This window comes from Microcoleus sp. AT3-A2 (genome assembly GCF_036705685.1).
Classification (GTDB): Bacteria; Cyanobacteriota; Cyanobacteriia; order Cyanobacteriales; family Microcoleaceae; genus Microcoleus.
In genome coordinates, this window is the sequence record NZ_JAUBVF010000017.1 from 1 (window position 1) to 108,990 (window position 108,990).

General features: G+C 46.2%; 91 protein-coding genes, 1 tRNA gene and 1 pseudogene. 46 read left to right on the top strand and 47 right to left on the bottom strand.

Annotated features, from left to right (window positions below; all coding sequences use genetic code 11):
• The first annotated feature begins 791 nt into the window (after positions 1-791).
• Positions 792-1,049 carry a DUF2811 domain-containing protein gene (locus QUB37_RS12360; protein ID WP_050813024.1) on the top strand — a complete coding sequence of 86 codons (258 nt, stop codon included), beginning with the start codon at positions 792-794 and terminating at the stop codon, positions 1,047-1,049.
• Positions 1,050-1,636: 587 nt separating this feature from the next.
• Here the strand turns inward: QUB37_RS12360 and groL are convergent.
• Positions 1,637-3,328: a chaperonin GroEL gene (groL, locus tag QUB37_RS12365; RefSeq protein WP_333162302.1), complete on the bottom strand. Its 1,692-nt coding sequence runs from the start codon at positions 3,326-3,328 to the stop codon at positions 1,637-1,639.
• Positions 3,329-3,847: 519 nt separating this feature from the next.
• On the opposite strand from groL, the gene QUB37_RS12370 reads away from it, so the two are divergent.
• Positions 3,848-5,596, top strand: coding sequence for an ABC transporter ATP-binding protein (locus tag QUB37_RS12370; protein WP_333162303.1), 1,749 nt, complete (start codon positions 3,848-3,850; stop codon positions 5,594-5,596).
• A 264-nt stretch (positions 5,597-5,860) separates the two neighbouring features.
• Here QUB37_RS12370 and QUB37_RS12375 read toward each other — a convergent pair whose 3' ends face one another.
• Complete coding sequence (locus tag QUB37_RS12375) at positions 5,861-6,886, bottom strand: fatty acid desaturase (RefSeq protein WP_333162305.1); 1,026 nt, start codon at positions 6,884-6,886, stop codon at positions 5,861-5,863.
• A 682-nt stretch (positions 6,887-7,568) separates the two neighbouring features.
• Entirely contained in the window at positions 7,569-7,751 is a 183-nt protein-coding gene (locus QUB37_RS12380) for a hypothetical protein (protein WP_190663429.1), read from the bottom strand.
• 80 nt (positions 7,752-7,831) lie between these two features.
• Here QUB37_RS12380 and QUB37_RS12385 point away from each other — a divergent pair, with 80 nt between their 5' ends.
• Together QUB37_RS12385 and QUB37_RS12390 are read left to right on the top strand one after the other, a co-directional pair.
• The gene (locus QUB37_RS12385) at positions 7,832-8,062 is read left to right on the top strand and encodes a hypothetical protein (protein ID WP_333162308.1); all 231 of its coding nucleotides are present in this window, start codon (positions 7,832-7,834) and stop codon (positions 8,060-8,062) included.
• A gap of 110 nt (positions 8,063-8,172) precedes the next feature.
• Entirely contained in the window at positions 8,173-8,640 is a 468-nt protein-coding gene (locus QUB37_RS12390) for a hypothetical protein (RefSeq protein ID WP_333162310.1), read from the top strand.
• Positions 8,641-8,714: 74 nt separating this feature from the next.
• Here QUB37_RS12390 and thiO read toward each other — a convergent pair whose 3' ends face one another.
• Positions 8,715-9,812, bottom strand: coding sequence for a glycine oxidase ThiO (thiO, locus tag QUB37_RS12395; RefSeq protein ID WP_333162312.1), 1,098 nt, complete (start codon positions 9,810-9,812; stop codon positions 8,715-8,717).
• A gap of 151 nt (positions 9,813-9,963) precedes the next feature.
• Positions 9,964-10,302, bottom strand: a complete 339-nt coding sequence (locus QUB37_RS12400) for a 2Fe-2S iron-sulfur cluster-binding protein (protein WP_333107358.1) — start codon at positions 10,300-10,302, stop codon at positions 9,964-9,966.
• A 116-nt stretch (positions 10,303-10,418) separates the two neighbouring features.
• On the opposite strand from QUB37_RS12400, the gene cimA reads away from it, so the two are divergent.
• Positions 10,419-12,035 carry a citramalate synthase gene (gene cimA, locus QUB37_RS12405; RefSeq protein ID WP_333162314.1) on the top strand — a complete coding sequence of 539 codons (1,617 nt, stop codon included), beginning with the start codon at positions 10,419-10,421 and terminating at the stop codon, positions 12,033-12,035.
• Positions 12,036-12,176: 141 nt separating this feature from the next.
• Here cimA and QUB37_RS12410 read toward each other — a convergent pair.
• The 3 genes and pseudogenes from QUB37_RS12410 to QUB37_RS12420 all read right to left on the bottom strand — a co-directional run.
• A pseudogene (locus QUB37_RS12410) lies at positions 12,177-12,422 on the bottom strand (IS1/IS1595 family N-terminal zinc-binding domain-containing protein); the annotation flags it as partial.
• A gap of 197 nt (positions 12,423-12,619) precedes the next feature.
• Positions 12,620-13,588: an SPFH domain-containing protein gene (locus QUB37_RS12415; RefSeq protein WP_333162316.1), complete on the bottom strand. Its 969-nt coding sequence runs from the start codon at positions 13,586-13,588 to the stop codon at positions 12,620-12,622.
• A 130-nt stretch (positions 13,589-13,718) separates the two neighbouring features.
• Entirely contained in the window at positions 13,719-14,150 is a 432-nt protein-coding gene (locus tag QUB37_RS12420) for an NfeD family protein (protein ID WP_333162318.1), read from the bottom strand.
• A 334-nt stretch (positions 14,151-14,484) separates the two neighbouring features.
• Between QUB37_RS12420 and QUB37_RS12425 the strand changes: the two genes are divergently transcribed.
• The 3 genes from QUB37_RS12425 to QUB37_RS12435 all read left to right on the top strand — a co-directional run bounded on the left by QUB37_RS12425 (position 14,485) and on the right by QUB37_RS12435 (position 20,511).
• Complete coding sequence (locus tag QUB37_RS12425; protein WP_333162320.1) at positions 14,485-16,623, top strand: protein phosphatase 2C domain-containing protein; 2,139 nt, start codon at positions 14,485-14,487, stop codon at positions 16,621-16,623.
• Positions 16,624-17,153: 530 nt separating this feature from the next.
• Positions 17,154-19,061 (top strand): 1-deoxy-D-xylulose-5-phosphate synthase, encoded by a 1,908-nt coding sequence (gene dxs / locus QUB37_RS12430; protein ID WP_333162321.1) that lies wholly within the window; start codon positions 17,154-17,156, stop codon positions 19,059-19,061.
• A gap of 226 nt (positions 19,062-19,287) precedes the next feature.
• Positions 19,288-20,511, top strand: coding sequence for an NAD(P)/FAD-dependent oxidoreductase (locus QUB37_RS12435; RefSeq protein WP_333162323.1), 1,224 nt, complete (start codon positions 19,288-19,290; stop codon positions 20,509-20,511).
• A 59-nt stretch (positions 20,512-20,570) separates the two neighbouring features.
• Here the strand turns inward: QUB37_RS12435 and QUB37_RS12440 are convergent, their stop codons facing one another.
• The 6 genes from QUB37_RS12440 to QUB37_RS12465 form a co-directional block, all read right to left on the bottom strand.
• Complete coding sequence (locus QUB37_RS12440) at positions 20,571-22,988, bottom strand: sulfotransferase (RefSeq protein WP_333162325.1); 2,418 nt, start codon at positions 22,986-22,988, stop codon at positions 20,571-20,573.
• Between the two features lie 75 nt (positions 22,989-23,063).
• Positions 23,064-25,136: an ATP-binding cassette domain-containing protein gene (locus tag QUB37_RS12445; RefSeq protein ID WP_333162327.1), complete on the bottom strand. Its 2,073-nt coding sequence runs from the start codon at positions 25,134-25,136 to the stop codon at positions 23,064-23,066.
• Positions 25,137-25,928, bottom strand: coding sequence for an ABC transporter permease (locus tag QUB37_RS12450; RefSeq protein ID WP_333162329.1), 792 nt, complete (start codon positions 25,926-25,928; stop codon positions 25,137-25,139). It abuts the gene before it with no gap.
• The gene (locus QUB37_RS12455; protein ID WP_333162331.1) at positions 25,925-27,175 is read right to left on the bottom strand and encodes a glycosyltransferase; all 1,251 of its coding nucleotides are present in this window, start codon (positions 27,173-27,175) and stop codon (positions 25,925-25,927) included. Before QUB37_RS12455 ends, QUB37_RS12450 begins: the two co-directional genes overlap by 4 nt.
• Before the next feature lie 257 nt (positions 27,176-27,432).
• On the bottom strand, positions 27,433-28,743 hold the full coding sequence (locus QUB37_RS12460) for a glycosyltransferase family 2 protein (protein WP_333162333.1): 1,311 nt from the start codon (positions 28,741-28,743) through the stop codon (positions 27,433-27,435).
• 74 nt (positions 28,744-28,817) lie between these two features.
• A complete protein-coding gene (locus QUB37_RS12465; RefSeq protein WP_333162335.1) occupies positions 28,818-30,008 on the bottom strand; it encodes a glycosyltransferase in 1,191 nt (396 codons plus the stop codon).
• Between the two features lie 1,341 nt (positions 30,009-31,349).
• Between QUB37_RS12465 and QUB37_RS12470 the strand changes: the two genes are divergently transcribed.
• Together QUB37_RS12470 and QUB37_RS12475 are read left to right on the top strand one after the other, a co-directional pair.
• Entirely contained in the window at positions 31,350-31,508 is a 159-nt protein-coding gene (locus tag QUB37_RS12470) for a hypothetical protein (protein WP_333162337.1), read from the top strand.
• Between the two features lie 168 nt (positions 31,509-31,676).
• Positions 31,677-33,314, top strand: coding sequence for an MBL fold metallo-hydrolase (locus tag QUB37_RS12475; protein ID WP_333162454.1), 1,638 nt, complete (start codon positions 31,677-31,679; stop codon positions 33,312-33,314).
• A 331-nt stretch (positions 33,315-33,645) separates the two neighbouring features.
• Here QUB37_RS12475 and QUB37_RS12480 read toward each other — a convergent pair whose 3' ends face one another.
• Entirely contained in the window at positions 33,646-33,957 is a 312-nt protein-coding gene (locus tag QUB37_RS12480; protein WP_006633466.1) for a DUF6679 family protein, read from the bottom strand.
• 854 nt (positions 33,958-34,811) lie between these two features.
• Between QUB37_RS12480 and QUB37_RS12485 the strand changes: the two genes are divergently transcribed.
• The 6 genes from QUB37_RS12485 (at position 34,812) to QUB37_RS12510 (ending at position 40,422) form a co-directional block, all read left to right on the top strand.
• A complete protein-coding gene (locus QUB37_RS12485; RefSeq protein ID WP_333162339.1) occupies positions 34,812-34,967 on the top strand; it encodes a hypothetical protein in 156 nt (51 codons plus the stop codon).
• Between the two features lie 12 nt (positions 34,968-34,979).
• Complete coding sequence (locus QUB37_RS12490) at positions 34,980-37,055, top strand: CapA family protein (protein ID WP_333162341.1); 2,076 nt, start codon at positions 34,980-34,982, stop codon at positions 37,053-37,055.
• Positions 37,056-37,189: 134 nt separating this feature from the next.
• Positions 37,190-38,059: an aldose epimerase family protein gene (locus tag QUB37_RS12495; protein WP_445251251.1), complete on the top strand. Its 870-nt coding sequence runs from the start codon at positions 37,190-37,192 to the stop codon at positions 38,057-38,059.
• A 67-nt stretch (positions 38,060-38,126) separates the two neighbouring features.
• Positions 38,127-38,198: transfer RNA gene (locus tag QUB37_RS12500), tRNA-Lys, on the top strand.
• Positions 38,199-38,391: 193 nt separating this feature from the next.
• On the top strand, positions 38,392-39,471 hold the full coding sequence (gene fba / locus QUB37_RS12505) for a class II fructose-bisphosphate aldolase (protein WP_006633469.1): 1,080 nt from the start codon (positions 38,392-38,394) through the stop codon (positions 39,469-39,471).
• Between the two features lie 312 nt (positions 39,472-39,783).
• Complete coding sequence (locus QUB37_RS12510; RefSeq protein ID WP_333162345.1) at positions 39,784-40,422, top strand: type I restriction endonuclease; 639 nt, start codon at positions 39,784-39,786, stop codon at positions 40,420-40,422.
• Position 40,423: 1 nt separating this feature from the next.
• Here the strand turns inward: QUB37_RS12510 and QUB37_RS12515 are convergent, their stop codons facing one another.
• From QUB37_RS12515 to QUB37_RS12525, 3 genes are all read right to left on the bottom strand, one after another.
• Positions 40,424-40,765 carry a DUF5615 family PIN-like protein gene (locus tag QUB37_RS12515; RefSeq protein WP_333162347.1) on the bottom strand — a complete coding sequence of 114 codons (342 nt, stop codon included), beginning with the start codon at positions 40,763-40,765 and terminating at the stop codon, positions 40,424-40,426.
• 3 nt (positions 40,766-40,768) lie between these two features.
• The gene (locus tag QUB37_RS12520; RefSeq protein ID WP_333162349.1) at positions 40,769-41,110 is read right to left on the bottom strand and encodes a DUF433 domain-containing protein; all 342 of its coding nucleotides are present in this window, start codon (positions 41,108-41,110) and stop codon (positions 40,769-40,771) included.
• 124 nt (positions 41,111-41,234) lie between these two features.
• Entirely contained in the window at positions 41,235-42,617 is a 1,383-nt protein-coding gene (locus tag QUB37_RS12525) for an NB-ARC domain-containing protein (RefSeq protein ID WP_333162351.1), read from the bottom strand.
• Between the two features lie 205 nt (positions 42,618-42,822).
• Between QUB37_RS12525 and QUB37_RS12530 the strand changes: the two genes are divergently transcribed.
• The 4 genes from QUB37_RS12530 to QUB37_RS12545 all read left to right on the top strand — a co-directional run bounded on the left by QUB37_RS12530 (position 42,823) and on the right by QUB37_RS12545 (position 44,656).
• Positions 42,823-43,404 (top strand): RNA polymerase subunit sigma-24, encoded by a 582-nt coding sequence (locus QUB37_RS12530; RefSeq protein ID WP_333162353.1) that lies wholly within the window; start codon positions 42,823-42,825, stop codon positions 43,402-43,404.
• A 67-nt stretch (positions 43,405-43,471) separates the two neighbouring features.
• Positions 43,472-43,816 (top strand): hypothetical protein, encoded by a 345-nt coding sequence (locus QUB37_RS12535; protein WP_333162355.1) that lies wholly within the window; start codon positions 43,472-43,474, stop codon positions 43,814-43,816.
• A gap of 236 nt (positions 43,817-44,052) precedes the next feature.
• The gene (locus QUB37_RS12540; RefSeq protein WP_333162357.1) at positions 44,053-44,382 is read left to right on the top strand and encodes a flavoredoxin; all 330 of its coding nucleotides are present in this window, start codon (positions 44,053-44,055) and stop codon (positions 44,380-44,382) included.
• 13 nt (positions 44,383-44,395) lie between these two features.
• Positions 44,396-44,656, top strand: coding sequence for a hypothetical protein (locus QUB37_RS12545; RefSeq protein WP_333162359.1), 261 nt, complete (start codon positions 44,396-44,398; stop codon positions 44,654-44,656).
• Between the two features lie 38 nt (positions 44,657-44,694).
• Here the strand turns inward: QUB37_RS12545 and QUB37_RS12550 are convergent, their stop codons facing one another.
• Entirely contained in the window at positions 44,695-44,925 is a 231-nt protein-coding gene (locus QUB37_RS12550) for a type II toxin-antitoxin system Phd/YefM family antitoxin (RefSeq protein ID WP_333162361.1), read from the bottom strand.
• Positions 44,926-45,184: 259 nt separating this feature from the next.
• On the opposite strand from QUB37_RS12550, the gene QUB37_RS12555 reads away from it, so the two are divergent.
• Together QUB37_RS12555 and QUB37_RS12560 are read left to right on the top strand one after the other, a co-directional pair.
• A complete protein-coding gene (locus QUB37_RS12555; RefSeq protein WP_333162363.1) occupies positions 45,185-45,451 on the top strand; it encodes a hypothetical protein in 267 nt (88 codons plus the stop codon).
• Positions 45,448-45,768, top strand: a complete 321-nt coding sequence (locus tag QUB37_RS12560; protein ID WP_333162365.1) for a type II toxin-antitoxin system RelE/ParE family toxin — start codon at positions 45,448-45,450, stop codon at positions 45,766-45,768. Before QUB37_RS12555 ends, QUB37_RS12560 begins: the two co-directional genes overlap by 4 nt.
• Before the next feature lie 5 nt (positions 45,769-45,773).
• On the opposite strand, the gene QUB37_RS12565 is transcribed toward QUB37_RS12560, so the two are convergent.
• Entirely contained in the window at positions 45,774-45,974 is a 201-nt protein-coding gene (locus tag QUB37_RS12565) for a hypothetical protein (RefSeq protein WP_333162367.1), read from the bottom strand.
• Positions 45,975-46,193: 219 nt separating this feature from the next.
• On the bottom strand, positions 46,194-46,895 hold the full coding sequence (locus QUB37_RS12570; RefSeq protein WP_333162369.1) for an alpha/beta fold hydrolase: 702 nt from the start codon (positions 46,893-46,895) through the stop codon (positions 46,194-46,196).
• Positions 46,896-47,047: 152 nt separating this feature from the next.
• Here QUB37_RS12570 and QUB37_RS12575 point away from each other — a divergent pair, with 152 nt between their 5' ends.
• Complete coding sequence (locus QUB37_RS12575; protein WP_333053933.1) at positions 47,048-47,527, top strand: NUDIX domain-containing protein; 480 nt, start codon at positions 47,048-47,050, stop codon at positions 47,525-47,527.
• A gap of 569 nt (positions 47,528-48,096) precedes the next feature.
• On the top strand, positions 48,097-49,845 hold the full coding sequence (locus QUB37_RS12580; protein ID WP_333162372.1) for a hypothetical protein: 1,749 nt from the start codon (positions 48,097-48,099) through the stop codon (positions 49,843-49,845).
• A gap of 246 nt (positions 49,846-50,091) precedes the next feature.
• Here the strand turns inward: QUB37_RS12580 and QUB37_RS12585 are convergent, their stop codons facing one another.
• The gene (locus QUB37_RS12585) at positions 50,092-50,829 is read right to left on the bottom strand and encodes a methyltransferase domain-containing protein (RefSeq protein ID WP_333162374.1); all 738 of its coding nucleotides are present in this window, start codon (positions 50,827-50,829) and stop codon (positions 50,092-50,094) included.
• Between the two features lie 7 nt (positions 50,830-50,836).
• The gene (locus QUB37_RS12590) at positions 50,837-51,034 is read right to left on the bottom strand and encodes a hypothetical protein (RefSeq protein ID WP_333030091.1); all 198 of its coding nucleotides are present in this window, start codon (positions 51,032-51,034) and stop codon (positions 50,837-50,839) included.
• A 403-nt stretch (positions 51,035-51,437) separates the two neighbouring features.
• Here QUB37_RS12590 and QUB37_RS12595 point away from each other — a divergent pair, with 403 nt between their 5' ends.
• The 3 genes from QUB37_RS12595 to QUB37_RS12605 all read left to right on the top strand — a co-directional run bounded on the left by QUB37_RS12595 (position 51,438) and on the right by QUB37_RS12605 (position 55,468).
• Positions 51,438-51,773 (top strand): transposase, encoded by a 336-nt coding sequence (locus QUB37_RS12595; RefSeq protein WP_333162376.1) that lies wholly within the window; start codon positions 51,438-51,440, stop codon positions 51,771-51,773.
• 11 nt (positions 51,774-51,784) lie between these two features.
• Positions 51,785-52,672, top strand: coding sequence for a transposase (locus tag QUB37_RS12600; RefSeq protein WP_333162456.1), 888 nt, complete (start codon positions 51,785-51,787; stop codon positions 52,670-52,672).
• A gap of 252 nt (positions 52,673-52,924) precedes the next feature.
• Positions 52,925-55,468: a mannose-1-phosphate guanyltransferase gene (locus tag QUB37_RS12605; RefSeq protein ID WP_333162378.1), complete on the top strand. Its 2,544-nt coding sequence runs from the start codon at positions 52,925-52,927 to the stop codon at positions 55,466-55,468.
• A gap of 86 nt (positions 55,469-55,554) precedes the next feature.
• Here the strand turns inward: QUB37_RS12605 and QUB37_RS12610 are convergent, their stop codons facing one another.
• The gene (locus tag QUB37_RS12610) at positions 55,555-55,686 is read right to left on the bottom strand and encodes a hypothetical protein (RefSeq protein WP_333162380.1); all 132 of its coding nucleotides are present in this window, start codon (positions 55,684-55,686) and stop codon (positions 55,555-55,557) included.
• 9 nt (positions 55,687-55,695) lie between these two features.
• Between QUB37_RS12610 and QUB37_RS12615 the strand changes: the two genes are divergently transcribed.
• Positions 55,696-56,253, top strand: a complete 558-nt coding sequence (locus tag QUB37_RS12615) for a single-stranded DNA-binding protein (protein WP_333152004.1) — start codon at positions 55,696-55,698, stop codon at positions 56,251-56,253.
• A gap of 175 nt (positions 56,254-56,428) precedes the next feature.
• Here the strand turns inward: QUB37_RS12615 and QUB37_RS12620 are convergent, their stop codons facing one another.
• Positions 56,429-56,776, bottom strand: a complete 348-nt coding sequence (locus tag QUB37_RS12620; protein ID WP_333162383.1) for a hypothetical protein — start codon at positions 56,774-56,776, stop codon at positions 56,429-56,431.
• A 362-nt stretch (positions 56,777-57,138) separates the two neighbouring features.
• Positions 57,139-57,816, bottom strand: coding sequence for a lipoyl(octanoyl) transferase LipB (gene lipB, locus QUB37_RS12625; protein WP_333162384.1), 678 nt, complete (start codon positions 57,814-57,816; stop codon positions 57,139-57,141).
• 151 nt (positions 57,817-57,967) lie between these two features.
• Here lipB and hpf point away from each other — a divergent pair, with 151 nt between their 5' ends.
• Together hpf and QUB37_RS12635 are read left to right on the top strand one after the other, a co-directional pair.
• Positions 57,968-58,621, top strand: coding sequence for a ribosome hibernation-promoting factor, HPF/YfiA family (gene hpf, locus QUB37_RS12630; RefSeq protein WP_333162386.1), 654 nt, complete (start codon positions 57,968-57,970; stop codon positions 58,619-58,621).
• 175 nt (positions 58,622-58,796) lie between these two features.
• The gene (locus QUB37_RS12635; protein ID WP_333162388.1) at positions 58,797-59,435 is read left to right on the top strand and encodes a Uma2 family endonuclease; all 639 of its coding nucleotides are present in this window, start codon (positions 58,797-58,799) and stop codon (positions 59,433-59,435) included.
• A 122-nt stretch (positions 59,436-59,557) separates the two neighbouring features.
• Here the strand turns inward: QUB37_RS12635 and QUB37_RS12640 are convergent, their stop codons facing one another.
• From QUB37_RS12640 to QUB37_RS12650, 3 genes are all read right to left on the bottom strand, one after another.
• A complete protein-coding gene (locus tag QUB37_RS12640) occupies positions 59,558-60,016 on the bottom strand; it encodes a peroxiredoxin (protein ID WP_333162390.1) in 459 nt (152 codons plus the stop codon).
• Positions 60,017-60,305: 289 nt separating this feature from the next.
• Positions 60,306-61,202, bottom strand: coding sequence for a metal ABC transporter permease (locus QUB37_RS12645; RefSeq protein WP_333162392.1), 897 nt, complete (start codon positions 61,200-61,202; stop codon positions 60,306-60,308).
• Positions 61,203-61,342: 140 nt separating this feature from the next.
• Complete coding sequence (locus tag QUB37_RS12650; RefSeq protein WP_445300025.1) at positions 61,343-62,110, bottom strand: metal ABC transporter ATP-binding protein; 768 nt, start codon at positions 62,108-62,110, stop codon at positions 61,343-61,345.
• A 144-nt stretch (positions 62,111-62,254) separates the two neighbouring features.
• On the opposite strand from QUB37_RS12650, the gene QUB37_RS12655 reads away from it, so the two are divergent.
• The gene (locus QUB37_RS12655; protein ID WP_445300024.1) at positions 62,255-63,490 is read left to right on the top strand and encodes a metal ABC transporter substrate-binding protein; all 1,236 of its coding nucleotides are present in this window, start codon (positions 62,255-62,257) and stop codon (positions 63,488-63,490) included.
• A 187-nt stretch (positions 63,491-63,677) separates the two neighbouring features.
• On the opposite strand, the gene QUB37_RS12660 is transcribed toward QUB37_RS12655, so the two are convergent.
• Genes QUB37_RS12660 through QUB37_RS12670 form a run of 3 tightly spaced genes read right to left on the bottom strand, consistent with a single transcriptional unit; the run spans position 63,678 to position 70,643 of the window.
• A complete protein-coding gene (locus QUB37_RS12660) occupies positions 63,678-67,334 on the bottom strand; it encodes a helicase-related protein (protein WP_333162396.1) in 3,657 nt (1,218 codons plus the stop codon).
• Positions 67,334-70,360 carry a hypothetical protein gene (locus QUB37_RS12665; RefSeq protein WP_333162398.1) on the bottom strand — a complete coding sequence of 1,009 codons (3,027 nt, stop codon included), beginning with the start codon at positions 70,358-70,360 and terminating at the stop codon, positions 67,334-67,336. The genes QUB37_RS12660 and QUB37_RS12665 overlap by 1 nt, the downstream gene beginning before the upstream one ends.
• 13 nt (positions 70,361-70,373) lie before the next feature.
• Complete coding sequence (locus QUB37_RS12670) at positions 70,374-70,643, bottom strand: YciI family protein (RefSeq protein ID WP_190662223.1); 270 nt, start codon at positions 70,641-70,643, stop codon at positions 70,374-70,376.
• Between the two features lie 164 nt (positions 70,644-70,807).
• Between QUB37_RS12670 and QUB37_RS12675 the strand changes: the two genes are divergently transcribed.
• Positions 70,808-71,377, top strand: coding sequence for a Uma2 family endonuclease (locus tag QUB37_RS12675; protein WP_333162402.1), 570 nt, complete (start codon positions 70,808-70,810; stop codon positions 71,375-71,377).
• Positions 71,378-71,533: 156 nt separating this feature from the next.
• On the opposite strand, the gene pheT is transcribed toward QUB37_RS12675, so the two are convergent.
• Positions 71,534-73,978, bottom strand: a complete 2,445-nt coding sequence (gene pheT, locus QUB37_RS12680; RefSeq protein ID WP_333162405.1) for a phenylalanine--tRNA ligase subunit beta — start codon at positions 73,976-73,978, stop codon at positions 71,534-71,536.
• A gap of 533 nt (positions 73,979-74,511) precedes the next feature.
• On the opposite strand from pheT, the gene QUB37_RS12685 reads away from it, so the two are divergent.
• From QUB37_RS12685 to QUB37_RS12700, 4 genes are all read left to right on the top strand, one after another.
• Entirely contained in the window at positions 74,512-76,143 is a 1,632-nt protein-coding gene (locus QUB37_RS12685) for a serine/threonine-protein kinase (RefSeq protein ID WP_333162407.1), read from the top strand.
• Between the two features lie 216 nt (positions 76,144-76,359).
• The gene (locus QUB37_RS12690; protein ID WP_333162409.1) at positions 76,360-79,407 is read left to right on the top strand and encodes an MASE1 domain-containing protein; all 3,048 of its coding nucleotides are present in this window, start codon (positions 76,360-76,362) and stop codon (positions 79,405-79,407) included.
• A 121-nt stretch (positions 79,408-79,528) separates the two neighbouring features.
• Entirely contained in the window at positions 79,529-81,316 is a 1,788-nt protein-coding gene (locus tag QUB37_RS12695; protein ID WP_333162411.1) for a PAS domain-containing sensor histidine kinase, read from the top strand.
• Between the two features lie 314 nt (positions 81,317-81,630).
• Positions 81,631-82,113, top strand: a complete 483-nt coding sequence (locus QUB37_RS12700; RefSeq protein ID WP_333162413.1) for a hypothetical protein — start codon at positions 81,631-81,633, stop codon at positions 82,111-82,113.
• Between the two features lie 183 nt (positions 82,114-82,296).
• Here the strand turns inward: QUB37_RS12700 and QUB37_RS12705 are convergent, their stop codons facing one another.
• Positions 82,297-82,788 carry a WbuC family cupin fold metalloprotein gene (locus QUB37_RS12705; RefSeq protein WP_333162416.1) on the bottom strand — a complete coding sequence of 164 codons (492 nt, stop codon included), beginning with the start codon at positions 82,786-82,788 and terminating at the stop codon, positions 82,297-82,299.
• A 76-nt stretch (positions 82,789-82,864) separates the two neighbouring features.
• On the opposite strand from QUB37_RS12705, the gene QUB37_RS12710 reads away from it, so the two are divergent.
• On the top strand, positions 82,865-84,088 hold the full coding sequence (locus QUB37_RS12710; RefSeq protein ID WP_333162418.1) for a tetratricopeptide repeat protein: 1,224 nt from the start codon (positions 82,865-82,867) through the stop codon (positions 84,086-84,088).
• Positions 84,089-84,228: 140 nt separating this feature from the next.
• Here QUB37_RS12710 and QUB37_RS12715 read toward each other — a convergent pair whose 3' ends face one another.
• Complete coding sequence (locus tag QUB37_RS12715; RefSeq protein ID WP_333160785.1) at positions 84,229-85,101, bottom strand: S-methyl-5'-thioadenosine phosphorylase; 873 nt, start codon at positions 85,099-85,101, stop codon at positions 84,229-84,231.
• A 209-nt stretch (positions 85,102-85,310) separates the two neighbouring features.
• Between QUB37_RS12715 and QUB37_RS12720 the strand changes: the two genes are divergently transcribed.
• The gene (locus tag QUB37_RS12720; RefSeq protein ID WP_015177188.1) at positions 85,311-85,517 is read left to right on the top strand and encodes a hypothetical protein; all 207 of its coding nucleotides are present in this window, start codon (positions 85,311-85,313) and stop codon (positions 85,515-85,517) included.
• Positions 85,518-85,657: 140 nt separating this feature from the next.
• On the opposite strand, the gene QUB37_RS12725 is transcribed toward QUB37_RS12720, so the two are convergent.
• The 3 genes from QUB37_RS12725 to QUB37_RS12735 all read right to left on the bottom strand — a co-directional run bounded on the left by QUB37_RS12725 (position 85,658) and on the right by QUB37_RS12735 (position 88,554).
• On the bottom strand, positions 85,658-86,497 hold the full coding sequence (locus tag QUB37_RS12725; protein WP_333162420.1) for a Tab2/Atab2 family RNA-binding protein: 840 nt from the start codon (positions 86,495-86,497) through the stop codon (positions 85,658-85,660).
• Positions 86,498-86,784: 287 nt separating this feature from the next.
• Positions 86,785-87,990: an adenylate/guanylate cyclase domain-containing protein gene (locus QUB37_RS12730; protein WP_333162422.1), complete on the bottom strand. Its 1,206-nt coding sequence runs from the start codon at positions 87,988-87,990 to the stop codon at positions 86,785-86,787.
• Positions 87,991-88,011: 21 nt separating this feature from the next.
• Positions 88,012-88,554: a peroxidase-related enzyme gene (locus QUB37_RS12735; protein ID WP_333162424.1), complete on the bottom strand. Its 543-nt coding sequence runs from the start codon at positions 88,552-88,554 to the stop codon at positions 88,012-88,014.
• 588 nt (positions 88,555-89,142) lie between these two features.
• Between QUB37_RS12735 and QUB37_RS12740 the strand changes: the two genes are divergently transcribed.
• On the top strand, positions 89,143-90,420 hold the full coding sequence (locus tag QUB37_RS12740; protein ID WP_333162426.1) for a valine--pyruvate transaminase: 1,278 nt from the start codon (positions 89,143-89,145) through the stop codon (positions 90,418-90,420).
• 267 nt (positions 90,421-90,687) lie between these two features.
• On the opposite strand, the gene QUB37_RS12745 is transcribed toward QUB37_RS12740, so the two are convergent.
• The 5 genes from QUB37_RS12745 to QUB37_RS12765 form a co-directional block, all read right to left on the bottom strand.
• Positions 90,688-92,859 carry a caspase family protein gene (locus tag QUB37_RS12745; protein ID WP_333162428.1) on the bottom strand — a complete coding sequence of 724 codons (2,172 nt, stop codon included), beginning with the start codon at positions 92,857-92,859 and terminating at the stop codon, positions 90,688-90,690.
• A 207-nt stretch (positions 92,860-93,066) separates the two neighbouring features.
• A complete protein-coding gene (gene sat / locus QUB37_RS12750; protein ID WP_333162430.1) occupies positions 93,067-94,248 on the bottom strand; it encodes a sulfate adenylyltransferase in 1,182 nt (393 codons plus the stop codon).
• Positions 94,249-94,411: 163 nt separating this feature from the next.
• Positions 94,412-95,473, bottom strand: coding sequence for a DUF6745 domain-containing protein (locus tag QUB37_RS12755; RefSeq protein ID WP_333162432.1), 1,062 nt, complete (start codon positions 95,471-95,473; stop codon positions 94,412-94,414).
• A gap of 135 nt (positions 95,474-95,608) precedes the next feature.
• Positions 95,609-96,208, bottom strand: coding sequence for a hypothetical protein (locus QUB37_RS12760; protein ID WP_333162434.1), 600 nt, complete (start codon positions 96,206-96,208; stop codon positions 95,609-95,611).
• A gap of 204 nt (positions 96,209-96,412) precedes the next feature.
• Complete coding sequence (locus QUB37_RS12765; RefSeq protein WP_333162436.1) at positions 96,413-97,885, bottom strand: site-2 protease family protein; 1,473 nt, start codon at positions 97,883-97,885, stop codon at positions 96,413-96,415.
• A gap of 33 nt (positions 97,886-97,918) precedes the next feature.
• Between QUB37_RS12765 and QUB37_RS12770 the strand changes: the two genes are divergently transcribed.
• The 4 genes from QUB37_RS12770 (at position 97,919) to QUB37_RS12785 (ending at position 103,207) form a co-directional block, all read left to right on the top strand.
• Positions 97,919-98,593, top strand: a complete 675-nt coding sequence (locus QUB37_RS12770) for an MBL fold metallo-hydrolase (RefSeq protein WP_333162438.1) — start codon at positions 97,919-97,921, stop codon at positions 98,591-98,593.
• 153 nt (positions 98,594-98,746) lie between these two features.
• Complete coding sequence (locus QUB37_RS12775) at positions 98,747-99,307, top strand: sugar O-acetyltransferase (protein ID WP_333162440.1); 561 nt, start codon at positions 98,747-98,749, stop codon at positions 99,305-99,307.
• A gap of 330 nt (positions 99,308-99,637) precedes the next feature.
• Positions 99,638-100,102: a hypothetical protein gene (locus QUB37_RS12780; RefSeq protein ID WP_333162442.1), complete on the top strand. Its 465-nt coding sequence runs from the start codon at positions 99,638-99,640 to the stop codon at positions 100,100-100,102.
• A gap of 744 nt (positions 100,103-100,846) precedes the next feature.
• Entirely contained in the window at positions 100,847-103,207 is a 2,361-nt protein-coding gene (locus QUB37_RS12785; protein ID WP_333162443.1) for a cache domain-containing protein, read from the top strand.
• Positions 103,208-103,485: 278 nt separating this feature from the next.
• On the opposite strand, the gene QUB37_RS12790 is transcribed toward QUB37_RS12785, so the two are convergent.
• The gene (locus QUB37_RS12790) at positions 103,486-104,085 is read right to left on the bottom strand and encodes a cytochrome b/b6 domain-containing protein (RefSeq protein WP_333162446.1); all 600 of its coding nucleotides are present in this window, start codon (positions 104,083-104,085) and stop codon (positions 103,486-103,488) included.
• 198 nt (positions 104,086-104,283) lie between these two features.
• Between QUB37_RS12790 and QUB37_RS12795 the strand changes: the two genes are divergently transcribed.
• Positions 104,284-104,865, top strand: coding sequence for a manganese efflux pump MntP family protein (locus tag QUB37_RS12795; protein ID WP_333162448.1), 582 nt, complete (start codon positions 104,284-104,286; stop codon positions 104,863-104,865).
• Positions 104,866-105,006: 141 nt separating this feature from the next.
• Positions 105,007-105,561 (top strand): glutathione S-transferase family protein, encoded by a 555-nt coding sequence (locus QUB37_RS12800; protein ID WP_333162450.1) that lies wholly within the window; start codon positions 105,007-105,009, stop codon positions 105,559-105,561.
• 84 nt (positions 105,562-105,645) lie between these two features.
• Here QUB37_RS12800 and QUB37_RS12805 read toward each other — a convergent pair whose 3' ends face one another.
• From QUB37_RS12805 to QUB37_RS12815, 3 genes are all read right to left on the bottom strand, one after another.
• Positions 105,646-105,783 (bottom strand): photosystem II reaction center protein K, encoded by a 138-nt coding sequence (locus QUB37_RS12805; protein WP_006634808.1) that lies wholly within the window; start codon positions 105,781-105,783, stop codon positions 105,646-105,648.
• A 60-nt stretch (positions 105,784-105,843) separates the two neighbouring features.
• Positions 105,844-106,974 carry a tRNA guanosine(34) transglycosylase Tgt gene (tgt, locus tag QUB37_RS12810; RefSeq protein WP_333162452.1) on the bottom strand — a complete coding sequence of 377 codons (1,131 nt, stop codon included), beginning with the start codon at positions 106,972-106,974 and terminating at the stop codon, positions 105,844-105,846.
• A 226-nt stretch (positions 106,975-107,200) separates the two neighbouring features.
• Complete coding sequence (locus QUB37_RS12815; protein ID WP_333085519.1) at positions 107,201-107,650, bottom strand: hypothetical protein; 450 nt, start codon at positions 107,648-107,650, stop codon at positions 107,201-107,203.
• Positions 107,651-107,909: 259 nt separating this feature from the next.
• Between QUB37_RS12815 and cobS the strand changes: the two genes are divergently transcribed.
• Positions 107,910-108,707, top strand: a complete 798-nt coding sequence (gene cobS / locus QUB37_RS12820) for an adenosylcobinamide-GDP ribazoletransferase (RefSeq protein WP_242722367.1) — start codon at positions 107,910-107,912, stop codon at positions 108,705-108,707.
• Positions 108,708-108,990 lie beyond the last annotated feature (283 nt).

Here is a 108,990-nt window from a genome sequence, read left to right on the forward strand (position 1 = left end):
CTGGAACTCAAAGAAGTCCCGAACAATTTTTTTTCAATAATAAAGGAACAAATGGAGTCATATTTTAATTGGGTCAACAGGTAAAAGATGAGTAAAATTACTCATTGACAATAGTGCTTTTAGCTTAACTTGTGAGTAATGGTCAACCGTCAACAGTCAACAATGCCCCATGCCCCATGCCCTTAACATTAATCAACAGTCAACAGTCAACAGTCAACAGTCAACAATGCCCCATGCCCCATGCCCCATGCCCTTAACCTTAATCAACAGTCAACAGTCAACAATTCCCCATGCCCCATGCCCCATGCCCCATGCCCTTAACATTAATCAACAGTCAACAGTCAACAATGCCCCATGCCCCATGCCCATGCCCCATGCCCTTTGCAATTCTTATTTTTTCCCTGACTTTTCCCTAAACATTCCACAGCGTTTCCACAGGCAAGTCTGAGGTTTTCCACAGATGCGACAAAGTTTTCCACAGAAATTAACGGCACGGTAGCATCTTGCTGCGGAATTGGGGATTTCCTTAACTTGCTGCCTAATTCCTCATAAACCCCCCAACACATAAAGATATGTAACAAAAAATTCCCTGAAAAGCTGATTATTTGGTAAACCTTTTTTTTATCTAAAGGACTTTGTAATATTTCGCAACATTGACAAACCCACCCCCTCATAGCGCACAATGATGCGACCGACCTAAAAAAAAGAGCTCTGATTTCGGCTGTGCCTGCACCTGTATCCGGCCGAAGGGGGGTTCTGTTTTCAATTTATTAGCGAGACTAAAAAAAATGATGAACCCAACAGTCAGTATTTTTGCTGAAATTCCCGAAACGCTGCACGATTCTCTCAAAACTTACCTGGAAACCCATCCCGAATGGGACCTAGACCGAGTATTTTGCGCGGCCCTGTCGCTGTTTTTGTTGCAGAATGCCGATAGCGGTACGCCTGAAGCTTCGCGCAGTTATCGCCAAGCTGCGAGAGTTTATCTCGAAACTCTGTTTCAATCTCCTCAAGACTTGCACAGCAACAATGTAACTCCGTCGTCTTAAAGGAGAAAGGGAGAGGGGGAGACGCGGTTTCTGGGAAGGATTTTAGTTGACCGAGAGGGCGCGCACTGCATAGGTGGCAACTTCAGCTTAAAATCCCTGAGAACTATCGCTTATAGCTTAATGCCGATCCCCATTGCATCTCCCTTAAGAAGCAGGGCGGTTTCATTCTCACGAAAACCAGCCTTTTGACTCTTGTCGTGCCAAGAAGGCCGACCCGACCCATCTACGATTTGTTAGGCATTGGCTGGGATTGGGGCAGCCACGGGGGGCCGCCCCTACAAGAGAATGAAACAGCCCTGCGGACTATCAGCAGGGCGGTTTCATTCTCACGAAAATCAGGCTTTTGTAGGGTAGTGCCCCGTGCCTACCCCCTCCACGGACAAGGGAATCGGTGTTTCAAATATCGGGGCAACCACGGGGGGATTGCCCCTACAAGAGAATGAAAAATCCCCCCGGACTATCAGGGGATGCCGGGGGGATAAGCTGCCTTAATCGTCAAACAGTAGACGGGTAGTACATAAGACGCGCTTGTTTACACGCATGGTGCTTATGGCGCACTCTACAGGCTACAAACTAATGGCTGAAGACTACATCATGCCCATGCCGCCCATGCCGCCCATGCCGCCCATGCCGCCCATGCCGCCCATGCCGCCCATGCCGCCCATGCCGCCCATGTCGCCCATGTCGCCGCCGGCTTTTTTCTTCTCGGGTTTTTCGACAATCACAGCTTCAGTGGTCAGCACCATACCAGCGATGGAACCGGCATTTTGCAAAGCCGATCGCACCACCTTAGCCGGGTCAATAATCCCGGCGGCAATCATATCTTCGTACACATCGGTAAGAGCGTTGTAGCCAACGTTGAACTCGCTCGCCCGCACTCGTTCGATGACGATCGAACCTTCAACGCCGGCATTATCAGCGATTTGACGCAAAGGTGCTTCCAAAGCTTTCTTCACTAAGTCAGCGCCTACTTGTTCTTCGGCGTCTAAAGTATTTGTGATCGCATCTATTTTTGTAATCAGGTGAATTAGGGTCGTGCCACCTCCGGCAACGATACCTTCTTCCACAGCAGCTTTCGTAGCGTTCAGAGCGTCTTCAATACGCAATTTACGGTCTTTGAGCTCGGTTTCGGTAGCTGCGCCGACTTTAATTACAGCGATGCCGCCGGCGAGTTTGGCGATGCGTTCGGTTAGCTTTTCCTGGTCGTAGTCGGAATCCGTCGCTTCTAGCTGTTTGCGGATTTGCTCGATCCGTTTTAGCACGTCAGCTTTGTGTTCGTCGCCAGCAACAATGATCGTGTTTTCTTTGTCGATCGTAATTTTGCGGGCGGTACCGAGCATTTCTAGGGTTGCGGTATCGATGCTGAGTCCGACTTCTTCAGAAATCAGTTGACCGCCAGTAAGCACGGCGATATCTTGAAGCATAGCTTTGCGTCGATCGCCAAAACCAGGAGATTTCGTTGCTGCGATGTTCAATACGCCGCGGGCTTTGTTGACTACCAGAGTTGCCAAAGCTTCGCCTTCAATATCTTCGGCGATAATTAGCAGCGGTTGACCGGTGCGGGCGATTTTTTCGAGAACTGGAATTAGTTCTTGAATTGAGCTAATTTTTTTGTCGGTAATCAGGATGCGAGCGTTTTCGTACTCAACTTCCATGCGATCGGTGTTGGTGACGAAATACGGAGAAAGATATCCGCGATCGTACTGCATCCCTTCGACAACTTCCAATTCCGTTGTCAGAGATTTCGACTCTTCAACAGTAATTACGCCGTCTTTGGTGACTTTTTCCATTGCTTGGGCAATCATACTGCCGACTTCTTCGTCGTTACCGGCGGAGACAGTGGCGACTTGAGCAATGGCGCTGCCTTCGACGGGTTTCGCCAATTTCTCGATTTCCTGTACCAAGTGGGCGATCGTTTTTTCAATACCCCGGCGCAGCGCGACTGGGTTTGCGCCTGCTGCGACATTCTTCAAACCTTCGCGAATGAGGGATTGAGCTAGAACCGTTGCGGTTGTTGTGCCGTCGCCTGCGATATCTTTAGTTTTGGAGGCGACTTCTTGAATTAAGCGAGCGCCTGCATTTTCCAGGGGGTCTTCGAGTTCGATCTCCCTAGCAACGGTGATACCGTCGTTAACGATTTGGGGAGCGCCGTATTTCTTTTCCAATAGGACGTTCCGGCCTTTCGGGCCCAAGGTGATGCGGACAGCATCGGCGAGTTGATTGACGCCGCGTTCTAGTGCCCGCCGAGATTTGTCGCTAAATGCAACTATTTTGGTCATGTTTGTCTCCAATCGCTTACATTAGCAAATTTAGCACTCTCTGAGTCTGAGTGCTAAGTCGATCAACTTTTGATTGTAGCGCGCCCCGACGGTGTGGGGGATTGGGGGGACGGATTGGGATTTGGGCGATCGTTCCGGGTGGCTAAGGACAGGGCATTGCCGTGTCCCCACATATCTCGTGTCGCCACAGATATAATGTGGTTTGTTACATATCGATATACTCAGGTTTTTGTTGAGGCCAAAACCTAATTTTGATGGCGCGTTATCCCAAAGCAGAATTTTTATTAAAAATTCCTTAACTTTTGTTTTCGGTCATCTACCTTTCGATAGAGCTTCTATTCTTTTTTTTCAAACTTCTACCTTCTATAGCAACCGCCAAGACTATTAGGACGTTCTTGATTGCTGAAAACCTTGGGGAAAACTTCTTCTTCCTTCAGCATCCATCCGTTACATCCCGTACATTGCTCGTTGCCGAACCTTCTTTCTTTCCTCAATCAATCTCAAATTACGCACTAACAAATGGCTCGTTATTCTCGACTGCAAAAACTCGGCTCTTATATGCGCCCGCACTGGAAACCGACATTCTGGGGCATTTTTTCGCTGTTAATTGTCAATGCTGTGGGCGTTTACATTCCCCTGCTGATTCGGAATTCAGTTGACACTCTCCAAGTGGCGACAAAATTTGACGAAGTTTTCAACTTCGTGGCACTAATTCTGATTCTCGCCTCAATTATGTGGGTAATTCGGATGGTGTCGCGGATTCTGCTGTTTGGCGTGGGGCGTCAAGTAGAATTTGACCTCAAACAGCAAATTTTTAACCATTTATTAACATTAGAACCGTCTTATTTTGCCGCTAATACGGTAGGGGATTTAATTAACCGCGCTACTTCCGATTTGGACAATATTCGGCGCTTGGTGGGGTTTGCGGTGCTGAGTTTGGCGAATACGGCATTTGCCTATGCTTTGACTTTACCGGTGATGCTGGGGATTAATGTAAAGCTGACACTGTTTGCGATCGCCGTTTATCCTTTAATGCTGGTTTTGGTGCAGTTATTTAGCGACAAACTTCGCATCCAACAGTTAGCCGTGCAAGAGGAATTGTCGGCGATGAGCGATTTGATTCAGGAGGATATGAGCGGGATTTCCGTAATTAAAATCTACGCTCAAGAAGAGAACGAACGCCGAGCTTTTCGCAATTCCAACGCACAGTTGCTATCAGCAAATTTGGAATTAGCAAAAACTAGAAACTTTATTTTTCCGCTGCTGGGCGGTTTGGCAAGTATCAGTTTGTTGGTGCTGCTTTCTGCTGGTGGCGGGGCAATTGCTAATGGTCAAATTAGTATTGGCGATTTTGTGGCGTTGCTGATTTATGTCGAGCGTTTGGTGTTTCCGACGGCGCTGTTGGGTTTCACCATTACTGCTTACCAGCGGGGAGAAGTGAGTGTCGATCGCATCGAATCAATTCTGACTGTGGAACCGCAAATTAAGGATGCTCCCGATGCAGTTGAACTTGCAACTCCAGTCAAAGGCGAAATTGCGGCTCGCCATCTAAATTATACTTATCCGGGCGCTAAGACACCCGCGCTTAAAAATGTTGATTTTACCATAAAACCGGGAGAAACTGTCGCAGTTGTTGGGGCGATCGGGTCGGGAAAATCAACTTTAGCTAATGCACTGCCACGCTTGCTAGATATCGATCCGGGCGAGTTATTTGTAGACGGACAGGATATTACCAAGGTAAAATTGACCGAATTGCGCGGGGCGATCGCCTACGTTCCGCAAGAAAGTTTTCTGTTCGGCACTACCATCAAGAATAACATCCGCTACGGAAACCCTTTAGCGGAACAGCCGCAGATTGAAGCCGCGGCAAAACAAGCGCAAATTCACGCCGAAATCCTCAACTTTCCGCAGCAGTACAAAACAGTTGTCGGCGAGCGCGGCATTACTTTATCCGGCGGACAGCGGCAGCGGACTGCACTTGCTCGCGCTTTGTTAGTTGACGCCCCGGTGTTAATTTTGGATGACGCTCTTTCTAGCGTTGACAATCAAACTGCTACCGACATTTTGCGAAACTTGGCAACGGGAACCGATCGCAAAACGGTAATTTTTATCTCGCATCAAATGTCAGCGGCGGCTAGTGCCGATCGCATTTTTGTGATGGAGAGAGGAGAAATAGTTCAGAGTGGCACTCACCTTGAATTGGTAGGCCAACCAGGGCTTTATCAGTATTTGTGGAACCAGCAAAAATTAGAGGAATTGCTGCATTGACAAGTGACAGATACTTTGAGTAATCTAGAGTTAGACCCTAGATAAATAGGTAGGTGCAAATAAACTGGTGACGAGAAGGGCGGGGTTGGTCAGAATAAACTGGCTGCTAGTATAGCTCACGGTTAAACCAGCCCTATCCATCTAATGTTTATTTGTAACCACCTACTTAACCAGGAAAGTTAGGGTTGAAAATTATTCCACTAACTGCCTTCCTAATCATAGGATTTGGTGCTAAAAAAGCAACCAAATTTATTGCCACCGAGTTTAATTAACTACATTACTCAAGGGAATTTCTTGTTGTTGTTGCAATAATTTAATCGATTGCAGACTATCTGAAGCAGCATCCCAAAGAATGAATTTGAAGCAGTCAGGAATATCGCGAATTGTCAGGGCTTTTGAATTAGCCAGCAGGTGAATATTAGCATTGTGACAGGCCTGAAGATTATAGTTAGGTATTCGCTCAGAGAGATGATGAATATTGTGGTAAGCAATATCAGCAGAAAACCAATTGAGAAGATTTGGTAATTTTAGGTAACTACTGCCTTCAATTGCGCCAAGAAGATAGTCCCAACCCTCAGCTTTATGAGCGTAGGAACCATCAAAATTATGCTGAACAAAGAAAATACAGATAAATATCGCTGCTGAACAGGTCATGACAATTGAGTAAACACTCCAGAAAAAGCCAAACCCCAGTAAGTTGCTCAGATAAATCCAGCTACCAATAACACAAATATTGTTGAACAGTAAATCCCAAAACTCAGCCGTCGTATACCAATGTTTGGATTTATAAGAAGCAATAATTGCAGATAAACCCATGCCAAAATCTTGATTGAGACAAGCAAAAATATGTCGGATAAAACCAGTAATTCCCAAAATTAGCGCGAGTCTTGGCTTAATAATTAGATAGAAAAAACCACCGGGAAATAGCATCAATGGGTGTCTGAGTAACTGATATATTTTTTGACTAAATGGACTTAGCGCCGCAAATTTTTCGGTGGATATCAACGCCGAAGGGCCTCGGTACATATCCCAATTACCATTATGTTTGTGGTGATAAGCGTGTCCCCTCGACCAGGGGTATTGAGGAATCGCATTGATGATACCTAGCAGAAAACCCATAATGCGATTGACTTTTTTGGAACTAAAAAGAGAATAGTGTCCGCAATCGTGCATCAAAGAAAAACAACGTCCTGAAAAAAGTGTCATCAACACCATTATCGGCGGCAGCAGGAATACAGAAATGGCAGCAGCTTTAAAGGCTAAAAACCATAAGAATGTATAAGGAACCACTGTATTGAGTATTTGGCAAGTAGCTTTCAAATTGTTGCTCTTCATATAAGGAGCTAGCACAAAATCCGACTTTTTGATCGCGTTTTTCATTCAGTATGTCTATGGTGTGTGGATAAGTGCTTCGCTTACCATCAGGATAGGATGGGTATTTTTGGCATTGTTTTATTGCAGGTAATTGGGTTAATTGCGGTTAAAATTTGACCCATACTTTACAAAATTGCTGATAATATTTAGTTCATTAGCTCCTCGTTTGGATGGTTTCGCCAAGCTGAAGCTCATCCCAGCGTTGACGTATTTAATCATAACAAATTGCTGGAGTAATTTCTAATATTTGCAGCAAATTGATTTCTCTTTTATCCTTACCTGTTAGGAGAATAATAAGTTATTTGGTGTGATTTTAGGTTGCCATGATATTAAGCAAATATGAGATAGGGATGGTTCTATTAACCGTCATTGCAGATGAGCATCTTTGCTCGACAATTCAGTTAGGAATGGTAAGTGATGCGGAACCGTATCAACCTGCAAATTCACAGATGTAGTGATAGGCAGATTTACATGAGAAATCACCAGGCATCAACCAGGCATGAAAAATCAATTTCAAGCAGTGTATTCAATGGTTAGCATATTTTGGTGAATGAACAGATTCTGTCAATACCCAAAGCTACCTTGCCGCTTGTTATCTTCAACTCGCATTGGTTTCTTGCTGTCGCACTGTAGCAGACTTTACCATATTTTTCAGCGCGGGAACAGTCTGCAATAAAGCATCTGTCTCTAATTTCCCAGTAAAAAATGCTTTCAGGGCTTTCTTTATTTCCCGGTTGTTACCAATCCGAGGATATTCCCATGTCTCAGCGAGAATCGTCATAACTCAACTTTGTTGGCCGAAAAAACTGTGAAGCCTGTCAGCCGCCGAACAAATTGCTGCACCGGAAGGCATTAATATGATTGTTGGTTGCACGATCGCCATTCGGTGATGTATGCCGCTATTTTTGCTTGCATAGTCGGTGGCACACTTTACCGTACCGGGTTCTACCCCAACTCGATCGCACGCTCAAAAGTTGGGCTACTCGCGAAAACTTTTTATCCGTTGGGAGGGTGATAGGGGCGATCGACAAACAGCCCGCCCCGGAAACCAAAGCTGACACAACATCCAGAACCGCAGAGGATTTTGGCTAAACTCCTTGAGACGAGAATTTGAGGGGCGATCGCAATTGCCTGCGTTTTTTGTGCTCGGAGATAGCTCGGATTTGCTACAATCTAATCGCACACGCGACTAGAAATGGGTTATGACCGAACTATTAGATGAGACGCTTTCTATTGAAATGGCGACTCGCATCAAAAGCAACCGTAAAAACTGCTTTGACAACGCCTGTAAAGCAGCGTTAGCGACAGAGGGCGCGATTTATGTTCAAGGCTTTTTAGCTGTGCCGGGAGTGCCATATAAACCCATCGAGTATAGCTGGATTGAACTCGACGAGCGAATTGTTGACCCAACATTTCCCCATCTCGGTTTCATCGCTCAAGACATTCATTACTTCCCAGTCCAGCGCTTCAGTGTCAAGAAACTCAAAGCAATCCTAGAAGAATCAAAAGAAGATTATCCTGAAGACGACCCGCTGCCAATTTACGGTAATCAACCTTATGAATATTACGGCGATTTGATGTTAGGCGGTAGCGATTACCAAAATGCTTACGATTTGGCTGCCGCTAAATGCAGGGAATTAAACCAACCCAAAAAGCAGGATGCCAACTAATTCAATATTTACCAAAAAATGGTTGGATGCGCCTATTATAGCAGTAAGGTACGCTGCACCCTACGTATAGAGGTTCAAGTACGTGCTGAAGCTTCAAACCTCGAATAATGAAAAGCAGCCAATAACGGATCTAACTTTTGCTCCCACATCAAATCAGCCAATAATTTAGCCGTCACCGGAGCCAACAAAATGCCGTTGCGGTAATGCCCCGTAGCCCATGTCAAATTCTCCCAAGCACTAGCACCTAAAATCGGCAATTCATCAGGAGTAGCCGGCCGAAATCCCCACCAAAACTCCAGAATCGGATAATTTTGTAATTCGGGATATAACTTAATGGCTCCTGCTAGCAAGCTTTGCATTCCTGCAGGCGTATTTCCCGGCGTGAAATCCACATTTTCGCTAGTTGCGCCAATAATAATTCTGCCATCTTGACGCGGCACAATATAAATGCCAGTCCCGAAGAGAACGGTTTGCAGGGGCTGGATAACTCCCCAATCTTCTGGTACACATACTGACAGCATTTGTCCCTTTCTTGGAAAAACAGGAACATTCAATAATTGCTCCGACCAAGCACCTGCAGCCAAAACATAACGGTCTGCTTGCAATTTTCCTGCTGTTGTTTCAATGCCAACAACTCGGTTTCCTTGCCGAATAATTTCTCCTGCATTGCCTTGAATAATCTCAATCTGCAATTCTTTAGTTACGGTCTGAAGTGTCCGAAATAAAGCGCGGTTGTCAACTTGAGCGTCGTCAGGATACCACCAACCGCCAATTACTTCTTGACCTAATCCAAACTGGTGCTGTCGAACAGTATCTCTGTCCAACCATTGATAATTAAGGTTTGACGAAAACGGCTTTTCTTGAGGCTCATTTTGACAAACTGGTGCGAGAATTCCCGATCGCCAATATCCCGTTTTCAATCCGGTAATATCTTCTAGCCGTTCCACCCAGGCAGGATACAGTGCGCGGCTTTGCAAGCACAAATCCAGCATCGGACTGGGGGGAATTCGTTCGGCTTGCGGGGCCAGCATTCCAGCAGCAGCCCGGGCCGTCGGTTGTTTAGAATCGGCGGTGATAACCGCGACAGATGCGCCTCGCAATTTCAGTTCTACTGCTAGCGAAAGGCCAATTATTCCGCCGCCAATAATCAGAATATCTTTAGATGAATTCATTAACTTTTATATGGACTTTCTGGCTTTTTTGACCTCTCAAGTTTCTTTATGGTAAGGTGCCCCGTGTGCACCTTACAGTTAGAATTCTTGCACAAGTCTTACAGATTATCTGGCAAGGCGATCGTCCTATCTGCCTTCCTTAATAAAAAATCTATGCTTGGGGTTTCCAGACAGTTTCAGAACCTTGACCCCAGAAACCGTCATATTTTGTCACCTTAATATCGCCTAAAACCTTGGTTTGGCAGGACAAACGGCGATTGGAGGCGGGAGAATGGGGAGGAACCGAAAGTCGGGCTTTTTCGCGCCACTGGGGCTCGGAAACTTCGCCCTCGACAGTGACGGCGCAGGTGCCACAAGTGCCGAGGCCGTGGCAGTTGATGACTTTGGCGTTGCCGTTGTAGAGATCGATGCCGTTTTTGAGCAATACTTCACGGAGATTCGCTCCGCGATCGCACTCAAATGTTTTTCCTTGCGCTTGTACCTTGACCACAGCAATTTACCCCAGTTAGATTTATGTTAATTTTCCTATATATTATCGCATTAAATTCCAATAAATTCATCTAATATGGTAACTGATATATTACCAATTTCTCATCGCAATTTCCCATGACAAATCGGCTCTGGATCTACGATACCACGCTGCGAGACGGTGCTCAGTGCGAGGGACTCTCCTTATCTCTCGAAGACAAACTGCGAATTGCTCGACAGTTAGACAGTTTAGGAATTCCCTTTATTGAAGGCGGCTGGCCGGGGGCTAATCCTAAAGACGTACAATTTTTTTGGCGTCTCAAAGAACAGCCCCTAACTCAAGCAGAAGTTGTAGCTTTTTGTTCGACTAGGCGGCCGGGAACTACGGCAGCTAATGATGAAATGTTGCAGGCTATTTTGTCCGCCGGTACTCGCTGGGTGACGCTGTTTGGCAAGTCGTGGGATTTGCACGTTATTGAAAGTTTGAAGACAACGCTAGAAGAAAATCTGGCGATGATTCGAGATACAATTGAATATTTGCGGAGTCAGGGAAGGCGCGTCATTTACGATGCCGAACACTGGTTTGACGGCTACAAACACAATCGAGATTATGCTATTAAAACTTTAGAAGTAGCCGCCGATGCCGGTGCAGAATGGCTAGTGCTTTGCGATACTAACGGCGGTACTTTACCTCATGAAGTCAGTCAGGTTGTTCGCGATGTTTTAGAAGCTTTAGGAACTAATCGCGAAAAATCTTTACAATTAGGAATTCACACTCACAACGACTCGGGAGTTGCGGTTGCTAATGCTTTGGCTGCTGTGCGGGAAGGAGTGAGGATGGTACAGGGAACTATTAACGGTTACGGCGAACGCTGCGGCAATGCCGATTTATGTTCCTTAATTCCTAATTTGCAGCTAAAGCTGGGTCATAATTGCATTGAAGATGAGCAATTAGTTAGATTAACTCAAGTAAGTCGATCGATTAGCGAAATTGTCAATCTTGCTCCCGATGATCATGCTCCTTTTGTCGGCCTTTCGGCTTTTGCTCACAAAGGCGGAATCCACGTATCGGCTGTTGAGAAAAATCCGTTAACTTACGAACATTTGGAACCGGAAAAAATTGGCAACAGGCGGCGAATTGTGATTTCCGATCAAGCGGGTTTGAGCAATGTTTTGGCGAAAGCGCGCACTTTTGGCATGGAGCTCGATCGCAAAAATCCTGCTTGCCGCCAAATTTTGGAAAAATTGAAAGATTTGGAAAGTCAGGGATATCAATTTGAGGGTGCAGAAGCTTCTTTTGAATTGTTAATGCGAGAGGCTTTGGGAAAGCGCAAGCATTTATTTGAAATCAAAGGTTTTCAAGTTCACTGCGATAAAGGTAGGGAGGAAACAGTTAATTCTTTAGCAACGGTGAAGGTGACTGTTAACGGTCAAGATATTCTGGAATGCGCGGAAGGAAACGGGCCTGTTTCGGCACTTGATGCGGCTTTGCGGAAGGCTTTGCGGAATTTTTATCCGGCAATTACTGATTTTAACTTAACAGATTATAAGGTGCGGATTCTGGACGGATGTGCGGGAACTTCTGCTAAAACTCGCGTGTTGGTTGAGTTTAGCAACGGTCAAGACCGCTGGACGACTGTTGGGGTTTCTGGTAATATTTTGGATGCTTCTTATCAAGCGGTTGTTGAGGGTTTGGAGTATGGTTTGGTGTTGGGAGATAGGGAGGCGATCGTTTTAACTGTTTCGAGTTATTAGGTTGACGGCAAAGAGAAGTTGCCTGAATATCGATGTTTAAATAGATATCAGGCGATTTCAAGATAGAGTTAGCCAATTTAAAAAGGGTGAAACCTGAGATTTTGCATCCTTCTTAATAAGGATTTTATGGGCTGTGAGTTATCCTAGTTGTTTAACCCAATTCATAATTGTTGTATGATGTACCCCTTTGACTCTTTCAATTTCCCTAAAACCCATGCCATTAACATACATTTTTAGGCATTCATCTTTCACTTCTTGGGCATAACCTCTGTGCGGTTGATAGCAGTCTATAAATTGTCTACCACAGGTAACACACAGGTAGTTCTGCTTACCTTTTTTACGCCCATTTTTATTGATATGAGTTGACTTACATTCAGGACATTTCATAGAATATGACTTGTGTTAAATTGTTTTTTGTGAATTGCTCTCAGCATCAATTCTATCTTAATTCAGCAACGCCGATTATTTAATAATGTGGTGCGTGATGGCACAATCATTTTGGCTATTTATGCTAACTCTGTATGAGGAGTTTCATCCCTCATACAGAGTTACCAGTCTCTTTCAATTGCCCATTCTAGCTAAGACTACTTTTTCACCTCATTATCATTACCTTCCCCAACTATCGATCGCATTCCTTCGAGCGTAGCGGGAATGCTGCGCGGGTCCATAAACATCACCTTGGTGCTGTCGCTGGTGCCAATTTTTAGACCCATATCCAGATAGTTTTGAGCTAACAAAAATTGTAAAGCTTCCCGGGCAGTGGGGTCATTTTGCAGAGTTTTGGCGATTATTTGCAAGGCCTCAGAAGTAGCTTGAGCTTTCAAAACCTGGCTTTGGCGTTCTGCTTGAGCTTTCAGGACGATCGCCTTTTGTTGAGCTTCCGCTTCCAAAATAGTCGCTTTTTGGCGCGCTTCTGCATCCAAAACTTGCGCTTCAGCTTTACCTTTGGCGCTGTTAACTGCTGACTCGCGTTCGCCCTCGGATGTCAGAATTGCCGCCCGCTTCCGTCGATCGGCTGCCATCTGCAATTCCATCGATTCCTGTACAGTTTTAGAAGGGACAATATCGCGCAATTCTACCCGCGTCACTTTCACTCCCCAAGGATCAGTAACAAGATCTAAATCTCTGAGCAATATTTCATTAATTTGAGAACGAGCAGTAAAGGTTTGTTCGAGATCCAGTTGACCCATTTCGGCGCGAATTTGAGTCAGCACCATATTTACCATTGCTGACTGGAGATTTTCTACTTTGTAACAAGCTTTTTCCAAGTCTACAATGCGCCAGTAAACCACAGCATCAACGGTGATGGAAACGTTGTCGCGGGTGATACAAGCTTGCGGAGGAATATCTAAGACTTTTTCCCGAATGGTTTGCTCGTACACGACGCGATCGAGAAACGGCTTGACAAAATTCAAACCGGGTTCCAGTCTCCTGCCACTGTATTTACCTAAAGTTTCCACCAGCGCTTCATTTCCCTGATTGATAATCTTGACGGAACCTGCGAGGGCTGAGCCGCCGAGTGCTAAAAATACAAGTAAAAAAAATTGTTCCACAACAGACTCCTAATAATTATTGATTGTTAACTGTTGGTTATTGGTTATTGGTTATTGGTTATTGCCAATGCCCAATGCCCAATGCCCAATGCCCAACTACCAATTTCCAATTCCCAATTCCACATTTTGTTTAAGAATGCAAGAGATTTTCTGGCAAAACTATCAGAGTAGTGCCTTTCCGTCCCACGACAATTACATTTTGGTTGGGGGGGATAGTGGCCTTCGTGTCTTCGCAGCGAGCTTGCCAAGAATTCCCCTCATAAATGACTCGGCCCGCTTCTCCGGGGGGAATTTCTGTTAAAGTTTTTGCTTCCTGAGAATCTGCGATCGCCCTTGCCGTGCCTTTTGGTATCAACCGCCGAGATAGCAGCACAAAAACTGTCGAAAACACCATCCACAGGAAAATTTGTAAATTAACGTAAGGTAGAACTAGAGAGCATCCAGCTACGGCGAAGGCGCTCAGTCCCATCATAAAAGCGACAAAAGCAGTCGGGAGAAATAGCTCTGCCAAACAGAGCAAAGACCCAGCTAGCAGCCAAAGGAGCGTCGGAGTCAAGATCATAAAAAGAATAGGTGATACTATTTAGATCTTAGATTGGAAATTTAAGATTTAAGAAATGCAAACAACTGACTCTGCAAGGGTTTGCCACTTGCAACCCCTCAGAGCGATTTTTCGCGCAGCGGTACCAGGTTGAGGCTTCCATCGTACTCCAAGTCAGAGTTTAGTAACTTAGATTACAATTTTAGCCGGTGCAGACTGGCAGAAACTACAATTTCTACGGGCCCAAAGGCAGTTAAGAAATTGATAGGGGCTAAAATCAGTTTATTCTCAAGCTCATGAATTTGGGCTTGCGAATCCTATATCTTCAGAATGTTTTTACACAAACTATTTCGATATGATCAGCAGTTTCTCCGAACCCATTTATTGCCCGAATCTTAGCTGTCCAGATCCCCGCAATACCTTTGGCCGCCAGCACTGTGCAGCGTGCGAAACGGATTTAATTTATCGCTATGTGTGGGTGGTGGGACAAGCAGCCGAGGAAGTGCCGGCGGGTAAGGTAATAGCCGATCGATACTTTGTCATTGCACCCCAAATCTGGCTCGACAGCCGTCCAGCTTTGCCTCCGAGCGTCCCGGAACAACTGCCGGATACGATTATGCCTTACCTGCATTTGTATCCCCAACGGCTGCATACGCCGGAAGTATACGGTTATTGTGCCTTGGGGGAAGCACCGGAAGCGGCAGAGGTGCTGTTGTTGGAAAATGTGCCAATCAATAATTTCGGCAGCCTGTATCCTTCTATTTTACAAGCTTGGTCTGGGACAACCGCCGCGCGCCAAGTTTACTGGCTGTGGCAAATGCTGCAACTGTGGACGCCGCTATCGGAACAGGGAGTCGCTTCGAGTTTGCTGGTACCGGAAAATTTGCGGGTGGAAGGTTGGCGGGTACGCCTGCTGGAACTGCACCGGGGCAATTTTGTACCGACGCTGCGGGATTTGGGAGATGTGTGGTCAGGTTTGGTGGAATCAGCGCAACCCGAGGTGCAGTCGAAACTCGGAGAGATTTGTCAGTTTATGCGCCGCAGCAGCATGAATTTCGACGCGATCGCCCTGGAACTAAACGATTTACTATTAGAACAAGCCACTCAATTACCTCTGCACTTAGAAGTAGTCGGCATGACTGATACCGGGCCGCAGCGCTCCCAAAATGAAGACAGTTGCTATCCGGTTGCTGCTGATTTTCAATTTAGCAAAACTTCAGGGGGCGAGAAACTAATTCCTTACTTGACAATGGTTTGCGACGGGGTTGGAGGCCACGAAGGAGGAGAAGTTGCCAGTCAATTAGCCGTGCAGTCCCTGAAAGCTTTAATCCAAAATTTGCTCGCAGAAATTGCTCAACAAGAAGAGTTGATGACGCCAACAATGGTCATCAAGCAACTCGAAGAAATAGTCAGAGTTGTGAATAATGTGATTTCTGCTCAAAATAATGAGCAGGGAAAAGAGTTGCGGCAGCGGATGGGGACGACTTTGGTGATGGCCCTCCAGTTGCCTCAAAAAGTGAAAATTTCCGAGGATTTGCCCTCCAATAACAGTCACGAACTTTATTTAGTCAATGTTGGAGACAGCCGCGCTTATTGGATTGGCAAAAATTACTGCCACCGGCTAACTGTGGACGACGACGTAGCCTCAAGAGAAGTCCAGCTAGGACATTGTTTATACTGGGAGACTCAACTGCGATCGGATGCAGGAGCCCTGACTCAAGCTTTGGGAACGCGGGACGCCGATTTCCTGCGCCCGACGATTCAGCGATTTATTATCGAAGAGGAAGGCTTACTGCTGCTGTGTTCCGACGGTTTGAGCGACAACGACTGGGTAGAGAAATCTTGGGAGAATTACGGCCCAGAGGTGCTTGAGGGCAAAATGTCTTTGGAAGCCGCGGTTCAGTCTTGGATTCGTCTCGCCAACGAGAAAAACGGTTATGACAACACCTCCGTGGTGGCGACTCACTGTCGGATGTCGCCGGAGAGATTGGTACTGTTTGATCCGGCGGTGGCGTCAGCGCCGGCATCAGCGCCGGTGTCAGCCTCGGTGTCGCTGCCGCCTTCCCTCGTGGCATCCCTCCAGAAGTCCGGGAGGATTCCAGAATCTCCGCTGTCAGAATCGTCCAAACAATTGTTGTACCCCGAAACTTCCCCCGCCCCGGAACCAGTTCAAAAACGGCGATCCAAGCTGCCGCTGCCCCTACTGGCGGTGTTGGGGCTGATATTAGCCGGCGGCGGTTTAGGTTTGTGGGTGCAAAGCCTCCAAAGCCCCCAGCCAGAGCCCGCACAAGTTCCCCCACCGCCGGAAACTCCCGCCCCGATTCCTTCGGAGACTCCCTCGCCCGGGGCCGAGAGTCCCTCGCCGTCGCCCGAATCGACTCCTGCGGAAATTCCGCCGCCCGATAGCGAGAATCTCTCGCCGTCGCCGGAATCGACTCCTGCGGAAATTCCGCCGCCCCAAGAAGCGGAAACTCCTTTGCCATCAGCGGAGTAAGGGAGATTAGACCTCTTTTAAAAATCCTTTTCCTCAATTGATGGGACGGGCTCTCCGGCCCATCCCACAAGAGTTATTTTTTCTTGTGGGATGGGCCGGAGAGCCCGTCCTAATTATTTTTGTAAGAGGTCTATTGAATTAATTTGAGGCAGAAGGAAGGAGCCAGAAGAAGTGTTTTTACAAATATGAGATGCTCCATCACAGTTAATGATTTTGTATCATAGTCCGCTTGCAGAAACAAGATGCCTAAAAAGTCAGACATCGCTACAAAAAGCAGTTTAAAATTCCTAAGAATTCCAGTTCAACTAACAATTAGCGATTAGCAACTAACAACATAAGCTTTTTTTATATTGACGGCGCACAATTTATTAACTATAATTACCAGGTCAAAAATAACAAAAATCTTACGCCTAACAGTTTTTCTCAAATAACCGTTAAACTATTCTAACGTTTGCCCGTACCCAACGTCGCAGGCTCAACCTATATCTGTTAAGGATTCGTCCTGATTCACAGGAGCAAGATTTTAAAATATGCATCTCAGCGAACTGACTCATCCAAACCAATTACACGGCCTCTCGATTCATCAACTCGAACAAATTGCCCGACAAATTCGAGAAAAGCATTTAGAAACTGTAGCCGCTAGCGGCGGCCACCTCGGCCCAGGATTGGGTGTAGTCGAACTGACCTTAGCACTCTACCAAACACTCGACCTCGATCGCGACAAAGTTACTTGGGATGTCGGCCACCAAGCTTATCCTCACAAATTGATAACCGGCCGCTACAACCAATTCCACACCCTACGCCAAAAAGACGGCGTTGCAGGCTATCTCAAGCGCTGCGAGAGCAAATTCGACCACTTCGGCGCAGGCCACGCTTCCACAAGCATTTCCGCAGCACTAGGAATGGCAATGGCGCGCGACCTCAAGGGAGAAAACTTTAAAACTGTAGCAGTCATCGGTGACGGCGCATTGACTGGCGGCATGGCACTCGAAGCGATTAACCACGCGGGCCATATGCCGAAAACCAATTTGTTAGTTGTGCTTAACGACAACGAGATGTCAATCTCGCCCAACGTCGGCGCAATTACCCGCTATTTGAACAAGATGCGATTGTCGCCACCGGTGCAGTTTCTCAAAGATAACTTAGAGGAACAATTTAAACACATTCCCTTTGTCGGCGAAACTTTTACTCCTGAAATGGAACGCCTCAAAGAAGGGATGAAACGCTTGGCAGTCTCGAAAGTTGGAGCAGTAATTGAAGAATTAGGCTTTACTTACATGGGCCCGGTAGACGGACACAATTTGGAAGAGCTAATTACCACTTTCAAACAAGCTCATACCATTCAAGGGCCAGTGTTAGTTCATGTGGTGACGGTGAAGGGCAAAGGATATGCGATCGCCGAAAAAGACCAAGTAGGATATCACGCCCAAAATCCCTTTAACTTAGCCACAGGCAAAGGCATTCCCTCCACCAAACCGAAGCCTCCAGCTTACTCGAAAGTCTTTGCCCACGCCCTGGTCAAGCTAGCAGAAGATAATCCCAAAATTGTCGGCATTACCGCTGCAATGGCAACCGGAACAGGTCTGGATAAACTTCATGAAAAACTGCCGAAACAGTACATTGATGTGGGGATTGCCGAACAGCACGCTGTGACTTTATCCGCTGGTTTAGCCTGCGAAGGAATGCGTCCGGTTGTGGCAATTTATTCGACATTTGTGCAGCGAGGCTATGACCAAATAATTCACGATGTTTGCATCCAAAATTTGCCAGTTTTCTTCTGTTTGGATCGAGCTGGCATTGTTGGTGCTGACGGCCCAACTCACCAAGGGATGTACGACATTGCCTTCTTGCGGTGCCTGCCAAATATGGTAGTTATGGCACCAAAAGATGAGGCTGAATTACAGCGGATGATAGTCACGGGAATCAACCACACAAGCGGCCCGATTACCATGCGTTACCCACGCGGAAATGGTTACGGCGTGCCTTTGATGGAGGAAGGTTGGGAAGAGTTGCCGATCGGCAAAGCCGAAATTCTCCGCAACGGCGACGATGTGCTGATTTTGGGTTACGGTTCAATGGTTTATCCGGCAATGCAAACCGCCCAGATTCTGAGCGAGCACGGTATTGAAGCAACTGTCATCAATGCGCGTTTTGTCAAGCCTTTGGACACCGAACTAATTTTGCCTTTAGCACAGCGAATCGGCAAAGTTGTCACAATGGAAGAAGGCTGTTTGATGGGCGGATTCGGTTCAGCAGTAGCCGAATCTTTGCTCGACAATAATGTCCTGGTGCCAGTGATGCGGTTGGGTGTACCCGATACATTGGTAGATCATGCAACGCCTGAACAATCATTTGCCAGTTTGGGATTAAATCCGTCGCAAATGTGCGATCGCATCTTAGCAACATTCAGCCGCAAACAGTCACCTGTTAGCGTGTAAATAGCTAGAATGGTAGGGTGCAGCGCACCTTACCATTCGAGACTAATCCTAAGAAATACTCGATCTATGACAGTGTAATAAAACGACCCCACAAGTCTGATGGTGTCACATTCAGAACTCTACCTAAAATTTGACCGTTTGAAGCAATTTGAATAGTAGTAGCGTCATAACTACCATTGCGATATGTCGGCGGGTATTTTGACCTTGGAAGCGAGTTAGAAGCAAAATGAATTTAAAAAGTTTTGACATAGTAATAGTAGGAGCCGGCCCAGCAGGCGGTCACTGTGCGAGAATCCTAGCCCAATCCGGCCACAAAGTCTTGCTTGCCGAGCAAAACGACAATTTTAATAAAAATGACTTTTCTAGCGCTGCCACGCCTCTAGAAACCCTCTCTAAATTCGATTTACCTGAATCCGTTATCGGCAGTTTTTGGCACAAACTTACTATTGAAACTAGCAAAGTCAGTCACACTTGGGAGTCTCCCGAAAGCTTGGGAGTTGTTCTCAACTTTGCTAAATTTAGAGCATTTTTGGCCAGCGAAGTTGAGCGATTTGGCGGTGAAGTTTGGCTGGGTTATCGCTACATTCGACACTCACAAGAAAACGGCGAAACAATAGTAGAATTCAAACAGTTATCCGACGGTCAACTTATCCAAGTTAGCACGAAAGTATTGGTTGATGCTACTGGCTTTGCTAGGGCGATTATGTACGAAAAAGAGAATGATAAGCCCGATTTTTTGTCGGGAACTGGAATTGAATATTTAATTGAAGTAGAGTCAGAAGTTTACAATAAATACAGCGGTGATTTAATCTTCTTTTTGGGCGATAAATGGATGCCGAAAGGTTATTCCTGGATATTTCCAATGGAACAAAACAGGCTAAAAGTGGGTGCGGGTCGCATTTTTTTAGATCCGAAAACGGTGAGGCATTTGTCACCCCTGAAAAAATATATTGATTTACTGATTGATGAATATCTGAAGTCTAAAAATTATAAAATTATTGACAAACACGGTTCGACGCTTAAGTACAGTCCTGGTTTGAAGGATATTTATTGCAAGGATAGTAATATAATTGCGATCGGCGATACTGTCTCGACAGTGAATTTTTTGGGCGGCGAAGGGATTAGACACGGGATGGATGGTGCCCAAATAGCGGGGAAATATATTCAAAAGTATTTGGAGGGGAAAATCTCAGATTTTCGGGATTATGAGACAGAAATGCACCGCAAGTTTGATCAGAAATGGAATATTTCGGAAAGGTTGGCGGTGAGAAAGTATATTGATGATGTTAATGATGAACTAACCGATAAAATGATTTCTTATTTAAAGTATATGAAAACTGAAGATGTGATGGATATTTTATTTGATTATAAATTTGAGAAAATTTACCGAGGGTTAGGCGGTTATTTGCAGAGAAAAATCAAGGGATTGATTAAGAAATTTCACTTGTAAGGTGCGTCCGTTGAGAGATTGTTAGTTTAGGAGAAAGTTTGGCTAATTGATGCAGCTTACTAAGCTAATTTTAAGGCATTTTCTGCGGTGACTTGAATGCGCGGCAGCGACAATAAAGAATCCTCAAAACTGCTCAAATTTAACTGATATGATACACCAAAAGTATATCCACTCGCTCCAATTAAATGCGCTACAATTGGATCGACATCCCCGTAAGGATAAGCAAAACATTTAACAGATTTCTCTAATCCCCGTTCCAAGATAGCACGGGATTTGGCTGCCTCCCGCACAATTTCTGTGGGCGACAATGCAGTCAAAGGTTGATGAGTAGCAGACATAGAACCGAATTCAATCCCTGCATCCCGCAGTTGCAAAATTTCCGGCCATCCCATTAACGGCACTTCTTCAAATTCGGCTTTTTCCCAACTATTTGTCTTTCCTATTGACTCCGCTACGAGAAAAACAGTTGCTGTAAAATCAAAGCGTTTTAGCAGAGGCCAAGCATATTGGAAAAAGTCTAGATAGCCACCATCAAATGTCATCAATACAGCTTTACCGGGTAAAGGAGTTTTAGCCAGTTTTGCGGTTCGCCAATTTTCCCAACTCGCACTGTAATAACCCAGATTTTTGAGATTGTGTAACTGTTGTTCAAAAATCTGGGGAGTAACTGCGTCTAAACCGTCAGGAGAAATGCGGCGGTAGGAGAGAATCGGGAGTTTTTGTGTACGGCTATGATTGTCAAAAACTTGAGGTTTCACCGAGTGAGAAACTTCCCGATAAGAAGATTTTGAGTCAATGATTTCCGGTGCGTAAAATACTTGCTTTGGAAACTCGTTTTCTGGGGGAATTTGCATTGTCGGTTCCCCCGCGATTGCCGCCGCTGACTCGATTTCCTGCAGCGCCGCCGCCGGGAGTGAGGCGCGACGGCTGACACTTGTCCCGATCGCACCCGATCGCCTGCCGAACATCACCGCATTTGGCGGGTAAATGCCCCCAGCACCCGCTACATTCAAACTGTCGGGCAAATTAGACCTTTGTTGAGCACAAGAGGCTAAGCGCGATCGTAGCCATTGTTTGCCGTTGAGTGGTTTTCCCACCAAAGCTTCTCGCACGGCGGCGACGCACAACTCAAAACCAAAATTTCGATTAATTGTCGATCGCAATTTTTGAGCCGAAACAAAATTATTTTCCACCGCAACAGCGACAATACCGACAGCAACGCCGCCTACTTTTACCAGCACGTCAATTTCAGAAAGCTCAACTTTTATATTAGCAAATTCCTCGCTAATTTCTAAGACAATCAAATCTTTTTCGAGGGTAATTGTTGGAACATCCTCTGCTATTTCTGGCTTGTAGAAATCCTGCAAATGCCAATGCGGACGCCCCCATAATTCTTGCAAAAATAGCGTCGAATCATGTTTAGGGTGCAATGGTTCCAGCAAAGTTTCCCACAATTTATTGCGTTTTTCGCAGCGATTGCGTTGAAAGAAGCGATCGAGAATTTGCCAAGCAAACTGGGCTGCAACCGCATCCGCCAACACCGAAGCCGCAACCATACCATCGCAAATCGGCAATTCAATAATACCGAGTTGAATTCCTTCTAGTTTGATCGTACAGGACAGGCGATCGCATATTTGCCAAGCGTAAATATCCGAAATTGGTTCGGTCACTTCCACCGTAACTTTCCAGGCCATTTCACCCTTGACTCGCTGAATTTTATCTAAAATATATCTGATTTCATTTCGAGTGAAAATTTTATGATATTTGTGAACATTACTACTTTTGACATCTCTCTCAATTCCTTTGTGCCAAGGTAGATTCAAACTTAGCTTTGCGGCTTTTTCTTGATAATTAACGAGCATTGTTTCGTCATATTCAATGCCCATAAAATGACAAATCTTTCCTAAGATTTGTGTTTTGTTATCTAAAAGCTCCTCATATTTAACTAATATATGATTATATTTATTAATATATTTGTTGCTAGTTAACATCGCGTGTTCCCAGCGATTGATACAGTGGTTTAAATCCCAACCAGCGCCCCACAATTCGTTAAAACTCCTAGTAGCATCATACATAGAAGCTATTGTGTCCATACCGTTCCGCAAAATATGTATGAATTTTGCATTTGGCAAGAAGCGCTCTATGTCATCAATAAAATATATGTGTTCCGGCGTTTTTTCCAACCAAATGCTTTTTTTTTGTTCAGCAGCCAAACCATCCAAAACTCTCACAAACCAACTAGCTTTAGCTTCCACAGTTTGGCTGTCATCAAAATCTTTCAAAAGTTCAGGACGTTTAATCTCATCCTTAAAAAAAGCTTCCATTCTACCTGGCAACTTTCCCGCAAACTGATCGTATAGCAAATAGTGAAAAAACTTAGATTCCGGAAAAGAAATAACTTCGGGATGAGCGGCTAATAAGCTTTGAAGAATTGTTGTGCCACTGCGAGGCGATCCTACGAGAAATATGCGTTTCATAACATTTTGCAATTATAATTAACGGTATATTTTGAGGTAGGTTGGGTTTTGTTCTCGGAACCCAACCTACCAATTCTAACTCCAAGTAAAATCTTGTTTTAACAAATCAGAAAGCTCCTGATTGTAAGGCTTGAAATAATCTGTCAATTGTTGTTCGATTTCTGCTGGTATTTGGGTGTAATCCTCCCTCATATTAATCTCATCTTCTTTACTTGCGATCGCACTAATATCCAAGAAATCTAACACTTCCGAAAAAACTTTATCGGTATTCGCCTCAAAATCTTCGCTTTTGAGAATTAGCAACTGTTCCCTCGGAAAATAATCGAGCCAATTCCTGATTTGTTCGACATAAATTCCTCGCGACAAATAAGAATAATGTTGGTGGTTGAAACTGTAATAATCTTTCTCGGCTTTGATCTTTTCAATTTCACCTTTTAGGCGATGGGGCTCCGAAGCTATCGCCTTTTCAAAATCCAGCTTTTCGCAACTGATCGCCACTTCTAAATGATAGTGCAGCCAAGCTCGTTTGACCGGGTTTCGCAGCATTACAACTAGCTTAACATCCGGGAAACACTTGTAAACCCGCTCGGCCACCAACGGATGATAAATATAGTAACCAGTCATCTCCCACAGCAACACCTTGTCACCAGTTACGCTGCGAGTCAACTGCTTGCTGTACCAATCAACACCCCGCTCAAAATTCAAATCAAAAAACTGAATTCTCCTCGCACCTTCTTTAAGAATTTGCAAGTAATTTTCCAGATAACCACACAAAGCCTCAGTGCCGCACTTTTGAGCGCCAATAATTAAAAAGTCTGGTTCCTGCTTATTTTCCAACTGAGTCAAAATCTTGGCATAGGCGGGATTATCATTATTAAATGCGTGAACTTTTTCGGCTGGTTCGGGTAAATCCGCAACCTGCATCTTGCCATCAAATTCCCAGCGGTAGGGCGGACAAAGAATCGTTTTTTGGCTTACAGTCGATCGCACATACAGCGGATAAAGGTGCCAATGATAATCATAGGCGTAAGCAAAACTCTTCTCGTAAACCCCAGGATTCACATAATACTGACCGTTGCCTAAATCCAGCCTGTCTACGTGCAGGCGGATTGTGCCTTTACCTTCCGCCAGCGGCAGCAATCTGCCCATTTGATTAGTATTAGTCTCAAAACAACTTTGACCGTCTTCCCGGCTGATTGTGACGCCAAAAATAGCACCCGAAATTGGCTTCGGGGCAGAATAATGAATTTCCACAGTAATAGAATCGCCACTGTTTATCTCATCATCCGGCAACACTTTAACATCCGTAATTTCTACTTCCAAAGAACCGAAGCGATTGTCATTTATTCGCAGTTGTGAACCCGTACTCGTCACTTCAGGAGGACGCATGGGAGTGCGTTTTTCGGTGGCTGGGCGCATTTCCGACAAATACTGACCGACTACCACTTCCGGTTCCCCGTAAGCCACGATTTCACCTGATTTCAGCCACAAAGCCCGATCGCACAGTTTATGAATTTGCGCCGCGTTGTGAGAAATCAAAACAATCGCACAGCCTTGATTCTTAAACTCGGTGATTCTGTTCAAACATTTATTTTGAAAAGCCACATCACCAACCGACAAATGTTCATCAACTAACAGCACTTCTGGATCAGTGTGTACCGCCACCGAAAAAGCCAGCCGCATTTGCATCCCGGTACTGTAAGTCCGCATCGGACTATCAATAAACTGTTGCAATTCCGCAAATTCAACAATATCATCAAACCTGCGCGCCGCTTCCCGACGAGTTAAACCGGCCACCACCGCACCCACAAACACATTTTCTCTGCCCGTTAAATCCGAGTGAAAACCCGCACCCAAATCCAACAAACCGCCAATTCTGCCATTAACTTCAATAGTTCCTTCTTGAGCCTGGCCGATACCGCCAACAAGTTGCAGCAGCGTCGATTTTCCCGCGCCATTCTTGCCGAGAATTCCCAGCATTTCTCCGGGAGAAACAGTGAAATTGATATCCCGCAGTGCCCAAAAACGCGCCTGCGGTTTCATCTGCCGAAAACCCGCCAAAGCGGCCTGCATAATCGTATAAGGTCGATCGGCAGAGTAGCGGTTGAAACGTTTCCCCAAACCCTTGACAACAATAGCTTGACGCATTTACAATTCCTCCACAAAAGTATTGCTTTGCCGTCTAAAAATTCCCAGTCCGATCGGCAAAAGAGCAGCCACAACCAAGCTAAGAATTAACAGCGCCAGCCAATCCGGCTGCGTACCTTTGAGCAGTATGGCGCGGTAAGCTCCCAGCAGTGGCACCATAGGATTTAACTGATAAAAAGGCTGAAATTGTTTCGGGACGCTGTTGAGGTCGTAGAAAATCGGAGTCAGGTAAAACAGCATCTGCAAAAGTACGCCCAAAGTGTACTGAGTATCGCGAAAAGTGACATTCAAAGCCGCGAGGGGATAAGCCAAACTGACTGTCAAAATAAACTGAATAGCCATCAGCAGCGGCAACACCAACAGCAGTGCACTCGGCTGAACGCCATCAATTGCCAGAAAGATAATTAACACGGGCAAAGCTAACATAAAGTGAATTAGCCCCGTCATAGTCGTGACTACCGGCAAAATTGCCGTGGGAAAATTAGGCTGTCTGATTAGCGCTTTATTGTTGGTAATTAATCCCGTTGCTTGAAATAATGCGGTTTGAGACCAACTCCAGATTAACAAACCGCTGAAAGCAAACGAAGAAAATTTCGGAACGTTAATCGGTACAACAGAACGAAATACAAATGAAAATACAGCTAACTGCAACAGCGGATTGATTAAAGTCCAAGCAATCCCCAAAGTCGATCGCTTGTAAAGTAATTTTATATCGCGATCGACCAACACCCGCAGTAAATCGAAGAAATGAGCGATTTTGCGCCTGTAACCCACCCTGGGAGCACTTCTCATCGCACACCTCCGGCAACTTCCTGCGGTTCCGACTGTAGCTGCTCTTCCGGCTCAATCTCAGCTAACTGCTGCCCCTGCAACTGCGCTTTTCTGTAAGCAAAAGGACTGTCGAGAGCTCCTAGTAACTCGCTGACTACCAACTTGCGCGGCAGCAAACCCGGAACCCCCAAGCGGCGCACCAGCCACCAACCAAGCCACTGAAACATAGCAAATTTCCAAATTTCCCAACGCGGCACAGTGCGGTTGCGATCGCACGTCAGTAAAAAAGCCCCAAAGCTGCGCCCATTGTCCTGTAACTGCCGGCTCAAAGCCTCGGCGCTGCGTCTGTGCCGATGCCACACAAAAGCTCTCGGCTCATAAAAAGTCGAGTATCCCTTCGCCAAAATCCGATGAAACATCTCAATATCCCCAGCACCGCAAGTCGCAGTACCCACATCGAGAGCAACGTCAAAATTGCCCACAGCCTCGAAAACTTGCCGCCGGAAAGCCATATTCGCCCCCACCCCGTATTTGCTCGCCCACAGCAACTCGCGCGTCGAGAGCTTGCTACCATCAAATTTAAAACTGTCGAGGTATTGCAGCATTCCTCCGTAGCGGAGTTCAAATTGAATTTGAGCCTCTGTTTCTAGTTCCGCCGGCGCGACTAAACCGCTCACGGCCATAATTTCTGGCTCAGCAAACGCCGCAGCAATACCCCGCAGCCAACCGCGATCGGGCCGCACGTCGTCGTCAGTAAAAGCAATAATCTCATGCCGCGCTTCAGCGATCCCGCGATTCCGCGCCCAATCCAATCCTGGTCGTTCTTCCTTGACGTAGCGTACCGGTAATCGCGCGACGAATTCAGCGGTGCTGGTGGTTGCAGGAGCGTTGTCTATAACGATAATTTCGCGTTGCGGATAGTCGAGGGCGAGCAGAGCTTCCAGAGCGCCTTTGAGCAAATCTGTGCGATCGCGCGTGCAGATGACAACGCTAATTGACGGCAGGTGGCGATCCGCCACTGCTTCAGAAACAGCGCCGAACTGCTCTCCTAAAGTCGATCGCACCAACTCTTTTCCTAACTGATCCACAATTGTTTGTCGCACTCGCTCAGCGGAAATTGTTTGTTCCCAGGGATTGTTACTAACAGAAGCCCAGCCCAGAAGCCGTCCCCGGTAGCGAACTAAAATGCGAACTGCTTCGTATTGTTCGAGTTGCCTAATCGGATTAATCTGTTCGGTAAACTCAATTTCCATCACTTTTATTGCCATTACTTGCTCCTGAAAATTTTGCAGCGGGCACTAGATAGAAAAGTTTTGACTTGGGACTTTTAACTTTGGGGTTGCAACTTTCCAATTTTCCAACTTTTGAGGTTTGAGTTTTTGGTTTAACTTCCCCGAATTCAGTAGATATGCACGAAAAAAAATATCTTCTAGGGGCTAGTTTAGCTAAGCATAACGAGATATAAGCGAGAAGATGAAGGCACTCACCTGCCCAAATCCTGTAATCTTTATTTGCACCTATTTACTTAGCTATTAATGGCTAACTCGTAAGTTTCAAAAGCAACTAAAGGCTTTTCTTCAAGCGTTTCAGCACTGTGGGGTAAACCGTTAACCGCGATCGCCCCAGCCAGCGGTTGAGCAAAGTGAAGCGCCAGAATCGATCGTAAGTGAGCGCCCCGCAGCGGTTCCGCGCCTGCTTGCGGAAAAATATGGCCGACTGTCAGTTGGTCGTAATACAGGTAAACCCCAGCCGGTCGTTCCGCATCCAGCAGACTTTCTGCCGCTTCCCAACCTTGCTGCAAATCAATGTTAATTTCATATCCGCCCAAATCAGCACGGGCCGGGCCTCCTTGCATAAAACTAGAAATAGCAGAGCGACTTTTTAACTCATCAATGACACCCCGCAAATACCAATAACCGCGCAATTTTGACCGCAACCACCGCCAAGTTCCCCGCATCCCCAAGCTTTCGAGTAAATCCAGAGATTTCCTCAGTCCCCGGGCCAGCCAATCCACAGCAGCCGGCCAAAAAAACGTGACCGCCACCACAATTTTATCTACCAGCGAGTAAGCAGTTTCGTAGGCTGCTACCTGCATGATCGGTCTAAGTTCCGGGTGTCGGCGGCCGATCAAAACATCCGATCGCCCTTCCTGACGACATCGGCGGAAAGAGCGATCGAGATTATTAGTTTCGTGTTCGTAATGATAGCCCACAGCATCCCCCGCTACAGCAAAAGGTACACCAGCTTTCAGCAAACGCACCCCAAACTCGTAATCTTCTCCGCCGCAGTTCCCAAAAGCCGAATCAAACCCATCGAGACGACCAAACAGTTCTGCATCCAAAGAAAGGTTGCCGCTGAGCAAATCTTGATAAGTAAATCGGTGATCCGGCTGGCTCATCTGATAAAACTTCTCTTCCCACCACGAGCGCACTTCCACGTCAAAAAACGTAGTTCCTCCGTGCAACTTAGGCGGATAGGGGCCCATGACAGCCGCTCCCGGACGCTCTCGGTGAACCCGCGCATGGCTTTCCACCAAAAGTGGCAGCGCTTCGATATCGTCGTCGAGAAACAGCAGCAATTTCCCGGTAGCCGAAGCCGCTCCTGTATTGCGGGCGATCGAAGCACTTCGGCAATTTACCTCGATCACCTGCAGTTTAAACGGAGCTTTGTAGTCTTGTAGCATTGCCAAAGTATCGTCAATGCAGCTATCTGCCACTACAATAACTTCGATCAGGTCGATCGGATAAGTCTGCAAGTGCAAAGCATCAAGAGCGCGCCGCAGCGAAGAACTTCGATTGTGGCTAGGAATAATTATGCTAACTGTTAGATTTTCCATATTTACATTACAACAATTAACTTCATCTGCATTTCATCTCCCTTCATCTGCCGTTAAAAATAATCTAAAAATCCCTATTCATTGCTCCCCTTAATTTTTTGTAACAACTTCCGAGAAGCAAAATAAGCCATCGGCCCGCTAATGCAGCCCCGGAATTGAGCCCACAGCAAATCCCTCGGAACCGCATCCGGTTGCTTTCGCAAAGAAGCAATTAATTCAGGAATTTGCTTATACCGCAGCCATCCCCAAGCTAATAGAGGCACACTGAATTCTCTGTTGATTACAAACATCCGCGTCCAGAAAGCATAGACTCCGATTCCGTAGCCTCGGAGCGTTTTTTGCAATTCTTCCCAAGTGCGGCGATGGCGGTGCCAGCTCAATGCTCTCGGCTCGTAGACAATGCAGTAACCAGCGCGCAAAATGCGGGCAAAGAGTTCACAGTCTTCGCCACCCACTGTGGGTGTTCCCGCCCCCAAAGCTTCGTCAAACAGGCCAATGTAGTCGATCGAACTTTTCCGCAAAGCCATACTCGCCGAAACTCCCACAAGATGCACAATCAGAGGATTGCACTGCGCCCCATCAAAAACTCGGCGCTCAAATCCCCGCCCGTGCGGGCTGTACCACTCAAACCATTCTTGCGCCTCGGTTTCCAGTTCCCAGGGCATCACCAGCCCCGTGACGCACATCACTCGCGGATCGCTAAAATTCCACAAGAGCGATCGCAGCCAGTTCGGATCGGGAGCCGCATCGTCATCTGTAAAGGCTACGAATTCATGTTTAGCTTCGCGTAAAGCTCGGTTACGGGCAGCGCTGGAGCCTGGTACGTCTTCGCGCACATAGCGGACTTGTGGGTAATTTTTGATTAGTTCCTTGGTAGCGTCCGTGCTGGGACAATTGTCAATTACTAAGTATTCCTGACCCTCGTCTGGGAGCTGCATCAGCGCGTCTAGACAGCGCCGCAAATCTTCCGGGCGATCGCGCGTGCAAACCGCTACTGTGGCGAGTGGCATTGCCTGCACAGGCCCCCGCTCATCCCATGCGAGGGTATCGTAGAGCCAATTTTTCCAAAGGTTGTCCCCCGCAGCGTTCATCAGTGTTTCCCGCAATTGGGAGCCGTCGGCGCGACCTCCGACGAGCGATAATAGAGCTTGGCCGATCGGTTTTCCGTGCAGTCGAATTAAAACCAAGGCTTTGCTGTAACGCTCCTCAACCGTAATTTCTGGCGGGAGTTTGGAGATTTCCAGCTCAAGAATAGCTGTTGCCATTTTAGATTTTTGATTTTATATTTTAGCTTGCGAAAAAATCCTAGATATTCCGTATATTACCGGATGTATTTTAGCAGAAATTGTTTTAGGGGATAGCCACTTCTCAATGCCCTACTTGCCGATTGCCGATCGCGAATCAAAGATAAAGCCTCATTGTTTTTATTGCTTTTATTTATTTTTACTTTCAATGACCCGCTGATGTCAAGTTTTTTCCCAACACAACTTTTACCCCCGTCAACGATCCCTCGTCGAGGCTTGTGTCAATTGCAGGTGCTATTGGCAGCAGACCGCCACCAATCCTCGCCATTAATGCCACCTGTAAAAACCCCATTTTTTTACAAAACCGAGTTTGTGCGATCGCTCCTCATTTCAGCTTTAATTGCGATCGGATACTATTATCAAAAATATACCAAACAATTAAACACTATTGCAATTCTGACTTTCGCGGTTTAACCACGCAGGGATTAGCTGAAAAACAACTCAAAAACCACCCCAAAGAAGACCCAGCTATGATAAAAAACCGAATATTACAAACTGGTTGGAGGCTCATATACCTGAGATTATTTCTGGCAAGTTAGTGGGATTTGTACAGGATAAATATGCTCCCTTGTCGGGGGATTGATGTGGCTATGTTTGGGGTAAAAAAAAACACATCGTTTTGCCCCCTAGTCAAGTAGCGGAGTAAACAAACCTAATTATGGGCTAGTCAATCGATTTTAGATTTTAGATTTTAGATTTTAGATTTTAGATTTTAGAGGCGACCACACGGATAAATGCGGGGGCTTGAGGATTTTGGATTTTAGATTTTGGATTGATTCCACGGATAAATCACGTGGCGGGTACCACCTTTGAAATTCTTGGTCGAACGATTTGAGATTTACTTCACAGATGAATCTGGAGCTTGAACAAGAGTCTAAAACTTTGGGCTGCGGGCGGTTCCTGTCAGAAACTGGTATCCGTTTTTGGGCGGGGTCAAAAAGCCATTTAAACTCTCTCCTCCCTAGCCACAAGGTTTGCTTAGAAGAATGTATCAAACTTTTACAAAGAAACCGAGCAAACTCATAAAGTCTCTCTCTGCCGTGACAAAAGCAGTTAGCTAGCACGATGCTGGTTCTCCATTTTTCAGATTGGACTCTACACGGCCCTCAAAACCCTAAAAATGAAGAATTGTAAAGTTTTATCAAGATATTGGGACATCTGAATTAAAATCTTCTCATAAAAAAGACTAGCTTTTAGCAGGCGCAAATTGTGGAAAAAGGTTTAAAACTCAGAATATGAGATCGAGTTCGCTGCTCTTACATGGTGCAATAAAATGTAACTTTTGATGCCAGAACCAGTAGCATGAACTTTGTCGAAGGCCGAATGCCCGTCAGGCAAATGTCTTCAGAAAATCGCCTTCTTGGCACTGCATCAAATCTTAAGTGCAATTACTTTCCTTTGACGGGAGCCGCAGCCTTCGAGCAAACATTTAGCTCCAGGGCTTACGCACCAGAACTTTGATAAACCGGGTTTTTTAACCGGGAGCGAGGGCGGCAACAAAGTGTTTTCGTTCATCAAACCCGGTTTCAGCGTCCGAGACTGAACTCGATCGAATGAATGCAGTCGCAACCAATGTTTAAAAGTGGCGATACTGCAAGTTGCGTGCAAAGCAGGGAGCTAACCGCAGTGATGGATCTCGATTGTTTACCTTACGGCGCAGGCCACGCACAGGAAGGGGTCTGTCTGCTAGTCCGAATGGGGCCGCACCGCATTTTACTCGACTGCGGTATAGAGGATATTGCACCGCTGTCAGCGACACTAAATCGATCGCTGCCAGCCGATTTTGTGGTGTGTACCCACGCCCACTCTGACCATGCCAGAGGTTTGCTAGCACTCAATCAATCTTTCCCCCACTTGCCAATTTACGGCAGCGAAGTGACAGCGCGACTGCTACCGCTCAACTGGCCAGAACTGGCTCAGCAGCCAGAGTCCCGGTTCTGTCAGGGACTGCCCTGGCAGTCGCCGCTCGAAGTGCGCCCTGGACTGAGCCTGCAGTTGTTCCCGTCGGGTCATTTGCCCGGGGCGGCGACTGTGCTGCTGACTTATGCCGCTCCGCACCGCACCTACACCGTGGTTTACACCGGCGACTTTTTCCTGTCCAATTCTCGTTTGGTGGAAGGTTTGCCCCTGGGAGAACTCAGGGGCATGAAGCCGGATGTGTTAATTTTGGAAGGTAGTTACGGCACGGCGCGTCACCCTCACCGCCGACAACTAGAAAATCAGTTAGCCGATCGCATCCACCGTGCCATCGCCGACGGGTACTCGGTACTGCTGCCCGCCCCGGCCCTTGGTTTGGGTCAAGAAATGCTGATGCTGCTCCGCAGTCACCACTACTTTACTGGCCGCGACTTGGATATTTGGGTGGACGGCACTGTCGCCGACGGGTGCGACGCTTATCTGGAACTGTTACCCCAATTTCCCACCGCCGTCCAAAATTTTGCTCTGCACCAACCTTTGTTTTGGGACGAAAGGGTGAAACCCCGCGTCCGCCGGCTGTCTGCCGAACAACGCCCCGGATTGGGAGCCACGCCCTGTATTGTAATTACAGACAAGTTAGCTGATTTGGCTTTGTATGTTGCCGATGGCACACATCCTTGGATTTTGCTCGCCCCTCAAAAACCAGGATATCCCGTCAGCGACTGGCTGGGCAACAGACCCGAATCTGGAGTCACAAGTGTCGAAACTTATCTGCTAGCCGAACACTGCGACGGGCCGGGGACGACCCAACTCATCCACAATTTGCGTCCCCAGCACGTAATTTTAGTCCACGGTTCCCCTGCATATTTGGCTGACTTGGCTAACTTGGACGAGCTGCGAAACCGCTACCAGTTGCACACTCCGGCGGCCGGAACATTGGTCGAATTGCCGATCGGGGAAATGTTTTTGCAGCCCGCTATCCCGGAAACTAACTATGAGGGAGAACTCAGCGAATTGGGGACAGAGGTAGCAATTAGCTTGCCGAGTCCGATTACAGCCGATCCCCGGTGGGCCAATTTTGCCGATACCGGTTTGGTAGAAGCCCGCTGGCAAGGCGAAGAACTGGTACTGCGCGGCATCTCCCAGCGGGAACTCCTGTTTCAAGGCAGCGCCGTTCAGGCAAACCTTGAATGCTGTGGCAATTGCCAGCACTACCGCAGCCAGCGCTGTTGGAACCAGTCGAGTGCTTTGTTTGGCTTTAAAGTAACCCCCGACGGTTTCTGTCCGGTGTTTAAAGCGATACCGGAGTCCGAACTTTTCCTAGAAGATGGGGAAACAGACGGCGAATAAGCTGTCGGGCACATCGAAACCAGCCCGCAGGCACAGAAAACAAAAGAACAGTCCTGGACGCACCCCGACAAAAAACCCGGTTTCAGCAGGGGTAAGCTGTCGCGTATTGAATTTTTAAACTACTGTGTACTTACGCTGTTGTGGGGAGTAGGGGTTGGGCAGGAGATCCCGCCATCAAGCTTAAATTTAAAGGAAAAATAGCTTATGGGGTCACAACCCAGAATATTTTTGGCCTAAACTGGGTTTTTTGCATAATTTCTCCACAAAAAAGGGAGAAAAGCCGTTTTCTTTTCCCCCAAGTTTTCCTTCTGCCTCAAGCGCGAGCTCAAAACTATTCCAAATTCGAGTCCGGGTAGTGATTGCGAATTTGTTCGGCTTCGGGACAATCATCAGAAACTAGGGGTTCGCAGTTAGTTCGGGATACCGAAGCCAACTTCTGGGACACAGCTCCAATACTTTCGAGACGCACCATTTCTTCCCAGGAGCTGATTTCGTCTTCTTCGTCGGTTTCGTAGCGCAGCGTGACTAGATCCCCTTCAATATCTAGGATACGAGCGCGCTCTATCCAACGTTGCTGATCTCGAAGAAAAATAGAAACCTCACGACCATCACAACAGAGTTGATAGATTTTGCGCTGTAGCATTTGTCAGTTCTCCTGCGCAGTGTAACTTGCTTAAAATATGGTCTGTTTACCGTAACGTACTTTGGGTTTTACATCGGAAGGCACAGCCGTATGGACTGGCCAGTTTCACGTTTTCCGCAACTTTGGTACCGATGGGAGTTACCAAATTTGATTTTACCACCAAATCTATCTAGTACGCCATTTATCCAATTACAGGTTGTGCAGCCGGTGGCATCCCTCGTGAGAGGCATTTGCCAGCATAGATCGAAGCATTAGGACTTGACAACGGCACGCGATTAACAGCGACAATAACAACAGACTCTGCCTCAAAAATCTCGCTCTCTTTTGCCTCAAGTCCCCCAGAAACCTCTTGTTTCGACGTTTGTTCGATCGCCCACTAACGCCGTCAAGGCTCAATCTCAAATCTCAAATCTCAAAGCCAAAGCTCTAAAGCGACACTCAAACAGCGACAATAAAAACAGACTCTGCCTCAAAAATCTCGCTCTCTTATGCCTCAAGTCCCTCATAAACCTCTTGTTTGGAGGTTATTTCTAGCCCCCAGTACCCTCTCTGAACTCACTCTAAAATCTAAAATCTAAAATTTAAAATCGATTGTTCGATCGCCCACTAACGCCGTCAAGGCTGAATCTCAAATCTCAAATCTCAAAGCGAAGCTCTAAAGCGACACTCAAACAGCGACAATAAAAACAGACTCTGCATCAGAAATCTTCCTCTCTTCTGTTTCAAGTCCCCCAGAAACCTCTGGTTTCGACTTTTGTTCGATCGCCCACAGTACCGTCTCTTTCCTCAATCTAAAACCTAAAACCTAAAATCTAAAATCTAAAATCTAAAATCTAAAATCGATTGACCGGAGTGTGATAAAAATCACTGACAGCAGGCAGCCCCTAAATGTAGAAAATGGTGGCGGCCAACAACTAGCTTCAAAACGGGCAGTGGAACCTGTGGCGGTTAAGCTAAAAGAATTGCGGTTCCGTTCAACACAAATTGGAGTCATTGCTCGTGCGTATTAAGGAGGCTAATTGATGGTGTACGCAGAAAATTGGTCGCAGCCGTCTATCTTGGAGCTAGCGCGATCGGGCAACTTTCAAGCCCTGAATTACTGGATTGACAGCTTGCTGCGCCCCGAAGGGATTTATGCCCGCGTCGAACAGGCTCAGGCCGGCTGCGTCCAAATCCTCGTAGAATTCCAGCGCGAATTTGCGCCAGATACTACATTACTAGGGAGCACTCTCCGAGAAGGCTTAGTCAAATTTATTTGCCACCAACTCTGGAGACTCAACTCGCCAGCAGTAGAAGGAGTCAGAATTCACGCGCGCTTGGCTGGGGATGCAGACATTCTCTGGAAACAGTCAGTGCGAATTGTCACTCCGGCAAACCGCCAGCGGCGACGTTACCGTTCCCTACCGGTCGTCGATTGGGTTAAATTTAAAACGTATCGTTCTCTGCTGCTAGTGGGATCGGCACTTGCCTCATTTATTTTAGGGTGTTGGGTCAGCTACCACGAGGCTGTGACCCTGCAGTTAGGCTCTCCAGTATCCCGCTACCAGCAAGCTGCTCTAATTTCGGGGCCGCCTCCAAAACGTGCGGATACGGTGCAAGCGGCCTTAGAAGTGGTACCAGTAGTAAAGCAAAAGCAAGTTGCTAATCCTTACGACCCAACAGTAACGCTGATGTTCGGAGGAAACGTGAATCTATCGGATGCGCTCGGAGCATCTGCTGCCAACGATCACCAATGGGCTTTCGCCAATATGGACGAGTATCGGCAAGCAGATGTGGCGATGGTTAACCTAGAAAACTCTTTGACTCGCTCTACATTGGGCTCTGCTAAAAAACAATTAAATTTTAAAGCCGATCCAGAATCGGTGAAAGTATTAACAGCCGGAGGAGTGGATATTGTCAATCTGGCAAATAGCCGCGCTATGGATTACGAGGAACCAGGGCTGGTGGAGACTATGAATACTCTAGATAATAGTGGGATTCAACACCTGGGAGCCGGCAGAGATATTAAAGAAGCGAGGCGTCCAGATATTATTGAAGTTAAGGGTCAGCGAATTGCCTACCTCGGTTATTATGATGCCGAGCTTAACATCGCCGACCAAGGGAAAGCGGGAACTAACCCCCGCCGCAACAATCGCGTGGCGGAGGATATTCGAGCTCTTAGGGGTCAGGTAGACTGGATTATTGTTAATTACCACTGGGGAGTCGAATTGGCAGATTATCCAGGGGACTGGCAGATTGATTTGGCTCGGTTCACGATCGACCAAGGAGCTGATTTGGTAGTGGGACACCATCCCCAGGTACTGCAAGGTGCAGAAATTTATAAGGGCCGCCCGATAGTTTACTCGCTGGGGAATTTTATATTCGGCGGGAATGCTCGCAGGGATTACGATACCGCAGTCCTGAAAGTATCGCTCAAAGACAGGAATATGAAGGTAGAGTTTCTGCCTGTGGAGGTGAAAAAGTTGCAGCCGAAGGTTGTGAAGGGAGCCGCAGCCGATCGCATCCTCAAACGCGTCGAGCAAATTTCTAGTATTTTCGATCGACCGATGGGATCTTCTGTAGTTCTCGATTCCCTAGTCCAGCCAGGAGCGACATCAAAAACTCCAAATTATCCATTGCCCGGAGCAGCAAAGAGCGGTACATACCAGCCGGGGCGAGGTTCCGGGGGAACCTCCGGTGAAAGCAATCAGCAAGGCCCCGGACAACCCAAACCTACTTTGATTTTGCCGGCTTTGCCGGCTGCGCCCCAACAGCCGGACAACTCCTCATTTTTCCCGAACGGGACAGGGCCTGCAATTGAATCAAACCCATCTCCGAATCAAAATTTGCCGCCGCGCATCTACCCCACTCAACCTAAAAATCCCAGCCGGGAACCAGAGCCATTTACAAAAGAGCCATTCATCAAAGAGCCGTTTATTTCGCCCCCATCTCCCAGTCAAGGAGCAGTGCCGAGTCCCCAAAGCTATCTTCCCCCCAGGGCTGTATCTTTTGAAGTCGCACTCAAAGAGCAGCCGGCCTCCGCGATCGTTCCAGCTACCACCAGCAAGCGCTCCAAGCACCGGCTCGCCCTGCCTCCTATAGCTAGGATCATTGGTTAGCCGGTGGGGGCCGGAGCGAGGCAGCAGGGGGAGGATAGGGGCGGTAATGGGTGAACATCAACATACCAGCGACCAATTATTAACGATCGATTTACTGACAACCAATGATCAATGACCTACTACCGATGACAAATGTGTTTGCGATCGCGCTCAAGCAAAAGCAGTACAAAACCTATATCCTCTCCGACGAAACCGCTAACTCTACTCTAGAAGTTGTGCCGGAACGGGGCGGTATTGCCACTAGCTGGCTGGTTGAAGGCAAAGAAATCTTCTATTTGGACGCGGAACGGTTCGCCAATCCCGATCTAACTGTACGTGGCGGGATTCCCATCCTGTTTCCCATCTGCAGCAATCTCCCCGAGAATACTTACACGCACAAGGGAGTGCAGCGTAAGCTCAAACAGCACGGCTTTGCCCGAGATTTGCCTTGGACAATAGGCGAACAAGTTACGGAGGGTTGCGCCGCTCTGACGCTGATTCTCGATAGCTGCGACAAGACGCTGGCTGTTTATCCCTTTGATTTCCAACTAGCCTTCACTTATCAGATTAAAGGCAATTCTTTGGAAATTTTTCAGCGATACACCAATCTGTCTGACGAACCCATGCCGTTTTCTAGTGGTTTGCACCCCTACTTTTTGGCGACGGACAAATCTAAGCTCCGCTTTGAGATTCCGGGGATGCAGTACAGAGATCAGAACACCCATGAAAAGGGTTATTTCACAGGGGTTTTTGACGAGACGCTGGATGAAATTGATGTTTCCTTTGACGAACTCACTGGTCTTGCTGCTACTGTTACTGATGCGGCGAGCGGCTTGCGGCTCACCCTCAGTTACAACTCCAGCTATGGGAAGTTGGTTTTCTGGATGGTGAAGGGCAAGGATTTTTACTGTTTGGAACCTTGGACTGCTCCTCGAAATGCTCTCAACACTGGCGAACACTTGATTTATTTGCAGCCGGGAGCGACTTGCGAGATGCTGGTTCGCATGACTGCAAATTTTATTTAAAAAACACTTGCTATTTCAAATGAGGGGTGCTACTATTAGAAATTGTGTGCGGTAACAATGTTTTCGCGGGTCGCTAGCTCAGCGGTAGAGCATTCGGCTTTTAACCGACCGGTCTCGGGTTCAAATCCCGGGCGACCCATAAAAAATTTGTGAGTTAAAAATTTTGAGTTTTGAGTGGAATGCTTGGAACTCAAAATTTTGTTTTTTGAACTTTTTAGTAAATCTGGAAAGATAGTGCGCGATCGGTGGCAAATTGTCTTAAGATTATCGTAAGAATTGAGCTTGTTCAAAATTCACTGCCCAAAAATCACAAATAATTAGGAGGAATATCTATGGCGCTTGTACCTATGCGATTGCTGCTCGACCACGCGGCTGAAAATGGTTACGGCCTACCGGCTTACAACGTCAACAACATGGAGCAAATCCAAGCGATCATGCGCGCTGCTGACGAAACCAACAGCCCTGTGATTCTGCAAGCTTCTCGCGGCGCTCGCTCCTACGCTGGCGAAAATTTCCTGCGCCACTTGATTTTGGCAGCAGTTGAAACCTATCCTCACATTCCCATTTCCATGCACCAAGACCACGGCAATGCCCCCGGCACTTGCTATTCTGCCATGCGCCAAGGTTTCACCAGCGTCATGATGGACGGTTCTCTGGAAGCGGATGCTAAGACTCCCGCTAGCTACGAGTACAACGTTCAAGTTACTCGCGATGTGGTGAATGTTGCTCATTCGATCGGCGTTAGCGTTGAAGGCGAACTGGGTTGCTTGGGTTCTCTGGAAACAGGAATGGGCGAAGCAGAAGACGGCCACGGCTTTGAAGGTGCGCTTTCTCACGATCAGTTGCTGACAGATCCTGAACAAGCTGTGGATTTCGTTGAGCAAACCGGCGTTGATGCTCTAGCAGTCGCGATCGGCACTTCTCACGGCGCTTACAAGTTCACTCGCAAGCCGACTGGCGAAATTTTGGCAATCAGCCGCATTGAAGAAATTCACCGCCGCTTGCCGAATACTCACTTGGTAATGCACGGTTCTTCTTCTGTGCCCCAAGAATTGCTGGAAATCATCAACAGCAACGGTGGCAAAATCCGCGAAACCTACGGCGTACCTGTGGAAGAAATCCAAAAGGGCATCAAGTGCGGCGTTCGCAAGATCAATATCGATACTGACAACCGTTTGGCGATTACCGCTGCGGTACGCGAAGCTTTGTTTGCGAAGCCCGATGAGTTTGATCCGCGCCACTTCTTGAAGCCGTCGATCAAGTATATGCAGAAGGTTTGTAGCGATCGCTATAATTCTTTCGGTTGCGCCGGTCACGGTACAAAGATTAAGCAAGTGTCTTTGGACGATTTTGCAGCTAAGTATGCTAAGGGCGAATTGAGTTCCTCTGCTAAGAAGACTGTAGCTGTTTAAGAATTTTAGGTTTTAGATTTTAGATTTGTCTGAGGTCTAAAGTTAGGATTGCCGGGTAGCTTTGAAGTTGCCCGGTTTTTGTTTTTGGACACAAATCAATAGAAGTGATATCAAATCCGGTAGCATAGGAATTATTCATCTCTCTGTTCTCTGACTCTGTGTTCTCTGTGTCCTCTGCGGTTTAATCATTCCAATTCAAGCGGAATTCATATGATATTGAAAACTGCGATCGCTATAGCAGTTTCCATATTTTTGATTATAATGAAGCTAATTTTCCTGGGAAATTCAACGGTTTGAATCAAAGGTGAACGAATGGCAAAGGTTATTGCAGTTACAGAAGCTATTAAAAGCCTTGCTGAGGCTGAATCAAGGTTGAATTTGAGCCGAAATGAGAATGAGGCTTTTTTTACAGAGTGGCAAACCCAATTGCCAAGTCTCAGCGATTCTGAACAGACTGCTTTGGATACGCTACGACGCAGATTGCTATATCATAGATCCGATGGAGAATTGTTAGAAGGGGCAGTGACTTTGCTGGTGGCATCACCTTTGTTAGAACTGGCGGGATTCTACGATCCACCTTTCAGGATGAAGGCTGAAGCTGCTATCGAAATTGCGATCGATGATGGGGAAGAAACCCTGCGCGGACGAATTGATATCTTGATTTTGCCTTGGCAGCTTTGGGTAATAGTTTTGGAGTGTAAGAAGACTACGATTTCGACGCGATCGGCATTACCCCAAGCATTAGCATACATGATGGCAAATCGTGATTTGGATAAACCGAGATTTGGTATGTTGACGAATGGCGATGATCTGTTGTTTGTGAAACTCAGGGCTCAACCTACAGCCGAATACGGGTTATCGCGGGCATTTTCGATTTATACTGTGCGAAGTGAATTGCGATCGGCTTTTCAGGTCTTGAAGCATTTAGGGCAAGGCATCACTGCCGTCTAAGTTACGGTGAAGGGCGCACAACACGAATTAGTTTACCTTGCAAAGATTCTTCTGCTGTAATAGCCGCGTTGATTCGGTTAGCCAGCGTTTCCCAATTGCGATCGTTCGTACAGGCGATAATGCCAGCATGAAGGGGCTGTATGCGGTGCAGCCGAAAGAAATCTTTACGATTTTCGGTAATGACGGCACGTTTTTCGCTAGTAGCAAAAGCTAAAACATCCGGGTCAGGAATTTTCTGATTGGCTCTGCCTGCTTCTTGGACAGTCAAAACATCGTGTCCTAAAGCTCTCAGTAATTCTACAACAGGATAGGGGTATTGCTCATCGGCATAGAGACGTGCCATCTGCTACAAATCCTCGTCCATCACTTCATTGTTTTCCCGAATTTCTGTTTCAATTTCATCGGGAAAGGCTTCAGCATAGGCCCAAGCGTTAGCAATATCAGTAGCAGAGAGCAATCGATAGCTTGTGAGTAAATCGGCTTCGCTGTAGCCAATGCGACGAGCTTCTACAAGTCCCCAAACGGTGATGCGAGTTCCAGCAATGCAGGCACTCCCGCCACAAACATCAGGCGTTTTTTCTATACCGCGCCAAGGAGTAATTTTACCTTGAGATAGGAGTTGAACGACTTGAGCTTTTTCGTCGTCAGAGAGTGCCAGCAGTTGAGGCTCTAATTCTTTTAGCGTCATGGCAAACAATGGAATTGCGACTACCGATCATTCTATCGAACCGATCGCCCCATTTACCTGATCGCCCATTGCCACTTCTAGTAATTGGGGTGAAGGGCGAGAATGCCAGCAAGGGTTGTATCAATTACACCGCCTGGGCGATCGCATATTGCCTCAGTACAGGTGAAATCGTGTAAAAATTTGCTTGTTGTTCTATCAAGCAGCGCCGCGATAGAGATTGCAGGGCATTTAGCAAATCTGAAGCCGGAATTCGGTCATTTTCTAGCAATTTTGCCCGGTTGATTGGCTGGCTTTCTTTCGCTAACAAGGAGATTACTTGTTTTTCTAGTTCGGATAGGCGATCGAACTGCTGCTGTAAAACATCTTTCAAATCTTCGGGCAACAATATGGTATCATTTGGTAATAACTCTGTCACGCCTCCACCCAAGTCTTGAATCAGATTCGCCACGCTTTTTAACCATAGGGGGTTGCCTTGGTAGCGATGAATGAGGGTTTCACTGTTGTCGCTTTCTTCTAACCCATAGTCTCTGAGTATTTCCCGTCCGACGGCTATGTCTAAACCTTTGAGTTGTAAGTTACGAATAGAAGTATTTTGGCTTTTAGCTTGAGTTACTTCTCTCGGTTGTTCCCAACCTATTAACATCAAGCAGCTTTGATGAGATAATTTTTCTATTTGTTTGAATAAAGAGCGATATTCTTCGGATTCTGGTTTATATTTTCCTGCCAATTCGCCACTACAGAAAAGGTTGTGAACGTCATCTAAGACGATTAAACAGCGATGGTTTTGTAAATTCTTAATCAGGGATAAGCGTTTTTGGTTTGTTGGGGATGAATCTTGTTTTTCGGAATGGGAAAAAAGCTGTATTAGGTTAGATTGAAATTTTTCTATGGTGGGGAATTCGTCTAGTGTGTACCAAACTGCGTACTCAAACTCGTCTTTAATTTGTTGTACGAGTTGTACTGCTAGGGATGTTTTGCCGATGCCGCTGATGCCGGTGAGGGTGATGAGGCGACAGCGTTGTTGTAGAATCCAGGTGGTGAGGGTTTGGAGTTCGGGAGTGCGATCGAAGAAATCACCCAACTCTGGCATTTCGCTTAAATCGTGATGTAGAGTTTTGGTTTGTTTTGGGTTAGCTGTTTCCTGATTTGGTGGGTGTGAGTTTGGGATATTTGGCGGGTGTCTAGCTTCTCCACAGATGTTAAAACTACCGCTCACTACAACGTCTTGTGCAAGGTTTACAACATTAGAGTTTTGTAACCTCTCTATTGCTGAGCGAACATTCGATTTACTAACATCTTCTCCTAACTCCTGTGAAAGGATCTGCCATAATTCCGATCCGATTTCCCTGATGCGACTTTCAGAACAGTCAAAGTCTTTCGCTATTTCTTTGTATGTCTCGCGTTGTAGAGTTCCCCGCAGTACCGCTTCTTGTAAATCGTCAAGGTGCTGACCTGTTTTCTCGAAAACTATGCGATCGGCGACATTTAACATTTCTTTAAGATTCATCTGGCAGGGAGATGCGAGAGTTTTGTGTATTGTAGCTCACAACTGCCAACATTTTCGTACATTTTCGTACATTATTGTACAAAGTTAGATTAAAGTTAAAGTAAAAGCGAAGGAGAAGTGGCGGCAAAATAGAACTTTTTTGGGCTAGACAAACCTTGAATTTATTAAGGATAATGGAACAAGTATTAAAAGGATAAATCGATTTATGAATTGGGAAGATTTTGCCAGTAAAGCAGGTGAAGAAGTTGTAGAAAATGTTGTAGAAAAAAATATGGGAATTAATGGAAATACAGTAAAAACAGTCAAAGCGGTTGCAGAAACTGGTGCTGCGGTAGGTGCGGCTGCCAGTGCTGCAACAGGGTTGACTGTTGCAGCAACTTCAGGAGCAGGAATTACTTCGGGTCTAGCTGCGGCAGGTGGTGTGGTTGGTGGTGGTATGGCCGCGGCTCCTGCGGTATTAGCAGCAGGTCCTGCTTATCTGGGGGCAAAAATAATGAATGAAACTTTGTTCAAAGAGCAATCCAACTTGTCTGAGGAAGAGAATGATGCTCGTGCAGCGGCAAGAACAGCTACAAACATTGGGGCTGCTGCTGGTCTAGTTGGTGCTGGTGCTGTAACGGTAGCTGGCGGTGCTTCTGGTGCTGCAATTATGGGCACCCTTGCTGGTATCGGTGGCGTTGTCGGGGGAGGCGCAATTGCTGGTACTGCCATAGTTGCGGCTGCACCTGTTGCTGCGGCGGCTGCTGTTGGATACGGAATATATAAACTGTTTGGAGGTAAAGGCTAAAGATAGTTAGTTCAGTTTGACTTTGAAGGTCTAATTAATCTGAAGTTTAGCGGAGCACTTAATTATTATGGATGAGATAGTCAATAAGTTAGCTGGTCTAGGAGTTGCTGGTTTAGTCTTAGTTGGGCTTGTTGCAACCTCTTCTTATGCAGGAGCCGTAGCAATTACAACTTCGTTAGCTTTTTTAGGTGGTCCTTTTGGCATGATTGGTGGCGCACTTGCTCTCACCTTGATTGCAGGCGTTTCAAGCATGATTGCAAAGGTTGGGGTTGACACTTTAGCAAAGGCTGTAGTTCAGGAGCTTAAGAAGAGTGGCAGATCTGAGAATTCTATCATTCAAGAAATCAATAATTTTCCAATGATTACTCAAGGTCTACGTTCCCAACTACGTGAATATGTCCGCCTAGTATAAAAGGAATAAGTGTGATTGCTGCTCTCCATTAGTGCGAGCGCCTTTTTTTGTAGGTTGGGTTGACGCTGGTGTCACCCAACCTCTTTTTTCACTCACAATCTTATCCATTTCCACCATTTCAAAGTGCGCTGATTGCACGGAGAGCGATCGCATCACCAATCATAAAGATCGATCGCCCTATGGACAAAGATTTCTGCTAAAGTATAGCGCGTACTTAAATCAAACAGCCTACACTTGTGGACAGAATTCCAAACGAGGCATTAGTAGTTCGTGGCGGTCGCAATCGTCCTGAAGATATTAAACGCAGCACGGCAACTCACCCCAGCGGCATCACGGGAATTTCTGTAGAATGTGCAGTAGGATTATCGGTAGCAGAGTTAGCAGTGACAATCCCTCATGGACAAGTTGGTGTGACCACAGTGGGTGAGGTTCGATCGTCCGATGGAGATGTCATCCGTACTTCTGGCCGAAGTCCAAATCATGCAACATTAACTGGCTTAACACCAGAAAAAGCAAGTCTTCTGCTGACACCAACGATTCCTAATCCACCACAACAATCATCCTGAGTTGAGCAAAAATATGAAATATCCCAGAATCTTTGCAGACTTTCATAATGCGGATGAGCAGGGTCGTCTTCGCCTAAATTGCGTGGGTACGATTGAAGATTTGAGTCGCCAAAATATTAAGTTGCAAGATGGTCAATTGCTAGCATTGTATGACGAAGAGTTAGAAGTCGATGGCGTAGTGCAATATTCTCAAGAGGAAAGTCTTTGGGTTGCAGTAATTGATTGGAAGCAAATTAGGCAGGTAGAGGATATGCTTGTTCAAGCAACAGTTTAGTGCGATCGCTGGCTAAATGCGGGTATCAAGTAAAAGTTTCATTCTAAAACTTCCCATAGTTGGGCAACAGGAGCAATTAAATTTCCTAATATTTCACCGCTGCCTTTCATTGTGCCAAACACAGGGCGTGGGGTTTGGGTAGTGGCAGGATAGATAATCACTAATGGTTTCCCTTCATGGATGATGGTGAGGGGGGTTTTGGTACGTTCGACCTCTATAAATAGAGTCTGGAGGCTTTGGGGTAATTCAGTCGTGGTAATTTGTGCCATTTGTTCACCTTTCACAATCTTATTCTATTTCTACTATTATGATAATGCGAGGATTAGACGGAAAGCGATGCTTGAGTGAAAAAAGATCGATCGCCCCTCGCACAAAATACCAAACACTGAGATGATTCTACGGAGTGCGATCGCCACTTTCTTATACTCGGAAGGGTCAGGTTTTGCCGATAGTAAACCGGGTCGAGGTCAATAAGGGGCGATCGACACTCGTTATAATCAAAGTATCAATTCTCCACCAGATGCCGCGATGACCATCAAAGAACTCCTCATCCAAGAAATCGATAGCACCCCTGACGAACTGCTCGCAGATATTCTTAGCTTGGTACGATCGCTAAAATCCACTCCAAACCCCCAACTTAATACCTACGAACAACTGCTAGAGCGCATCGACTACCTCGAAGCCATCATCGGCATCCGCAAAGGACTCGAAAGCTTTGATCGAGGTGAAGGTATTCCAGCCGAGAGAGCCATGACAGCGCTACAGCAGCAGTTCAACATTCCTCCTCGTCTATGAGTTATCAACTCCTAATCCAACCACCCGCCTTTCAAGAAATTGAAAACGCCTACCGTTGGATGTGCGATTATCTGAGTGCTGATGCCGCAAATCAGTGGTACTACGACCTCCAAGATGCGATCGCATCCCTGCAACAATTTCCTTACCGTTGCTCAGTTGCCCCCGAAGCAGCCATCATTAATCGAGAAATTCGACAACTTTGGGTTGGTAAAGGAAGAACCTATCGGATTCTGTTTGTGGTGGAGGGCGATACCATTGCGATATTACATATTCGTCACCGCCGTCAAGCCCCTCTCGATACTGAACCGCCAGAGTAATCGCCTCAAATAGTCAATAAAGAGCGATCGCCCCTCGCACCAAATACCAAACACTGCGATGATTCTACGCATACTGATCGCACATAATCATCATCCCTAATTTGCGATCGACCTCCCGCATCAATTCTCAACAAAGCATCCGGCTGAAATTCGTTATCTGCCTCCAAGCGCACAGTAGCATTTTCGCCCAATTCCACCCCAGCCAACGTATAATTTGATTGTGTGGTTCGCCGTGACTTCTGAATCTTACCGATGATGCCACATAAAATATTTTTTCACTCTATTCAGTTAGTGATAAAAATTTAAGTAAACATAGCATCGGGGAGGCGACTTTTGCCGCACTAAACTCGCTCCTAATATCAAATTCTAACTAAATCCGCCCCTTAAACCTTCTGCTTCTTCCTTCGCGTCTTCGCGGTTCGTTTCTAACACAAATGCCCAATCCAAGCCGGCAAAACCTCCGGCGAACCGTACCACTTCCCCGGAGAACGAGGCGAATGCCAAACCCCCTCCAACACCAGATTTTCGGCCCCATCCAAAACAGCAGCTTCCACCGGCGTAATTCCATCTCCCCAAGTTTCGCCCTTCCCCACAGTCAACTCGTAACTTTTATAAGCCAGCCAAGTCCCAAAACCGCGCTTGCCAAAAACAGCCTTCCCAGCAGCGCACACGTAGCGCACCTGCGGGTGAAAAGCCCCCGGATAGTGAATTTTGACAAAATCTAGATTTTTGCGCGTCCAGCGCTCTTGAGAGACGTGCGGCGTGCCTAAAGTTATTAAAGTATTCACATAAGGGTGAGCTTCCCACAAACCCGCATCCTCAAGCACGTCGCCGTGAATCGTGTAAGGCTTTTCGCCCAAATAGATGCGAGAAATCCAGCCGCCGGCGGAATGACCGACGAGATTGATCTGGGGAACCCCGTATTGCTGTAACATTTGTTTGACCGTGCGATCGAGCTGTCGCAAAATTGGCACCATCGACCGCCCACCAAAAGTCGGCAACCAATCTCCCTTGCCCAGAGGCACTGTTACTGTTGGAAAACCTCGATCGACCAAAGACTTTTCTAATTCGCGATAGTCGGAAGCAGCAGCAAAATATCCTGGTAAAATCACGGTTGGTAATGGCATTGTCAATTTTAGATTTTAGATTGTAGATTTTAGATTTTGCGGCCGGAGTGCTACGATCTGTTTTTCAAGTTCAAAGACACTTGCCGAAGCATCCTTTGGATTGCTAACATCTGCCGCTCCTTTAACCTTTTGCTTAGGGAATATCTACTTCTATGGCTCGCGAGCCGATTCAAACATGGTATTTTACCCTAGTTGTCGTTCACTTAGAAGACCGTTTTCTACTGGTACAAGAGCGCAAGTACGAGCAGCAGTGGTATCTCCCAGCAGGGCGAGTGGAAAAAGGGGAGACTTTGCTCGAAGCTGCTATGCGTAATACCTTTGAGGAAGCGGGCATTTCCATCATCGTTGAGGGAATTCTCCGGGTAGAGCACACAGTGATGCCTAGGGGCAATGTGCGCCTCCGAGTCATTTTTGTGGCTCGTCCACAAGATAAGACGCCGCCCAAGAGTAAGCCGGATGAGCATACTTTGTGCGCGGGCTGGTATTCTCTCAAGGAATTAGACCAGTTGTCGTTGCGGGGAGAGGAAGTTCGAGAAATGTTTCAATATATGGCAAGCGGCGCTCCAATTTATCCCATCGACTTGCTCACCATCGAGGGAGCTCCTTTTAAAAATTACCGCTATCGCTGGTGAATCCATCGATTTTGGATTTTGGATTTTGGATTGAGTAATTACTTCTACGGATGAATCCGGTTGTGTAACCGAATTGGAAACAGGGGTCGATCCGTTCGCTCGATCGTGTTTAATGAATTAGTGGCGCTCCAGATCCCGAAAAAAGACGGTATAGCAGCGGCGCAGTCTGTTTTCTCCATCGCCCCAGTCCGGCCCGTCTGACGCCCCGCTCACCATTCTCAACAATATCTGAGAAACCGCGTATAGGATTCGGCCAAAGGCAGTAGGCAAGATAAACAATGGTTTGAGCAATTAACAACGTCCTCACCCTATTGGCGGCTTCTATAACAGCGTTGAACCAGCCCAAAAACCCGGTTTCTCGGCTTGAGTGCTGGATGTGAGGGTCGCGAAATCTTAATAAAAGTCGATCGGGCAATTTCGATACCGACCGTGCTAAAATTATACCTTTGAATTCTCCAACAGCAACTTTTAAAATCACTCAAAAAAAATATCAATTAATAACTATTAACTTCCAATTCCCAATTATCAATTCTCAATTACCAATTACCAATTCCCCATTCCCCATAGTCATGACTGACTCTTCCTCCCTAGCCAACACCCTCTCCGAACCGCTGCGCCAGCCTTTTTGGTGGGCAGCCCTAGCTTCTGTCAGCCTGCACGGAGTCCTCGGAGTAAGCGCCCCGACGCTCTCAAACATATTTTATGGTGGAAATTCCTCAAAAAATATCCCCGGTTCTGTCGGCTTAGTAGAACTAACTCCTGCAGAAGCCGGCCGCCTGCCACAAACCATACCACCGAAACCGTCAAATACGCGATTTACGCCATTTTCGATCGCACCAGTTCCTCTTCGACCAGGGCCAAAGTTAGCTCCGCCCTTGCCCCCCCCACCTGATACCATCAACTTGCCCGCCATGCCGCCGGGAATGCCCCCTCCTGGATTCTTTTCCCCTCTGCCTCCTTCCCCTCTCCCGCCATTCACGGCCCCAATAGCCCCGCCACCTCCCAAAACTCCATCCCCAACACTCAGAGCCCCCTCCCAGCCAACACCTACTTTCGTCCCACCCGTACCTCCCAGCGGTTTCCTTTTCCCACCCTTACCTGGTAATTTTGATCGCAATATCCCGCCACCACCATCGCTGCCAGAAGCGCCCCCGCTTCCAGGCGGCGGCTCGGAAGACGAAGCAGAGGCGCTCAAAAGGATTATAGCCAGTAGAGGCGGACTCCCACTATTTCCAGACGGAGCTCCAGTCTTTACCCCGGAATTCCCAATTGGCAGGAATGTCGGACCCGATGGAGTACCAAAATTGACTCAAAAAGATCCCAATAAAAGGAATCTCATCGCAGAAACTCCCGAAGAAAGAATCAGGAGGCAACAATTTGAAGAAGGACAGCGACAGCTAGGACAGCCCGGACAACCCGGTTCAAACTCATCCACCGACACAGCGGCACAGCAAACTGCGTTTGTAACTAACTATCGTGCTTTGTTTGACAGATTCCAAAAGGCTTATCCTGACTTGGAAATGACGGGATCGACTCCTGTGAATGTCCCTTATCCCGTAACAGCTTGCTCGCAAAAACTCCAAGGAACTGCTGTTTTTGGAGCAGTTGTCAGCCCTCAAGGCTTGCTCAAGGCAGAGCCACAGCCGATCGTCCCCACGGGTTACGGTATTCTCGATAATGCGGCTAAAATTGCGATTATTAGCCCTTCTCTAACATTTGAAGCAGCCACCACGCACAAGCTTTACCAACTGGCTGTCGAGTTTAAGTACGACGAAAAAGTTTGCAGTGGCATTCCTGTCACCCCAACCAGGCCCAACCCACCAGCCCAGCAGCAGCCAGCGCCCGCCCCCACAGCACCCAGCAGACCAACAGGCCAGCCGCCCTCCCCAGCGCCTACAGAAGTGAAACCGCAGTTTGAGAAGCCGCCGGCCCCCTCAAACAAACCGCAGCCAGGGGCTCAACCGTCGCCGCCCGCACCCAAGCCTGCGGCTCAACCGTCGCCCTCGCCTGAACCGAAGCCAGCCGGGGAACAGTCGCCTTCTCCTCAACCGCAGCCCGCCGAAGAGTCCCCGCAGCCCGAAGCAGCGCCATCTCCCGCCGCCGAAGAGTCCCCGCAGCCGGAAGCAGCGCCATCTCCTGCCGCCGAAGAGTCCCCGCAGCCCGAAGCTGCACCATCTCCGGCCCCGGAAGTGTCGCCATCTCCGGCCCCGGAAGTGTCGCCATCTCCTGCAGCCGAAGTGTCGCCGTCACCATCCCCGGAAGTGTCGCCGTCACCATCGCCGGAAGCTGCGCCATCTCCTGCGGCTACCGAAAATTAATTGGGCGTCGGTAATTGGTAATCCGGTATGGGAATAGGTAATATCCAATCTGCTTGCTTCACTATTGTGAGTTAGTAGTTAGTAGGGTGCGTTAGCTTGAATATTTGTTGCTTTTCAAACTAATCTGTACTTGCTGACTTACCCTAATTTCTCCACTAAGAATGAAGTAGTTTTTTGTCCGGCAGAGCAAGCTTTGGATGATTGAATTTTTGAGTAAAAAGCTAATTACATATTCCCCTTAACCTCTCAATTGTATTGAACTTTATACATTTGAAATAAGTCGCCGCTTTGCTTTTTTACTACCTTAGCGCCCGCAGCTTTAATCATTTTTTCCCAATCTTCTATTGTCTCTAAAAATACTTCGCCGGCTCTATAAGTTTCCAAAATTGCCCAATCTTCTGCTAAAGGAGCATCAGGGCTGAGGACATCAAAAACAAAATGACCGCCCGGTTTGAGTACCCGCTTTACTTCTCCCATGACAATACTCCAATAGTCTATGGGATAGTAACAGCTAAAGCCTGTAGCGAGGCATAAATCGAACTGAGCCTCCTCGTAATTTAACTGGTGAGCGGGGGCCCATTCTACGCCTTTGAACAGCTTAGAATTGAGCTGAGGGCCGCGAGCGTTTAAGGCGTCTCGCGCTGCGCTGCTGATTTCTTGACCGTAAAAATAGGCTTCCCAATCCCGCCAAGGGTAGATCAGAAAGCTGACTCCGCAGCCTATGTCTAAACAGCGCTGATTTTTTTGAGGTTTGGCAATTTTCCAGAAGGGAGAAACTGTTTTTGCTTGGAGAGTTCCTGCAACTGATTCCAGGAAAATCGGCATTGCTTCGACTTCTTCGGGTAAAGCGAAAGCTTCTCCTCGGTATTCGCGATCGAACCGGGCAGCAACCTGCGATAGTAAAACTTGCCAGCTATCTGATTTGCCTTTGGCAAACCAAGTTTGCTCCTGGCCCGCGACTGGGCGTTCGGACTTTTTAGACATTCTTGAATTACCTTTTAGAAGCTTTGAGAGCTTTTGTAAAGTTTTGGCGGTAAGGCTTATTAAAAATTAACGCGGGCCAGAGCAGGGAGAGCTTCAGGCGATTTGCAAAACTTCGATCGAAGTTAGTGCGATCGAACCCATTCCAAAATTTCCAAATACCGCCACCGTAAGCGATCAGCAATGCCAAGCTAATTAACGTACTCATTTAAAAAACCCCTAAGCAATGGATAGGATTTTGGGTCAGCTAGTCACAGCGCTACCCTTAATCTATCATTTATCAGACGCCAAGGCGCAGCGATAGCTGTAGTAATTCCACCTTCAGAAAGAGACTGCAAAATCCCCGCTGGCCACAAACTTAAAAATAACACCCCCGAAATAGCTTTCACCGAGCAAGCAAGAAGGGACTTCTGCCAAAAGTCGAGGATTCTGAGGACTTATACCATTTTAGATGGAAGAATTAAAGAATTGGTAATGACTGATGAGAGAAGGGTTCCGAGCACGGGCCTATAGTTGCATTCTGTTTTTTAACTGGTATTGTAAAACTTTATTGACTTTATGGCCATTAATAGCCATTTCTAGTATAGCATAGTCAAAATGACGGTACAACAATGCAGCTAGTTGAAAAGCACATTATCGATCGAACCCACTGGCTATACAAGCAGCTAGATAATTTGTGCTTTCTCTCGAAGAATCTTTTCAACTACGCTAACTACCTAATCAGACAAAAATTTATCATCTCAGGAGAATACCTCGACTATTACAAAATACAGAAACTATGTCAGGGAACGACTGACTATCTAGCATTACCAGCCAAAGTATCTCAGCAAGTATTATTGAGATTAAATGAAAGCTGGCAATCATTTTTTGAAGCTACCAAGGAATATGCCATCCAGAGAAATTCAAAGCCCGACCAAAAATACCCAAGTACAAACACAAAACATTAGGCAGAAATGTCCTGACTTACACCGCTCAATCCATCAGTAAAGAATGGCTCAAGAAAAAAATCATCAATCTCTCGAAAACCCAGATATTTCTGACTACTAAAGTTAGGGTCGTAAATCAAGTCAGAATCGTCCCAAAAACTTACCATTACTCGATGGAGGTAGTTTATGAACCCAAGGATGTAAGTCAATCATCATCAGGTAGAGAAGCGATAGCAGGAATTGATATGGGGCTCAATAATTTAGCGACAATTACATCCAATCAAAAAGGGTGGGTTCCGCTGATAATAAATGGCAAACCCCTCAAATCAATCAATGCTTACTATCACAAAAATAAGACAGTGTTTCAGTCATACTTGAAGGGGGAAAGAAAGACATCAATCAAAATTGAACAATTAACTCACAAGCGGAATGTAAAAGTAGATAATTACCTGCATAATGCAAGTCGATTCATCATCAATCATCTGGTAGCTAACCGAATCGGGACACTGGTGATTGGTAAAAACGATAACTGGAAACAGGGAATAAATCTCGGCAAGCGAAATAATCAGAACTTCGTAGCCATACCTCATGCAAGGTTTATTGAAATGCTAACTTATAAAGCGCAGTTAACAGGAATCGTTGTGAAGGTTATTGAAGAAAGTTACACTTCAAAGTGTTCTTTTTTAGATAATGAACCTTGTGTCAAGCATTCGGAGTATAAAGGTAAACGCATTAAGCGAGGGTTGTTTCGTGCTGGTGACGGCAGACTGATTAATGCGGATGTCAATGGCAGCGCTAACATTGTCAAAAAAGCATTTCCCAACGCTTTTGCCGAGGGAATACAGGGCGTGGTAGTACGTCCGGTGAGGGTCACACCTTACAAAATGGTTGTCCGAGGCAAGTGTAATATTTGCCTATAAAACCTGTAACTATTACCCAACATCCCCTACAAATCCGAGCTCGACCGGGGGATTGGTGCGATGCCGCAAGTTCTACTTCGGTTGAAATCGGTTGCTGTTGGGGGACGGCCAAGCCCAACGGGATTTCACAGACGTGTCACTACTCGAAGATAATTAACTAAGAACTGATAGCTCGCGGCCGACGAATTACAGCAGGCAAACTTTTTCTAGCGGACAATAGCGGTAGAGAGCTTTTTAAGCAAGGAGGATTTTATGCGTGCAGTGCTGATGGCTGGGGGATCGGGAACTAGGCTCAGACCCCTGACGTGCGATTTGCCCAAACCGATGGTGCCGATTCTTAATCGCCCGATCGCAGAACACATTATTAATTTGCTAAAAAGGCATCAGATCACGGAAATTATTGCAACGCTGCACTACCTTCCCGATGTCATGCGTGAATATTTTACTGACGGGGCAGAGTTTGGCGTTCAAATGACTTACGCTGTGGAGGAAGACCAACCGCTGGGTACGGCTGGTTGCGTCAAAAATATTGCTGAACTGCTCGATCGCACTTTTCTGGTCATCAGCGGCGACAGCATCACAGACTTCGACTTAACCGCAGCGATCAAATTTCACCGCAGCCAGCAATCCAAAGCCACGTTAATTTTAGCTCGCGTTCCCAACCCGATGGAATTCGGGGTCGTGATTACCGAGGAAAATTACCGCATCAGTCGCTTTCTGGAAAAGCCTTCTAGCAGCGAAATTTTCTCCGATACTATCAATACCGGCATTTATATTTTAGAACCCGAAGTCTTGGATTACTTGCCGGTAAATCAGGAGTGCGACTTCTCGAAAGACTTGTTTCCCCTGCTACTGGAAAAAAACGAGCCGATGTACGGCTACATCGCCGAGGGTTACTGGTGCGATGTCGGCCAGCTAGATGTTTACCGGGAATCTCAGTACGACGCGCTGCGGGGAAAGGTCAAAGTGGATTTGAGCTACTACAACGAAGTTCGATCGGGACTTTGGGTAGGTCAGAATACTTTTATTGACGATAGCGCGATCATCGAAGTACCGACGATGATCGGCAACAATTGCCGGGTTGGAGCCCGAGTTAAAATCGATGCCGGTACAGTGATCGGAGATAACGTGACTGTCGGGGCGGATGCCAACCTCAAACGTCCCATCGTCTGGAACGGAGCAATTATCGGTGAAGACGCTCATCTTAGGGCCTGCGTGATTTGCCGGAGTACCCGCGTAGACAGGCGCGCTCACGTCCTCGAAGGTGCTGTCGTCGGTTCGATGTCCATCGTGGGAGAAGAAGCACAAGTGGGGCCAAGCGTGCGTGTCTGGCCCAGCAAAAATATTGAATCCGGCGCTCTGTTAAATCAAAATTTAATTTGGGGAGAACAAGCTAAGCGGAATTTGTTCGGTCAGCGTGGCGTTCAAGGACTGGCAAATGTGGATGTTACCCCGGAATTTGCAGTGAAATTGGGTGCGGCTTATGGCTCGACTTTGAAACCGGGGACTGCGGTATCGGTTTCTCGTGACCAGCGCAGCATTTCGCGGATGGTTTCGAGGTCTTTGATTGCGGGTTTGATGTCGGTGGGAATTAATGTGGTCAATTTGGAATCGACGGCAATTCCGATCGCGCGCACGGTTTCGTCTACGCTGTCGATTGCTGGCGGCATTCACGTTCGCATTTCGCCCGATCGCTCCGACCACATTTTAATTGAATTCTTCGATATCAAAGGCATCAATATTACTAAAGGAGCTGAGAAAAAAATCGAGGGGGCTTATTTTAAGGAAGATTTGCGGCGAGCTCTAATTCCCGAAATTGGAGAGATGACGTACTTTAACCAAGCTCTCGATGTTTACAACCGCATTTTTGAGCGACAGATGAATGTTGAGGCGATACGCTACAGCAATACTAAGGTGGTAATCGATTACGTTTACGCCGTTTCTGGAGCCATTCTGCCCCAAATGCTTGCCAAGTTCGGCTGCGATGCGGTGGTGCTCAATGCTAGTCTCAAGCAGACTTCTCTAAGCAACGGGGAACGGGAATATTTGCTTGACCAACTCGGCCGGGTGGTGAAAGCACTCAGCGCTAATTTTGGAGTGCAAGTATCGGCTAACGGCGAACAGCTCATTTTGGTAGATGAGTCTGGGATAGCGATTCGTGGGGAAATGCTGACGGCGTTGATGGTAAATTTAATGCTGACTTCTCATCCCAAAGGTACAGTAGTAGTGCCGGTTCATGCGTCTTCTGCGGTGGAGGCGATCGCCCGACGCTATCAAAGCAAGGTAATCCGCACAAAGGCGAACCCAACTGCTTTGATGGAAGCCGCTAACAGGAACCCGAATGTGGTTTTGGGCGGCAGTGGTCTTATGGGTTTTATTTTCCCGCAGTTGCATCCAGGATTTGACGGAATGTTCTGCATTGCTAAAGTGATAGAAATGATGACGATTCAGGAGCGATCGCTCGGACAGATCAAGGCGGAACTTCCCCGCATCACCCACCGCAGTTACAGCGTCCGCTGTCCTTGGACTATCAAGGGTTCGCTAATGCGACATTTAGTAGAAACTCATTCGCCCGATCGTTTAGAATTATTAGATGGAGTGAAGATTTTTAACTACAGCGACGACAATTGGGTATTAGTTTTACCCGATGCAAGTGAACCGACGGTTCATATCTTCGCCAACAGTGAGGATCGAGATTGGGTATCTGAAACGTTGAAGGAGTACCGCGCCCTCGTTCACGATTTTGTCAGTCAAGCCGAGGCGGCAGTTCTCCAAGATAAATTTGGTAACGTGTAATCGGGAATTGGGCATTGGGCTTTGGGAATTGGCAATGGGGAATTGGTAATGCAAAAGTAAAAAAATAAAATGCGTTATTTTAAGTTTTACCTTTTTACTTGAAAGTTCATGCCCAATTCCCAATCCCGAAGTCCCTGCGCGGGCCAATTCCCAATTCCCGATGCCCAATTCCCGATGCCCAATTCCCAATTCCCAATTCCCAATTCCCAATTACGCATAGATAACAGATGAATAGCTGCATTTTGATGGCGGAAATAATTCAACAACCGCAACTCCGTTATACTCCTGACAATCAACTTCAAATCGCTGAGATGTTGGTGCAGTTTCCCGGCCCAAAACCCGAAGATCCGCCCGAACATTTGAAAGTGATAGGATGGGGAAATTTTGCTCAAGAAATTCACGAGAAATATCACGAGGGCGATCGCGTGATTATTGAGGGGCGGCTGAGCATGAATACGATCGAAAGAGATGGTATTAAAGAAAAGCGCGCTGAACTGACAGCTCAAAGGATTTACAGTGTCGGTGCCGATGCCATGAGTTCGGCTCCTGCTGCTAGAACCGCCCCGGAACCGGCTCAAATTCGCGACACCGCCCCGGCTAATGTGCCGAGCAATGTAGTACCTTTAGGCTCGCGGAACCGCAGTTCTAACAGCGCTCCAAGCGGCCCTAATCGCACGTCTAGTTCGGATTGGAACTCGCATCAGTCTTCAAATTCTGAGTCCGATCGCCAGTCGGGTTCGTCTAACGAACCGGAAAATCCCGATTACGATCCGATTCCATTTTAAAAATTAGGGTGCATCACTTTACAACTGGACTGTTCGATTGAAAGTGACGCACCTTAATTTAAGGGCGATTCCCTACGGGATAGCTTCGCACGCGCGTACTTCAGGAAAAAAAGGGCGATCCTCTTCGAGGGCTGCGCTAACGAATTTGGTTCAACTACGAGCTAAATTGCAAATTTTACAGCTCGATCGTCACAATTTTTTTCTTGCTTTTTTCGTCGCGCAGCACGACTGTATTGTAGGGTGATGTATCCGTTCCCAGCGGAATTGGCAGCTTAAAGCTGCTGCTCTTATGCTTAAGTTCGCCTAAATCAATGCTTTTCGTTATATTGCCATCTGTTGCCAGATAAGCGGTAAGTTCGCCTTTATAATCTTCAATCAAAAAGTCTCTGAAGAAAACGACTTCCCCACCCTCGGTATCATCGATAGCAAGGATGACCGTACCGCTAAACGTTGCGCCTTTTTGTTCTTCATCAACCGTCGCCATTTTAATTTCCGAGGGGTCTTGACCGGACATATCTGGCATAAATTTTTTCTCCTGAGTAAAGCGCAATAATTAACAAGAAGCTTACCTGACGCTAGGGGCGATCGCAAAACTCTTAGGACGTATTTCTGCATCGGTCTTGCTTCTCTCTAAGGTTAGAGAAGCAGGCGATGCAGAATTATACCACCAATCCTGTCAATTATTGAGTCAGTAAGTACAGACGGTTAAAATGCTCTCTATAATACCCAAGTCTCGCAAACACCGCCGCGTTAATTCGATTCGATATTTAGCATCCTTACTGTTGAGTTTTTAAGTGATTGGGTGGAGAATTAAGCCTGATGTTTTTGGTAATTTAAGAGCGATCGCACTACGATCGTTAGTAGTAGTGTTGACAGCGACGCACCCTACACATTCGATCGCACAATTTCCACTGCAAAAACGCGAGCAAACTCAGCGACAAGGATCGATCGCACTTGATCGACCTCAATTCCGGGGATAAACTGCTCTAAACTCCCAACAGGTCGATCGGGAATCCCGCAAGGTACAATTTGCCCAAAACCGGCGAGATCCGGACAAACATTTAAAGCAAAACCGTGCATCGTAATCCAGCGGCTGACTTTAATGCCGATCGCACCTACCTTGCACCCATCCACCCAAACTCCTGTCATACCGGGAACCCGCGAACCATTCAACCCCAAAACTTCCAGCACCCCCAGCAGCACTTCCTCCAACTGTCGTAAATACCAGTGCAAGTCAGGCTGGTGGCGGCGCAAATTTAAAATCGGATACCCCACCAATTGGCCAGGACAATGGTAAGTCACCTCACCACCCCGTTCAACTCGGTGCAATTCCGGCTGAGTTTCGCTGTCAAATTTCAGAAATTCCAACTTCGCGCCCTGTCCCAAAGTGTACACCGGCGGATGTTCCACCAAAATCAGCACATCTGGCAAATCTGGGTTTTCCCGGCGTTCTTGCATGAGTTTTTGCTGGATTTCCCAAGCTTGGGAGTAGGGAACTTGTCCCCAATCGAAGAGTAAGCAGGGGTGTGCATTTAGTTGTTGAGGGATGAGAGGAGAAACCATGCAAAAAATCAATAGTATTTTTACGGAATATTGGCCCAGCTTAAATCAAGAATTGTCAACATATAATAAAAGATTTGGAAGATAAGTGTTTTCCAGAATACATAGTGCTACTGTATAAAATATACCCAAGTTACAGAAGGGAGGGAGCTCTATGAAGCTTGTTATCCAGGGTAAAAATATAGAAATCACCGATGCGATTCGCGAGTACGTCAATCAAAAGGTTGAAAAGGCAGTTAGCCATTTTCAAACTTTGACGACAGAAGTGGACATACATCTATCGGTGGCTCGTAACCCCAGGATCAATCCTAAGCAGACTGCTGAGGTGACAATTTATGCTAACGGCAGCGTGATTCGGGCTGAGGAAAGCACGGAAAGCCTGTATGCAAGCATAGATTTGGTTGCCGACAAGATAGCTCGTCAACTGCGAAAATTTAAGGAAAAACGTCACGACAACAAAATCCAGAGTAGTGCCAAAACGGTTACGGTAGTTGAGGAACATCCTGTAGTAGCGGATCTGATTGGCGATCGAACTCCCGAACTTCCTGCTGAGGTTGTACGGACTAAGTATTTTGCTATGCCTCCAATGACTGTGCAACAAGCTTTGGAACAATTGCAGATTATCGATCACGATTTCTATATGTTCCGTAATGCGGAAACAGACGAAATTAACGTACTCTACGAACGCAAGACTCACGGTGGCTATGGAGTTATCCAACCCCGCCACAGCAACGGTAACGGTAATAGCAAAAATGGCAAAACTGCCGAAAGCGCTACATCTGAAAAATCGAGTGTTGCAAAAAGCTAGATAATTGCTGAGTGCTAATTGTTAATGGCTGCAAGCCGTTAGCAAAAAAGGACTAAAGTCCTTACTACGAACCACGAGTTTTTAGTAAGGACTTTAGTCCTTTCTTGGTTTTTTAAGATAATGATTCGTAGTAAGCACTTTGCTGATATTTCCTAGAGAAAATGGATGAACAATTATGCTATTGGAGTTAAGACAATTAAAGATTCAACCGGGTCAGCAATTACTGGTTGAGGATGTTAACTGGCAACAATTTGAAAGTATTTTGGCGGAATTGGGAGAACGTCGTGCTTCCCGACTTTCTTATAGTAACGGACGGTTAGAAATTATGGTGCCTCTGCCCGAACATGAAAAAGCCAAGGAAATTATTGGCGACATGGTAAAAATTTTGTTGGAAACACGACAAATAGCATTTGAGTCGTTGGGTTCGACAACGTTGAAAAATGAACGAATGAGTCAGGCTGTCGAACCGGATACCTGTTTTTACATCCAAAATCAAGCAGCGGTTATCGGTAAAAATCGCCTCGATATGAGTGTTGATCCGCCCCCAGACTTAGCTATAGAAATTGATCTTACCTCTCGCACGCAGTTGGATAATTATCAAATTCTAGGAGTGCCGGAACTTTGGCGATACGCAAGGCGAGGGCTACAAATCAACGTCTTACAAACCGAACAATATATTGAGTCTGATGTTAGTCCCACTTTCCCCAACATTCCGATTGTCGAACTGGTGAATCAGTACACTCAGCAGACTCAAGTTGCTGGTAGAACCCACGCTATTCAAGCTTTTAAAAATTGGGTACGGGAAAACCTCTAATCTGAGAATTTCCGTTCTCACTAAAAACCGTTAGTTCGCAGTCAGGAATTTAGTGTTTTCTTATTTTTGAGATAATGAGGACTTTCGTCCTCACTACCAACAATATATTTAAGCAAATCCATCTAACTTTTGATGGTTTCTAAAGTTTTGAGTGCTTCTGCAACGTGTGCTTTGAAGTCTAACATCGAGTCAAAAATATGCTTGACAACGCCTTCTTTGTCAATGACATAAGTTACTCTACCGGGCATAATCCACAGGGTGGCTGGAACGCCGTACAATTGCCGAACTTTATTCCCCGTATCACTCAGCAGTGTAAAAGGTAACTGATATTTGGTGGCGAATTTCTCGTGAGACTGCTGCGAATCATCGCTAATTCCTATGACTTCTGCACCTGCGTCTTTGAAGACTTCGTAGCTATCTCGAAAAGCGCAAGCTTGGGTGGTGCATCCGGGTGTGTCGTCTTTGGGGTAAAAGTAGACTATGACGTTTTTTTTGCCTTTAAAATCTTTGAGGCTGACTGATGTGCCAGTTTGAGAGGGTAAGGTAAAATCGGGTGCGGTGTCTCCTACTTTGACTGTCATGTTTTTTAACTGAGTAGCTCTGTTTGCGTGAAATTTTAACTTTTGCTATTGTACAGTTTTTTGTGAGCAATATTTCGCAGTTACGATCGCCCGCTGCGACAGCCTCCCTTTTTGCTTTCTCGCACTCAAACAAAAAAAACCTTTTGACAACATCGGAATGATGTCGGCTATTCACAGTTATGCGGATTAATTCTAGAGGCTTTTTTGAACCGCAGATGAACGCTGATTAACGCAGATTGTTATTGAAAATTGGAGGGGCGGCCCTGAATCCTTACCACAAAGTTAGTTGTTATCGGCCTTTAGTTAAATTTTTTAATTCCCGCCAGATTGGAGGAATTTGGCCGGAGTGTGTGCGGGGCTGGGTGAGGATTCCTTGAGTCGGACTGAACAGTAATGATAGCACAAATAACCCCGATGCAACTAAAACTATTGCGGGGCCGGATGGCAAGTTATAGAAGTAGCTGAGATACATTCCGCTAATGCTGGAAATAACTCCGATTATTGCCCCTAAAATCATGACTTGGTGCAGGCGAGTGACTAGGAGATAGGCGGTACTTGCAGGTGTAATTAATAGGGACAAGACTAGCACTACGCCAACGGCTTTGAGGCTGGCAACTATTGTGAGGGCGATGAGTACCATCAGTCCGAAGTTGAGCAGGTTTACTGGCAAACCTGTGGCTTGCGCTCCTAATGGATCGAATGTGTAAAATAGCAGTTCTTTGTAAAAGAATACTACAACTAATAAGACTACGGCGACTATGACGGCTGTGTCGATCGCATCTTCGGCAGTAACTCCCAGGATGTTACCGAAAAGAAAGTGGTTGAGGTCGATTTTGTTGTCTTTTTGGACGATCGTAATTAGGGTGATGCCGAGGGCGAAGAATGCCGAAAATACAATGCCCATTGCCGCGTCTTCTTTGATTGTCGATCGAGCTTTGATCCAAGCTATGATTACTGTACTCAAAACTCCGGCAATGAACGCGCCGATAAAGATGTTTGCTCCGAGGATAAATGCGATCGCCAATCCGGGCAAAACCGAGTGGCTGATGGCGTCTCCGAGCAAGGCCAGCCGCTGTACCATTAGGTAGCTGCCGACGATCGCGCAGACGATGCCGACGAGAATGGCAATTATGAGCGATCGCTGCATGAATCCGTACTGCAACGGCTCAATTAAGGTTTGTAGCATAAAATTATAACATCACAGTTAACTAATGACTAACAATCAAAGCAACCGGGTTTAATCGGAGATTTATCGTTGCCAAACCCAATATTATCCAAGAAACTAGGTTCAAAAGCGTAACTCGTAGATTAATTACTGCTAGCTAATTAAGCAGCTTGTCCGGCAAAGAACATTACTTGCCCGCCGTAGGCGCGGTAAAGGTTTTCTTTGGTTAGCACTTCTTGGCGGGAACCAGCGGCAATCAATTCTGTATTGAGCAAAATTAAATCATCAAAATTGGTGATTGATTCGCCTAAGTCGTGGTTGACTACTAAGACAATTTTCCCGGCATTTGCTAGCTCGTGGAAGATGTCGAAAATGATATTTTGAGTTTTTTGGTCAACGCCGACAAACGGCTCATCAAAGCAGAAAATAGCAGCTTCTTGGGCTAAGGCTCTAGCTAGAAATACTCGCTGTTGCTGTCCGCCAGAAAGTTGTCCGATCGGTCTGTCTTTGTAAGCACTCATGCCTACTCTTTCTAAAGCATCGGCAGCGGTGCGGCGGCTAGCTGCCGAGAAGCGGCGAAACCATCCGGCTTTTCTGACTCTTCCCATCATCACGACATCCCAAACGGTGGCGGGATAGTTCCAGTCAATTTGCGATCGCTGGGGCACGTAGGCTACTGTTTCGAGTCGATCGGCGATCAATTCTTCGCCCCAGGTAACAGTGCCACGAGTTGCCGGAATTAAGCCCAACATTGCTTTGATTAGCGTGCTTTTGCCGGCACCGTTGGGCCCAATAATACCCGTTAGCCTTCCCGGTTTGACAGAAAGATTGATATCTCTGAGTGCCTCTACCGTGCGGTAGTTTACTGCTAAGTGCTTAACAGTGATAATTTCAGTGTCGGTAGCCGTGTCTTGGAGGTGGCAAACCATTTGAGACCAAGGATTTTCGTTGGGGAAGGCGGCGGTATTCATGGCGGTGAGTCTATCTCCTTTTTATTAAGTTTACTGTAAAAATGAAAAGAATATGAAATCATCGGTAAATAGGAATAATCTGCAACGCACCAGAGGTAGATAATGCGACAGTCCAAGCTGGAAACCCCTCAAACCATAGGTTTGGCGGCGAAAATCTCAAGTCGGTTAAAACTTAGATGTTACACCATTGTCAAGAACGGTCAAGATGTCCGTTCCACAAAGAGTGAGTTTTTTTGTGGGGTGGGCATCCTGCCCGCCCAGACAAGGGTTATTGAGAATGGTGTCAGATGTGAATTAAAACCGACGGCAATTGTGAAGCAATCCTATAAAGGAGAGTTTAGCCGTGAGTCGGGGATTGAAACCTCCCGCGCTGGATTGAACAAGTTCAAGGTATTTTGGATTAGAACTATTGCTTGTGGCATTTTGACTTTGGGTTTATTTAGTTGTGCTCAAACCGAGGGCGATCGCCTCTCTCCAGAGGCAGATGCTAAACCCAAGGTAGTTGCTACCAGCACAATTATTGAGGATTTGACCGATCGAGTAGCGGGCGGCGAAGTTCAGCTAACAGGAATTTTGCAGCCGGGAACCGATCCTCACGTTTACGAACCGGTGCCAAAAGATTCTCAAGCTTTAGAAAAAGCTAACTTAATTTTATATAATGGTTACAATTTGGAACCGGGATTAATTAGAATGATGAATGCCGCCGGAATTAAGGCGCGGAAATTAGCAGTGGGGGAAGTTGTCAAGCCTTTGCTACTGAATAAAGAAGGCAATACCGTACCCGATCCACACGTTTGGGGAAATGTGGAAAATGTAGTTCAAATGGTAGAAGCGATTCGGGATGCACTAATCGAACTGTCACCGGAAGATCGGGAAAAGTTTACGCAGAATGCTGTGAAACTTACTGAAGAGTTAAAACGTTTGGATAGTTGGATCGAACAAGAGATTAAAACAATCCCCGAAAATAAGCGCGAATTAGTAACAACTCACGATGCTTTTCAATATTACAGCCGCGCCTACGGATTGGGAAGTGCGGGCAGTTTGATCGGGATTAGTACGGAGGAACAGCCCAGCGCTCAAACGGTGCAAAAGTTAGTAGAATCCGTGAAAACTGCGGGAGTTCCTGCTATTTTTGCCGAGACTACAATTAACCCGCAACTGATTAGAACAGTGGCGGAGGAAGCGGGGGTGAAATTGGCAGCGCAGCAACTTTATTCGGATTCGATTGGGGCGCCCGGAAGCGAGGGCGATTCTTATGTGAAAATGATGTCGGCTAATACTCGCGCCATCGTCGAAGCTTTGGGGGGGAAATACACGCCATTTGAAGTTAGCAAATAGCAAGTATGGTGCCCCGGAAGAGTTTTATTTTCTCTGCGGGGTGATAGCTAGCTGACGCAGCCTACAAGTTTCAGTAGGCTTGCATTGCATAAGTCTTTGATTGGTACATAAACCGCAGATGCAAGGCAGATAAACACAGATAAACGCAGATTATTGAAGGGATTGAAAGCTTGGGAATGCGAGAGGTCTAGTTTATCTGCTTCGACAAAATTAAATTGAGCACGTTCAATTCGTTGGAACTTAAAAGATATTTATCTGTAAAAATTTTTTCTCGGCTTTGTTCTAAACTGTAGCTTCTAAACACGATAAACGGGAATTCGTGATACTTGTGCCCGATCGGCATTACACTATCTACAGGGTAGATCGATCGCACATAAGCCGACAAAATATCCCGAAACCGCCTGTCTTCCGGTTCTTCCACCTTATTGTCAGCAAAATACTCCTGCATTTCCTCCCCGCTGACAAAAGCAAATAGCGGTATGGCATAATAGCGATCGAACTGCTGACTCTGCTCTTCAAAATACTGAGTTTTCTCCAAATCGCCGTTGAGAAATTGCAAAAGCTCGATCGCACCTCCTCTTATCGCCGATATTACATTCTCTGGGGACGAATCGCTATCCCTAATTCGATACATTTTTTTCAGCAAGTCATTATCTACACACTTCTGAATTTGTTCGCGTAGCCGCATCTGGTATTTTTCCAGCAAATTTTGCTTAGCTAGAGGCACTACCAACAAACTACCACAAATATGACCACTCTCTAAATTATCATAACTCAGCAAACCATCTAACGGATTGCACTTCTCCAAAAACTTCTTGTTAAAATCATCCCGCATTTCCAGGTAGGAATTGCCCTTGTAACGAGAGTTATCAGAATTTGTCAAAACAAACTCCCCACGACCCAAAAGCTCTTCTAAACTCGTATAAACCTCCTTTAGCAACCTATTTCCTCGGATGCTTTCGCTCTTCAGCGTTTTAATTAGAGAAGCCATCTTGTTACTAAAAGTATCCCCCACCGCAGAAACCGACTTACCACCAATCGGAATCATCAAAAACTTTTCCCTACCTAAATTCCCGTAGCCGACAATTCGCGTCATCACCGCAGTCTTCAGAATTAGCAGTAAATTCAACAAACTCAATTTGCTTTCTTGTAGGGAAAGTTCCGCATCATCAGCATAGTAAACTGCTGTATCAGACACGTAAAAAACCAACTGCTTGTCTTCACCGTCAAGGGTTTTACCATGTTTATCTTCGCCGCGCCCCCGATAAATCACCTGTATCACTTCCATCAGGTTTTTTTCAATCTGGAAGCGCGGAATATCAACTAAAATGTGCTTAGTTTTCGGGAAAGATAACCCGCGACTGCCCGATGCAGTCATAAAGATTACCTTAGCTGTATCTTTGCACTCCTGTATTTTTGCTTTCTCCTCTTCCGAGATATTCGCGTGAATTTCCAGATAATCTTCAAACTGATTAAATTCTCGTTCTTTTTGAATTTTATCAATCAATTCTGCCAATCTTCGCTTATTCTGAATATAGACTATAATTTGTTCGACACCAGGTTCCACCAATCGCTGATTGATATCCTGAATTATTGCAGACTGTACCCGTTTTACTAAATCATTATCCTCCTTTAAAGACGCATTTTCATTGTATTTAACAGTTTCTACAAATACCTTGTAAGCTATATTCAAACTGCGGGCGGGGTAGGAATTGGCATTGATTATCGTTGCAGGTAGCCGTTTAAATTCAAAAGGAGTGACTTGTAAAGGTTCAATGACATCCGAATTTTTAGCTAATTTTTTGAAATAGATTTTATCCGGTTCTTGAGATGTGTTTTCAAGGTGTTGTTTAATCACATCCGAGTCAACAATCGAAGCATCTGCTACAATAATTTTAGTATTAAAGCCGTGCTGTGGCTTGTGCAATTCATGATTTTTAACCATGTTGGCAATTCCAGCTAAAAACTGAACACCACCGTCATCTCCTGTAATTTCATCTATCATAATGAAAATGTGTTTTATGCGCCTAGATATTTCTTGCATCTTGGCGGTGATGACTTGTTTATCCCGTTTGTTATAAGTATCTTGAAATATCTGTTCTAAATAATCAAGGGTACTTTGTCGATTTTCTTTCATCCTCAAAGATTGGATAGAAACCGTGGCGACAATATTATTAGAACTTTGACCGTTGATCAGGCTATAAATCCCATTACAAATGCTATTTAGCACTCCCATAGTTTTGGGGCTAGCTGGTTCAATTACGGTTTCATTTTTTCTAGCAATTTGTCGCTGGTGGTATTCTTTTGCCTGATTTTCTGGATTATCTTTGAGAAAATGAACCGTTTTTTGTGTGAAGTTTTCGCTACGGCTATTCGAGGCGTACTTGACTGTACGTCGGCCAGCATTACTTGCAATAATGTCTGAGTTTGTGTTAATACAGAATAGCCGATTATCGCACAACAAACGAGTATTTTTATCTGTGAATTTTTCGATAATATCCAAGTTTACTTGCTTGCGGGGACTGACGTATAAGAATAAGAAACCATCGTCGATATGGCTTTTCAGGAAATTTGCGATCGCAGTTGTTTTACCAATTCCCGGATTACCCGTCAAAAAGATATAAGTTTCATCAGATTGAAGCGCTTTCACAATCAATTCAGCGTGAGCATTCCTCAAATGCAAACCGCGAGCAATTTGCAATTCATCTGCCAGCTTATCTGATATAATATCGATTGAATTAACAAAATTCTCGATTTTCTCTGTATGACATACAGGTTCAGTGGCATTTTCCCCAATTCCTAACAGAGAATCGACAAATTTTCTGCCTTCTTTGAAACTGCGAGCCGCGTTGAGTTGAATCACATCCAAAACTTCGCTGCGAGCATCGCTGATTTCTTGCTTCCTAGATTCATTTTTGTAAATTTCCGAACAAGTTGCTAACAGCTTAAGTTTGTCCGTGCGTAGGGAAATTGTGCTAATATTGCGATCGCCATAACCAACCACATTAAACAAAACCTCAGCATCACTTGAAATTATACCTGTTTGTTGCAAAAATCCATAGAAGCTGTGAGCGTAGCTACCCGCCTGAATCAGCTTAGCGCTTTCCTTATCCTTATACTTAAAAGCTGTAAAAAAGCGTTTTAAATCCTCCGAGAAATCCACACCTAAAGTGCTGGTATCCATCCGCAGATTAGAAAACACACTTTTCGATCGCAAATAGCTAATTTCTCTCATCAAATATTTGCGTATCACCTCTATTTCATTGATATCCTCCGTTTTTGGAGCTAGCGTCGGAGAAAACACAGACAAATCAACGCAGAGAATTCTAAAATCATTCCCCTGCTGTAACAGCATCAGCGTATCAGCCTGCAAAAACTCACCCTTTTTCGAGTAGCGGCGGATGTACGAGTTAATCTCATCATCTGATAAACTAAGTTTGGCAGTTGTCAACTGAGACAATAACCCTTTAAACGCTTCTTTCTCACCCTTGTTATAGGTTCTGATACTGTTAGCATCACTAAAACTGAACTGACAATACACAATTTTTAACCGCTGCAAATTCCAGCCAGTAGAGTTGACGTACTCCCGAAAAAAATTCAACCCACCCAAAAAACCTTTTTGGACAAAGAACAAACTCCATTTTTCAACTATCTCAGCATCTAAACTAGCCAGCAGATTGGCTTCCCGGACGATTTCCGCCGTCATCTTTGGCAATTTGAGCCTCTGCAAATCTAGACGGTAGGAATCGCCAAAATTGTGACTTAAATTTTCCCGCTGAATATATGCCAGAATCCCGATATTAAATCCTACTTCAAACAGCCGCCCAAAATCTTCACTTATCATTATTTTGTACCTCCCTCAGTTACGCTCAATACTTCTCTTACTTTATTCAAAAAGGCCAGCGAATTAAAATCGGCACTCCCGCCAGCATGACTAAATATAGATAGATTACCAATTGAATCATCGCCTATAATATGAGCGTAGGGATCTAGTTTTAAACTAATCTGTTGACGGGCTTCATACCTAGAAAAGTGGAAGATGGTTAAATAGTGCAGTAAAGTATCTTTAATTTCACCATCGTACATCAAACCTTGGCGAATATTTTGGTCATCCAGAATGCCTTCGTATATATTCAACAGTGTCGAGTAAGAAATCACACCGTTGTAAAAGTTCTTTTCCCCTTGCTCTACTTTGATACCATTAAACAGATTAAAAAACATCACAGCTTGTTGACTGGGATCTTTTGATAAACTTTCCAGTTCCGTGGTATCCTGAATGTAGAAAGATTCTCCCTTGTGTTCTTTAGGACTGCGGACGTAATATTTATCAAAAAATACCGGATAAATCCTGATATCTTGTCGCTCTCCTTTCAACGTTTTGATTAAGCTTTTAGACATAAAAAACAATTCCTCATCTTCATCCGTCTGGGTAATGTGCAGCGTGCTCGTATAAGGTGCTTGTGCAATATATAGAAAATTGCGATATCCATGTTTGTATAGCTGACTGACAGTATCTTCAAGAATTGAGGGCTGACTGTAAAGGTGTTGAACGCTGTAGTTTTCTGACAAAGTTTTCAGCATTCCGACTTGAATTGTATCCTCTGATAGGCGTTTAATTCCCGCCACTTCGCCTAACAAACAAGTTTTTCTCTGAAAGCGATCGCTATTACCTTTTCTTGCATCGCTTTCGCAACTTGATACGACAATAATTGCTAAATTGTCCAACTCTGGAGATAGTGGAACATTCCGAAACTTAAACTTTTTAGGCAATATTGAGTACAGGGAACTCAAACCGTTGCGAATACTGTAACCATTCGGTTTTTGCTTGACGCGAAACCCTTGAGAAGTCGAGCGGTATTTTTCGCTAAACAGATGAGACAATGTTTTAGAAACGTTAGCCATAAACTTTTCGGACGGGAAAGGGTTATTGTGGTCGGCTTCGTGAAGTCTCACCATCGGAATAAACAAATTCTTTTTCTGATTTTGTAACAAGATTTGCAGGCAAATATAAGACAGCAGCGAAACACAAAATTTGTAAACAAATGCTGCATCTGGTTTCAAACCGTCCTTGCTGTCTAAACGTTTATTGTTATAACGAAACAACAGCAATTTATACTGTTTGGAAAAACTGCTGTTATATACATTCATCAGGCTTTCAGGAACCCAAAGTACAGGCAGAGTATCGATGTCCTTAATGTTATATTCTATGGTGAAATTCTGGAATTCATCAGTAGGGAAGTAGCGGACATCTTCGATTGTGATATTGACTGGTAGCTGACAGATAGCTGTTTCGTTGATGCTCGATTGTTCGACGGCGATATACTGGAGTGATTGTTTGGGATTTTGTTGCAGAACATCAGTGAAAAATTGACCAGTCCTTAAAGCGTTGTCGATGTCTTCTAGGATGCCTCTTTTGATGCTGATATGTCGCGGTTCTGTGCGAGTTGGCAAAATTGTTTGCCTGTCTAGAAAGTTTTTTAATAGTTGCTTAAGACGGTCTATTTTAACTTCAATATGGTAGGCAGTCAACCCTTTTTTTATGCCTCGAAATATTCGCTGTTTCGCCTGTTCATCAGAACCCTGCAACCCAGGCATTACTGCGGATTCAAAGCTTTGTCTCGGATCGTAGGTTAGTTCTGAGTCAGGGTTGTAATCCGGCGCTAAAGGATTGCTCAGAGAAGCAAATACAAAATAGTACAATAAAGCTATTTTTAATACCTTGCGGATGAAGGTTTCGCTAGTGTAACTATCGGCTAATTCGGCTTTGTGTTCCTCACTTTCAGGATTGAGCAAATTCAGGTTATAATCAAATACAGGTTCACCACCGCGAGCTTGAACTTCATTGCCAAATTTCAGTTTTAAACCAAAAATATATTTGCGTTCGTTCAAATGGCTGTCTGTGGTTTCTCCTAAATAACCTGCTACAATCGGAATGATGGGAAGTGCATCTAAGACTTCCGCTCTGGAAAACATATCTCTGTAGTTAACAGTCACACCAGCATAATTGACATTATAATAGCCGTCATCTTTTGTGCGATCGCCAATGTATGCTTCGAGCAACCTAATCCGCCGGATCAAGTCTTCTAAATAGACGATCCCAAGACTATCTGTGCTGCTATTGCGAATGTTTTCTAGCAGGTACTCCAAATAGGTAATCTTAGCTTCTTTATTCAGCTTACCGAGAGTTTCTTTGTCTACAAGTTTGAGCAACTTATGGAAATCAGAATTTTCATTTTGCACCATCTCATCAAGCAGATGATGCAGTTCTTTCTTATCGCTTTCAGTGTCAGCATTTTCATCAATGTAATTCTCTAAACCCTCCTTCAATTGTTGCTGAAAAATGTCTGAATCTCGCACGGCGATAGTTAATTTATGCAGCTTTAAAATGGCCGTTGTTCCAACAGTCTTTGGGCGCTGCAAAGTTAGCTTCTTTTTTGCTAAGGTAGGAGAGGATTTGGCAAAATCGTATTTGAAACCTAAGTCGGTGCCACTTCCCTGAAAAGACCGTGATTCTAAAGGCTCAATTAAGCTAGTTACGAAATTTTCAATACCATCTCCTCCCACAACAGATGCTAAATGTTGTCGCAAATGTTCTCTAATTTGTCTAATTTGAATGCCAAATCTAGTTTCAACTTCCGCCGGCAAATTGACGGTAGCCGAACGTGCTTGACGTTCACAAGAACCCAAAGGTGGCAAGACTTGCGAAATGGCTATTTGATTAGCTGCCGCGTCAATATCTATTAGCAGACGACGCTTATCATCCGAAACGCTAAAGAGATTTTTTCCCTGCAAAACTTCTAAAATCTTGTCCAGCAAATCACCATAGTCTACTGGAACTAAATCGCTGTCACCCAATGTTAAGATGTTCACCCTGTTAACCCCTTCAAAAAGCTTGAATCCACTCTTTCACGTCGTACTCAGTCCAAACCCCATTTACCCAATAAGGATCGGCTTCCACCAATTGTCGCACCTGTGCCTCATCTTCGGCTTCGTAAATTGCAAAAACTTTTGTTAAATCTTTTGTAGGCCCGATCGTACTTAACACACCCGATTCCTTCTGCTTAGCCAATCCGGCTAAATGAGCGTCTCGAAACGGAGCGCGTTTTTCGAGAACATCTTCGCAGTAACTTCCCCACATCACATATTTGGTCACGGTTTTGAGCCTTAGATGAATTTGTTTAAAAGTTATTGTACAATAATAGTAGCAGGATTTGACGAGTTTTTATAGGGTAAAATTGATTAACCGCAGAGGGCGCAGAGGTCGCTGAGGAAGAGAGGGGAAGAAGAGAGAGGTTTGTTAGAGAGAAGGAGGTTACTATGACTTTATTAGACATTCGTCTGCTGACAGTTCATGAATATGACCGGATGACGGAAATTGGTATTTTTGACGAAGATGAACGGGTGGAATTACTAGCAGGACAGATAGTAAAGATGGCAGCAAAGGGAACAGCTCACGGTGCGGCGATTGCGCGCACCAAGATATTATTGGATAACCGTTTAGGAGAACAGATTTTTGTGCGGCTGCAAGACCCGGTTCGGATGAATAATTACTCGCAACCTGAACCGGATATTTCTGTAGTTATACCAGATCCACTTTACTATGAAGACCACCATCCAATTCCTTCAGAAATTTATCTGATTATTGAAGTTGCGGATACTACGCTGAGAACGGATTGCGGGATTAAAGCGAAAATTCATGCTGAGTCGGGAATTACTGATTATTGGGTTTTGGATGTGAATAATCGGCAACTCCACGTTTTTCGAGAACCGAGTCAGGATGGTTATCAAAGTCGGGTGATTCTTGCGGATGGTGATAGTATTTCTCTTTTGCGGTTTCCTGATAGTTCTTTTTTTGTGCGGGAGATGTTGCGGCCGTTAAGTTATTAACTTGTTCAACAAATTTAGGACTCGCTTGGCCGCAGAAACCGGGTTTCTCTGTTAATAGTTGGTTGATGGCGGTACATCTTGGAAGAAACCCGGTTTCTTAGTCTTTGCGTGTAAGAAATCGAGAGAGGGCAGGCACTTTTAGCACCGCCCCTACAATTAGCTTCTCAAACTAACGCCGAACTTCTCAACTAAAACATCGCGAACTTTTTGTTGTGCCGGTTCGACATCAGTTTCGCTCAAAGTTCGATCGCCCGCGCGGTAAACTAACCGAAAAGCCAAACTCCGCTGTCCCGCCGGCACGTTGTCGCCCCGATATTCGTCGAACAATTCCACCGAATCTAGCAAACTACCCGCCGCCTTTTTCATCGCACTCTGCATCTCAACAACCGGAACTTCAACCGGTGCGAAAAACGCAATGTCTCTGTCTGAAGCGGGGAAACTCGAATAACCCGCGAATTTGCGAGTTAAGTTGCTCGATCGCCCTAATTCACCCAACAGCACCGCCAAATCTAATTGAAACACGTAAACCTGCTCAGGCAAATCCTTTTCCTGCTGCAATTGCGGGTGCAACTGTCCGAAAACTCCTAAATGTTTCCCGTTTAACGATAACGCAGCGGTGCGGCCAGGATGCAAGCGCGTATTAGAGGAATCGCTTTGATATTGCACCGCCAAACCCAACTCCTGAAACACGCTTTCCAAAACCCCCTTAGCCTCAAACCAAGTCAAAGGTCGATCGCGCCCGGACTGCTGCCATTTCCACACAGTTGGATCGCCGCCGATAATCCCCGCAACTGCATCGGCTTCCTTCATTGCATCCCCATCTTTCCAGAAAATGCGGCCGACTTCAAAACCGTTTAGTGCGCCATTTCCCTGTTCCAAATTGTACTGGAAAGCATCAATCAAACCCGACAGCATTTCTGTCCGCAAAGCCGAATACTCCACAAACAGCGGATTCGCCAGCACCACCTGATTATCTCCCTCAGTTTTCACCAAAGAATAGTGCATCAACTCCGTCAACCCGGCCGCCCGAAAAGCCGATCGCACATTCCGAATTGCCGCGTATTCCGCCGACAGATAACCGGGTTCCGTTTTGCTGGGCAAAGTATCGCAGAAATTGTCATAACCGTGGAGTCTGGCAACTTCTTCTATTAAGTCAATTTCCCTTTCTAAATCTCGGTAGCGGTAAGGAGGAACAGTTATCGCAAACACCCGTTCTTTTTCCGTTGGAACAACTTCGCATCCCAAAGCTGTGAGAATGTTTTTTACCTCTTCCGGTTCCAGATATTTAGAACCGCCCGTTTCTCCTCTTTTCAACTGCCCCAAAACCAGATTTACTCGATCGAGACGCAATTCGAGCGATCGCGAAAAACTCAAATCATCGCCCGAACTCGCCGTTTTCTGTACCGTCGCAGTGCCTCCAGCTAACTCTAAAATTAGAGCTACAGCGCGGTTGCAAGCCGTCGCCAATGCCGCCTGATTCACCCCCCGTTCGTAGCGGATCGATGCCTCGCTCCGCAGGCCTTGAGCGCGGGCAGAACGGCGAATCGTTGCCTGGTCAAAAATCGCTGCTTCCAAGACTAAATTTTGCGTTCCTTCGTGAACTTCCGTATCTTCACCACCCATTACCCCAGCTAAGGCAACAGGTTTGTCGCTAGCAGTAATTAACAGATTTTGAGCTTGCAAATTGCGGTTTTGTCCGTCCAAAGTTTTGAAGGATTCGCCTGTTTTGGCAAAACGGACGCCGATGCTGATATCTTGAGTACCTGTGAAAGATTGTAGGCGATCGCGATCGAAAGCGTGTAGCGGTTGTCCCCATTCCAGCAAAATGTAATTAGTTACGTCAACTACATTATTAATCGGCCGCACTCCCGCCGCCTGCAACCGCTGCTGCAACCAAGCTGGAGAAGCAGCAATTTTCACACCTTCAATTGCCGTGCCGATGTAAATCGGGCATCCTTGCGGTTCCGATATTTCTACTGCCAAACCAGGACTTTCTTTGCCCTCAATCGCCACACCATTCGCTTCGGGAATTCTCAAACTCGCCCCAGTCAGCGCCGCCACTTCCCGCGCCACGCCCACCATGCTCAAAGCGTCTGCCCGGTTGGCAGTTGCTGTCAAATCTAAAATCACATCGTCTAAGCCCAAAAGTGGGCGAATATCGCTGCCCAATTTGGGATTTTCTAACTCAAAAATGTGAATGCCTGCTGACTCTTTAGATAGTCCCAATTCCGCCAGAGAGCAAATCATTCCTTCGGAAGGAACGCCCCGCAATTTAGCAGGTTTAATCTTTAAATCAATAGTCGATAAATAAGTGCCGACAACAGCGACAGGCACATAAATGTCTGCCCTAGCGTTGGGTGCGCCGCAAACAATATTCAGAGCTTCTGAAGAGCCGACATCCACTTGACAAACTCTCAATTTGTCTGCATTCGGATGCTGTTCGCAGGCGATGATTTTGCCCAAAACTACACCGCTTGCCCACGGGCGGCGGTCTTCAATTTCTTCAACTTCAAAGCCTGCCATTGTCAGAGTTTCGGCTAATTCTTCCGGCGATATTGCCACATCCACCAATTCCTGCAGCCACTTTAGAGAAATACGCATAATTTAGTCAGTAGTTAGTTGTCAGTGCTCTGTAGTTATTAGTCATTAGTCGGCGCCGACGGGCTACGACTTTTGAGTCCCAGAATTTATTCGGGAAAGCTTTTCATAGCATACTAATTTAATTTTGTCAAGACTGTTATGGTACACATCAGCAAAAACGAGGGATCTGCCCAAAGGTAGATGTTTACTGGGGGATGAGTAGCATTCTCATTCAGAGAATGAGGTATGCTAGATACATCTAACAACGCAAAAAGCACTTAAGTTTAGAAAGACTTTACACAAAAAAGCACAACTTTAGCAAGTCTTTAAACTATCTTCAAGGATAATCAACCGAAAAAACTCAAACCAGCGAGATAATCAAAATAGGGAAAAGATATCGGCTTAAAAGACTTAGGTGCAATTCCAATTCGCGATCGAAGGCACGGCTTGCCGAAAACTGATAGATTAGTATGTCTACCAGAAGCAGGAACAGGCTATTTGTGCAGTCGAGCGACGCTGACAAGATCAGAACAACATAGGCAAACTCAATCAATATGAGCTACTGCGTAAATCCGGGCTGTCCCCATCCTCAAAACCCTGCTGACTCTATTCTTCAGTGTCAGACTTGCGGTGCGCGGTTATTGCTGCGCGCTCGCTACCGAGTCATTGAACCGTTAGGACAAGGAGGTTTTGGAGCTACATTTCTGGCAAAAGACATCTCATTGCCCGGTCAACCGAGTTGTGTAGTCAAGCAACTGCGACCCAGTAGTTCGTCGCCGCGAGTTTTAGAAATGGCGCGGGAATTATTCAAGCGAGAGGCAAAAACCCTCGGCCAACTGGGCGACCACCCGCAAGTACCGAGGCTGCTAGACTATTTTGAAACGGAACAGCAATTCTACTTAGTTCAAGAGTATGTTAAAGGCTCGACTTTGAAACAAGAAGTCAAGCACTCAGGCCGTTTCAACGAATCGGATGTTAAAAATTTTCTATTAGAAATTCTGCCAGTAGTGCAATATATCCACAGCCAAGGAGTAATTCACCGAGACATCAAACCCGCAAATATTATTCGCCGAGTTCAAGACAGCCACTTAGTTCTGATTGACTTCGGAGCGGTAAAAGACCAAGTTAGCCAAACAATATTATTAGACCCCGCCGACCAAAGCGCCAACACGAAATTTTCAGTCGGCACATTTAGTTTTGCTCCCCCGGAACAAATGGCGCTGCGGCCGATATTTGCCAGCGACATCTACGCGGTGGGGATGACTTGCTTGTACTTGCTGACAGGAAAATCGCCCAAGGATTTAGATTTTGATGGAGTAACCGGCGAAATTGTTTGGCAGCCCCACGTTCAGGTAAGCCCAAATTTTGCGCGGATTCTCGAAAAAATGCTGAAGCCGATGGTTGGTCACCGCTTCCAATCAGCAGCAGATGTCCTCAGAGCTCTCTCTGGCGAATTTGAAGACCCAAGTCTTGTCGATGGCTTGGCAACTCAATTCAACGGCTCTTCTCGTGCTGTTGAAGAACCGACAATATTTAATGACGAGGGTTCTTCGTGGTCACGCCCTGAGAGCAAAATTAATCAAGATTTACGATCGAACCACACCCGCGCTGGTAGAACTTCCTTCAGCCAATCCGGGAACACGGGGATGCAGCCGAGAGTTTCCCGGACTCTGGCTGAGTCCGGCAGAACTTTCGGAACGGTTGGACCTTCTAGCGGTAATTTAGCAGCGTCAAAGCTATCGAAAGTTGCTCCTAAGTGGGACACCAACAGCGTGCGAGCGGCATATTTTAAAGGCAAGCGCGATTTTGCTGACTGCGAACTGTCGGGTTTGCAACTGCAAAAAGCGCAGTTAGCGGGGGGGAATTTTTATCAGGCTAGGTTGGTGAAGGCAAATTTGCAAGCAGCGGATTTGTCGGGGGCCAATTTGGGTCACGCGAGGTTAATTCATGCGAATTTGCGAGATGCTAATTTGACTGAGGCTTATTGCAGCACTGCCAATTTTGAAGGGGCGGATTTCCGAGGTGCTGACTTGACGGGGGCTTATTTGACTAAGGCAAATTTGCGGGGAGCAAATTTGTGCGGGGCGAATCTTACGAACGCTACAGTTTCTGAGGAACAACTGGCAATGGCAAAGACCAATTGGCTTACTGTTAAGCCGGATGGTAAGCGGAGTTTTGGATTTTAAGCAGTCATGGGGCATGGGGCATGGGGCATGGGGCATGGGGAGTTGTTAGCTGCTACTAATCACCAATCACAACAGTCAACAGTCAACAGTTAACAGTCAACAGTCAACAGTCAACTTCCCACTCCCCCAGTCAGGTGAGTCGTCAGGAGGAAGTTCGATCGCCCCAAAGCCGCCTAAATTAAAAACTAGGAATGGAGGATTCGATCGCACCTAAACATGAAACTGCTCAACCCCCGCACTCGAACGCTTCTGTACACCGGCATCCTGGCGCTGGCCTACTTTGTTACCGGAAAACTCGCAGCGTCGATGCTGGGACTGGTGAAAACCGAACCCTCCCCCGTGTGGCCGCCCGCCGGTATTGCTCTAGCGGCACTGCTACTGCAAGGGCGACGGATGTGGCCGGGAATTGTCCTCGGTTCAGTGCTGTTAAACTCTACCGGCGGTGTACCGTCGGCTGTCATTGCCACATCGGCTTTTAGCGTCACCCTGCAAGCGCTGGCTGGAGAGGCTTTGCTGACTTGGAGCGGATTTTCTACCAAACTCGATCGACTGCGAGATGTTCTGGCTTTGGTAGCGGGCGCTGTCATCGGGTCTACTTTCCTCGGCTCTATCCTCGGCAACTTGGGTACGTGCATTTTTGGTTGGGCTCAGTGGAGCAATTTCCCTCGGAACTGGTGGACTACGTGGCTCGGAGACGGCATGGGAATTTTGATTGTGACGCCAGTGCTGCTGACTTTAAAGCACGCCGTTAATAATTTTAAATCTCCACTAAAAAAACCTATTATTTCATCTTTTATCACATTTTTTAACAGACAGAATAATCAACTACCAATTACTAATCGCAGCCACACATTTTCTGCAACTGAAAACCGTTATAATCTATTATTTTTAATTATTAATTATTCAGAAATAGCGCTGTGGCTGACTCTCTTGCTGAGCGTGAGCTGGCTGTTTTTTTGCTCAAAAACACAAGCGGCGATCGCTCAGTATCCGCTGGAGTATCTGCCTTTTCCTCTGATAGTTTGGGCTGCCCTGCGGTTTCAATCGGCGGGAGCGATTTTTGCTTATTCGATCGTGTCTTACATCGCGATTTGGGGAGCAGTGCAGGGAGGCGGCCCGTTTTTGGCCAAAAGCGATAATCTCAAACAGGCGGTTTTATTTTTACAAGCTTTTACCGGTACGATCGCCCTTGTGGCTCTGATGTTGGCCGCCGCCGTAGCAGAACGTCAGCAAGCGCTGGTGGAGGTGCGCCGCACGGCCGCCATGCTGCGCGATCGCGAAGCTAGTTTAGCCAACGCTCAGCGCATCGCTCAGTTGGGAAATTGGGATTTAAATTGCGCCGCCCTCACAGCAACTGACAACTGCGAAGAATCCGCAGAACATCATATATCCAATATCGAATTGCGGTGGTCAAACGAACTTTACCGCCTCTTGGGTTTTGCTCCGGGAACTGTCAAACCGACACCAGAAGTTTTTTTGCAGGCCGTACATCCAGAAGACCGAGAATTGGTGGCGCGATCGCAGCGCCAAGCTATGTTGCAGCGCCAAGCCTATTGCATTAACTACCGAATTGTGCTGGCAGATGGCTCCGAACGCACTGTCTGCGAACAGTCGGCAATTGAGTCAGGGGCGATCGCCGCCACAGTCCAAGACGTTACCGAACGCCACCGCGCGGAAACCGCTTTGCGGGCGTCCTCCGATCGCGATCGCTTGCTCTCAGAAATCGCCCTGCGAATTCGCCAGTCCCTCGACCTAGAAGAAATTCTCAATACTACTGTTGCGGAAGTCCGGCAATTTTTTAAGGCAGACCGCGCTTTCATCGGTATTGTGGATGCGGGCGGGGTACATCTTCCTAGCCCGGTGTACGCTAAGGTTGTTGCCGAGTCTGTGGGTGCCCAATGCCGTTCTCTTTTGGGGTGGGTACTCGCTGACGAAAATCTACTCGAAAACCAGAAAACTTTTTATGCTAACAACCGCGTCCGATCTATCTCCGATACTGCTAGCATTCAACTCAGCGTTCCAATTGCCCAATTGTACAGCGACTATCAAATTCGCGCGACGTTAAATGTGCCGATCTTCCTAGGGGATGAATTGTTCGGGATCTTGGCCGTCAACCAGTGTTCTGGGCCTCGCCAGTGGCAGGAATTTGAAATTGATTTGTTGGAAAAACTCGCTACCCAAGTGGCGATCGCTCTCCAGCAAGCCCAACTTTTGCAGCAGGTAAAAGCTCTCAATGCCAACTTGGAATCTCAAGTGGAGGAACGCACCCACCAACTACAGCAAAAAATGCACGAGTTGCAAGAAAGCAACCGCCTGAAAGACCTATTTTTGCACGCAGTTTCTCACAATCTCCGCACTCCTGTTATGGGAATGTTAATACTGCTGAAAAACTTGCTCAACAAATCGCCGTCTGACTCTCTACAAGATGTTCCGGTTTCTCGATCGATTTTGCAACGCATCGTTCAGGCCAGTGAACACCAGTTGACGATGGTTAATTCCCTGCTAGACGCTCACGCTAGCGAGGTCAAAGGTATTGTTATCAATACTTTACCGCTGCATTTGCCGTCTTTAGCTTCAGCCATTATTGCCGATTTAGAACCGATGCTGGCAAAAAATCAAGCAACTTTGACTCAGGATATTCCGGCGGATTTGCCACAAGTCAAAGCCGATCGCCAACACTTGCAGCGGGTGCTAGAAAATCTGTTGACTAATGCTATTAAACATAATCCTCCTGGAGTCAATATAACTTTTAAAGCCGAGGTAATTGCAGTTGAAACAGCGCTAAGTTATGAAGAAAATTCACAGGCTTTAACATCGCCCAATAATCCGCTTGCCCGCTGTATCGCTAACGGGATATCTGCTGCGGGCGATCGTCCTCGGATAGGCGAGACCACCCAGAAAAATCAGGAAACCCTGGCCAAATTCAACCTCGACGGCAGTTGCAAAATGCCCCGCTATCAGGGTCAAATTGGCAATATCGGCAGCAAATTGCCCGGAGTCACCGTAAAAATGGTTCGCTGTACTGTAACAGATAATGGAGTGGGAATCAGCGCCAAACAGCGGGAATCTCTATTTGAACTTTACGTTCAAGACCCTAATAGCCGACAATTAACAGGGCTGGGTTTGGGCTTGTACCTCTCCAAGCAAATTATCAAAGCTCACGGCGGCGAAATTGGCGTCGAAAGCACTCCCGGCGGTGGTTCGACTTTCTGGTTTTTGTTACCTGCTGTCAAGTCGGACGAACCCTCTTTCTCAATTCTTTAATCTCTAATCTAAAATCCGCGCAACCGCTAAGTTTTTCGACTCACAGTCAACAGTCAACAGTCAACAGTCAACAGTCATTCCGGTGCAACCGGAATTGATATAATCTAAAATCTAAAATGGTATGAACTATTTGGGCAATGCAAAATCAGTTCAGGCATTAACGGTTTACGAGGTGTGGCGCGATCGCTTCCTCCGAGAGCGGCTGCGCCCTGCTGTCGGAATTGCCATCTTTTTTGCCTTCACAATAACGGTCTATTTTCTGGGCGAAAGATTCTTCGTTCGCCAGGAGTTTGAAAGTGTTTATTTGTACACGAGCGCTGCTGTAGAATTGGGTTTGTTGACCTGTTTTGTGTTGCAAAAAACCTCCTTCGGACAGCGCTATCCCGGTTTGCTATTTTTGGGTTTTTCGTGGTCGCTGACGGTAGTTGTACAGGTTGGGCTAGCTGTCGCACAAGCAGGGGAATTACCAATTTTTACCTGGATTTTAGCGTTTCTGATCCAAGCTACGCTGATGCCCGTCCGCTGGCGCCTCCACCTGATTTCTCAACTCGGCGTTTTGTGTTGCCACGTCGGGATAAATTTGGTTTTAAATCTAAGTTTTGCTAAGTATACTCCTTTTAAGTTGACCGGGTTGTACTTATATTTGTTTTGGATTTGTTTGATTTGCGATTTGTCGGTTTATTGGTACGAATGTCTGCAACGGAAAGAGTTTAGTACCAGGCGTGAGTTGGAATCTGCTTACCAGCAGTTGGAAGAGGCGGAGGCGAAGTACCGCAGCATTTTTGAGAATGCGGGCGAGGGGATTTTTCAAAGCACTCCCGATGGCCGTTATATTACTGCAAATCCAGCTTTGGCGCGCATTTACGGCTGCGACTCTCCGGAAGAAGTGACGGCAAAGTTTACTGATATTGAGCGGCAGTTGTACGTTGATCCGGCTCGCAGAAATGAGTTTTTGCGATCGATCGAGGAAAGCGGCACAGTATCGGATTTTGAATCTAAAATTTACCGCTGTGACGGCAGTATTGTCTGGATTTCTGAGAAGGCGCGGGCGGTAAGGGATAGCAGCGGCGGCGTGCTTTATTATGAGGGTTTAATTGAGGATATCACGCAGCGCAAACAGGCACAAGAATCGCTGCGGCTGTTTATCCACGCTCTTTCTCACGACTTGCGAAACCCGGTAGCGGGAATGTTAATGGTGCTGAAAAATTGGCAGACGAAAACTGGGGATTCGATCGCAATTCCCCGTTCTATTTTGGAGCGGATGATTCAAGGTAGCGAGCAGCAATTGCGCTTGATAAATTCGCTGCTGGAAGTTCACGCCGGGGAATTGCGCGGTTTGGTTCTGCACTGCGAATCGGTTAATTTGAGGGCGATAGTTGAAGCTGCTGCGACAGATTTGGAGCCTTTAATGAATGAGGGTAAAGCTACTTTTAAAAATTTGGTGCCAGATGATTTGCCAGCCGTGAATGCTGACAAAACTCAGTTGTGGCGCGTCTTCTCTAATTTAATTACTAATGCTTTAAAACACAATTTTCCAGGACTGAATTTAACTGTTTCGGCTCAAGTAATCAATGCGGAAAAATTAACTATAAATCAAAGCACAGCAAAACAAGACATCGACAAATCCCCCATTACCAATCCCCAATCACCAATCTCCAATCCCGGAAGTAGAATGATTTACTGTACCGTGGAAGATGACGGGGCGGGAATATTGCCGGAACAGTGCGAACATCTTTTTGACCTTTACGTTAGGGGTGATCAATCTCGACACTCCGTCGGTTTGGGTTTGGGGCTATATCTTTGTCGCCAAATTATTGGTGCTCACGGCGGCCAAATAGGGGTAATTAGCACTCCCGGTGCTGGGGCAAGTTTTTGGTTTACTTTGCCGCTGGCTGAGAATTTTAGGTAATTTTTTTGTATTTTAAATTACATTTAATCTAGAAATTGTGCCAGATATTTAGAACGTTATTAATTGCTGAAACCCTTGCGAAATATGCTTCTTCGTTCTGCGGTGGCTATAATTGTGTTGTGCCGTCGCAGGTGCTTTTTGAGTGGTTCAAGTCAAATCTGTCGATCGGACTATTTCGATGGGACTATTGATATTAATTTAAAACCGTGGTATAGTTACCCAAATGTTTTTAAAGGAAAAATAAATTTCCAATCTTCACATTTTCTTTAGAAACATCATTTAATCTAGAAAATCTCTAAAACTAGATAAAAAATATGCAATTTATGTTGGTCGAGCAAAGCTCAGAAAATACAGCTAAAGACGATGCAGCTAAATATAACGAGCGGTCGTTATCCACTTTAATTCGGACGCTCCGTCTTTCCCAAGGTTACTTTTCTTTCGTTTTAGTCAACTGCAACTCGCTGGCTTTGCGGCAGCAAATAGTCGATCGGCTGCAAGTAAATTGTCCCGTGAAACCGCAGCAACTGTTTTTGCCCAAATCGGCGACAACTCTCTACAGGACAATGGCAGCAGAAATAGACGGGGAACAGCCTCCAGCTTTAATGATCCTCGGTTTGGAATCAGTGGAGACGATCGATCGATTGCTCGTTTCTACCAACCTATTATGCAGCGAATTCAGCAAAACATTTTCGTTTCCCCTCGTCTTTTGGGTGACGGATGAGCTCTTGAGAAAAATCATTCGCAACGCCCCGGATTTATACAATCGGATGACGACAATTAGATTCATCAGTAATTAGTAATCAGCCCATCGATTTTAGATTTTAGATTTTAGATTTTAGATTTTTAACAGTCAACAGCCAACCGATTTTAAATTTTAGATTTTTAACAGTCAACAGTCAACAGTCAACAGTTAACAGTTAACACTCAACAGTCAACAGTCAACAGTCAACAGTCAACAGTCAACAGTCAACAGTCAACAGTCAACTGTTAAATTCCGCTTCCCAAATCAGGACTAATTCTCGCGCCGCCGCAGTTCCCTCAGCAGGAAAACTTGCCAAAAAGTCTTTATCAGCCCCCACGTCGTAAGGCCCTTCCTTAAACTCCAAAATCACAGTATCCTGTGTCAAAGCTACTAACGTGTGAATAGTGCCCTCTGGCAGTTCGACAGCGCGAGTCGGGCCTGCCGCGCTGACTCGCAAGGAGCGCAGGATTTGACCGTTTTCGTTCAAAATAACAATACCGACTTCTCCTTGAATCACCACAAAAAACTCAAAACCGTTAACGGCAGGCGGGCGCAGGTGTTGGTGAGGGCGGACGTAAGTGCCTGGTTGCAGCACGTTGACAAACCGCTGCACTTTTTCAGACAAATCATGGAAATTGTAGTTTTGTCGCTGGCGGGGACTGCGGCGGGAGGAAGCGGCAACTTCGTCTAGCAATTCTTGCGTCAGCAATTTGATCGGAGGGGACTGCACAACAGATATCCTGTATTTAATAGTTTGTGAACAAATGGGCTAGTCTGGGATCATCGTTATCAGCATCTCTTGACACATGGAAATCGCAACTCAGGTGCGTATCACTAAGGCAATGCGTTTGTCAAGTATCTTTAGAAAAAGTATTAGCCCGATCGCCCTTTTGACTATTCTAGTCTGCGCCAGTAGCGTTTCTGCGTCTGAACCGAGGGTGGCACTGTTGGTTCAGCAGGAATTCTCACAGCAGCAACTTAAAGAAGAAATTCGCGATCGAGTTCAAGAAGAAGTTGACATTGCTTTTGGGCGCACGGCGGTACTGCTTAACGGGCTGGTAATAGCCCTAACTTTGTTTCCGACAGCAGCCGGAGTCGGGGTTTGGTTTCTGTTGAGCAAATTGTCCAAGCAGACAACAATTGCTCGCCAAGAAATTGAAAGTCTCCATTACGATACAATCTCTCAATTAAAACTATTAATTTCGGACGCTGAAACTATCTTAGGCGAAATTCAACACCAAAGTCACCCGGCCGAGGCAGAAACAGACCTTTTATTCCCCGATGCCCAAATTCAAGAATTTGCTCCGGTTAACTATGGCAATTACCAAAAGTTATTGACTGCCGCCGACTATGCTAAACAGGGAGATGCTTGTTTCTTTGAAAACCGTTATCAAGATGCGATCGCAGCTTACGATCAGGCCCTGAAAATTCAGCCGGATTTAGCCGATACTTGGAACAACCGAGGAGTAGTGCTCACGAGAATGCAGCGGTATCCAGAGGCGATCGCCTCTTACGAACAAGCTACTACAATTCGCCCGAATTATCCCGATGCTTGGAACAATCGAGGCGTGGTATTGTTGGAGTTGCAGAAGTACCAGGAGGCGATCGGCTGTTACGAACAAGCAATTCAAGCCAAACCCGATTATGCCGATGCTTGGAACAACCGAGGCGTTGCTTTTTCCAAAATGCAGGAGTACGAACAAGCAGTAATTTCTTACAATCAAGCCCTACAAATTAAAAATGATTATACTGACGCTTGGAACAATCGAGGCGTTGCACTCTCCAAATTGCAAAAATACGAAGCTGCGATCGCTTCCTACGACAATGCTGCTAAAATTCGGCCTGATTTTTACAGAATTTGGTACAACAAAGCCCGATGTTATGCGCTACAAGGTAAAATTGAATTAGCAATTGAAAATTTAAAGCGCGCCCTCAATCTCAATCCGAATGTGTGTAAAGAGTTGGCTAAAAGTGAAGCTGATTTAGAAAAAATTCGGGAACACGACGCATTCAAGCAGTTGATAAATTAATCCTTCAGAAATAATCGTCAACTATAGGATAACGAATAGGTCGTAAGATTAAATGAACCGCGAAGACGCTAAGGACGCGAAGGAAGAGAAAGAAGGGATGCAGTTTTTCCTTCGCGCTTTTTGCGTCTTCACGGTTCGTTTTACAAATATTTCTGCAACAACAAGCCCATTTTCTCCTTAGTTGCGGTCGGCACTTGATCCAGCCGAGTCAGAATTGCATATTTCAAAGCTGAATGTGCATCAGATACTGGGGGGTTTTCTGTTAGTCTACGGACTGTTTCTTGAATGACTTTTTGAGCATTCTCTGCATTGCGGTGTAAATTTGCTATTACCATTTCTACTGTTACGCTGTCGTGATCTTCGTGCCAGCAGTCATAATCGGTGACTAATGCTAAAGTTGCGTAGGCAATTTCTGCTTCTCTGGCTAGTTTTGCTTCCGGCAAATTTGTCATGCCGATGACTGTCGCCCCCCAACTGCGGTAAAGGTGGGATTCTGCTTTTGTGGAAAATGCGGGGCCTTCCATGCAGACGTAAGTGCCGCCCCGGTGCAGGGTAACGTCGGTGAGGTTCAAGGATTCGATCGCACTTGCCAATACTTTAGCCAATTCGCCGCAAACCGGATCGCCGAATGTGATGTGAGCAACAATTCCTTCTCCAAAAAAGGTAGAAACTCGATTTTTTGTGCGATCGATAAACTGATCGGGCACTACCATATCTAAAGGTTTCGCCTCTGCTTTCAGGGAACCAACCGCCGAGGCTGAGATTAAATACTCAACTCCCAAACTCTTCATTGCATAAATATTTGCACGATATGGCACTTCTGAGGGCAAAAAAGTGTGGTTGCGGCCGTGTCTAGCCAGAAATGCTACCGGCGTACCGTCCAATGTTCCCACAATTGCGGCATCCGATGGTGATCCAAAAGGTGTATCAATTTTCACCTCTTCAATATCCTTGAGGGCCTCCATTTTATACAAACCGCTGCCGCCGATAATTCCGATTTTTGCTTGTGCCATTTTTACCCTCTGCTTGAGTTTTACCACAGTGATTCTATCGGGCCATCGTTAAGTTGGCGTAAAGATAATTGAAGATTTCGTGACAAAAGTCACCCTATATACACTATATTGTCACAAAAAATATGTGATATTAATCACAAAGTACCTTCACAAAATCTTTAAAAATAAAGATACACAGTTCTGTTATCAACTTTTAGCGTGTTAAGACCATGACAGTCAGCTCTGCTAACCTCCCCAAAATCTCGATCGAGGCGATCGTCGAGCGCATCTTTGCTTTTCGCCAGATTACCCCCCTTGACAGACGGCTGCTGAAATCAGCAATGCTAGCCCAGAAAGGTCTGAACGAAAAAGACCAGTGTCACATCAACCGAGTGTGTCAGGGAATCCAAAACGGCTTGATTTTAGTTGTAGAATAAATTTTCAGCACGATCTCTCGCTAGTTCAAGAAGCGGTTTTAAAATTTGTGCTTGAGTCTGTATCGGCGGGAACTGAGTTCGGGCGGTGCTTTACTATTTTTCGGCGCGCGATCGACCTCACAAATAATATTATTTACATCTTATCGATCAAAATTTAACAGCCAAAAGCCTGTATAAGTCATGCCACTATCATCGGGCTGGACTAACAAAAAATGTAATCCTTTACTTAATTGCTTGCGCTGTTGGTAGATTTGGGCTGCGGCTTTCACCTCGCTATCTTCAAAAGTAGCCACAACCCACCTATCTACTAACCCAGCTTCCAATATCAATCCGTCAGGTTCTCCAGCGATATAATTCAAAGAAAAAGGTTTGGCGTCCTGAAGCCATCTAGCCAAGCGCATAGACTGGCGTCCGCCGTCAATTACAACTCCCGGTACGGGTACTGTTGAGGCCAAGCCCAAATTCAGCGGTAACAGCAATTCTGGCATTTCCAAAATTGGCAGGGGACGCCCTTGGAAAGCCTCTTCAATATCGCCGGCGGGTAGGGAAGCAAAACGCCAGCCATCGCCCCAGAGGTTTTCGGGTAAGGGTACGGGCGGTGGCGAGTCAAGGGCGATCGCACTGTAAGTTTCACCTGTATAATTAGGCATACTCAAATATTCTTTTGCGCGTTGTTGCAGCAGCAATTTCAAAGCCGCAGTGCGCCGAGTCGCTTCTACCTTGACACCCAATACTTGGCCCGCAGCTTCGATTAAGCCCAGAGACTGAGGTCTAAATACTTGAATCAAGTCTGGCAAATTTTGGGTTTGAGCTTGCTGCTGCAACTGCGAAGCTAGCCAATTAGAATTTGCGTCCCCCTGGCGGCAAACAGCGCTAAATTGAAAACTGCCTTCCGAGTCGCAAATTAAGAGTTCCCAGAGTGGTTTACCCGCCTCATCTTGGAGAGGGCGGCGGTAAAAATCGGCTTGCCAAATACGCATAAATAATTAAAAATTAAAATCTACAACTCGATTATTTTAGTATAGCCTGGGGACACTGCGATACAATAGCGATCCCCTGAGAAAAAACTTCGAGCTATATATTCTCAGTTCATAGTTGAGTTTTATTTCAAAATCTAACATCCGTTAAAAAAACTGCAGCTGTAGGCCAGCAATCCAAACCGTGCTAATAATCAGTAATTACCCAGGCTAAAATCTAAAATCTAAAATCTAAAATAGATTAACGGCTCGATTAGCCATTTTTTCTTAGCAATTAGCCCTTCCCAAATTTATTTAAGATAGCGAACCAAATACATATCCAACTCGCCTTTATTTTTAGCATAAATTTTTCCTCGGTATTCGCATTCAAAAAAATCTCTAACTAATTCAAAGGTGTCGTGAGAGATATTGATATTTCCAGATACGCCGGAAGATTCCATCCGAGATGCAGTATTAACTGTATCTCCCCAGACATCATAGGAAAACTTTTTATTGCCAATTACTCCAGCAAGTATTGGGCCTGAATGAATGCCAATTCGGATATCCCAATAAGGGATATTTTGTTGAGCTTTCTGTATTTTTCGCAAATCCATGAACTGTCTAATTTCTATGGCAGCAAGTACAGCATCAAAGGCGTGTGTTGGGCGAGGGGTAGGAATTCCCGCCGCACACATATAGCTGTCGCCAATAGTCTTCAGTTTTTCCATAGAGTATTTATCCATCACGCGATCAAAATAAGAAAAACAATAGTCTAGTTCGTCAACCAACTCTCGCGGCGTCATTTTTTCAGATAACTGAGTAAAGCCTTTAAAGTCAGTAAATAAAACCGATACGCTATCATAATAAAGTGGTTCCACTTTGCCGTTATTTTTTAGCTCTTCGGCAATTTCAACCGGGAGCACATTCAACAGTAGCTGGTCAGATTTGTGCTTTTCGGCATCGAGCTCGGAATACAGGCTATTTATCTCTTTAAAGCGTTCAGCATTGCGGATGGCTGAGGATAGTTGCAAAGCCAAAAGATAGCCAATCCGCAAGTCTTCTTGAGTGTAAGCCCCCGGCTTGGTTGTGGCAAAATTAATGGTTCCTAAAACCTTACCTTCGCTTTCCAAAGGAAGGATAATCTGCGAAGCGTAGGGGGATAAAATAGCAGTGGCATCCGCTTGTTGAATTAATTGAGGTTGACGTGTTGTGAAAGCTTTCTTAATAGGGCCGCCCTCTGTCAGGGCTGAAATATCTACAGGGATATGCGGGCCAAATAAAGTCATGCAAGCGTTATTGCTGTGCAGGCAAACGCTACAGTGTTCAAAGTCCAGCAGCCATTTGGCTTGCTTACCTACTACCCGCAAAATTTGGCCCAGATCGAGGGTGCGGTTAATGGCAGTGGCAATTTCATTGACGGCGGAAATGCGGATGGAAAGCGCTTGAGCTTCTGCTAACAAATGGCGGGCTGTCAACAGAAGCTCTTCTCGATCTTGATCTTCTAGCCGATCGCCCATAATATGGGTATAAAATATAGATTACAAAGCATCTATTTCCAGGGCTATTGCATCGGTATATCGGTTGACAAAGCTAAACAAGTCTGCTGTAGCAATAATCTCAAATATTTCCGCATCATCTAGCCCTAAATCCCGCAGGTTTTGGTAATCCGCTTCTGTCATTTCCAGCGGTTTGGTAGCAGCCAGCAAGCCAAAGGTAATTACGGCTTTATCGCGTTTTGGCAAAGGGCAGTTGGCAAAGTCAGAAACTAGCGTTCGCAGGATTTCTTCGCTCATCCCCAAGGCTGACAATCCGTGCAGGTGAACTTGGAGAGCGTACTCGCTATTATTTGATTGGGAAATAGCGACGCCGACCATTTCTTTAAGCGTGCGGGGTAAGTCTCCTTGCAGGATTGTTCCCCGGAATTTTTTCCAATTTGCTTCTAATATGTCAGGGTTGATTGCCATTGACTTGAACAGGTTGGGGACGATGCCAAACCCCAAGTCTGTCAATATTTCTTCGTACACTGCTTTGGCTTTAGGATCTGTAAGTTGCTCGTATTCTATAAGTGGAAAGTGTGTCATTGGTGTGTTGAATTTTACGGCAATTAATTGGGGGAGAATTTACGTTTTTGTTATGTAACGCCACTCGAAGGGCGACCTTACGAGCTATCTTGGCTTTAGTCGGATTGATAATAAAATGCACCGCTGTCAACAAACCGCGAATCATGAAAATGAGCTAGCAACAAATCTGATTCTTGAGGCTGGATTAAACCTGTAATTATAGCAGTAACAGGAGCCCATAAAATTCTGTTGCGACCGGGTTCTACGGCTAATTTTAGATTTTTCCAATGGTTGTTGTCAAGTGTCGGCAATTCATCGGGCCCGACGGCGTGAAATCTTACTACAACTCTTGAATTAGAGATTGCTGTTCCGTTCGCTAATTTTTAGGCAAAAAACACTCTTCGATCGATCGATCGATCCAGCTCCACAAATGCCCTGAATCTTATATTCCGGCGCACAGGGGAAGAAACAAAACGCTGTGCGATCGAGTTTATTGAATTAATCAGACGTTCGATAGACAACCCATGCCCCAGATAAGCTAGGCTAACGCCTGCGACTGGAGTTATTATAGGTAAACTGTAAACTTCTATCATTGTCGCTGCATTTGCTATGAACCCTGCCCTGACTCAATTTGGCGCTCAGATGTCCCACCTCACGGGAGTTCGGGCAATTATGAAAGATATTATTGAAACACTCAGAGCCGGCAGCGGGCAGGAGTTTATCAATTTGAGCGCCGGAAATCCGGTGATTTTGCCGGAAGTCGAACAGTTGTGGCGCGACTGCACTGCGGAACTTTTGGCCAGCCCAGAATACGGCGAGGTGGTTTGTCGCTACGGTTCCAGTCAAGGTTATCAGCCATTTATCAATGCGGTATTGGCGGATTTTAACCAGCGTTACGGACTGAATTTGACCGATCGCAATATCCTAATTACTCCCGGAAGTCAATCGATTTACTTCTACGCAGCCAACGCTTTCGGCGGCTACACTACCAGCAAACAGCTTAAAAATATTGTTTTACCGCTGAGCCCAGACTACACGGGTTACGGCGGCGTTAGCTTGATTCCCGAAGCGGTAGTCGCCTGCAAACCCACCCTCGATATTGATGCGGCTGCTCACAGGTTCAAATACCGCCCGGATTTCAGCCAATTGTCGATCGACCAAACCACCGGCTGCGTCATTTTTTCCCGTCCCTGCAACCCCACCGGCAACGTTCTCAGCGACGACGAAGTTAAGAAAATTGCCGATTTAGCGGGCGCTTTTGACGCGCCGGTGTTCGTTGATTCCGCCTACGGCCCTCCCTTCCCGTCTTTGAATTTTACCGAAATGACGCCGATTTTTGGCGGCAATATCGTGCACTGTATGAGTTTGTCGAAAGCCGGATTGCCGGGTGAAAGAATCGGAATTGCGATCGGCGATGAAAAAATCATTCAAATATTAGAATGTTTTCAGACCAATATGTGCATTCATTCGCCGAGATACGGACAGGCGATCGCAACTCGTGCCATTGCTTCCGGCGCTCTTGCCGATATTTCCATCAACGTAATTCGGCCGTACTATCAAAGCAAATTTGCGATCGTAGAAAGCACTCTAGAACAAGCAATGCCGAAAGATTTGCCGTGGTTTTTGCACCGGGGCGAAGGAGCAATTTTCGCATGGTTGTGGCTGAAAGATTTGCCAATGACTGATTGGGAACTATATCAAGAGTTGAAAAAAGTCGGCGTAATTGTCGTGCCAGGAAGTTCTTTCTTCCCTGGTTTGCGGGAAGATTGGCAGCACAAACATGAGTGTTTACGCATCAGTTTGACCGCGACCAATGATGAGATTGAAACTGCCATGAAACGCTTGGCTCAAATGGTAGAAAAGCTTTATCAGTCAGTTGACAGTTGACAGTTGACAGTTGGCAGTTGACAGTTGGCAGTTGACATTCCCAATATTTCCGCTATGCTGTTCCCGCTCGACTCGTGCTAAGCGTAGCCAAAGTAATAAGATGTTCTGCATTTAAATGGTCTGTGAAAAAACAATCAAACTCTTGTGGGTTGGGCGTCCCGCCCGCCTCTAACAGGCAATTTAAATGCGCGACAGCTTATCGATTTCGTACTGGGATAGATTCAGATTATAGGTTATAGAAAACATTCCCAAGTCCCCATTTTTCAATTAAACCACCCGATAAACAAAACTCAGACTTGCCCAAACATTCACATCCAAAGCCCAATCATCCGTCGATATCCCCACTTTCTGCACCCCCGGAATGCTAGCCGCGTGCAAATCTTCGAGCACAGCCCGCGCCACATTTAAAGGATTCAACAACACTCGAATTGGCAGGGCATCCCTCGTTTGCTGGATTTCGGCTTCTATTGCAGCCAGAGTTTGAGCGAAGGGCTTCTCACTAAATATAATTGTAATTTCCGCAAGTCCGATCGGCCCCGATACCGCCCACCCGATCGCCCCAGCCGTCGGCACGGTCACATTCTCCCCAGGAGCGATCGGCCGCGACATCCCCCCCACACCGTCTTTGGCCTCAGCGCCGAGCACTGACAGCCGTCCCGCGCTGCTCGAGTCAAACACCGCAAAGTAAACCGGGCGATCGCTATCGTTATACAATCTGCACTGAATTCGGCTGGCGTTGTTCACACTTAGTATAGAAACCTGATCAGATTTCTCACTTTCCCCGGTCAGCGGTTCCAGGCGGTAAGATTTTTCGGCCCGCACAGGCTCCCGCTGTGCCACGACCCGCGCTTGCGGTGCGGTAGTTGCCAGAACCGCCCGCACCTTCAGGCGCGAAGACCCCTCATTGGTAGTCAGCCGCAGCAACTTCCCAGCCTGCAGCGCTTTCAACTGCGGAGTCAAGCGCTGCACCGCCACCTTAACTGCTTCTCCCCCGTCGCCCTCAGTATCGGGAATCAGCATTTGAGCCAAAGAAAACAAACCGTAACGGCTTGGATACAAAGCAGGCTCGTGAGCCGAGGAAGTTTCGGCTAAAGTCGTTTCCGGGACTCTGCCGAACCGACAGTCAGCCAATTGCTCGCTGCCTACCGCCGAAACTTGCGGCACAGTCGCAAAGGCGCTGGTAGCGTCCACGCGCTCGATGCGTTCCAAACCTGAGTCCAAAGCTACTGTCAAACCGATGTTTCGCGGCAATACCCGAATTTCTTCCCTCACGAGTTCGCCGACAGTTAATTCGCCGTTTGTTTGAGCAGACCCATCTAAAACTTGGGCTTTAGCAGAGAGGCCCGTGCGTCCCCGCAGCAAAAGCCTCGCGCCCGCTGAGGAATCCACAGCAAACACAGAACCCCCGCAGCACTCCAAAACCCAGGGCGACAACCCCCCCAGCCACAACTGCACAGTTTTGCCGCCGTCTTCCACCGCCGTCACAGCGCCGTCAGATGCAGGGCAATTCAACATTAAATTTGAAAAATTCGCCGCCGGCGCGGTTGTTAAATCGTGATTGAGAATTTGCGGTTGCTGCGATAACCCCGCGATTTGCTCGACATTACCCGCAGCGCGACTGAAACTGACGCTGAAGCTGCTAGCGGGAGTTGCCCACCACAAAGTTTGGGTGAGGGCGTAGGTAAACAAACCTGCGGTAAATCCGCCCCACTCTTGTTCGGCGGCGAGTTGGGAATTCGCGCCTGCGGCAAGTACGGCCGCGGCAGGACGAAGATTTTTGCGGGTTCGGAGGTCTTGGGCAAACGTTAATTCTGCGAGGCCCGGCTCGCCGATGGTGGGGCGGGGGCGGGAGCGAATGCGAAAGTTGCCGTTTGTGGGGAAACCCCGATAATGGTAGCTGGTGTCGAGGATGGCGATCGCATTTTCTGTCGCGAGCGATCGCATCAACAGAAACAGCGTTTCCTCTAAAATATCGTTCACCGCCCGGTTGGCTAACAACGGCAAAACATCATCCGCCGGCACCAAACTGTGTTGCATTTTTCCGGGAGATTCGGCCAAACTGACTCGACTACCGCAGCCACTAAAGTGAAAAACTACCACGTCACCGGGTTTTGCTTGTTCCCTCAAGTGAGTCACAAAAGCCGTCTCGATATTTTCCCTGGTAGCTTGAGCGTCAGTCAAAGTCAAAATGTCCGAGGGCACAAACCCAAACCGATATATCAGCAGTTCCCGCTGCATTTCCACATCCGTGACGCAGCCGTGCAGGGGCGAGTCTGGATATTTGTCAACGCCAACCAACAAAGCCAACTTCCTGGCAGTCGGTTGCGCTAAGGCTTGGAGGTAGCCATCGCCCAACCGCAGCCACAGGGCCTCGCTGATTCCGATGGCTGCCAGCACCCGGCCAGCTTCCTGAAAAAATTCCCGCCGCTTGAGTCCCATTTTTAAATAGCTTTGAATTTTAAGTTTTGAATTTTCAATTAAATTCCCCTCAATAATTTTAGGGAATTTAATTAAGTTGTGAGTGTTTAGTATTAAGATAATTTTTAAGTTTTGAGCTTTAAGTTTTAAGTTTAAACTTGTAAAATTTAAACTCAAAACTCAAAATTCAAAACTCTTCAGAATGTCGCCCCCACCAAAGTTCAAGATTTAAATCTCGTAATTGAAAATATTCATGGCTTTGGCTAATTCTGCGGCGACTTCCGGCCGGGAAAACTGCGGCGGCGGCAATTTTCCAGCGCGCAGCATTTCCCGAACTTTGGTTCCAGACAAATGCACCCGTTGTTCGGGAGTGCTGGGACTTGTTTTAGTTGTAGCCATTTGTTCCGTCAGTGTGCAATAGAAAGCGTGCTCGAATTTCATCGGCACAATTCCCAATTCTCCTGGCTCAAATTCGTCAAAAATATATTGGGCATCGTAAGTGCCGTAATAATCGCCAACTCCAGCGTGATCGCGCCCCACGATAAAGTGAGTGCAGCCGTAGTTTTTGCGGATTAAAGCATGAAAAATTGCTTCTCGCGGCCCGGCGTAGCGCATCGCCGCCGGATTAATTGCCAAAATTACGCGATCTTTTGGATAGTATTTTTCTAGCAGAATTTCGTAGCAGCGCATCCGCACATCAGCCGGGATGTCGTCTTCTTTTGTCGTCCCCACTAGCGGGTGCAGGAACAAGCCGTCTACTGTTTCTAAGGCGCATTTTTGGATGTATTCGTGGGCCCGGTGGATGGGGTTTCGGGTTTGGAAACCGACTATGGTTTTCCATCCTTTTTCTGTGAACAGCGTTCTCGATTTCGCCGGGTCAATTTGGTATTGGGGGAAACGGGGATCTGGTTCGCGTTCCAGCAGCCAAATGTCGCCTGCGAGGTTAACGGGCCCGGATTTGTCTACTACCTGGACACCCGGATGTTTGAGATCGTCGGTGCGGTAGACGTTGACGGCTTCTTCTTCTTTACTGTAGTGATATTTTTCTGCAAGTTCCAAGAGCCCGACAAATTCGCCCGCCGGCGAGTCGAGGCGCACTAAAGTTCCTGCTTTCAGGGGGGCGGCGACTTCTTCTGTTACCGAGAGGGTGATGGGAACCGACCAAGGAAGACCGTTGGAGAGGCGCATTTGTTTAACGACCGATCGATAATCAGCTTCGTTCATGAACCCTTTGAGGGGACTCAGGGCGCCGATGGCGATCATTTGCAGGTCGGAGATTGATCGATCCGAAAGCTGGACTCGCGGCAAGACTTCTGCTTTGTCGAAAAATTCTTGTCTTTGGTCTAGTGTGGCAATGCGGTTGACCAGGATGCCGCCGTGAGGGGCAATGCGGTCTGAATGCTGGCTCATGTCGATTTGAAGTTGTTGGTTTTAGCTGCCAGAGTACATAGTACCAAGTGCGGGCTGTAAATCTACATTTTTTAATTGTTCTGGACTGATGGAGAATGCTGCTTTGGGGGCGCTGTAATTCTTGAACTGTCAACTGGCGCACTCAAAACTCTCAACTTTCGCGTCAAGTCTGCACTTGAAATTCTTCGGGATCTATTCCCCAATTTACCCAGCTAATCGCTTCTTTAGCCGATTGCACTTTTGGCGGCACTCGCAAAGCATGAAGGTGTCCCGTACTCGGACAAGTCATCTTTAACAAATAAATTGGCTCTATGTCAATATTATTCTCAATTTTCAACAAAGTATATTCTTGCCAAGTATCCAATTCAGTTGCTTGCAATTCTTGACAAATTCTCGGATAGCCGATCGCCTGAATCAAAACTCGGCGCACTTCAGCATTCTGTTCTGTTAATAGCCATGAAGCTTGCCAAGACTGCGGCAGAACTTGACCGATTATTTCCGGCAGTCGCACGCCGCGATAAGAGTATACACTGAACTTGTCAGCAAATTCAACCGCTGCTTGACATTCTGCGTGGAGCAAATATTCGCTATCAAAATGAAGTTGGATCGGGCGATCGCACACAAAGCACATTTTCTCAAACGGGTAAATCCAGCCGCAGTTTTCCACTAAAGATTTAAAGGCTGAGTATAAAGGGCGATCGTACTCCAAATTTAACACGCCAATACAAAAATCCACCCAACTTCCGTGACAGGCTGAGAGTTCGGAAACTATGCTGTTATTATGATAAGCCTGATCGATCAGGAATCTCTGAAATCTCCCGCCCAACTTCCTTGCTAATTTGATGTAAACTTCGTCTTTAACATGAAGGTGGAGTTGATTCATCAGTTGAGCATACAGCGGATTATACAGTTGGCTGTAAATCTTATTTTCTAATTCCCTGCCGAGTTGACTTCTTAATATATCGTACAATTCATTATGAATTTTGTTTCTGATTTCGCTTGCCATTCCCAGACCAGAATCGCGTATCCTTAGCGGTTCAATTGCTTGCAAAGCTATGTAAGGGCTGTCACAGAAAATAATTTCCGGTTCAGGACAGCCGATGATGTTGTAGGCGGTGTTGATTGCTGCTGTCGCTTGCGGGCGATCGAGCGGTTTTATCGAAAGTCCAGTTTGTCGCCACTGCTCGCGATAAATCGGAATTAGCGCTGTTTGTTCTGGAGTCATTGCGATTATTGGTACAGCTATATTATTCTATTTTTGGGCTAAACTTGTCGCTATCGCCTCTGGTAAAAAAATATCATTAATTTGATAATAACAACGGAATTTTCCCTACCAACCTATTTTATTAGACTCGCAAAATTATTGGTATAAATTAACGATTGTTTGCAAAATGCCTAAAATCATAGGAACATTATCGAGACAATAAACATCAACATCAATAATTAAATTATTTCCTTCTAATTTAAGAAACCGCCAGACAACGCCAGTAGTTACGCAGCCATATACTGCAGGTATGGAATTGTGTTCGCGTTCGTTAAATAGCTGAGCAGCTACCATTTGTGCTGCACACTGTGGCAGACAAGATTCTATTTCTCCGACTTTCGTTTCTCTCAATGCAAAAACCGGAACTTTAATTTCAAAATCAAACGGCACGGAAGACAATAGAAAGTCGCATTCCCCATTCAATCCCTGATCCGCATCTACATCAAATGACCAACCCGAAAAAAGAGAAAATTGTCTGTTGTTCCTTTCTCTAAATTCTAACAGAATAGGAGAAATAATCCGTTCCGAACGTTCTTTTGCAGTTGTAACAGCAGTGTTAGAACTAATTTCCATTGCTCTCCAAAGCCATTCGGAGGGTTCTACAGGAACAACCTTGGCACTCAAAATAGGACTGAGTGATAGCTCCAATCCAAATCGCTCTTCTAATTGTTGGAAAGTAAAGGATTTGTAAGACATATTTCTCTAATCAGTCGGTGAAAATAAAGATTACTTCGAGATAGAAAGCGAGTTGAGAAATGCTAAACTCGCTTGTATAGCAACTCTTGCAGAATTTTGTCAACCTCTCTTTTCTTCCTTCCTCTCTATTCCCTGGGACTTCGACATCGATCCGTTAGTTAAATCCGTTAAATCCGTCGAGCGAATCCGTTGCCGAACTTCCTTCTAAACATTTAACCACTCAAGCAGTACCCTAGGCGCGGGCAACAAAATCATTAACAAAAGCCCGATCGCCAACAACCCCAAAAAATCCCGCCGATTATCCAATTCACTGACATCATTCAACGCCGGTTCGTCGTTTAGTGGCGTGAAAAACAAAATGATCGCCCACAGCAGTAAACCCTGTTCCAAAAAAGAAAGCAGCAGCATACAAAGTCTAGCAACTTGCCCGATCGCCATACTCGCTCGCTGGCCGAACATCGCGTGTACAATGTGCCCGCCGTCGAGTTGTCCTACCGGCATCAAATTAAACGCCGTCACGATCAAACCCAAATAACCCGCCACCGCTACCGGATGCAAATCGATCGCAGTTTCCGCATTCAAAGCGCCACCCAAGGTTAACTTGCTCAACAAAGTCATCAGCAGCGAAAAACTGGGTTTGAAAGAGTCAAAATTTAACATTCCCGACTTGTCAGACAGCGGTACAATAGTCGAATGATTCAAACCCCAAATTAATAATGGCACTGTCGCCACTAAACCCGCCAGGGGGCCGGCAATGCTAACATCAAATAAAGCTCGGCGGTTGGGAATTGGACTCCGTATTTGAATGAAAGCCCCAAAAGTTCCTAAGAAAAAAGGAATCGGGATAAAATAAGGCAAAGTCGTGCGAATTTTGTAGAATTGGGCAGCTAAATAGTGGCCGGATTCGTGAATTGCTAAAATTGTAATTAGAGCCAGCGAGTAAGCCAAACCCTGCAGCAACATTGATGGGTTAGACTGCAAAGCTTGTTCAGTAACCCCGGCAAGTCGCGTCCCGACAAGGGTAGTCGTAAACACCGTGATCAGCAGCAAAGCTAATGCAAAAAATGGCCTGTTTACAGATTCGGTTTTGACAGGAGTTTCCCCTGATTGGTGGCTGGGATTGGGAACTATAGCAAAAAAAGGTTGACCGCTCAAGCTGTTTTGAAATACTACTAAAAAGCGATCGCCAAAAAGCCTCTCCACATTCTCCCGAATTGCCTGATAAGCCGCTTCCGGGTTCGTCCGCAACTGTCCGCGACAAATTACAGCCTGCGGCCGAAATTCCAAATCTCGCAAAAAGTAAATTGACCAAGGAAAACAATCGCGCAAACTTGCTTCTTCTTCTTGATTGATCGGGCGCACGGGCGGTTTTGGCTTTGCAGGTTCAGTCGCAGAGTTTGCTAACTGCTCAGCAGTTTCGGCGGTAATTTTCTTGCGCCCCAACTGTACCAAAAACCAATACAAAAAAGGGCAAACCAGAAAAGGTATAATTACCAACTCCGGCGGTACAGTTTTGCTCGTGCCGTAAACTAAAATCCAACCACCCCAAATCAGCGCCGGTGCCATCATTACCAGCCACAGCAGCCATATCGGAGTTCGGGTAATGCGACTGGTGCCGTTCTGCAACAAGTAGTACGATATCAGCCCCAATACGAACAACCATAGTAAAAAGAACATAATATTTATCCCATTCCCTTCTGAAATACTTCCTTGAAACAACAGACTTCAGTCTCCAAACAACCCAGACCCGTACTCGACAATATCCTTGCTTTCCCGCCCAACCGGGATACCCTGGGTGCAACAGCCTATTTCATTGTAGAAAACCAAACTAACATCCTGGTGGATTGTCCCGCTTGGGATGAGATTAACCAAACATTTTTGCGGGAACACGGCGGCGTGCGACTGCTGTTTCTCACCCACCGTGGCGCTATCGCCAAGGCGCGGGAGATTCAGGAAGCCACGGGGTGCGAGATCCTGATTCAAGAGCAGGAAGCTTATTTACTGCCGGGTTTGAAGGTGACGGTTTTTGAGCGAGAATTTGTTTTGAGCGATCGAATCAAAGCATTTTGGACTCCTGGCCATTCTCCTGGTTCCTCTTGCCTTTATCATAGTGGCAGCGGTGGAGTGCTGTTTTCGGGTAGGCACTTGCTCCCCAACCGAGAAGCCGCCCCAGTACCGCTGTTGACGGCAAAAACTTTTCACTGGCCTAGGCAAATTAACAGCGTGAAGTCAATTATCGATCGATTTTCGCCGGAAACCTTACAGTATATTTGTCCCGGTGCAAATACTGGTTTTTTGCGGGGAAAAGGATCGATCAATCAAGCTTTTGAGAAATTAGCCAATCTGGATTTAGCTGTTTGTTTGCAGTCAAAACCTGAACCCTAAATGTATGCTACAACATCAAAAAATGAGCTGACGCGCTAATTATAGCGGTAAGGTGCGCCCTTACGCACCCTACATTATCCTTCAGTCTCTTAGAGAGGAAGTTCGTTGGTGAAGTAGCGGTTTCAACCGCCAATTCTTAACTTGGAAAAAACTGTGGAAAAAACCGAAAAACAAAAAATGCTCGCCGGTGAATTGTATTTAGCTGCTGATGAGCAATTAATTTTGGATCGCCAGCGAGCCCGCCGCATCGCCAGAACCTACAATTCTACCCGCGAAGACGAACCAGACAAACGGTTAGAAATTCTCGCCGAATGGTTCGGTGCAGTTGGCCCAAAAGTTGAAATCGAGCCACCTTTCTACTGCGACTACGGCAGTAATATTTATGCGGGAAACGGATTATATATGAATTTTGGCTGCGTGATTCTCGACTGCAATCGAGTTAACATTGGCGAGAATTTGCTGTGTGGGCCCAACGTACAAATTTACACCGCTCTTCACCCCACAGACCCGGAATTGAGGCTTTCTGGCCTAGAACTAGCCACTGAAATTAATATTGGCAATAATGTTTGGATTGGTGGCGGCAGTATTATTTGTCCAGGAGTCACTATTGGCGACAATAGCACGATCGGCGCAGGCAGTGTTGTTGTCAAAGATATTCCCGCAAACGTCGTGGCGGCGGGGAATCCTTGCCGAATCATCCGGCATCTACCTTGATGTGGTACGATCGACACACTCGTGCGATCGGCTCCTTGGAGCTTAACTCAACAATTTTAGGTATTAGAACAGCCGGTTTGAGATTTTTCACATAAAATCCCCGAAAAAAACCGTGGAATAAATCTAAAATCGCTTAATATCAAATCCGTTAGCATCGGAATAGTAAATTCGAGTTGACGGTTGACAGTGAACAGTGAACAGTCAACAGTGAACAGTCAACAGTCAACAGTCAACAGTCAACAGTGAACAGTCAACAGTCAACATCATTCCGGTGTAACCGGAAATGATATAATTTCTCGTTCCCGGTTTCCACACTACCAAGCTTTTCTTATGACGACTGCAACAGCTTATCCCAACGCTCCTGATCTCTGCACCGACGACTACATAGCAGTCGGTGTCGCTACCTGCTTCATCAAAGAAGAAGGCGAAGTTTTTGAAGTGCAAGTAATCGAAGCTATTCCCTCAGCAGCTTTAGAAGCAATTTTGAAGGGAATTCCCACATCCTATTTAATGATTTGCGGGACGACTTTGGGAGCAGTGCTCGACGGCGAAACACCCAAAATGTTGCCAGAATTCCCGACATCATCTCAGTTTAGCGAAGAATTTGGCTTTCGGGCGATCGCCGCTGCCCGCACTTACAAAATCCGCCCCCAAGCTCAACTTCACATTCCCTTGGGAACAGTTCGCAACGACTTTACTTATTCCTTAGAACGCAAAAGGGTGCTCAACTCCGAGCGCATCATTCGCACTGAAGACAATGTGAAACAGCACGAACACACTCACAAGGTTCTTTAAACAAATCGCGCAACTGGGGCAATTTAACAGTGCCTCAGCCAGCGAATGCACCGAAAATAGTTTTGATTGTTGAGATGTAAGTTAAAGATTTAACAAGTTTTTCGTTCATTAATAATAATGAACAAAAAACTTTTAATATTCCGTTATTAAGCAATACTGCGGATATTTTTTGATTGCCAACTGTAGAATAAGAGTTTCAAGGCGATCGCGTGCTTGAAATACCAACCGAAAATCAAGGTTTTCAGAATACTAACTAAAAACAGTCTGGACTATTGATTAAGACACACACCAAAAATCTCAACCTAAAATTTCTACTGCTCACATCACCTAAATAATATAAATTATTAACGACTGTAAACAAAAATTAAGTAGTTGATAACCTTTTTTAAGTTGTCAAAAATGTGGTATGATATTATTCCTGTTTAACAAAGTGATATCCAATCGGGCAGCATCGGAATTAATATTACCCACCGCTAGGACACGGCAGTGCCGTGTTCCTACAATTAATCTGGGTAGGGAAACGGCACTGCCGTGTCCTTTATATCATTCCGGTGGAACCGGAAATGATAGGAACTGCTCGGGGGGGAAAAATTAAAAAATCCCCGCAATTATTGAATGCTAGTAGTTTAAGACTACTGGCAGGCGGGCAAGTAGATCGTAGGTGAGCTAAGGATTTCAATCTCACAAATTGGTCAAACCATGCGAAGCTTTGCGAGAGTAAAGTGGTGGAAATTAACTCGACTATTGCCAGCGGGATTAAAGGGCGAATACCATCTTGGGTACCAAACTGCGCTCTTAATTTTGGGGGTAACAATTCTGGCAACTAGCATCACTGGTTGTATCAGCTATCAAAGTGTTCGCCGCTTGATTATCACAAATTTAGAGCGAAATGCTTTGTTAGAAGTTAGGGATCGGGCAAACAAGATCGATCGCTGGCTCGGCACTAGAAAGGCTGAGATCGAAATTCTCGCCCACACTCCTCCGGTTCGTTCGATGAATTGGTCAGTGGCAGAGCCTTATTTAAAATCGGAAGTAAATCGACTGCAAGAATTCCTGCACTTCGCATTAATTGCTCCCGACGGTTCTTATTTCACCACAAAAGTGGGCAGAGCGTTGATTAATGTTAGCGACCGCCAACACTTCAAAAAGGCAATGGCTGGGGAAGTCTATGTTTCAGATCCTACCAGTTCTCGCACGCTCAAAGGACAAAGTATTGTTCCCATTTCAGCTCCGGTGTGGTCAAATTCGGTAAATTCTATTGATAAAACAACCGAAAAGCCGATCGGAGTAATGAACGGCGTCATTAGCATGGATCGAATTGCCGAAGTAGTAGGAAAGCTGGAATATGGGGCAGGAACTTACGCTTTTGTTCTCAATTCTCAAGGAGTGCCGATTGTGCATCCCGACGCTCGATTAATCGGAAATATCGACAAATCGGCTCCCAGTCTTTTAGAGTCCGCAGATACTAATTTGGCAAATGTAGCCCGGGAGATGGTTTATCAAAAAACGGGCATTGTGCTGACTCAAATCAACGACGCCAGAGTTTATGTTGCTTATATTCCTTTAGAACAAGCTGAATGGTCGATCGCCCTCGTAATTCCCCGCGACAATCTCGAAAAAGAACTCCTTCCTTTCAAGATACTAGCAGTAGCCGCCGGCTTACTTGCCGCCGCAGCAATTTTCGCAACAATTGTGGGGCTCAAGCTGTTTGCCCTACATTGCATTCGCAGTCGCACAGAAGCCCTTCTCCACCGCTTAACTGGCCGCATTCGCGCTTGCTTGCAGCTCGATCGCATCCTCCAAACTACAGTAGACGAACTCGGTACAGTGCTGCAGCTCGATCGAGCAATTTTCGCATGGTACGATCCCCGACAAGATACTTTAGAATTTGGCTGGGAATATTGCCGGGAAGGTTTGCCGACGCGCTTGGGAATCTTTGGTGTTCCAGGAGGGCCTTCTGGAGATTTAGCTGCACGGCTTCACCGCTGCGAAACGATACTGCTACATAAAACGGCCCCTCCTGATGCCACAGCGTCTGATGAACACGCCCATATCGAACTCACAAATAGTCACTACGCAGCAGTACCCGTACTAACTCAGAATCATCGGCTTGGATATCTGTTCGCCTGTGCAAATCGGCGGTTTGCGAATCCCGACGAGGTGGAAGTTTTGGAAGCAATTGCCGACTCGCTGGCGATCGCAATTTCCCAATCTCAACTTCACGGGCAAATTCAAGAAGAACTCAAACTTTTGGAAGAAGTATTAGCCAAACTCAGAATCACCGAAGAACATTTAGTACAAAGCGAAAAAATGACAATTATCGGTCAACTAACCGCCGAAGTTGCCCAGGAAATTAATAACCCGATTAACTTTATTTACGGCCGCCTGATTCACGTTAACGATTATATCAAAGATTTACTCAATATAATTCGCCTCTATCGCGAACAATATCCCGAACCTGTGCCGCGAATTGCCAAAGAAATAGAGGCCTGCGACCTAGATTTTATCAGCGAAGAATTGCCGCAAATTCTCAACCTTTTGAAAATAGGAGCAGATGGCATTCGCCAGATAGTCCTGGCTTTGCGAAAATTTTCACTTCCTGACGAAGCCAACAAAGAACCCGCCAATGTTAATGAGAGCATCGACAATATTTTGCTGTTGCTGGCTCACAGACTGGAGCAAAAAATATTAGTAGTCAAGGAGTACAACAACCTGCCGCCAATTTTGTGTTATCCCGGTCAACTGAGCCAGGTATTCGCGAGTCTCATCATCAATGCTATAGATGCAGTTAAAAGTATTGAGAATTCAGCTCAAATTATTACAATTGAAACCGATATTATCGAGGAATATACAGGCAGATTTATTGTTGTATCCATAGTTCACAATGGCTCAATAATTTCGCAGGAAATTCAACAGAAAATATTTGGTCATTCTTGCCATACTAAATCATTTAAAAATTTTACAGGGTTGGATCTGTCTGTGTGCTATAAAATTATTGTAGAATTGCACGGCGGCAGCCTTACAGTTGAATCTCCAGTGCAATCTCAAATTAAATCTAAAACAGCGGGCGGTGCTGAGTTTAGGGTAAAATTGCCGATCGTTTGATATCGCATCTTGCCGCCATGGAAACCCGTCGCAAATATTTCTAGCAAGCTGCACGAAAAGCTTAATTTGGCTTCGTAGTCAAGACTTTAGTTTTCATAAAACGGAAGAAAGAAGTCCTCACTACAAACCTAATAATCATTTGTTAACCCAAGTTGCTATGATAGGATTAGGGAAATAATAAAGGTGCAACCACAGCAAACAACCAGCCTCCCATTACCAAGACTTCCGCAACAATTAATAAAATATTTCTGTTCATTTTCAAATAAAGCATTTTCACATTAAGAGCGATCAACCAAAGAGCGAATTTTCTTCCACCAAGCAGCCGGCGAATCTTCCGGGCGATATGCGGCATCAAACATCGACAAAATTAGCGGCAAACCCCCCACCTTCGCACTCATCAACAAGTGCATTGCCAGACAAAATACCAATACCACCCAAGCAGAAGCGTGTAAATAATACCAAACCTGCGTCAATTCCCCAGCCGGCAGCCATTCTTCCTTAACCATACTGCCAGAAGCGATCGCCCAAGTCAGTGCCAGCAACATCAACGTATTCACAATCCGGTGCAAACTGTACCACCAAATCGGTTTTCCCAACTGCGTTAGTCTCCCAAAAGAATCCGGCTGCACCAAGCGTTTTTGACCTGCGTGGAAACTGTACAATGCAAAAGCCGGCATTATTCCTAACAGCAACATCTTGCCAAAAGTGCCGTGAATCCCGATAATATCTGCAATCTGAGGCACGGGGACTTTGCCAAACCGCCCATCGTAGGTGTTGTAAACCAGAAATGCGCTCAAAATTGCTAAAAGGGCGATCGCAGCGTTAACTCCATGCAGTAACCTGAGCAGCAATGGCTGGTACGGTCTAGATTGCGGCATAGTCAATTCTGCTACTTGATAAATAATCTTTTACAGAATACAGCTAAGCGCTGATTTTTTCAACCCTTGCCAATTGTGAAATAAATGTGAGTCAAAAATGAATAGATTATGATAAAAACGCAACTTTATCAAAATTTAGTGTAAACTAAAACAGTCAAAAGTAACACTTTAATTTATAACACCTAACACCTTACAAAAATGGATACAGCCAGTACCATATTACTTTCCTTGGGACTAGCAGCAGATGCTTTTGCGGTTGCTGTTTCTAGCGGTTTAGCTATCAAACACATGAAGGTCAATAAAGCTTTAAAAATTGCCTTATTTTTTGGAGTGTTTCAAGCTTTAATGCCCGTCATAGGATGGTTGATAGGTCTTAGTTTTAGTTTTTTGATAACACCGATCGACCATTGGATCGCTTTTGGGCTGTTGAGTTTCATTGGCGGGAGAATGATTTATGAATCGCTGCAAAGCGAAGAATGCGAGAAAAAGTTCAATCCCTTAGATACGGGGACTTTGATAACGCTGTCGGTGGCGACGAGTATCGATGCCCTCGCAGTTGGCATCGGATTTGCTGTCCTGAAAGATTCTATTGCTCCTGCGGTGACTGCGATCGGATTTATTACTTTCTTTTTAGCCTTTGCAGGCGTGTTTATCGGTCACAAGTGCGGCAACTTGTTTGCAAATAAAATTGAGATCTTGGGCGGAGCTATTTTGATTTTTATTGGCAGCAGAATCTTGTTTCTGCATTTGACAGAGGTGCCAGTAGTTATCGGTCATTAGTTATTAGTCAGTAGTCAGTAGTCATTAGTCATTAGTCATCAGTCATCAGTCGAACATTGACATCAGAGTCTCTGGTGACTCCAATGACCAATTACCAAAAAATGCTATAACAGCAATGTTGCGTTAAAGGATAAAAATTTCGTGCTGAAACTTTACGGCGGAGCCCGCAGCAGGGCCTCAATTGTCAAGTGGTATCTAGAAGAAATAGCGGTTCCTTACGAATTCGTGATGCTGGATATGCAAGCAGGGGCACACTTGCAGCCAGAGTATCTCGAAATTAACCCGATCGGCAAAGTACCGGCAATTGTTGACGGAGATTTTAAACTTTGGGAATCCGGCGCAATTCTGCTGTATTTAGCTCAAAAATATGGTAAGATGCCAGACACTTTGGAGCAGCAAGCTCAAATCGTGCAGTGGGTCACGTTTGCTAACGCCACCCTGGGGCCGGGAATATTTACAGAAGGAACTCGCGATCGCGAAACTCCCCAGTTGTTAAAACCGTTAAATGAAATTTTCGAGAAACAGCCATTTTTAATGGGTGATGAATTTGGCGTAGCCGACGCAGCAGTCGGGTCAATGTTGGCTTACATTCCGATGATGCTAAAACTAGACCTCAGTGCTTATCCGGCTGTTGTAGATTACATCAAGCGGATCTCAGAAAGACCGGCATTCAAAAGTGCGATCGGCGGTAGCTGAAGGCAGAAAGAAGAACGAAACAAAACTTAATACCTAAAAGCAGGGGCAATTTGTGAATTGCCCCTGCTTTTAATGAAATCAAACTTATCTAAATCCGACAGCCGCCTGCCAAACAAAAGCCAGCAGCAAGAAAAATACGGGAATGACCGGCAAAACATTAACCAAAGGCTCAAAAATCGAATAAGCTTCGGGCAGTTTTGCTAAAAGTAATGCAGCTTCCATGAATCAACCTACCTATCCAACAGAATTTTCATAATTGTCGCATATCTTCACCCAAGGCAATCATGATTGATCGACTCTCGGTGCAAGCCAGTAGGCAAACTCTTCAGTAAATCGATCGGCCAAAATCGCCTCCCGCATCCTCCCAGTAAAGCGAATCAACTCCGTCACATTGTGAAGCGCCAGCAAAGTATACCCCAGCACTTCGTTAGCCCGCGCCAAATGGGCCAAATAAGCCCGACTGAATTTTTGGCAGGTATAACAAGGGCAAGACTCATCCAGCGGAGCAAAATCCTCCCGGAACCGAGCATTTTTCAAACTCCAGCGTTCCCCACCAACAAAAGCCGTCCCGTGGCGGGCCAGCCGAGTCGGTATGACGCAGTCAAACATATCTACGCCACTCGCCACCGCCAGCGCCATTTCCCGATAAGTCCCAATCCCCATCAAATAACGCGGTTTATTTGCCGGCAACAGAGGCGCAGTCACCTTTACAATCTCTGCGATCAAATCCCCCGATTCCCCCACACTAACGCCGCCGATGGCGTAGCCTGGTAAATCCAAATCTACCAACTGGTTCGCCGCGCGCGATCGCAAATCGGGGAAAACGCCCCCCTGCACGATCCCAAACAAAGCTTGATCCGGGCGCGAGTGAGCTTGCATGCAGCGTTGCAGCCAGCGGTAAGTGCGGTTTGTGGCAGCCTCCACCTCCTCCCGCGTAGCGGGGTAAGGGGGACACTCGTCAAAGGCCATAATCACATCAGCGCCCAACTCATTCTGAATTTCGATCGATCGTTCCGGCGTCAAATTAATCATGCGGCCATCGCGGGGAGAGCGAAAAGTCACCCCATTCTCAGAAATAGTCCGCATTTGGCTCAAGCTAAACACCTGAAAGCCTCCCGAATCCGTCAGCATCGGGCCCGGCCAAGCCATAAATTTGTGCAATCCGCCCGCGCCTGCGACAATTGCTTCCCCCGGCTGCAAGTGCAAGTGATAAGTATTTGCCAAAACCATTTGAGAACCCGCCGCCTCAAGATGTGCCGGGGTCAAAGTTTTGACATTAGCTAGCGTCCCCACTGGCATAAATTTAGGCGTTTCCACCACACCGTGGGGAGTGGCAAAAACCCCTGCACGGGCTTGGGTATGGCTGCAATTAGCCTGACATTTAAAAGAAAATTTCGCCTTGTCCTCAGTCATTAGTCCCCGATGCTCGTTAACCGCTACTCGGCCGTCCGTGTTATTTAATCTATTGTTGATGACATCGCGACAAAAAAAACCATGACCCCGCCCAAAAACGGAGACAAGTTTCCGACAATCGTCGTGGAGGGCAAAAAATTTTAGACCTTAGTTCTAACTCCCAGATTCAATGCTGCCAGTAAATCTAAAATCTAAAATCTAAAATCTAAAATCGACTGACTGACGATTAAAACGGGGAATCATCGTCGTCTAATTGTAGATCCCAGTTGCCGGAGAGTACCTGATCGACAACCGCATCCAAAGCCGCAGCATTTAAATTCCGGGCGAATTGCTCTTGCAAAGGATTGGAGAGGGGAATTAACCGCAACTGCCGTCCATCTTGAATCAGGTCAAAATAAGCACCATCTTCAGGCGACTGTTTCAGTTCCAGGTAATCAAAACTATAGACGTTCAAATAAAGCGCATGGTTGGCAATCAGGGTAGAACGGTGGGGGTTGGCGAAGACTTCGAGCACATAACCTTCCCCTTCGCTATAAATCTGGCCATCTTGTATGTGAAGGTAGCGGACACGTCCTAAATCAAACAGCAATCTTTTGATATCGCGTTTGTTGACGACAATCCCTGTATCGATTATGCAAGGAGCAACTACCCTGTTATTCAATTGATCGTGACTCATGGAGTAAAAGCCTCTGTTGTGGTATTTTCCCGTCTTGAAAATCAGGGAGTTAGCTAGAATTCTTGGTACGGGAAACGCGGATCTTGAGTTTAGTCTTTTTAGATAGGGAGCTTTGGGATCGCTGCCGACAGAGGTTTTCCGGGGAAAAGAGCGGGCGACAGGAGGAATGCTCGATCCAAAAAACTAGGGTGTTACAGTCCAATTCTGGCACACACTAATCGATTGACAACTGCATACCAGATGAAAAATTTTCTATCTTATGGTGCATGATAAATGGGTTCGCTCTACGATCGACTTTTTCCGGAATCAAGGCGCTGCCATCGCAGCCGCAGTCGCTTTTTATACTTGTTTGCCGGTACCGGTGTCTTGGACTTTGGAGTTTCGGGGCATTGCCCGCTTGGCACCGGCGATCGGGCTTTTGATTGGGGGGATGGTGGGACTGGCGGATGTTGGGTTGCAGTTGTTGGGAATGCCTGCTCTGACTCGATCGGCCTTGGTGGTAGTCTTGGGCATCGCCGTGACTGGCGGGCTGCACCTAGACGGGGCAATGGACGCGGCGGACGGGCTGGCTGTACCCGACCCAGTGCGTCGGCTGGAAGTGATGCGGGACAGCGTTACAGGAGCCTTTGGGGCGATGGCTGCGATCGCGATCGTGCTGCTGAAAACTGCCGCTCTCTCGGACTTGAATAACTATCGGTGGCTGGCTTTGATGGGTGTCGCGGGTTGGGGGAGGTGGGCCCAACTGGTGGCGATCGCCCGCTATCCCTATCTCCGGGCCGAGGGTAAGGGAGCTTTTCACAAAGAATCGATTTATTCTCCTTTTGATTTTATACCCGGAGTGCTGTTGCTGCTTAGTTTGAGCGTGGTGCAAGTTGTCTTGGAGGGCGATCGGTGGCTGTTGGCGGTGGGGATGGCTTTGGGGGGAAGTGCGATCGGAATTTTTGCCGGAGCCTGGTTTAACCACCGTTTGGGCGGCCACACGGGCGATACTTACGGTGCTGTAGTCGAGTGGACGGAGGCTTTATTGCTGTGTCTTTTGGCCGCTTTGGAAGGGTAAGTTATGCCATGTTGCCATTGTTTGAGTGAAAACTCTAGTCCTCAATTTACCAAATAACGACGGTTCTAGCAGGTGGAAATCCGCACTCAATAGCAATGGTTTTCATCCTGTCTACCTTCAAATGCCACCCTAGATTAGATACAGCAAACCTCAAACTATAAAGAAAGCTATGGGATACTTTATTGCTGCGATCGTCCTCGGAATGTCAGGGTAAACGCATCTAAATTAATTTGACAAACACCTAAATTTGTGCATTGCTAAATAACTAAAAAAACTTTCTAAA

Coding starts and splice junctions, on each gene's coding strand:
- QUB37_RS12360 (WP_050813024.1), top strand. CDS start 792: ATGAACCCAACAGTCAGTATTTTTGCTGAAATTCCCGAAACGCTGCAC.
- groL (WP_333162302.1), bottom strand. CDS start 3,328: ATGACCAAAATAGTTGCATTTAGCGACAAATCTCGGCGGGCACTAGAA.
- QUB37_RS12370 (WP_333162303.1), top strand. CDS start 3,848: ATGGCTCGTTATTCTCGACTGCAAAAACTCGGCTCTTATATGCGCCCG.
- QUB37_RS12380 (WP_190663429.1), bottom strand. CDS start 7,751: ATGACGATTCTCGCTGAGACATGGGAATATCCTCGGATTGGTAACAAC.
- QUB37_RS12390 (WP_333162310.1), top strand. CDS start 8,173: ATGACCGAACTATTAGATGAGACGCTTTCTATTGAAATGGCGACTCGC.
- thiO (WP_333162312.1), bottom strand. CDS start 9,812: ATGAATTCATCTAAAGATATTCTGATTATTGGCGGCGGAATAATTGGC.
- cimA (WP_333162314.1), top strand. CDS start 10,419: ATGACAAATCGGCTCTGGATCTACGATACCACGCTGCGAGACGGTGCT.
- QUB37_RS12420 (WP_333162318.1), bottom strand. CDS start 14,150: ATGATCTTGACTCCGACGCTCCTTTGGCTGCTAGCTGGGTCTTTGCTC.
- QUB37_RS12425 (WP_333162320.1), top strand. CDS start 14,485: ATGATCAGCAGTTTCTCCGAACCCATTTATTGCCCGAATCTTAGCTGT.
- dxs (WP_333162321.1), top strand. CDS start 17,154: ATGCATCTCAGCGAACTGACTCATCCAAACCAATTACACGGCCTCTCG.
- QUB37_RS12435 (WP_333162323.1), top strand. CDS start 19,288: ATGAATTTAAAAAGTTTTGACATAGTAATAGTAGGAGCCGGCCCAGCA.
- QUB37_RS12440 (WP_333162325.1), bottom strand. CDS start 22,988: ATGAAACGCATATTTCTCGTAGGATCGCCTCGCAGTGGCACAACAATT.
- QUB37_RS12445 (WP_333162327.1), bottom strand. CDS start 25,136: ATGCGTCAAGCTATTGTTGTCAAGGGTTTGGGGAAACGTTTCAACCGC.
- QUB37_RS12450 (WP_333162329.1), bottom strand. CDS start 25,928: ATGAGAAGTGCTCCCAGGGTGGGTTACAGGCGCAAAATCGCTCATTTC.
- QUB37_RS12455 (WP_333162331.1), bottom strand. CDS start 27,175: ATGGCAATAAAAGTGATGGAAATTGAGTTTACCGAACAGATTAATCCG.
- QUB37_RS12460 (WP_333162333.1), bottom strand. CDS start 28,743: ATGGAAAATCTAACAGTTAGCATAATTATTCCTAGCCACAATCGAAGT.
- QUB37_RS12465 (WP_333162335.1), bottom strand. CDS start 30,008: ATGGCAACAGCTATTCTTGAGCTGGAAATCTCCAAACTCCCGCCAGAA.
- QUB37_RS12470 (WP_333162337.1), top strand. CDS start 31,350: ATGAACTTTGTCGAAGGCCGAATGCCCGTCAGGCAAATGTCTTCAGAA.
- QUB37_RS12475 (WP_333162454.1), top strand. CDS start 31,677: ATGGATCTCGATTGTTTACCTTACGGCGCAGGCCACGCACAGGAAGGG.
- QUB37_RS12480 (WP_006633466.1), bottom strand. CDS start 33,957: ATGCTACAGCGCAAAATCTATCAACTCTGTTGTGATGGTCGTGAGGTT.
- QUB37_RS12490 (WP_333162341.1), top strand. CDS start 34,980: ATGGTGTACGCAGAAAATTGGTCGCAGCCGTCTATCTTGGAGCTAGCG.
- fba (WP_006633469.1), top strand. CDS start 38,392: ATGGCGCTTGTACCTATGCGATTGCTGCTCGACCACGCGGCTGAAAAT.
- QUB37_RS12510 (WP_333162345.1), top strand. CDS start 39,784: ATGGCAAAGGTTATTGCAGTTACAGAAGCTATTAAAAGCCTTGCTGAG.
- QUB37_RS12515 (WP_333162347.1), bottom strand. CDS start 40,765: ATGGCACGTCTCTATGCCGATGAGCAATACCCCTATCCTGTTGTAGAA.
- QUB37_RS12520 (WP_333162349.1), bottom strand. CDS start 41,110: ATGACGCTAAAAGAATTAGAGCCTCAACTGCTGGCACTCTCTGACGAC.
- QUB37_RS12525 (WP_333162351.1), bottom strand. CDS start 42,617: ATGAATCTTAAAGAAATGTTAAATGTCGCCGATCGCATAGTTTTCGAG.
- QUB37_RS12530 (WP_333162353.1), top strand. CDS start 42,823: ATGAATTGGGAAGATTTTGCCAGTAAAGCAGGTGAAGAAGTTGTAGAA.
- QUB37_RS12535 (WP_333162355.1), top strand. CDS start 43,472: ATGGATGAGATAGTCAATAAGTTAGCTGGTCTAGGAGTTGCTGGTTTA.
- QUB37_RS12545 (WP_333162359.1), top strand. CDS start 44,396: ATGAAATATCCCAGAATCTTTGCAGACTTTCATAATGCGGATGAGCAG.
- QUB37_RS12550 (WP_333162361.1), bottom strand. CDS start 44,925: ATGGCACAAATTACCACGACTGAATTACCCCAAAGCCTCCAGACTCTA.
- QUB37_RS12555 (WP_333162363.1), top strand. CDS start 45,185: ATGACCATCAAAGAACTCCTCATCCAAGAAATCGATAGCACCCCTGAC.
- QUB37_RS12560 (WP_333162365.1), top strand. CDS start 45,448: ATGAGTTATCAACTCCTAATCCAACCACCCGCCTTTCAAGAAATTGAA.
- QUB37_RS12570 (WP_333162369.1), bottom strand. CDS start 46,895: ATGCCATTACCAACCGTGATTTTACCAGGATATTTTGCTGCTGCTTCC.
- QUB37_RS12575 (WP_333053933.1), top strand. CDS start 47,048: ATGGCTCGCGAGCCGATTCAAACATGGTATTTTACCCTAGTTGTCGTT.
- QUB37_RS12580 (WP_333162372.1), top strand. CDS start 48,097: ATGACTGACTCTTCCTCCCTAGCCAACACCCTCTCCGAACCGCTGCGC.
- QUB37_RS12585 (WP_333162374.1), bottom strand. CDS start 50,829: ATGTCTAAAAAGTCCGAACGCCCAGTCGCGGGCCAGGAGCAAACTTGG.
- QUB37_RS12590 (WP_333030091.1), bottom strand. CDS start 51,034: ATGAGTACGTTAATTAGCTTGGCATTGCTGATCGCTTACGGTGGCGGT.
- QUB37_RS12595 (WP_333162376.1), top strand. CDS start 51,438: ATGCAGCTAGTTGAAAAGCACATTATCGATCGAACCCACTGGCTATAC.
- QUB37_RS12605 (WP_333162378.1), top strand. CDS start 52,925: ATGCGTGCAGTGCTGATGGCTGGGGGATCGGGAACTAGGCTCAGACCC.
- QUB37_RS12610 (WP_333162380.1), bottom strand. CDS start 55,686: ATGCGTAATTGGGAATTGGGAATTGGGAATTGGGAATTGGGCATCGGG.
- QUB37_RS12615 (WP_333152004.1), top strand. CDS start 55,696: ATGAATAGCTGCATTTTGATGGCGGAAATAATTCAACAACCGCAACTC.
- QUB37_RS12620 (WP_333162383.1), bottom strand. CDS start 56,776: ATGCCAGATATGTCCGGTCAAGACCCCTCGGAAATTAAAATGGCGACG.
- lipB (WP_333162384.1), bottom strand. CDS start 57,816: ATGGTTTCTCCTCTCATCCCTCAACAACTAAATGCACACCCCTGCTTA.
- hpf (WP_333162386.1), top strand. CDS start 57,968: ATGAAGCTTGTTATCCAGGGTAAAAATATAGAAATCACCGATGCGATT.
- QUB37_RS12635 (WP_333162388.1), top strand. CDS start 58,797: ATGCTATTGGAGTTAAGACAATTAAAGATTCAACCGGGTCAGCAATTA.
- QUB37_RS12640 (WP_333162390.1), bottom strand. CDS start 60,016: ATGACAGTCAAAGTAGGAGACACCGCACCCGATTTTACCTTACCCTCT.
- QUB37_RS12645 (WP_333162392.1), bottom strand. CDS start 61,202: ATGCTACAAACCTTAATTGAGCCGTTGCAGTACGGATTCATGCAGCGA.
- QUB37_RS12650 (WP_445300025.1), bottom strand. CDS start 62,110: ATGGTTTGCCACCTCCAAGACACGGCTACCGACACTGAAATTATCACT.
- QUB37_RS12655 (WP_445300024.1), top strand. CDS start 62,255: ATGCGACAGTCCAAGCTGGAAACCCCTCAAACCATAGGTTTGGCGGCG.
- QUB37_RS12660 (WP_333162396.1), bottom strand. CDS start 67,334: ATGATAAGTGAAGATTTTGGGCGGCTGTTTGAAGTAGGATTTAATATC.
- QUB37_RS12675 (WP_333162402.1), top strand. CDS start 70,808: ATGACTTTATTAGACATTCGTCTGCTGACAGTTCATGAATATGACCGG.
- pheT (WP_333162405.1), bottom strand. CDS start 73,978: ATGCGTATTTCTCTAAAGTGGCTGCAGGAATTGGTGGATGTGGCAATA.
- QUB37_RS12685 (WP_333162407.1), top strand. CDS start 74,512: ATGAGCTACTGCGTAAATCCGGGCTGTCCCCATCCTCAAAACCCTGCT.
- QUB37_RS12690 (WP_333162409.1), top strand. CDS start 76,360: ATGAAACTGCTCAACCCCCGCACTCGAACGCTTCTGTACACCGGCATC.
- QUB37_RS12695 (WP_333162411.1), top strand. CDS start 79,529: ATGAACTATTTGGGCAATGCAAAATCAGTTCAGGCATTAACGGTTTAC.
- QUB37_RS12700 (WP_333162413.1), top strand. CDS start 81,631: ATGCAATTTATGTTGGTCGAGCAAAGCTCAGAAAATACAGCTAAAGAC.
- QUB37_RS12710 (WP_333162418.1), top strand. CDS start 82,865: ATGGAAATCGCAACTCAGGTGCGTATCACTAAGGCAATGCGTTTGTCA.
- QUB37_RS12715 (WP_333160785.1), bottom strand. CDS start 85,101: ATGGCACAAGCAAAAATCGGAATTATCGGCGGCAGCGGTTTGTATAAA.
- QUB37_RS12720 (WP_015177188.1), top strand. CDS start 85,311: ATGACAGTCAGCTCTGCTAACCTCCCCAAAATCTCGATCGAGGCGATC.
- QUB37_RS12725 (WP_333162420.1), bottom strand. CDS start 86,497: ATGCGTATTTGGCAAGCCGATTTTTACCGCCGCCCTCTCCAAGATGAG.
- QUB37_RS12730 (WP_333162422.1), bottom strand. CDS start 87,990: ATGGGCGATCGGCTAGAAGATCAAGATCGAGAAGAGCTTCTGTTGACA.
- QUB37_RS12735 (WP_333162424.1), bottom strand. CDS start 88,554: ATGACACACTTTCCACTTATAGAATACGAGCAACTTACAGATCCTAAA.
- QUB37_RS12740 (WP_333162426.1), top strand. CDS start 89,143: ATGAACCCTGCCCTGACTCAATTTGGCGCTCAGATGTCCCACCTCACG.
- QUB37_RS12745 (WP_333162428.1), bottom strand. CDS start 92,859: ATGGGACTCAAGCGGCGGGAATTTTTTCAGGAAGCTGGCCGGGTGCTG.
- sat (WP_333162430.1), bottom strand. CDS start 94,248: ATGAGCCAGCATTCAGACCGCATTGCCCCTCACGGCGGCATCCTGGTC.
- QUB37_RS12755 (WP_333162432.1), bottom strand. CDS start 95,473: ATGACTCCAGAACAAACAGCGCTAATTCCGATTTATCGCGAGCAGTGG.
- QUB37_RS12760 (WP_333162434.1), bottom strand. CDS start 96,208: ATGTCTTACAAATCCTTTACTTTCCAACAATTAGAAGAGCGATTTGGA.
- QUB37_RS12765 (WP_333162436.1), bottom strand. CDS start 97,885: ATGTTCTTTTTACTATGGTTGTTCGTATTGGGGCTGATATCGTACTAC.
- QUB37_RS12780 (WP_333162442.1), top strand. CDS start 99,638: ATGACGACTGCAACAGCTTATCCCAACGCTCCTGATCTCTGCACCGAC.
- QUB37_RS12790 (WP_333162446.1), bottom strand. CDS start 104,085: ATGCCGCAATCTAGACCGTACCAGCCATTGCTGCTCAGGTTACTGCAT.
- QUB37_RS12795 (WP_333162448.1), top strand. CDS start 104,284: ATGGATACAGCCAGTACCATATTACTTTCCTTGGGACTAGCAGCAGAT.
- QUB37_RS12805 (WP_006634808.1), bottom strand. CDS start 105,783: ATGGAAGCTGCATTACTTTTAGCAAAACTGCCCGAAGCTTATTCGATT.
- tgt (WP_333162452.1), bottom strand. CDS start 106,974: ATGACTGAGGACAAGGCGAAATTTTCTTTTAAATGTCAGGCTAATTGC.
- QUB37_RS12815 (WP_333085519.1), bottom strand. CDS start 107,650: ATGAGTCACGATCAATTGAATAACAGGGTAGTTGCTCCTTGCATAATC.
- cobS (WP_242722367.1), top strand. CDS start 107,910: ATGGTGCATGATAAATGGGTTCGCTCTACGATCGACTTTTTCCGGAAT.